Origin of the sequence: Arthrobacter sp. NPDC058097, from assembly GCF_042884885.1 — a bacterium.
Taxonomy (GTDB): Bacteria; Actinomycetota; Actinomycetes; order Actinomycetales; family Micrococcaceae; genus Arthrobacter.
The window spans coordinates 113154-226332 of record NZ_JBHVSZ010000010.1 but is presented as its reverse complement, the minus strand read 5'-3'; the positions used below and the strand labels follow the sequence as shown (position 1 = coordinate 226332).

Below are 113179 nucleotides of genomic sequence, written 5' to 3'. Positions count from 1 at the left end.
TCTACGGCGGATACGGAAACTCGCCCCTGATCCTCGGGCTTGGAGCGCTGTGCAGCGTGTTCGACCTGGCGTACATTGCCCTGCTCTGGCGCGTGCGAAGAAGCGCTACTGTTTGAAGCATGCCCTCAAATCCCCTCCGGCACGCCGTGGCGCGCATGGGCGGCCGTGATCCGCACCAGCCGCACCGGACGGCCACCCCTCTGGAGCTCTTCTTCGACCTGACCTTCGTGATCGCCTTCGGCGTGGCCGGCAGCCAGTTCGCCCACGAGATCGCGGAGGCACACTTCGGCGCAGGGCTGCTCGGTTTTTCGTTCGCGATGTTTGCCGTGATCTGGGCCTGGATCAACTTCACCTGGTTCGCCAGCGCCTACGACACCGACGACTGGGTGTTCCGCGTGGTGACCATGGTCCAGCTGGTGGGCGTCCTGATCCTGGCGATGGGGATCGAGCCCATGTTCCACTCCCTCGTGGAGGGGAAGCACGTGGACAACACCGTCATCGTGGGCGGCTACATCATCATGCGACTGGCCCTGGTCTCCCAGTGGCTGCGGGCCGCCCGGCAGGACCCTGCCCGGCGGAAGACGTGCCTGCGGTACGCGGGATACCTGGCCGTGGTCCAGCTGGGGTGGATCGCCGTGCTGCTCATCCAGGCGGACGTGCCCACCACGTTCCTGATGATTGCACCGCTGTATGTCCTGGAACTGGCCGCCCCGTATGTGGCCGAGCGGAACGCCGCCACCCCCTGGCACGCCCACCACATCGCCGAACGCTACGGCCTGCTGGCCATCATTGCTCTCGGCGAATGCCTGATCGGCGCCGTCGAGACGCTACGGGCGATCGTGGCCAACCACGGCTGGTCGGTCGATGCCGCCCTCGTGGGTTTCGGCGGCACGGCGCTGGCCTTCGGGATGTGGTGGATCTACTTCATCCTGCCCGCCGGCCGCGCCCTGCACCTGCAGCGGCACCGCTCCTACTTCTTCGGCTACGGCCACATCCCCGTCTTCGCCGCGATCGCCGCCACCGGCGCGGGCCTGCATGTCGCCGCGTACTACATCGACCATGCCGCGCACATCAGCGCCGCCGTCGCCGTCGCCAGCATCGCCGTTCCCGTTGCGATCTTCAAGGTTTCGCTCACGGCACTCTTCAGCGTCATGACGTGCGTGGACCGGACGCTCATTGCCGTCACCACCGGGGTGGTGGTTGTGCTCGCAGGAGCCGTGGCCCTGGCGGCGGCGGGCGCCTCTGTTCCCGTCTGCCTGCTCATCATCGTGGGTGCACTCGGGACCTCGATCGTCATCGATGAACGGCGGAGTACGGACCTGCTCCACTCGGCGCTGGGGAGGCTGGAGCAGCGAGCCACGAGGGCCTGACACGGGCAGTTACGCCCCGGGCCACACCCACGGTTCACGCGGCAGGCGGCCGGGCGAAAAGGCCGCAAGGGCGGCTTCCAGGGAAGCCGCGGGAAGACCCAGCGACTCCAGGATCGTCCTCTGCACGGCGTCCGCGGAAAGTCCGACGGCGGCCAGGTCACCCAGGGTGACCGCACCGTCGCGCTTGGCGAGCCGGGCGCCGTCGGCGTTGACCACCAGCGGGACGTGCGCATATTCCGGAACGGGCATATTCAACAGGGACGCCAGATATGCCTGCCGGGGCGTGGACGGCAGGAGATCATCACCGCGGACCACCTGGTCTATGCCCTGCTCGGCATCATCCACGACGACGGCCAGGTTGTAGGCGGTCACGCCGTCGTTCCGGCGCAGAACGAAGTCGTCCACCACTCCGGTGAACGTCCCGTGCAGCACATCCTGCACCGTCCATTCGGCCACGGAAGAGCGCAGCCGGACCGCCGCAGGCCGGGTGGACCGCTTGAACTCAAGCTCCGCCGCCGACAGCCCCCTGCACGTTCCGGGGTACGCGCCCTGGGGCGCGTGCGGCGCGGATGGCGCTTCCTGGATCTCCCGGCGGGTGCAGAAGCATTCATACGTCAGCCCGGCCGCGGCCAGCTGTCCGATGGCAGCGGTGTACAGGGGTTCGCGGTCCGTCTGGCGCACCACCGCGCCGTCCCAGGTCAGGCCGACGGCGGCAAGGTCGTGCAGCTGCGCGGCTTCAGCACCGGCCCGCGCCCGGTCGAGGTCCTCGACGCGCAGCAGGAACCGCCGCCCGGTGGAACGGGCAAAGAGCCAGGCCAGGATCGCCGTCCGAAGGTTTCCCACATGCAGCTCCCCGGACGGGCTGGGGGCGAAGCGGCCAGCAGAAGTCATGCCCTCCACCCTATGCCGAACAGCACAAGAGCCCCTCAGCTACCGCGCACTCCGGGCGTTGGCCGGGAATCGGTGGCTCAGGGGCTCTTGCCGTGCCTGCCCCGGACGGAACTCCGCCAGGGAAATCGAGGCACTTCCTGCAGAAAGACGAATGCGTGAACAAGTGTCAATCAGCGGCTGCCTCCTTGCGGGAAGCGTGGTCCAGGAGGCCGGGTGGTGTGCCGGGAGCCTGTAGCCAGCCGGCGGTGGGGGTAACCGTCGCCTGCGTTGCCACTATCTGAGCAGTAGACCTACAGTAGGCGCAACGGGCATGGCAGCGGCTGATCAATCTGACCGGTCCTGCACCCGGAAATACGACAGGGAGTGATCAGATTGCAGCAGCTTGACGCCACGGACCGGCGGATCCTTGCCGCCCTGGACGAAGATCCACGGCTGCCCATCATGGTCCTGGCCCAACGGCTGGGCCTGGCGCGCGGAACTGTCCAGTCACGCCTGGAGCGGATGACGGCGTCGGGCGCTCTCCGGCCCAACAGCAGCCGCGTGCTCCCGGCGGCGCTGGGCCGCGGCGTTGCCGCCGCTGTCAGCGCCGAACTGGACCAGAGCCACCTCAACGAGGCCATCGCCGCGCTGCGCGAGATCCCCGAGGTGCTGGAATGCCATGCCCCGGCCGGCGACACGGACCTGCTGATCCGGGTGGTGGCCACGAGTCCTGATGACCTGTACCGGGTTTCCGAAGAGATCCGGCTGTGCCCTGGAATCGTGCGGACGTCCACCAGCATGTTCCTGCGCGAAGTGATTCCCTACCGCACAACGGGCCTTCTAGAGCACTGATTCCGGTGCTCCCGGAGCGGCGCTCCGATATTGCGCAAATCATTGGGGAAAACTGCGGATATTCCGGCGGCTGTCCTGCGGTGGCGACTGTAACCTGATTCAGCATCTGCCGCGGCGCTGGGCTACGCAGCGGGTGCAGTGTTCACTCAGGGTCTCCGCCGGGGGGTCGGTCTCAATAAGGAACTCAATGCGCTCTTTTTCCCGTTCAATCGCGTCCGTCACGGGCCTGCTGGTTTTCGCCGCGGGCCTCGTCTCCCTTCCCGCCACCGCGATGGCAGCCACAGACCCTGCCGGCAGCGGCACGTCACTGCCCGTCGACTCCGGTGACGAACGGGTGCATCACGAATACGAGTCGGCGCCGGGCGTGCCGGCGGACGGGCCCCCTGCCGGGCTTGCCCTACAGACCGAGGCGGGTGGAACGGCCGCAGCTGCGCTCAGCGTCAAGGTCGTTGTCGCCACCCTGCTGGACAACAAGGCCGTGGTTCCCATGGCCCAGGCCGAAGCGGCCGTGACGGCCTCCAGCAACTACTGGAAGGCGATGTCCGGCGGCCGGATCTCCATGACCGTGACCGAACGCGCCACGCTGGCGTCCAAGACGGCGAGGTCGACGGACTCCTACTACGACATGATCAACAAGATCACCACCGAGCTGAAGTGGACCTACGGCGCCAACAAAGGCCTGGTGATCTTCGTCCCCAGCGCCACGCTCTCCGGCGGGGCCCTCGGCGCCGGCTTCAGCAGCACCGGCAACAGCGGGCGCGTCCTGATGCCGCAGATCAGCGGCTTCACCAACAGCGTGATCGCCCACGAATTTGGCCACGTCCTCGGATCCATGCACGCCGACGCCCTGCAGTGCAGCAGCGGCATTTCGGACGTGGGCACCACGGGCACCGGGCAGTTCAGCGACTCTTCCTGCTACATCCGCGAGTACGGCGACAGCACCGACATCATGGGCCTGTCCAGCTACAACATGCCGGTGATCAGCTCGCCGTTCTGGGATTCCAAGGGCCTGGGCGCAGCCACCGACATCCGCGACCTCGGTGTGGCATCCGGTGTGAAGAGCTACACGTTGAAGCCCTGGGGTGACACCAAGCTGGCCTACCGCGCGGTGAAGTTCACCGATCCGGTCAGCAAGGAGGCCTACTACCTGGAGCTCCGCCAGCCCGCCGGCTACGACGCCTACCTGGCCAGCGGTCCCGCCGGCAACCGGGGCGTGAAGGTGGTCCAGCGGGGCGGCGCCACCCCCTCGTCCTCGCTGGTGCTGATGCCGTCCACCGTTCCGTTCAGCGGGTACTACGCCACCAACCACACCTGGCAGGCCGGCAGCACGTTCATCACGCATGCGGGAACCCGGGTCTCGGTCAATGCCGTCACCGCCACCTCGGCCACCGTCACCATCGACGCCGACCTCGCCCTACGCACCAAGATCCAGTTCTCGGCCGGCGACTTCAACGGGGACGGCAAGGCGGACATGATCTCCCGCGAAGCGGACGGCTCACTCCTGCTGCTCCCCGGCCTCGGCGGAAACAAGCTCGGAACCGCCGTGAAGATCGGAACGGGCTGGAACGGCTTCAACATGGTCTTCGGCAACGGCGACTTCAACGGGGACGGGAAGACGGACCTCATTGCCCGGACGTCCAACGGAGCGCTGTGGCTGTACCCGGGCAGCGGCACCGGCGGCTTCCAGGCCCGCAAGCAGATCGGTTCCGGCTGGGAGGGCTTCAAGCGCATCATCGCGCCCGGTGACTTCAACGGCGACAAGCGGGCCGACCTGCTGGCCATGCGCGCCGACGGAACACTGTGGCTGTACCCCGGCAACGGAACCGGCGGGTTCCTGGCAGCCAAACAGGTCGGCTCCGGCTGGCAGGGCTTCACCGCCGTCACCGCAGCGGGAGGGCTCGCCACGGGCCCCGGCCTGCTCGCCCGTTCCAGCACCGGCACCGTCTACCTGTACCCGGGCAGCGGGACCGGGGGCTTCCTGGCGCGCCGCACGCTGGCTACCGGTTGGGCCAGCACGGACCTGATCGCCGGCCAGGACTTCACCTCGGACGGGCTCACGGACGTCCTGTCGGCCAGCACGACGGGTGCTATAACCGCGTACGCGGGCAACGGCGTCGGCGGTTTTGCCACCAAGCTGAAGATCGGCATCGGCTGGGCCGGGTTCAGCCAGGTCTGGGAAGCCGGCGATTACGACGGCGACCGCAAGCCCGACATCCTGGCCCGCACGGCCCAGGGCGTCCTGCGCCTCTACTCCGGCAACGGTTCGGGGGGATTCCGCACCTCCCGGCAGATCGGCTCCGGTTGGCAGGTCTTCGACCAAGTGGTATCCGCCGGAAACTTCAACGGCGCCGGCGGCCCCGACCTCCTGGCCCGCAAGCCCGACGGCTCGCTCTGGATCTACCCCACCAACGGGACGGGCGTCTTCCAGGCACCGAAGAAGATCGGTTCCGGCTGGCAGGCGTTCGCCCGAATCATCGCTCCCGGCGATTTCTCCGGCGACGGAAAGACGGACATTCTCGCACAGGAGCCGGACGGCAAGCTGTGGCTTTACCCCGGCAACGGCGCGGGCGCCTTCCTCGCCCGGAAGCAGGTTGGTTCCGGCTGGGCAGGGTTCACCCAGGTCGTTGCGGGCAATGACTTCAACGGCGACGGAAAGGCTGATCTGATGGCCCGCGCGTCGGATGGCACACTCTGGCTCTACCCCGGCAGCGGCGCCTCCGGCTTCCTCGCGCGCACGCAGCTCGGCACCGGCTGGAACGCCTACACCACCATGGCCAGCGTCGGGCGCTTCGCCGGAACAGGCAATCCGAACGTCGTTTCCGTGTCGGCTGACGGAGCGCTCTGGCTCCACACCGGCACCGGGAACGGCGCCTTCCAGAACGTCGTGCTGAACCCCCGCTGAGCACGGGAGACAGTCCAGCGCGAGCGGACACTTGAGGCCCCTGATCCACCCGGATCGGGGGCCTTAAGTGTCCGTTCGCGCCTTTTGTTCTGGGCGTACGACGGCGGGCGGCCAGTTGGTCAGACCGGCGGGCCTGCGTTCGACTTCAGGTTCTTCATCACCAGGGTTGAGGTCAGCCGCTCAACGCCCGGAAGAACCGTCAGCTCGCTGTCGTAGAAGCGCTGGTACGAGGGCAAGTCTTGCGCAATCACCTTGAGCAGGTAATCCGGGGAACCGAACAGCCGCTGCGCCTCCACGATGTTCGGGTTCTCCGCCACCCGGTTCTCGAAGATCTCCATGGTGGGGCGGTCCACCTGCCGCAGGGTCACGAAGACGATCGCCTCAAAACCGAGCCCGACGGCGGCCGGGTCGATGTCCGCTTTGTAGCCGCGGATCACCCCCGACTGCTCAAGGTCGCGGAGCCGGCGGTGGCACGGCGCCACGGTCAGGCCCACCTTGGCGGCCAGCGCCGTGGCAGTCATTCTGCCGTCCTCCTTGAGGTGGCGCAAAATACTTCTATCGATATGGTCGATCACGCAAAAATCTTACTCCCGCAGCCGCGATCCGCGCGAAATCGGAGAGCACATCTGGCGCCATTTTGCCTAGGCTTTTCTTACCGCCAGACACGCAGGAGCCCGCCATGAATCCCCAGCTTTTCCTCGCCTTCATCGTGGTTGCAGCCGCCCTCGCCTGCACCCCGGGAGTGGACTGGGCCTACTCCATCACCGCAGGCCTCGGCCGCCGCAGCTTCGTGCCCGCCGTCGCCGGGCTGTGCAGCGGTTACGTCCTGCACACCGTCCTCATGGTGGCCGGGCTCGCCGCCGTGCTGGCAAGCATGCCGGGCCTGCTGGGCTGGATCACGGTGGCCGGCGCCGTCTACCTGCTGTGGCTGGGAACCGTCACCATCCGGTCATGGCGCGGTGCCAGCTTCACGGCAGCCGCCGCCGGAAATCAGGGGCAGAACCAGCTCCGGTCCTTCCTCCAGGGCATGGGGACCAGCGGCATCAACCCCAAGGGGCTGCTGTTCTTCCTGGCCCTCGTGCCGCAGTTCGTCAGCGCCGACGCGCCGCTGCCCGTGCCGGTGCAGTCGGGCCTGCTGGGCCTGACCTTCGTGCTGCTCGCGGCCCTCGTGTACACCTGCGTGGCCCTGCTGTCGCGGAAACTGCTGCAGTCCCGGCCGAACGCAGCCCGCAGGGTCACGCTGACCAGCGGCATCATCATGGTGCTCCTGGGCGCCGCACTGCTCTCGGAGCAGCTCCTTCCGGCCCTCAGCAGATTCGCCTAGGTATCCAAACGCCGGGTGAGCCAGGCTCAGACCTTTTGCTCCATGAACCACTCGGTGAAGCTGGACGCCCGCCCGTCGGAATCGAGCCGGACCACCCACAGGTTCTCGTAGCTCGGGCGGTCATCGAGGTACGTGGTGCGGCCCTGCACGAACGCGAGGTCGCCGTCGGACCCCAGCAGCGACCACTCGAACCTCCAGTCCCCGGGCTGGTCCGCCGAGCCGATCCAGCGCTCCACGATCTGTGCCCGGCCGCGCCACGGGTCGGGGTCGTAGGGCCGCGTGGCGTACACGGCCTCCTCGGTGAAGAGCGCCGCGATGTCCTCGGGGTCATTGCTGGTCCACGCCGCGATGTACCTGTCCATCCACTGCCTGATTGCGTCAGTCATGGGTCCGTTGTAGCGCGGCGCTTCATGGCCCACAAGAGTATCTACTAATCAGGAGCAGCCCGCCCGCAAAGGCCCGGCAGACAGCAACTGCCTCAGTCGCCGCCGAACTGCTTCCATTTCTGTTCCCACGCGCGGCGCGCCTCGATGTCCTTACGGATGACCTCAAAGGTTTCGAGCTCCGCCTGCTTGCCGCGCTGCCAGTCCCGCGGGTTGAGGGACTTCCGCCCGTTGTCCAGCAGAATCAGGGCGCGGTCGGTCAGGGCGTCGTTGCGCAGGGACATGCTGGTCTTCTGCCGCCGCAGGACTTCCTTGAGTGCCTGCTGGGCCTGGCTGTGGGCACCGAGCCGGCGGAGGGAGCGGGCGCGGATCAGGAGCAGCGCCGCGGAGAGGTCGTCGGCGTTCAGCAGGCCTTCCGTCCAGACCACCACCTCCTGGTCCCGGCCCAGGGCGGCGGCGAGCGCGCATCTCGCCAGCGCGGTAGGCACCGACGGCGGCAGCCTGACCAGCGTTTCAAAAGCCGCCTCGGTCTGCCCCGTTTCCCGGAGGGAATGCGACAGCGCAAGGAAAACCGACTCCTCGCTGAACAGCACCGGCACCACGATGCGTTCGGCCACCTCCACCCGGGTGACCACCCGTGTCAGGTAACTGGCGGCGAACTGGTTCGCCTCGTCGTCGTTCCTGATGGAAAGCCCGCGCTGCAGGAGTTCCGCGGCCCGCAGGTAACCGCCCTGCTTGTAGGCGAGGAGCCCGGCCATCACGCAGCACAGCCCGGCCCAACCGGGATACGCGCGGCCGGCGGCGATGAGCGCGTTCGGGTCGGTGTTGGAGAAAATGGCGTCATACACGGTCCTGGCCGCTTTGCCGGGCAGCAGCTTGAGCCGCGGGACGCTGCCGTCCACGCTGAGCCGGGAGTCGCCGCCGCCGAGCATTCCGTGGATGAGCCCGCCCATGCCCTGTGCTATTTCACGTACCGGGGTGCGGACCACGCCGCAGCCGAAGGGCGTGAGGTCACGCGTGTCGCGGTAGATCGGTCCTGAAAACTCCCCCGCGCTCATTCCTCCATGCTAATGGCGGCCCGGAATTAAGCCGAAGCGGCGCCCACCCACACGCCCACCACCCAGGTGCTGGCGGCGAGGCAGGCCAGGCCGAACTCCGCGAGCATTCCCAGCCCGGTGGCCTTCAGGGCCGCCCAGCTGGAGCTCAGCGCTGCCCGGAAATTGCGTGTTCGCTGGACCTCGCTGAGCAGCAGCCCGGCGGCAAAGCCCACGAACAGGCCCACCACGGGGATGACGAACATGCCGGCAATGCCCAGCACCACCCCGAGGGCGACGCTCCGGTTCGGGATCCGGTGCTCCTTCAGTTTGCGGCCGGCCAGGACGGCGCTGGCCGCCATGCCTGCCAGCACAAACACCATGCCCACAGCAAAAACCACCCAGCCGGTCACGCCTTCCCCGCCCCAAATGGCCCACGCCAGCAGGCTCAGGCCGATCAGGAAGCTGCCTGGCAGGACGGGGATGATGGTGCCGGCAACGCCAACCAGGATGGCCAGGCCGCAGAGGACGGTCACGAGGGTTTGGGCGTTCATGTCCCCAGTCTAGGGTCCGGACTTTGCCGGGAACGACGACGGCGGCGCCTCCCCAGCACGGGGGGTACCGCCGTCGGGCTCTAGTTAGCCCTAGTTGGCTTCCGCTTCCACGGCCGCGGCAACCGCGGCCGTGACGGCCGGCGCAACGCGCGGGTCCAGCGGGCTGGGCACGATGTAGGACGCGGACAGCTTGTCGTCGGCCAGTTCGGCAATGGCACGGGCCGCGGCCACCTTCATCGCAGGGGTGATGCGGCGCGCACCGGCGTCCAGGGCGCCGCGGAAGATGCCGGGGAACGCCAGGACGTTGTTGATCTGGTTGGGGAAGTCGCTGCGGCCGGTGGCCACCACGGCGGCGTACTTGGACGCGACCTCGGGCAGGACTTCGGGGTCCGGGTTGGACAGCGCGAACACGATGGAGCTGTGGTTCATCAGCTTCAGGTGCTCCTCGTCCAGCTTGGAGGAGGACACGCCGACGAAGACGTCCGCGCCCAGCAGGGCTTCGCCGGGGCCGCCGGAGATGCCGCGCGGGTTGCTGCGCTGTGCCATCTGGGCCTTCTTGCTGGCGGGGTCGGCGGCGATGTCGGCACGCTCGGAGTTGATGACGCCGCGCGAATCCAGCAGCACCACGTCCTCGATGCCCGCGGTGAGGAGGATTTCCGCGATGGCGATGCCTGCGGCGCCGGCACCGGAGATCACCACTCGGAGTTCCTCGAGCCCGCGGCCGGTGACCTTGGCGGCACCGGTCAGCGCTGCGAGGACCACGACGGCGGTGCCGTGCTGGTCGTCGTGCATGACGGGGCAGTCCAGGGCCTCGATGAGCTTTTCTTCCAGCTCGAAGCAGCGCGGGGCGGCGATGTCCTCGAGGTTGACGGCGCCGAAGCTGGGGCGCAGCCGGACGAGAGTCTCAACGATCTCGTCCACGTCGGTGGTGTTGAGGACCAGCGGAATGGAGTCCAGCTCGCCGAAGGCCTTGAAGAGGGCGGACTTGCCCTCCATGACGGGCAGCGAGGCGCTGGCGCCAATGTTTCCGAGACCGAGGACGGCCGTGCCGTCGCTGACGACGGCCACGAGGCGCTGAGCCCAGGTGTGGCTCTTGGCGAGCTCCGGGTCAGCATGGATGGCGCGGCTGACCTGGGCAACGCCGGGCGTGTAGGCGATGGAGAGGTCGCGCTTGTTGCTGAGGGGAACGGTGCTGGCGATGGACAGCTTGCCGCCCTCGTGGGCAGCGAAAATTTCCTGGTCAGTCAGCTCGGTGGCTGCGCTGGTGTCGTTCGGAGCGATGGTTTCAGTGGACACGTCGTTGTCTCCTGTGGCTAGCCGTGGGCGCACGGCACAGTATGGCTCGAGCATCGGGGCTCAAGATGGTCAGGTACGCGCTTTGCTGGCGGCCCAAGGGTGTGGGTTCCGCCGGAAAGCCTGGGGAGGTGCGGGGTACTGGCCACTCCGGTAGTGCCATGTTAGACAGGACAAAGGCCCACTCGGTGCCATTTCAGGGCGTTTGAGCCGAATTGGGCGCCTTTAAACCTGATTTGTGGCTTATTTCACCGGTTTCGGTGGCTTTTATGACCTGCCGGTCTAGACCGGTTACGCCGTATTCCGCGCCAGACGTGGTGCCGGCATCAGCAGCGTGCAGGCCTTCTTGAGATCCTCCTCCGCCTCGAACAGCGACAGTCTGCGGCAGCGCACTGACTGGACTAGACCGGTGACCGTCAGCAGCACCACCCTTGCCACGGCCGCGTCCCCGCAGACCGAGGTGACGGCTCGTTCCGCGAGGGAGTCGATCTCCCGCAGCAGGCCGGTGGTGTCCCGGTCCTTCAGGTAGACCCCCTGGCTGAGGCACTGTTCCACGGCGGGCTGCATGACGCGCATGTGAAAGATTTCCATCGCCACACCGGAAAGCGCGTGGATCCGGACGGCGCCCGGTCCGGTCCCCGTTTTGAGCTCGCCGAGCTGGTGCCGGTAGAGGGCAAGCATCAGGTGGGTGGCCGAGGGAAAGTAACGGTACAGGGTGCCGAGGGGGACGTTGGCCTGGGCGGCAACCTCGGAGAGCGTCACGGACTTGAGGCCCTTGCGGGCGAAGCCGGCAGCAACCTCGAGAATCCGGTTGTAGCGGCGCTGCTGCCGGGGAAGGGTAGGTGGGGCGGCCATGGGCGGAAGATCAGGCATAGAGTCAAGCATCATCAGTCCGGAGGTTGAGATTCCTGGTGCAGTCAGGAAGAGCCCCATTCCCGGTCCTGCCGCGATTCGCACTCAACTATACGGCACTGGTCTGCGCGTTCTCTGGGAGCCGGACGCGCCTCCGGCGGGGTGCGTCAGAGCGTGACGGGTGCTGACCAGCCCCGGGCAGCAGCTAGTCGACGCCCTTGATCTTCACCACGAAGACGGCGCCCAGCAGCCCGATGACGGCGGCGGCCACGTAGAGCGACACGTAGCCGCCCCAGAGGGTGACAAACGGCCACGCCAGCGCGGGGGCGATGACCTGCGGCAGGGAATTGGCGATGTTGATGACACCCAGGTCCTTGCCCCTGTCGGCGGCGTTCGGGAGCACCTGGGTGATGAGCGCGAAGTCCACGGCGAGGTAGGCCCCGAACCCGATTCCGAGAACGCTCGCGCCCACGATGCCGCCCGCCCATGTGGGGGCGAAGGCCAGGATCAGCGATGCCAGTGCAATGATCACGGATGATGCGATCACCAGCGGCTTGCGCTTGCCCATTCTGTCACTGAGCCTGCCGCCAACCACGCTGGTGATGATCACGAATACTGCGTATAAGCCGGTCAGCACCAGCACGCCGAAGGCAGGTTCGAGGCCCGTGGTCTCCTTCAGGTGCACTGCGTCGGCCAGGAAGAAGATCAGGTACAGGGTGACCATGTGGTTGCCGATATTGACCAGCAGCCGGGTGATCCAGGCCCAGGCGAAGTCAGGGTGCCCCAGCGGCCTGATGAAGCCGACCAGGAAGCGGCCCCAGTTCATCGGCCGGGCAGCCCTCGCGGGGAGGGGGTCGTCGTCACTCTTGACGAGGTACATCACGACGCCAGCCACAAGGGCCGCCGCGCAGACGATGTACCCCAGCATGAAGTTTCCGCTGACGACGGCGGCAATCACCGCGCCGACCAGGATCCCGGCCGTCTGACCCATCGCCGCCAGGCCGCCAACGGTGGCGCGCTGCGGGACGGGAACCCGGTCGGGGACGGCTGCGGTGATCGCGGCGTAGGCGCCGTTACAGCCGGCCTGCACCAGGCACCAGAGCAGCGTCATCGCTGCGACGTTCGGCGCACCCGCCAGCCCTACCAGCGCAGCCGCGCCGAGGACTGCGCCGGCCAGCACCCACGGCGCACGCCGGCCGAACCGGGACGCCGTTCGGTCGCTGAAGGCGCCGAAGAGCGGATTGGCAACCAGCGACACCGCGGCACCGGCACCGGTAACGAGCGCCAGGATGGCTTCCTTCTGCCCGGGATCGAAATGTTCCGCCTGTTGTGCGAGGAGCACCTGGATGGGCCCGAAGAATGCTGCATTGATGCCAAGGTTGACCAGCACCACGCCCGTGATCCAGAGGGACCGGACCCGCGCGGTCGGTTCAGTGAGCGCGGCGGACTGCCGGGTGCCCACCAAGCCGGGGTCGGGTACCGCACCGGGTGTGTCGGACAGGCTCATATCGGTCTCCCCCTGGAACTTCGTGATGATGGAATCAGACTATCGTGGGTGCCAACAGCAACGCGGGGTCACTTACAGCCCAATCCGGGCATGACATTGGGCGCTAAGTGACCCCGCGTTGCTTTAGACCGAGGCCAAGACTGCCCTAGGAGAACCAATGACCGCTTCGCCTGCCAATGCCGCCGTCAACACCGCCGACCTCTACGATGAGCGCGGCGAGGAACTGGCGTCCGTCTCCCTGCAGTTTCAGTCCTTGGGCGGCCACACGCATTTCAGCGGCCCCGTCCGGACCATTCGCTGCCTCGAGGATAACGCCCTGGTCAAGTCCGTCCTCGCCACACCCGGGAACGGCGCCGTATTGGTCGTCGACGGCGCCGGCTCATTGCGGACCGCCCTGATGGGGGACCTGATCGCGGCGAGCGCCGTGGCAAACGGCTGGGCCGGCGTCGTCATCAACGGCGCCATCCGGGACCGCGAGGCCATCGCCGAACTGCCGCTCGGCGTCAAGGCCCTCGGCAGCAACCCGCGCAAGAGCGCCAAAGCCGGGGCGGGAGAGACTGACGTGGACCTGCTGATCGACGGGGTGACCATCCGCACGGGCGCCACGATCTGGTGCGATCCGGACGGAATCCTCATCGAGCGCTGAAAAATCGAGCGCTGGGGCACGCCAAGCGGCCCGCGGATAATTTTCCGATGCTCCGGGGAACAAAGCAGCAAGTAACATAGTTACTGAAAGCAACTATCAGATGCGATCCCCCTTTCTCTTGACCCTGGAGCAGCCATGTCCAAAACCACCGCAGGACCCGCGCCCGGAGAGGCCCTGACGCAGCGGCAGACCATCACCGTCATGGTGGGGCTGATGCTCGGCATGTTCCTGTCCTCGCTGGACCAGACCATCGTGTCCACGTCCATCTACACCATCGCCAACGATCTCGACGGGCTGTCCCTGCAGGCCTGGGCCACCACCGCGTACCTCATCACGTCCACGGTCACCACCCCGCTGTACGGCAAGCTCAGCGACATCTTCGGCCGCCGTCCGCTCTACCTCGCGGCGATCGTCATCTTCCTGGCCGGCTCGGCGTACGCGGGTTCGGTGCACTCGATGACCGAACTGGCCATCGCCCGTGGCATCCAGGGCATGGGCGCCGGCGGCCTGCTGGCACTGGCGCTGACCATCATCGGCGACATCGTCCCCCTCAAGGACCGGGCCAAGTTCCAGGGCTACTTCATGTCCGTGTTCGGCATCTCCTCGGTCCTCGGTCCTGTGGTGGGCGGCGCTTTCGCCGGCTCCGAAAGCATCCTGGGCTTCGACGGCTGGCGCTGGGTCTTCTTCATCAACCTGCCCATCGGCCTGGCCGCGCTGGCCGTGGTGTTCTTCTACCTGCACCTGCCCGCCAAGCACGTCAAGCAGCGGATCGACTACTGGGGCGCGGCAGCCATCACCCTGGCCATCGTGCCGCTGCTGCTCGTCGCCGAGCAGGGCCGCAGCTGGGGCTGGAGCTCGGCCAACTCCTTCATCTGCTACGGTCTGGGCGTCCTCGGCATCATCGCGTTCCTGCTGGCCGAACGCCGCGCCGGCGACTACGCGCTCATCCCGCTGCGCCTCTTCCGCAACGTCACCTTCGGGCTGTCCTCGCTGCTGAACTTCATCATCGGCATCGGCATGTTCGGCGCCATCGCCATGCTGCCCATGTACCTGCAGCTGGTCAAGGGCCTCACCCCCACCGAAGCCGGCCTGATGATGATCACCTTCACCATCGGCATCCTGACCGGATCCATCACCGCCGGACGCACCATCTCGTCCTCGGGCACCTTCCGGATCTTCCCGATCCTGGGCACCGCCATCCTGACCGCCGCCGCCATCGTTATGGGGCTGTCCCTTGGCGCCGACACCGAGCTCTGGGTCCCCGGCGTGATCGCAGTCTTCTTCGGCCTGGGCCTGGGCTTCTGCATGCAGCCGCTCACCCTCGCGATGCAGGTCTCCGTGCCCTCGAAGGACATGGGCGTGGGCACCTCCACCGCAGCATTCTTCCGCTCCATGGGCGGCGCGGTGGGCACGGCCGTCTTCATCTCCATGCTGTTCAGCCTGGCTGCGGACAAGATCGCCAACGGCATGAAGGACGCCATGCAGAACGCCGACTACGTGAAGGTCCTCCAGGACCCTGCCGTCGCCGCCGACCCCGCCAACGCCAAGCTCTACGACTTCTTCAAGAACGGGGCCAGTAACGACTCCCTCAACGACACCAGCTGGCTGCACTCCGCGAACCCGGTGCTCACCCGGCCCATCACCGAGGGCTTCGCCCAGTCGATCGATGCCGTCATGCTCACCGCCGCCGTCCTCACCGGCATCGCCTTCCTCATCAGCTTCGCGCTGCCGAAGAAGAAGCTGACCGATCCCAAGGCAGCCATGAAGGAGCCCGCCGCGGCCCACTAGGCACTGCTTACCCGCATCTGCGTCACGGCAGGCACCCTTTCGGGGTGCCTGCCGTTTCGTTTCCCCGGAATCCCGGGGCTTCTGCGTCCTCGGAGGACCAATAGGCTCCGGCGCGTGACGTGGCGTCCGGCCAACTCTGCCGCCGTAAGCGGCACCAAACGGACGACGACGGCGGGACCGCCCGCCGTCGTCGTCCTCCGTCCTGAAGTGGATCAGCAGGCGGTGACATGGCACACTGTTAGGCGCGTGTGCGCCGGCCGACAGGGCCGGTTTCCGCAGCCGACGACGTTTGCACCGCATCCACCCACCCCCGAACCAAGGGAGAACCATGTCCATCGACAAGCAGACAACCGCCAAGATCCCCAGACGGGTGATCTGGCTGGCGCTTGCCGGCGCCGTGGGCGGCTTCCTGTTCGGCTTCGACTCCTCCGTGGTCAACGGCGCCGTGGATGCCCTGAAGGACGAATTCGCCCTGAGTGAGGCCGTGACCGGCTTCGCCGTGGCCGTGGCGCTGCTGGGCTGCGCTGCCGGCGCGTACCTCGCCGGCAAGGTGGCGGACCGCTACGGCCGCATCCCCGCGATGAAGCTGGGGTCACTGCTGTTCCTCATCAGCGCCATCGGCACCGGCTTCTGCTTCAGCGTCTGGGACCTCATCTTCTGGCGCCTGGTGGGCGGCCTCGGCATCGGCCTGGCCTCGGTGATCGCACCGGCGTACATCTCCGAGATCTCGCCCCGCCACGTCCGCGGAAGGCTCGCGTCGCTGCAGCAGCTGGCCATCACCACGGGCATCTTCGCCGCCCTGCTGTCCGACGCCCTGTTCGCCACGTCCGCCGGCGGTGCGCACCAGGCCTTCTGGCTGGGCATCGAGGCCTGGCGCTGGATGTTCCTGGCCGCCGCCGTTCCGGCCGTGCTCTACGGCGTCATCGCGTTCACGCTGCCCGAGTCCCCGCGCTTCCTGGTGGTCCAGGGCAAGGAGGACCTGGCCCGGAAGGTCTTCGACTCCATCGCCCCGGATGAGGACACCGACCGGCACCTGCGCGAAATCCGCGAGGCGATCGAGGAGGACCAGCTCGCCGGCCGGAAGGGCTCCCTCCGCGGCAAGGCATTCGGCCTGCAGGCGGTGGTCTGGATCGGCATCACCCTCTCCGTGCTGCAGCAGTTCGTCGGCATCAACGTGATCTTCTACTACTCCACCACGCTCTGGAAGGCGGTGGGCTTCCAGGAGAAGGACTCGCTGACCATCTCGGTGGCCACGTCCGTCACCAACATCCTGGTCACGCTCGTGGCCATCGCCCTCGTGGACAGGATCGGCCGCCGTCCCATCCTGCTGGCCGGTTCCATCGGCATGGCCGTTTCGCTCGGCGCCATGGCCCTGGCCTTCGCCTCGGCCACGGGCACCGGCTCCGACATCACACTGCCCGGCGCCTGGGGCCCTGTTGCCCTGGTGGCCGCGAACGTGTTCGTGATCAGCTTCGGCGCGTCCTGGGGACCGCTGGTATGGGTGCTGCTGGGCGAGATCTTCCCGGCCCGGATCCGCGCCCGCGCCCTGGGCCTGGCCGCCGCTGCCCAGTGGATCGCCAACTTTGCCATCACGCTGAGCTTCCCCGTGATGGCCGCAGGCTCGCTGCCGCTGACGTACGCCATGTACGCACTCTTCGCGGCAGCCTCGTTCTTCTTCGTCATGTACAAGGTGCCGGAGACGAACGGCATGTCGCTGGAACAGGCTGAGACCCTGTTTGTTCCGAAGGGGTCCGTCAAGGTCTGACCGGCTCTTGGCTCCTCCGGCATGAAACGGAAGACGCCCATGTTCCCTGCGGAGTGTGTCCGGGAACCTGGGCGTCTTTTGTTAAGTACCCGGCCTTGCGTGGCCCGGCCTTGAGTACGTCAGACCACGTGCGGTTCTCAGACCACGTGCGGTCAGTTTTGAGGTGCTTGTCAGTCTTGGAGGGTGGTGTTGATCTTTTCGATGACCGGAAGGGCGGCCGCCAGGGCACGCCGGTCGTCATCGGTGAGGTGTTCGAGAATGCCCGCCATCACGGCGTTCCGACGCTGGTTGGCGGATTCGACGGTGTCGCGGCCTTGGGCGGTCAGCACAACGCGGACCGCGCGCGAGTCGTCAGGGTCCGCTTCCCGGCGGACCAGTCCTGCCCGCTCGAGCTTGATGATCTGCTCCATGGCGCTGGGCACCCGTACGCCCAGGTTCCTGGTGATCTCGCCCACCCGGACGCCGTCGTCGAGCAGCATCTTGAGCGTGCTCAGCTGGGCGGCGCTGAGTTCACCGTTCACATCGAGGCGGCTCACATCGAGGCGGCGGACCAGGTACCGTGGGACCTCCCCCGGGATGATTAGTTCAGCTGCGCCGCTTCAGCTTCCGCCGGCCGGGGCGGGCCTGTGGTCCTGCGGACGACGAGGCTCGGCGCCACGACGGTCGAAACCGGTTCCTGCCGACCCTGGATGCGCTCCACCAGCAGCCTCGCCGCCATGGATCCCATCCCGACGCCGGACTGGTCGACGCTGGTGAGTGCAACCTGGGGCAGGGAGGCAGCGAAAACGTTGTCGTAGCCCACGACAGAGAAGTCCCCGGGCACGCTGACACCCGCCTCATGGAGTCCCGTAAGGACGCCGAGGGCCGCCATGTCGGTGCCGGCATGGACAGCCGTCGGCGGGTGGGCCCGCTGCAGCATCAGCTCCGCGGCATGCTGGCCGCCAGCCTGATGCCACCGGCCCTCGATCACATCGATCTCGCCTTCCAGCCCGTTGCGCACCATCGCGTCAATGTAACCCTGCGCGCGCACCACCTGGGGCATGCCGTCCTCATTGCTCTCCCGGCCGACATGCTTCAAGTGCGCGATGCGGCGGTGGCCGAGCGCCGCGAGATGGTCCACGATCAGCGCACTTCCCGCCGCGTCGTCGCTGGCCACGGTGTCATAGGACCCGCTCGGTCCATGGCGGCCCAGTACGACAGTTGGCGTAGTGCGGCCTATTTCCTCAAGATCCCCCGCGGTACCGAAGGGTGCGATCAGCACGAGCCCATCCATTTTTCGATCCAGCATGGCCTCGATCATCCGCCGCTGCTGACTGAGTCCCCGGCTGGCTTCGCCGATGAACACCTGATATCCGCTGGCCTCAGCCTCTGCCCGGATCCCCTCGATGAGCACCGACATGAAGGTGTTCTGCAGGTCGACGACAAAGACGCCCAGGGTGAAGCTGCTGCCGCGCATGCCGCGGGCCAGCGCCGAGGGCCGGTAGCCCAAGGTGGCCATGGACTCCTCGACGCGCGCCTTCATTGTGCCGCTGACTCCATACGCGCCGCGGAGCACCTTCGAGACCGCAGCCCGGGAAACACCGGCGTGCTGGGCCACGTCACTGATGGTCGCCCGCCTGACCTGCTCGGCCATCGCTCCCCTTCCGGTAGCCTCAAGGCCTCTTTAGGGAAATTGTAGACTGATCTACAGAAATCCCTTGCAGCCTCCTGTGACATGCCTTACAGTTGTGTGAACGTAGACCGATCTACACAAAACTACCCCTTCCCGCCTCCGCTAACGGATGAGCATTCATTGAAACGTTCCACGCGGGTTTGGAGGGGCTTTACGAGGAGGTAAAGATGACCACATCGAGCAGGCGGCCCTGGGTCTCCCTCGCCGTAGGCGTCACAGCACTTTCCGTGGCACTGACGGGTTGCGCCGGCGGAAGCTCCAGCGGAGGCAGCGGCGAGTCTAAAACCATTACGTGGCTCGTGGACAACACCGAGAACACCGTTGCCTACGCAGAGCGGATCGCCAATGACTTCAACGCCGCGAATCCCGGAATCAAGGTCGAAATCGAAACCCGGCCCCAGGGCGGTGAAGGCGACAACATCGTCAAGACGCGACTGTCCACCGGGGACATGGCTGACGTTTTTTCCTACAATTCGGGTTCCCTTTTCCACCAGATCAGCCCGGAACAGAACCTGGTCCCCGTGACCAACGAGGCGTACATGGCCAACGTCTCGGACTCCTTCAAGCCTGTTGTGACGGCCGGCAAGGATGTCTACGGCGTCCCGGTCGGTACAGGCAACGCCGGCGCCGTCCTCTACAACAAGAAGGTCTACGAGAAGCTCGGCCTCTCGGTGCCCAAGACCTGGGCCGAGTTCATGGCGAACAGCCGCAAGATCAAGGACGCCGGCATCGCTCCCGTCATTCAGACCTACCAGACCACCTGGACCTCCCAGCTGTTCGTCCTGGGTGACTTCGCCAACGTGGCTTCCGCCAATCCCAATTTCGCCGCAGACTACAGCGCCAACAAGGCCAAGTACGCCACAGACGCCGCAGCCCTCAAGGGCTTCGAACATCAGGAGGAGGCCGCAAAGGCCGGGCTCTTCAACGAAGACTTTGCCTCCGCCACCTACGCGCAGGGGTTGGAGAAGCTGGCCACCGGTGAGGGCGCACAGTACCCGATCCTGAGCTTCGCCCTGCCGGAGATCAAGGTGACCTTCCCGGACAACCTCAACGACATCGGCCTCTTTCCGCTTCCGGGAGATGATGCTGCGAAGAATGCCCTTACTGTCTGGCTTCCGGGCGGGGTGTACATTCCCAAATCCACGAAGAACCTTGACGAGGCCAAGAAGCTTCAGGCCTTCATCGCCAGCAAGGCGGGGTGCGACTCGCAGACCAAGGCCGTCGGAGCCAACGGCCCGTACCTGGTGAAGGACTGCGACCTGCCGGCGGACGTACCGACGGCAGTCAAAGACATGCTCCCCTACTTCGAGGACGAGGCGAAGAACAGCCCGGCCCTGGAGTTCCTCTCGCCGGTCAAGGGCCCGGCCCTCGAGCAGATCACCGTTGAGGTGGGCTCCGGCATCCGCTCCGCCAAGGACGGGGCCGCCCTCTATGACGAGGACGTCAAGAAGCAGGCCAAGCAGCTGAACCTGCCCGGCTGGAATTAACACCGGCCCCTACTCCGCCGTCCGGGCCGCGAGGCCCGGACGGCACATAGGAAGATTCCCATGACAACCAGCACAGCACCCACCGTTCCGGCCATCCGGCCGCGCCAGGACGCAGCCACCAGGAAGCGCCGCAAGGGGAAATCACCCTACCCCTACTGGTTCTACCTGCCTGCCGCCGTCGTCTATGCCGCCCTGTTCCTCATTCCCACCTTTGCTTCCTTCTTCTTCAGCTTCACGCGCTGGAGCCTCACAGACTTCACCTTCATCGGCGTGGACAACTTCGTGCAGTTTTTCCAGGAACCGGCACTCATCAAGGGCCTGACCAACACGTTCATCTACGGCGCCGTGACCTCCGTGCTGAAGGTGGTCCTGGGCATGCTGCTGGGCGTGCTGCTGACCTCCCAGATCATTGCCCGCGGCTACCTGCGGTCCGTCATCTTCTTCCCCGTGCTGCTGAGCAGCATCGGTGTGGGCATCGTGTTCACCGTGCTGATGGCTCCGTCCAAGGGCATGATCAACGAGGCGCTGGCCGCCGTCGGGATCGACGGTCCGGCCTGGCTCACCGACCCGGCATGGGCGCTGCTCTCCGTGGCGCTGGTGGACGTATGGAAAGGGGTCGGATTGGCCACCGTCATCTATATCGCCGGCATCGTCTCCATCCCGCAGGAGTACTTCGAGGCAGCAAAGGTGGATGGCGCCAGTTCCTTCAAGAGCTTCTGGAACATCACGCTGCCGCTGGCGCGCCCGGCGACGACGACTGTCATCATCCTGTCGCTCATCGGCGGCCTGCGCTCCTTCGACCTGATCTGGGCCATGACCAAGGGCGGGCCGGGCTTCACGTCGGACGTCATCGCCTCGGTCATCTACAAGCAGTACCAGGCCGGGTTCTACGGCCTGTCCACCGCAGGAAACGTCGTCCTGTTCCTGATTGTCACCGCCATTGTCCTGCCACTCTCCATCTTCCTGAACCGCAAGGAGGTCGAACAGTGACCACCGCCATCAAGCGCTACGGCCTGGGCGTCCTGGCCATCGCCGTCACCGTTGTCCTCTTCATCGTCCCGCTGCTGTTCATGGCTCTGACCGCAATGAAGGACCGGCGCGAGGCAGCCCAGCTCGACTTCTCCTGGCCCACCACGTTCAACTTCATCGAAAACTTCCAGGACGTTCTGTCCGCGCGGAAGTTCATGCTCGTGACGGCATTCATCAACAGCACGATCCTCACGGTCGCCAGCGTCACCATCCTGGTGATCCTCGCCGCCATGGTGGCGTGGGTCCTGCAGCGGCGCCGCAGCCGTTGGAACGGGGTGGCCAACTTTCTGATCCTCTCCGGCCTGATCATCCCGCCGGCCGTCGTCCCCACCATCTGGGTCCTGCAGAGCATGGGCCTGTTCAAGACTCTCCCCGGCCTGATCCTGATTGAAGTCGCGTTCGGGCTGTCCTTCTGCGTCATGCTCTTCCGCGCCTTCATCGCCAGCATCCCGAAGGAACTGGACGAGGCTGCCGTGATCGATGGCTGCGGCCCGGTCCGGCTGTTCTTCCGGGTCATCTTCCCGCTGCTGCGGTCGGTCATCGTCACGGTGATCGTGGTCCAGTCCGTCCACATCTTCAACGACTTCCAGAACCCGCTGTACTTCCTGCCGGGAGACGCCAATGCCACCGTGCAGCTGACCCTCTTCAACTTCCAGAGCCAGTTCACCACCAGCTACAACCTGCTGTTCATGAACATCCTCCTCATCACCATCCCGCCCTTCGTGATGTACCTGTTCTTCAACCGCCAGATCGTCGCCGGCATGACCGCCGGAGCCGTCAAGGGCTGACCGGCCGCCCGCCGGCAACCCCCGGCAATCCACACAACCACCTGCATTCGCCCATCAAAGGAGAGCATGCGCATGTCCACCACCGTCCGCCCGGTGACCTTCGAACACCTTCCAACAGCCCTCGGGATCGGCACGGGCACCCCGCGCGTTTCGTGGAAAACGAGCGCGGCACCCGGCTGGACCCAGGCCGCGTACCAGCTCGCGGTCACCACAACCGAGGGCAGCTGGATGAGCGAACGGCTCGCTTCTGCGGAATCTGTGCTGCTCCCCTGGCCGGCCGCTCCGCTGGGGTCCGGCGAGCGCGCCGAGGTGAGCGTACGGGTCTGGGGCGAGGACGACGGCGGGCCGAGCGACTGGAGCCCGGCCTCCGCCGTCGAGCCCGGACTGCTCTCCGCCACAGACTGGATTGCCCGCCCGGTTTCCCCGGCCTGGCCGGAAGACCCGGATTCAGACCGGCGGCCGCCCCTGCTGCGCAGGTCCTTCGAGCTGCACCGCCCCGTGGTCTCCGCCCGTCTCTACGCCACGGCCCACGGGCTGTACGAAATGGAGATCAACGGCGAGCGCGTTGGCACCGATGCGTTCTCGCCGGGCTGGACGGTCTACGGGCAGCGGCTGCGCTACTACACCTACGATGTGACGGACCACCTCCGGCAGGGCGACAACGCCCTCGGCGCCTGGCTCGCCGACGGCTGGTACCGCGGCCGGATCGGCTTCAACGGCGGCAACCGCAACCTGTACGGCAACAAGGTCGCCGTCCTGGCCCAGCTCCATGTGACGCACGACGACGGCTCCACCACCGTGCTGGGCACGGACAGCGAGTGGAAGGCATCCTTTGGTCCCATCCGGTTCACCGGGCTCTATGAGGGCGAAGCCTACGACGCCCGTGAGCTGCCGGAAGGGTGGAGCCGCCCGGGCTTCGACGACTCGCACTGGCAACCCGCCGTCGTCGTTCCCCGCGATCCCGCGACCCTCGTGGCCCCGGAAGGGCCGCCAGTGCGGTGCACCGGCGAAATCCGGCCGCTCAGTGTCACCGAATCGCCGTCGGGGAAGCTGGTGCTGGACTTCGGTCAGAACCTCGTGGGCCGGCTCCGGATCACCGTGCGCGGCGAGGCCGGGGCGACAGTGACGCTGCGGCACGCCGAGGTCCTCCAGGACGGCGAGATCTACACCCGTCCGCTGCGCCGCGCAGACGCCACGGACCGCTACACGCTGGCGGGCGGAGCGGAGGAGACCTGGGAGCCGCGCTTCACCCTGCACGGCTTCCGCTACGCCGAGGTCAGCGGCTGGACCGGTGGCGACCCGGGCGCGAACATTGTGGCCAGGGTTTATCACACGGATATGGAGCGGACCGGCTGGTTTGAGAGCTCCAACCCGGAACTGAACCGGCTGCATGAAAACGTGCTGTGGAGCATGAAGGGCAACTTCGTGGACATCCCCACCGACTGCCCGCAGCGGGACGAACGGCTGGGATGGACCGGAGACATCCAGGTCTTCACACCCACCGCCGCATTCCTCTATGACTGCTCCGGCATGCTGTCCTCCTGGCTGAAGGACGTGGCGGCGGAGCAGCTCCCAGACGGCACCGTCCCCTGGTACGTCCCAGTGATTCCGGGCGGCGACTACTGGACTCCGGTCCGGCCGGGTGCGGTGTGGGGCGATGTCGCCGTCCTCACGCCCTGGAGCCTGTACGAGCGGTTCAACGACCCGAAAATCCTCGCCGACCAGTACCCGAGCGCCAAGGCCTGGGTGGATCTCCTGGACGGCCTGGCCGGGGACAAGCACTTGTGGAACACCAGCTTCCAGCTTGGCGACTGGCTGGATCCGAGCGCCCCGCCGGAGGATCCCACCCAGGCCATGACGGATCCGCAGATCGTGGCCACGGCTTATTTCGCGTGGTCTGCGCTGCACCTTGCCAAGGCGGCCGGTGTCCTGGGCAGGGCCGACGACGAGCTGCACTACCTCGAGCTTTCGCACGCCGTGACCGAGGCCTTCGCCCGCGAGTACATCGGTTCCGACGGCCGGATGGCCAGTGACGCCCAGACCGCGTACGCACTGGGCATCGTTTTCGGCCTCTTTCCCGACGACGAGCTGCAGCAGGCGGCCGGGCAGCGGCTGGCCGCTCTGGTCCGGGCGGCAGGCAACCGCATTGCCACCGGGTTTGCCGGCACTCCTGTGATCACCGACGCGCTCACCATCACCGGAGGCCTGGACGCCGCCTATGACCTGCTGCTGGAAAAGGAATGCCCGTCGTGGCTGTATGCGGTAAGCCAGGGCGGCACCACCATCTGGGAACGGTGGGATTCCATGCTCCCGGACGGCACGGTCAATCCCGGGGAGATGACGTCATTCAACCACTACGCACTGGGGGCGGTGGCTGACTGGATGCACCGCACCGTGGCGGGCCTCGCGCCACTGGAGCCGGGCTACCGCCGAATCCTGTTCCGGCCCCAGCCCGGCGGAGGGCTGACCTCTGCGGCCGCAAGCCACGAGACACCCTATGGCAGGGCGTCGATTGAGTGGCAAAGCAACGACGGCGGCTACAGCGTTGTGGTCGAAGTTCCCACCGGCGCCACGGCACGCGTCGAGCTGCCGGGCCAGAATCCGCACGACATTGGGTCCGGGACCTTCGAATACACCGTGGCACATACCGGTTAGGCTGCGGAGCAGGACGGCTGCCTAGTCCGTTGTCAATACACCTAGCTCGCCGGGCGGTTCACGATCGCCTCGGCGTGCTCGGCCACCCACGCGACCAGGGGCAGCAGCAGGGCGGCCAGCTCTTCCCCGCTGCCGGTCAGGCTGTAGTCCACCCGGGGAGGAATGATCGGCTGCGCGTCGCGGCGGACGAACCCGTCACCCTCGAGGGTCTTCAGTGTCTGGGCGAGCATCTTCTCGCTGATGCCTTCGGCGCGGCGGCGGAGTTCGCTCCAGCGCTGGGGACCCTCGGACAGGGCGACGAGGATCAGCACGCCCCATTTACTGGTGACGTGGTCCAGTACGGTCCGGCTGGGGCAGCCCGCAGGGAAGATCCCGTCGGTGAAGGGGAAAGCGGGGACCTGCGCGGGGGTACTTACTTTCATGACAGTACCTTACCTGAAAGTGCGTACTCTCTTTTGGGAAGCATTCCAGAAGGAGCGGGGTTGGCACCACTGACAGTCACCTCAGAAAGGACCAAACCATGACCATCGTCATCACCGGAGCCACAGGCCAGCTCGGCCGCCTCGTCGTCGAAGCACTGCTTGAAAGCGGCCTCCCCGCGGACCAGATCGTGGCCGCGGGCCGGACCGTGGACAGGATCGCCGACCTCGGCGAGCGCGGCGTCCAGGTCCGCAGCATCGACTACAGCCAGCCGGAATCGCTGCGGCAGGCGTTTGCCGGAGCGGACAAGGTCCTGCTGGTTTCAGGCAGCGAGGTGGGTCAGCGCGTCGAGCAGCACCGGAACGCGATCAACGCAGCCAAGGACGCCGGCGTCGGCCTGATCGGCTACACGAGCATCGCCAACGCCGACACCACCACCATGCAGCTGGCCTCCGAGCACCTGGCCACCGAAGAAATCCTCCGGGACTCCGGCGTCCCCTTCGTCCTGCTCCGCAACGGCTGGTACCTGGAGAACTACACCGGCCAGCTTCCCGTCCAGGTCCAGCATGGCGCCGTGTTCGGCAGCGCCGGCGACGGCCGCGTCAGCGCCGCAGCCCGGGCCGACTACGCCGCGGCGGCAGCGGCAGTGCTGCTCCGGGACGACCAGGCCGGCAAGGTCTACGAGCTGGGCGGTGACGACTCCTTCACCCTCAGCGAGCTGGCCGGCGAAGTCAGTGCGGCGTCCGGCAAGCCGGTAACGTACACGGATCTGCCCGCGGAGAAGTACACCCAGGTCCTCGTGGAGGCCGGACTGCCGGAGCCCTACGCAGCCGTCCTGGCCGACAGCGACCTCGGCATCGCCCGCGGCGACCTGCTGGTCACCAGTGGAGACCTCAGTGCCCTGCTCGGCCGTCCCACCACGCCGCTGCGCCAGGCGGTCCAGGCCGCAGCCGTGAGCCTGCAGACGAGCTAACCCGCGCCAAACGCCCGCTCACTTTGGGGCAACCCTTCCTCACTTCCTGCAGGTTTTGGGGCAACCCTTCCTCACCTCCTGCAGGTTTTGGGGCAACCCCTCCTCACTTGGTGCCAGCATCCCTGGCCAGGCCCGATCCCACGTGAGGACGCGTCGTGGGAAAGCCGCAGGACCTGAGGAAGCGTCGTGGGAAAAGCCGCAGGACCTGAGGAAGCGTCGTGGGAAAAGCCGCAGGACCTGAGGAAGCGTCGTGGGAAAAGCCGCAGGACCTGATGGAGGGTCGCGGGAAAAGCCGCAGGACCTGAGGAAGCGTCTGAACAGCACAGGTTAAACGCGCGACGCCGGCACTCACACTGAGTGCCGGCGTCGTGCGTTTTAGTCTTGTTCAGTTTCGTTGGGTCAGGCAGGCTACGCCGGGGCGGCGACGTCCTCAGCCTTGCGCTCCTCGACGAGGCCGCAGACAGCGGCGAAGAGCGGGTGGTCCTGCGCCAGCCCGGTGATGCGCTCCGTGGCCGCCGCTGGCTCGGAGTCGGCCAGGATCTGGCCGAGCTCCACGGCCTCGGCGTCGGCGGGGTCGTTGAACCGCAGGGCGGCGGCGATCGCACCGAGCAGCGCCTCGGGGACGATCCCGCGCTCCGCCAGTTCCGCGGCCGGGCCGATGAACCGTTCGTGCCGGCTGAGCTTGCGCAGCGGCGCACGGCCCACGCGGTGCACGGTGTCCGGCAGGTGCGGGTTGGTGAAGCGGGCCAGGATCTTCTGGACGTAGGCCTCCTGCTCGTCGTAGCTGAAGCCGTGCTTGGACACGAGCAGCTGCTTGGTCTCATCGAGCACGGCGCGCACATCCGCGGCGACGTCCTCGTCAGACATGGCGTCGGAGATCTTCTCCAGCCCGGCTTCGAACCCGAAGTACGCCGCGGAGGCGTGCCCCGTATTCACCGTGAACAGCTTGCGCTCGATGTAGGGGCCGAGCTCGTCCACGAAGGTGGCGCCCGGAATCACCGGTGCAGCCCCGCCGAACGGGGTGCGGTCGATGACCCATTCGTAGAACGTCTCCACCGTCACCTCCAGGCCCTGGCCCGGTTCCTGGTTGGGCACGATCCGGTCCACGGCCGTATTGGCGAACACGGCCGCATCGGACAGGGATCCGGCCGCCTCGTCCCAGCACTCGACGATCGACTCGCGCAGGATGTCCGTGGCGTTGATGGCGTTCTCGCAGGCCATCACCTGCAGCGGCGCCAGCCCCTCGGCCCGGGCGGCGATTCCCTTGGCGATCGCGGGGGCCACGAACTTCAGGATGTGCGGGCCCACCGCGGTGGTGACGATGTCCGCCGTCGCGATTTCCTCGATCAGCTGCGCCTCCTGGGTGCCGGAGTTCACCGCCCGGAAGTTGTCCACCGTGCGCACGGCAGGGTTCTCCCCCACCTCGTGCACGCGGTAGCTCTCCGCGGCGGCGAGCTGGGAGATCAGGGCGTCCGCAACGTCGGCGAACACCACTTCATACCCGGCTTCGTGCAGCAGCAGGCCCACGAAGCCCCGGCCGATGTTGCCGGCCCCAAAATGTACAGCCTTCACTACGCGTTGACCTTTCCGAACAGTTCCAGCACTTCCTCCACCGATGTCGCCGCCTCAAGCTGCGCCACCTGCGCCTTGTTCGTGAAGACCTTGGCGATCGAGGACAGGATGTGCAGGTGCTCGTTGTTCACACCGGCCACGCCCACCACGAACTTGACCTGCTTGCCGTTCCAGTCGATGCCTTCGGGGTAGCGGACCACCGAGACGGCCGACTTCCGGATGTGGTCCTTGGCGGCGTTGGTGCCGTGCGGGATGGCCAGGAAGCTGCCCATGTAGGTGGAGACGGACTCCTCGCGCTCGTGCATGGCGCGGATGTAGTCCTCGTCCACCGCCCCGCGTGCCAGCAGCAGCTGGCCGGCCTCGTCGATCGCGGCATCCCGGGTGGAGGCTGAGCCGGTCAGGACCACGCTCTCCGGCACCAGGATGTCCGACGGCGCCGCGACCGTTTCGGGCTCAGCGGCAGTTTCGGCGGTGGTCGCGGTAGCCGTGGTGCCGGCCCCGGTGCTCCCGGCTGCCGCCGTGGGCACTCCCGGGGCTGCGACCGTGGCCGCTCCTGCGGCGGGCGCAGCCGTTCCTTCGGCGTTGCTGCGCTCGACCAGCTCCACGATCTCGTCATAGCGCGGGCTGTTCATGAAGTTGTCCACGGAGACGTGGACCGCGCTGGACGTCGCCGGTTTGGCACGCTCGGTCAGGTCCTGGTGCGTGACCACAACGTCGTACGTGTCGCTGAGGTTGGCGATGGACGCGTTGGTGACGTTGACCTCAGGGAACCCGGCCGCCTTGATTTTGTTGCGCAGCACGGAGGCGCCCATGGCGCTGGAGCCCATGCCGGCGTCGCACGCGAACACAATGTTCTTGATGGGGCCGGTCAGGACGCCCACTCCGCCTCCGGCGCCAGCTCCGGTGAGGGTGGAGGCGACAGAGCTCTTCTTACCCTTCATTTCCTCCATCCGGCTGGTGGCCGCACTGAGGTCGTCCTCGTCGCTGTGCTTGGTGGTCCGCAGGATCACCGAGGCGACGAGGAAGGAGACGGTAGTGGCCAGCAGCACCGAGAGAGCCACGCCAAGGTAGCTGTCACGGGCCGTCTGGGCGAACACCGCGAAGATAGACCCCGGGGCGGCCGGGGCAACAAGGCCCGCGCCGGTGACAGCAAGGGTGGCGATGCCGGTCATGCCGCCGGCGATCGCCGCCAGGATCAGCAGCGGGCGCATCAGGACGTACGGGAAGTAGATCTCATGGATGCCGCCGAGGAACTGGATGATGGCAGCGCCTGGAGCGGAAGCCTTCGCCGCGCCGCGGCCAAAGAACATGTAGGCCAGCAGGATGCCGAAGCCCGGGCCTGGGTTGGCCTCCAGCAGGAACAGGATGGACTTGCCCTGCTCCAGGGACTGCTGGATGCCCAGCGGGGTCAGCACGCCGTGGTTGATGGCGTTGTTCAGGAAGAGGACCTTGGCCGGTTCGATGAAGATGGATGTCAGCGGAAGCAGGCCGTTGTGCACCAGGAACTGGACGAAGTTGCCGGCGGCCGTGCTGAACGCCGTCACCAGCGGTGAGATGCCGTAGAAGCCGAGCAGGGCCAGCAGGCCGCCCCAGATGCCGGCGGAGAAATTGTTCACCAGCATTTCGAAGCCGGGACGGATCTTGCCGTGCCAGATCGCGTCCAGGTGCTTCATGGTCCAGCCGCCCAGCGGGCCCATGATCATGGCGCCGATGAACATCGGGATGCCTGCGCCCACGATCACGCCCATGGTGCCGATGGCGCCCACGACGCCGCCCCGGACGTCATAGACCATCTTGCCGCCGGTGTAACCGATCAGCAGTGGCAGCAGGTAGGTGATCATCGGGCCGACGAGGCCCACGTTCGGCGCGCCCGCAGCGTTGGTGCCGAATCCGCCCAGGGCGGGGACGGGGATCCAGCCCTTCTCGATGAAGAGGGCGGTGATGAGGCCCCAGGCGATGAAGGCACCGATGTTGGGCATGATCATGCCGGACAGGAACGTCCCGAACCTCTGGACGTGCACCCGGGCACTGGTTTTGGGTTTTGCAACTGTCTCTGTTGCCATGTGATTTCCTAACGTGGTCCCTGCGGCACCGCAGGATGGTCCGATAGTTTCGTCTAGCCGGTGGAACTGGTGGAGATCCGGTGGAGCCATTCGAGAAAAAGCTTGAGTTCCGAACTCGTGAGCTGGTCCGAGTGGGATGCCTGCAGCGCCGCGTTCAGCGCGATGGCAGCCACCACCACCGATGACTTCCCGGAGTCCTCCGTTGCATCCCGCCCCTGGTCCCTGGACACCGCAAAGATCATGGCGTCCCGGGTCATCGTGGACAGCTCCAGGTTCCGCTCGGCAGCCGGTTCTGCGATCAGCATGAGCGTCACACCCACGTTGGCAGCCAGGATGCTCCTGGCGGCTTCCCGTGGCTGGACGTTCAGCTGTCCGGCCGCAGCAGCCTTGTTCAGCATTTCCTCCAGGAGGCCCTCCGCATCGGCGACGATGGCCGGGCGGCTCTCGGGGCGGATATTACCGAACATGACCAGATAGAGCTCGGGCTGCTTGAGCCCGAACTGCACGTGGTTGTCCCACATCCGCCGGATGTCCTCCAGCGGCTGTCCGGACGGGGCGAAGTCCCGCTCGCCGGCCACATATTCCTCGAAGCCTGCGGCGACAACTGCGTCAAACAGGCCCTCCTTGTCACCAAAGTGGTGATAGAGGGTGGGCGCCGTGACGCCCGCCAGCTGGGTGATCTGGCGGGTGGAAACAGCCGCCCCCGCGGACTTGGCCAGCAACTCGGCTGCCGCACGCAACAGCCGCATTTTGGGCGGAAGCTGGCCATCGAAACTCATAACCGCTACCCTAGCACCTATAGCAACGCTATATGAACTGAATCACATACAATTTTTTTCAGGCACCGCAAACCAGCTTCGGACGTAGCCGTTCCGGGCTTCCGGGCTCCAGCCCGGGCAGACACCGGCGGGCCTGGCTACCGGCAGAGAACGAGGACCTTCAGTGCAGAACTTCCCAGGAGTAGGCGTCAGCCCCGGCCGCATCATCGGCACTATCCGCCAGATGCCCAAACCCATCAGCGAGCCGCCGGCCGGCGAGCAACTGGCTGCCGGCACCACACCCGAAGATGCAACGGCAGCACTGAAGGCTGCAGCGGGTGCCGTCCATGACGAGCTGAGGGCCCGCGCGGACCACGCCACCGGTGACGGCAAGGCCGTCCTGGAAGCCACCGCCCTGATGGCCAAGGACACCATGCTGATCAAGGGCGCCGCGAAGCTGATCGCCCGCGGCACCTCGCCGCAGCGGGCCATCTGGGAATCCGGCTCGTCGGTTTCGGAAATGCTGCACAACCTCGGCGGCTACATGGCCGAACGCGCCACCGACGTCCTGGACGTCCGCGCCCGCATCGTGGCCGAACTCCGCGGCGTCCCTGCCCCGGGCATCCCGTCCTCGAACGAACCGTTCATCCTGGTGGCTGAGGACCTGGCCCCTGCCGACACCGCCACCCTCGATCCCAACAAGGTCCTCGCGCTGGTGACCGCAGGCGGCGGTCCGCAGTCCCACACCGCAATCATCGCGCGCTCGCTCGGCCTGCCCGCCGTCGTCGCCGCTGTGGGCGTGGACGAACTCCCGGACGGGACCGAGATCTACGTCGACGGCGCGGCCGGTTCCATCACGGCCAATCCAGACGACTCACTGCGCGCAGCCGCCGAGGCCTGGGCCGCCACAGCGTCCCTGCTCGCCGAATTCAGCGGGACAGGCTCGACGGCGGATGGCCACCTGGTGCCCCTGCTCGCCAACGTGGGCGGGGCCAAGGACGCCCAGGCTGCGGCCAAGCTCGGCGCTCAGGGCGTTGGCCTGTTCCGCACCGAATTCTGCTTCCTGGAACGTGACACCGAGCCCAATGTCGAGGAACAGGCCGCCGCGTACAAGGGCGTGTTCAATGCCTTCCCCGGCAAGAAGGTGGTGCTCCGCACCCTGGACGCCGGCGCCGACAAGCCACTCCCCTTCCTCACCGACTCCACCGAACCCAACCCGGCCCTGGGCGTGCGTGGCTACCGCACCGACTTCACCACCCCGGGCGTCCTGGACCGGCAGCTGGAGGCGATCGCGAAGGCCGAACAGGAATCGGAGGCCGACGTCTGGGTCATGGCTCCGATGATTTCGACGGCGGAGGAGGCGGCCCGGTTCGCCACCATGTGCGCCGAGGCCGGCATCAAGACGCCGGGGGTGATGGTGGAGGTTCCCTCCGCCGCCCTCACTGCCGACACCATCCTGCGCGAAGTGGAGTTCGCCAGCCTGGGCACCAACGACCTCACCCAGTACGCCATGGCCGCCGACCGCCAGCTGGGTCCGCTCGCCGGCCTGAACACGCCGTGGCAGCCCGCTGTGCTGCGCCTCGTCGGCCTGACCGTTGAGGGTTCCAGGGCAGAAGGCCACAACAAGCCGGTGGGCGTCTGCGGCGAGGCGGCGGCGGACCCGGCCCTCGCCGTCGTGCTGACCGGCCTGGGCGTCACCACGCTGTCCATGACCGCCCGGTCGCTGGCGGCGGTGGCCGCAGTACTGAAAACCGTCACCCTGGCGGAGGCCCAGGAGCTGGCCAAGCTGGCCCTGTCCGCGCCGAGCGCAGTGGAAGCCCGGGCCTGGGTCCGGGAGAGGCTGCCCGTTCTGGAAGAGCTCGGGCTGTAATTCGGCCGCAAAGCCAGGCGGGCATCCGGAGCTCCGGACGCCCGCCTGCTTTTTGAGTTTCAGGCGGCAGATCCACCTGCCGCTGCGGAGCCTTCGGCAGCGGTTCCGGCCCAACTCCGGATGATCCGGGCAATATCTTCGGTGGCGGTCTCCTGAACCACGTGCCCCCGTCCGTGCACCTCGGCGAATGCACCGTCCGGCGCCTGCGCGGCGAGGAATTCGCACCACGGCCGGCGGGCAATCGGATCCCTTCCGCCGCGGAGCACGAGCACCGGCTGCGCCACGCCCCGGATCCGGGTGTCGAGCGGGTAGCCCATCATTTCGGGCAGTTCGGTCAGATACCACCGCATGCCCGTCCGGAAATAGTCGGTAAAGACCACGGCGTTGGTGGTGGGCGGCTCGCTGAACAGGGCGTCCCGTGTCAGCGCCAGCGCGTGCCAGGCGGCACTCCTGCGCGCGGGATCCACCACAGGACCCATGAGCACTGTCCGGGCCACCAGCGCGGGGGCCTGGAGTGCCAGCTCCACTGCAAACTGCGCTCCCATGGAGTGGCCCACCACAAAGCAGGACTCCACGCCGCGCTCCGCCAGGACAACGGCAACGAAGGCGGCATATTCGCCAACGGTCACTTGGTGCCCAGGCCGCGGCGTACCGCCGAAACCCGGCAGGTCGAAGGAGTAGACGGCTGCACCCGCCTCGCTGCCCTCAGCCTGCCACTGGTCTTCCGGCGGCTGGTTCTGTCCTTCCGGTCCCGCCAGTTCCACGTGCAGCCGGGCGAGGTAGCGGTGGGAGACGCCGATGCCGTGGAGCAGCACGTAGGCCGGCTGCCCCGTGGCCGCGGGCGCGTTTGACGCATACAGGCGCCCCGTCAGGCCGTTCGCCGTCACTTCTGTTCCACCGGCAAGTCTCATCCGCCGAGCATATCCAACCCACCGCAGCGGCTAGGCTTCTGCCATGGCTCTGATTGCTCCCAGGGTAGCGCCCGCCCTTCCTGCCGACGACGCGCTGAAGCTGCAGCGCGCGCTCGACGGCGGCACCGACATCACCGTCTTCGTGGACGGCACCGTCCACCGCCTCCCGCCCCAGGCGAGGGACGCCGTCGTCGATCTTCTGGCACGGTTCAGCCGCGGCGAGGCGGTGACCGTAAGCAGCGTGGAGGAAATGCTGACCACCTCGCAGGCGGCCGAACTGGCCGGCATCTCACACACCTACCTGCGCAACATGACGGACCGGGGCGAGATCCCCGTGGAATACCGCGGCACCCACCGCCGCATCCGGCTGGCTGCCATCATGAGCTGGCTGGAAGGGCAGAAAAAGAAGCAGGCGGCAGCTGACGGAGCCGCCGGAACGTCCGACGGCGGGACCCCCGACGGCGAAAACCGCAAGTAAAGCCGGGCCGGGCACTGGTCTAAAACGTTAAACGTACAAGATTGAGGTAATCGGAAAAGCGCCGGCGCCCGAAGGCCCGGGAGCCGGCGTGACGTGGAGACCGTAGAAGAAGCCCTTGAACGGACGGCCACCGCGCTCTCCTCCAGCATCAACCGCGTTTTCGTCGACCTGGAAACGATTGCCGGCAATGTCACGGCCGCGGCGGCAGCGGCGTCCGACGTACCCCGCCGCAGCGAATTCCTGTACCTGAAGCAGGAACTGGCCAACTTCATTAAGCAGCACTCGGACATCATCGTCGGAGCCGGCATCGCCTACGCCCCGTGGAGCCTCCGGGAGGCGACCCACTGGCTGGAATGGTGGCGGACGCAGCGGACCGGCGAACCCCGTTTCGTCACCCACGACCTCAACCCCGACTCGCTGAACTACTACGACTACGACCAGTCTCCCTGGCAACATGACGGGGTGATAAGGATCAAGCAACGATCCACCGGAAGCCGGGCTTCGGGCTGGCGCACAGGGTTACTCTTTATTCGTGGTGAGATTCAGGGGGTTGCACATCGTGGCGGGCATCGCCGCCATGGGTGTGGCGGCTGCCCTGGGAATCATCATGGGCCTGAACAATACGGCCGTCTTCACCTCCAGCTGCGTGGTCTTCGTGGCAGTATCCCTGTGGGTCCAGAGCCGCGTGGCCAAGTCCCGCACCCGGCTCCAGGGGCTCCCGCAGCACCTTCCCGAGGGCGTTTCACTGCAACGGGCTGCGGAGCGGACCACCGAGCGTCCCGCTGAGCGGACCACCGAACCGGCCGCCGAACGGGCCGCCGAGCTTGCGGCCGGGCAGCTGCCCACCGGCGAAGGGACCGCCGCCTAGGCGATTGCTAGATTCTTGGCCTTGATGCCCAGCGGCGCGCTTTCAGGGCAGCATGCAGTTCCAGCCGCACCATCCCCTTGAGCGGATCGACGCCCAGCAGCTGACGGATGCGGCCCAGCCGGTTGTAGATGCTGCTGCGGTGCAGGTGCAGTTTTTCGGCAACGTCCTGGACGGACCCGTCATTGTCGTACAGAAGTTCCAGTACAGGCAGCAGCTCCCCGTTCCGGTCGTGGTCCTCAAGGGCCCGGAAATTCACCGAACTTGCATCGCTCCAGACCCCCGCCCCACCGCCGGCCGATGCCAGGAGCTGGTAAACGCCCGTCCCGCGGCAGTCCACCAGCTCACCGAGCCGCGGATCAACCGCCGCTGCAAGGGCGGCAACCTTCGACTGCCGGTACGCCTCTGCCAGGTCCTTGATGCGGCCGAATCCCTCACTCGTTCCCAGGATGATCCGCTCCACGGACCTGCCGGAACGCTTGGCGAGCTCCAGCTGGTAGTGCACCAGGACCTGGGCCTGGCTGGCGCGCCCCGTGGACTCCCGGAAGAGAACCACCGAATGGGTTTCCGCACCCGCACTGAACAGGACAGCGTCCACGCCGATGGTGGCCTGCAGTGCCGCGGCGCGGTGGATGAGCGTGGAGGCTATGGGATCCGGACCTGCCATCCAGCCGTCGGCATCGAGCACCGTCACCAGCTGCCAGGGCCCGCGGTCCTGCACTTCCTTCCAGCCCGCCACGGCAGCAACGGCGTTGGCTTCCCCGGCACAGGCGGCGAGGAATTCGCGTTCGCGGCTGCGCCGGAACTCGGACTCGGCGGTGTTGGAGTCCAGCAGCAGTCCGGAGAGCACATCCAGATCGTCCCGGACGCCGGGCAATTCAGCGAGGATCGCCGTCGCACTCTGGTCCTCAACGTCCAGCTGCACCCACAGGTAGCCCACCCGGAACCCGCGGACCAGCAGCGGGACGCAGACGCGCCCGAGCATCCCCAGTTCCTCGTTGGCGGGCACCACAACGGGCCGCACCGCGGTGGCGATGCCGTGCGAGAGCTGCCAGTTTTTGACGTCCAGCGGTACCCGCTTGCTCAGCAGGAAGTTCACCCGCACCCGGTCCGCATGCGACTGGTTGGAGCTGTAGGCAAGCAAAAGGCCGTCGAGGTCCTCCAGGGAAAGCCCGCGGCCCAGCTTGAGGGCCACCCGTTCCACGAGCTGTTCCACATCCTGCTGCATGCTGACAGACTACGTCCCCCGGGCAGACTTCGGCGAACGGACATCAGGCGACACCTGACGCCCCGGCGGTCGACATTAGTCGAGCTGCGGCTCCGAAAAACCGCGGAAACACGCGGTTTTGCTGTGGCGGAGACGGCCGGTTCCTGTAGTGCGCCTCACAGCCGGATCTATTCTGGAATCACAACTTCCCCACACATTCCGGCCTTGCAGCCATCGAATCTGGAGCCCAAAAAATGATCATCGGTGTCCCCAAAGAGATCAAGAACAACGAATTCCGCGTCGCCATCACGGCCGCCGGCGTTCACGAATTCCGCACCCACGGCCACACGGTCCTGGTGGAGCGCGGCGCGGGCCTGGGTTCCGGCATCACCGACGAGGAATACGCCATCGCGGGCGCCGAGATCGTCGCCGACGCCGACGAGGTCTGGTCCCGCGCGGACATGGTCATGAAGGTCAAGGAACCCATCAAGGCCGAGTACCACCGCTTCCGCAAGGGCCTGATCCTCTTCACCTACCTGCACCTGGCGGCCGAGCCCGAGCTGACCCAGGAGCTCATCAACTCCGGCGTCACCGCCATCGCCTACGAGACCGTGCAGGAAGGCCGCACCCTGCCCCTGCTCGCCCCCATGTCCGAGGTGGCCGGCCGGCTGTCCGTCCAGGTCGGTGCCACGTCCCTGATGGCGCCCGCCGGCGGCAAGGGTGTGCTGCTCGGCGGCGTTCCGGGCGTCCGCCCCGCCAAGGTCGTGGTCCTCGGCGCGGGCGTCGCGGGCACCAACGCCGCCGCCATGGCCCTGGGCCTCGGCGCCGACGTCACCATCCTGGACATCAACATCAACCGGCTGCGCGAACTCGACGCCCAGTACCAGGGCCGGCTCAAGACCGTGGCATCCAACAAGTACGAGATCGAGAAGTCCGTGGTGGACGCCGACCTCGTGATCGGCTCCGTGCTGATCCCCGGCGCCAAGGCCCCGAAGCTGGTGACCAACGAGCTCGTGGCCCGGATGAAGCCCGGCTCGGTGCTCGTGGACATCGCCGTGGACCAGGGCGGCTGCTTCGAGGACACCCGCCCCACCACGCACCAGGAACCCACGTACAAGGTCCACAACACGATCTTCTACTGCGTGGCCAACATGCCCGGCGCCGTTCCGAACACCTCCACCTACGCGCTGACCAACGTCACGCTCCGCTACGGCGTTGCCCTGGCAAACCTCGGCGTCAAGGCAGCCTTCGAGAAGGACCCGGCCCTCGCCGCCGGCCTGAACATCGCCGCCGGCCACGTGGCGCACCACTCCGTCTCCGAGGCACACGACCTGCCCCTCGTGGCGGACTGGCACGAGCTGGTCTCCGCGTAAGTTTCACCGTCGACTGCTCCGCCACCGCCCTTTTGGACCCCCAAAACGGCAGTTACGGAGCAGTCGATTGGTGTTTAAAGCGCCCGCGCCTGCTCGATCAGTTTGAGCACCTCGACGGGGCCGGCCGGGTCCACCGGGACCGGCAGGGCCGAGGCTGCGCCGCCGTCGCAGATCTTGGCTGCGAGGATCCGGTAGAACTCCGGGTAGTTCCCGCGCTCGGTGGGCAGCCGGTCGAGGTGCCCGTCGCGGCCCAGGTGCCCGGCCCATTCGGCGGCCTCCACGCCGTACTCGGCATCCAGCGGGCTGCCGCCGGCCACGATGTACGGCTCCTGCGGGTCCACGCCGTGCTTGGTGTAGGCGCCGCCCGTGCCGAGGACCCGGTAGCGCGGCCCCTGCTGGGCGCAGAGCATGTTCATCCAGAGGTGGCTGAGCACGCCGCTCTCGTGCCGCAGCACCACGAAGCAGTCATCATCCGTCTTCTCGCCCGGCCGCCGGGCGAGAAGCTCGGCATGAACTACCTCGCCCGGGCCGAAGAGCTGCAGCGCCTGGTCCAGGAGGTGGGTGCCGAGGTCGAACAGGACGCCGCCGCCGTCGGCCGCCGTCGCCTCCGCCTTCCAGGCCTTGGAAACCTCGGGCGACCACCGTTCAAAGCGCGACTCGAACCGTGTCACCTCGCCCAGCACCCCGCCGTCGAGCAGTGCCCTGACCGTGAGGTAGTCCCCGTCCCAGCGCCGGTTCTGGAACACTGTCAGGACCCGCCCCAGCCGCTCTGCGAGCGCGATCAGCTCCTGCCCCTGCGCGCTCGTCACGGCGAACGGCTTGTCGACGACGACGTCGAGCCCGGCCTCCAGCGCCGCCTTTGCCAGCGGATAATGGGTGGCCGGCGGAGTCCCCAGCACCACGAGGTCAAGGTCAGGGGCCAGCGCAAGGACGGCATCGCCGTCGGGCACTGTTTTCACGCCGGGGTACTGTTCCACGGCGGTCGCCTCCCGTGCGGGGTCGGAGGTGGCGATCACGTCCAGCGAGTAGCTGCGATCCGCCGCGATGAGCGGCGCATGGAAAACCCGGCCGGACAGGCCGAAGCCCACCACGGCGGTACGGATAGGAGTGGAGGAATCGGTGCTCATGGTGCCACGCTACCCTCTGCCCCGGCGTCACCGCCTGCCACATCTCCGACGACGCGGCTGACCAGCTCGCGCCAGGATTCCTCCAGCCGCTCCGGCGAAACGTGCTGCACGCGGACGGCATGCAGCAGGCGTTCGGGGTCGAGGGTTGCGCTAAGGGACATGGCCATCAGCCACGGGTCCGCGTCGAAGCCCGCCGAACGCAGCAAATGCTCAATGTGCCGGTGCCACAGCACTGCCGCGGGGGCCTCGAACCTGTTGTGCAGGGACGCCTGGGCGGCCCTCGCGAGCTCACCGTATTCCAGGACGTAGCGGATGCGTTCGGCACCGAAGGCGATCAGCCGTTCCCGCGGCGGCGCCCCGGGCCCAAGCGGCGGGGGCCCGAACATGAAGCGGCCCTGGAATTCGGCCTCGGCGTCGCTGAGCAGGGTCATCATGAGCCCGGCGCGGCTGCCGAACCGGCGGAACACGGTCCCCTTGCCGACGCCGGCGCGCTCCGCCAGTTTGTCCATGGTCACGCCGTCGGCGCCGCATTCCTCCACAAGCTGCCGTGCAGCGCACAGGAGCAGCTCGCGGTTCCGGGCGGCATCGCTGCGTTCCGCCCCGGCGCCGGCAGAGGGGCCGGCCGAGGGCCCGAGCGATGACCCCGGGCCGGTTGAGGACCCGGAGCGGATTGGGATGAGGCTCACACCAAGCATTCTAGACCCGGGAATAATATCCGGACCGTAGTCCGTTTAGTCTGGATGAAGGCACCAAACGCCTCCAAGAACCACTCGCCGCGGAGCGTTCCGCGGCAAGACCTAAGGAGTTCACATGTCCAAGAGCACCGTACTCGCCCTCGTGGGAAGCCTGCGCGCCGACTCCCACAACCGCAAGCTTGCCGAAGCCATCCAGCTGAACGCGCCCGAAGGCGTCGAGATCGTGATCCACGAGAGCCTGGGCAACATCCCGTTCTACAACGAGGACATCGACGTCGAAGGCCAGGTCCCGGCGGCCGCCACCGCCCTGCGCGAGGCAGCCGGCCAGGCTGACGCCCTGCTGCTGGTCACCCCGGAGCACAACGGCACCATGCCCGCCTCGCTGAAGAACGCCATCGACTGGCTGTCCCGCCCGTTCGGCGCCGGCGCCCTCGCCGGAAAGCCCACCGCCGTCGTCGGCACCGCCTTTGGCCAGTTCGGCGGCGTCTGGGCCCAGGACGAGGCCCGCAAGGCCGTCGGCATCGCCGGCGCCCGCGTCCTGGAGGACGCCAAGCTCGCCGTCCCCGGCTCCATGGTCCGCTTCGCCGAAACCCACCCGAAGGACGACGCCGAGGTCGTTGAGCAGATCAAGGAACTCTTCGTCGCCCTTTCCGCCGTCGAGCCCGCCGGCGCCGCAGCCTAGGCAGGTTCCTCCCCTTTCGCACGCCCCCGGCCCTCCAGCGGCCGGGGGCGTGCGCTGTTTCCGGGCTCTCCGCCTTGCAGGACGGTCGGGAAAGGCTGCAACCAATCCGTGACTGAGCTGCAGCCAAACTGACACCCCGGCACCGTTCCACGGCCCGCCGCCCCGCCGTAACGTTGATGTACGGGACGTGCCGGGGCAGGGAGTGCGGTGCAGTCATGAAGTCGAGCTGGGGAGCCAGACCGCTGACGACGGCGGTCGCCGCGTTCTGCCTGACGCTCCCCCTGTGGCTCGCCTCCTGCACTCCCGGCCAAAGTGCTTACGACGCCGGTCCCGCCCCTGCGGCGGCACCCGAACCCCGCCCGGCGCCTCCCGTGAGCCCGCCCGAGGAAGCCGGCACGCCCACCGCCGCCGGATCCGGGCTGGGCGCCTCCACCCAGGGTGCCGCAGGCACAGGCGCTCCTGGCGCGGCAGGCGGGGCCTCCGAGCCCGCTCCTGCCACCCGTCCGGCGCTTCCGTCCGCAGGCGCTAACTCCGTCGGCCCGTCGGCCGGCGGACTCGGCACCGGCGTCACCGGTCCGGACACCCAGGCACAGCTGCCGGGCGGAACCGTCCAGCAACCCGCGCCAGCCTCGGGAGCCGGGGCCGGCCCGGCTTCGGCCGCCCCTGCCCCGGGTTCCACAGCATCGGGTTCCACGTTGCCTGGCGCAGGTGCAGGCGGAGCCTCCGGCGCCGCCAGCGCGGGCACCGCGGTTTACTACGTGGCGATCGACGACGGCGGCAGGTCCGGCGTGCGCTTCGGCTGCAACGACAGCCTGGTGGCCGTGCACAATGCCGACTCCACCATCAGTGAGCCGCTGCAGGCCGCCATGAGCAGGCTGCTGTCAGGTCCGGGCGCACCGCCGGCCAGCGGCCTCTACAACGCACTGTCTGCTTCTTCGCTGCAGTACGCGTCCGGTTACCTCGACGGCACCACCGTGGTGGTAAACCTGACCGGCGCAGTCCAGCCCGGCGGCGTCTGCGATCTTCCGCGGATCGAAGCGCAGCTCACCCACACTGCCGTCACGGCCGTGGGTGCCGTCCGGGCGGAAATCTACGTCAGCGGAGTGCCCCTGGCCGACGTTCTCGGCCTCCGCTAGCGCCTATCAGGACTGGGCGCCGGTCCCGGGAGGGCCGGTCTCCCCGGAGAACAGCGCATCCATCTCAGCGTGGCTCGGCGAACCCGCAAGTTCCGACCAGTTGCCGTCGCCCAGGATTTCGGCGGCCACACGGGACACCGTTGCATACGCCGCCTTGGCCGCATTGCCGCCGATGCTGACCCGCCGCACACCGGCGTCGTGCAGTTCGCCCACCGACGCCGATCCGACGCCCGCCAGCGCGTTCAGCGGCGCCGGAATCCGCCTGCTCAGCTCATGCAGGACGTGGAGGTCCGTCACGCCTGGCACGAAAATTCCGTCGGCCCCCGCAGCGAGGTAGCCCTCGGCCCGTGCCAGGGTCTCCTCGAATGCGGAGTCGCCGAACTGCCCGGAAAGGTACGTGTCCGTCCGGGCGTTGATGAAGAGGTGCACGCCCGACTCTGCCGCGACGCTGCGGACCAGGCTGATCCTGCGGGCCTGCTCATCCGCGGCCGTGAGGGACGCGCCGCCCGAATCTTCGATATTGACGCCAACGGCGCCGGCCGCCAGCACCGCCGTGACAGTCTGCCGGAGCAGGCCGTCGTCGAAAATGCCGTCCGCGCCCGCATACCCGGCTTCGATATCCGCCGTGACCGGGACGCTCGCGGCGGCAGTGATCCTGCGGAGCGCATCAAACGCCAGGCCCGGCGGCACGTGGCTGCCGTCCGGAAAGCCGAGGCTCCACGAGATGGCCGAACTCGAGGTGGCAATCGCCAGCGCCCCCGCCTTCTCCACCAGCCGGGCAGACGCGGCATCCCACACGTTCACGAGCACCAGCGGAACAGGACCGCCCGCGTGCATCTGGCGGAAGGCGTCGGCCTGCGCAGACTGGGACTCCGCCGGTTGGGACTCCGCAGACTGGGACGGTGCGGACTGGGACAGTGCGGGCGTAGGCTCGAGTGACGTCATGGCTCCATTCCATGCCTTGCCCTGCCGAAGGTAAAGGCGTCCGCGGTCACCAGTTCATACCCGCCAAGGAAAACTGGTCAACAGCTGTTGCCTAATCAGCAACCAATGGCTGTACTCTGGGATTGTGACCCACGAAACACTCGACGCCGCCGCAGCCGTCCTCCCCGCCGAAGCCATCGATGCGATCGAGCGGGCCGCAACCTCAGCCCACCGCCACGACGAACTCTTCTCCGAGCGCGCCGCGAACATCAGGCAGTCGGCGGTCCGGGACGTTTTCGACATCTCCATGCGCCCCGGCCTGGTCTCGCTGGCCGGGGGCAGCCCCTATCTGCAGTCGCTGCCCCTCGACAAGCTCGCCCAGACGGCAGCCCGGATCATCGCCGAGGACGGCCTTACCGCGCTCCAGTACGGCGGCGGCCAGGGCACCGAGGAACTGCGCACGCAGATCTGCGAGGTCATGGCCGCCGAGGGCATCCTTGACGCCCGGCCGGAGAACGTGGTGATCACCGCCGGCTCGCAGTCCGCCCAGGATGTGGCCACCAAGGTCTTCTGCAATCCCGGCGATGTGGTCCTCGTGGAGGAACCCACCTACGTGGGGGCCCTCAACACGTTCGAGGCCTACCAGGTCCAGGTGGAGGCCGTTCCCATGGACGACGACGGGCTGGTGCCTGAGCTTCTTGAGGCCCGGATCGCGGCGCTCCAGACTGCCGGGAAAAACATCAAGTTCCTCTACACCATCCCCAACTTCAACAACCCGTCGGGCATCACCCTGGCGCAGGAGCGGCGGCAGCAGATCGTGGACATCTGCCGCCGCGCCAACATCCTGGTGCTGGAGGACAACCCGTACGGCCTGCTGCGGTTCGACGGCGAGCCGCTCGCGCCGCTGCGCGCAGGCAACCCGGACGACGTCATCTACATGGGCTCGTTCTCGAAGATCTTCGCCCCGGGCCTGCGCATCGGCTGGGCCCTGGTTCCCGCCCACCTGCAGCGCCGCTACTACCTCGCCTCCGAGGCAGTGACCCTTTGCCCGCCCACGCTGAACCAGATGCTCGTCTCGGCCTACCTTCGGGACTATGACTGGAAGGGCCAGATCGAGACGTACCGCGGCCTGTATGCCGAGCGCTGCCACGCGATGCTGGCTGCCCTGGAGGAGTACATGCCCGAGGGTCTCAGCTGGACCCGGCCGCAGGGCGGATTCTTCGTCTGGGTGACACTGCCGGAGGGCGTGGACACGTATCCCCTGCTCCACAAGGCGATTGAAGCCGGCGTCGTCTTCATTCCCGGCGCGGCCTTCACGCACTCGGACGCCCCTTCGAACAGACTCCGCCTGGCGTTCAGCGCCGTTCCGCCGGAGGCCATCGCCGAAGGCGTGCGGCGCCTGGCGCCGGTACTGCAGGAAGCCATAGACTCGCTGGACTGAGCTGAGACACGGACGAAACAGGCCACGAACGGAACATCAGATTCGTCGCGACATTCAAAGGAGATCAGGCCATGGCGGGAACGATTGTTGTTGGTGTGGACGGAAGCGGGACCGCACGCAAGGCGGCGGAGGTGGCGCGGGATTTGGCTGCGGCGCTCGGGGCCAGGCTCCACGTCGTGTCCGCGTTCGATACCGACCGGACCGAAGTCTTCGGCAGCGGCAGCGACCGGTGGATCGTGTCGTCCGCCGACGACGCTGAAAAGGTGGCCCGGGACGTGGCGACTGCCCTGGCTGACGGCGACTTCCAGATCACCTATTCCTCCGCGCGGGGCAAGCCGGCCGAAGCCCTGGTCAGGGAGGCGGAGCGCCTGGACGCGAGCATGATCGTGGTGGGAAACCGCCGGATGCAGGGCCTGGGGCGCGTGCTGGGCAGTGTGGCGAACAGCGTGGCCCACAGCGCTTCCTGCGACGTCTACATCGCGAACACCTACGGCGCCGATTAGCCACAGCGGGCCTGACTTGACGCGGATCACCCGGGCTGGTGGGCAGTCTCACCCGGTTTTCCGGCAGTTGCGCATGCCCTGAAAGATAAAATTGGAGTTGCCCCCGATGGTGCGGACAAACCCAAATCTACCTTCAGGGGAACACTGTGCTTACTCTCCAGCGTCGCCAACTCGTCGGCCACGACATCCTTCTTGCCCGCCACGGCAACCACATCAGCGCCATGCGCGTGGACCGCTCCGCCGGCCGCGTGATCGCCCTCCTCGACGACGGCTCCGTGGACAGCGCCCCGAACCTCATCTCCCCTGACCTCCAGCTGCCGGACACGCTGAAAAGCGTTATCCGCGAAGACTGGAAGTTCCTCACGCTCGTGAGCACCGGCATCGCAGCCGTCTGCGGCGTCCTGCTGGCCGCCGCCGTAAGCATGGCAGGCATGTCCGGCGATCCGGCCATGGCCCAGCTGCTGGCCAACTCCTACTCCGCATACTAAGCCAGCCTTCGGCGTCGGCCTGATGACTGGCCCCGGCGTCAGCCAATCCGGACCAGCACCTCACGCAGCAGCCACCACAGCCCGGCGGTGACCCCGCCGCCCACCAGGGCGCCCGCAACAACCTGCGCCACCGTATGGGCGCCCAGCACCACCCTGGACCAGCCGACTGCAGGAATCAGCAGAAGCAGCGGAAGCCACTGGACGCCCAGGATCAGCACCGAGATGACCGCCGTCAGTGCGATGGCCCCGGCGTGGCCGCTGATCTTCCAGAACAGGCTGATGGCGGCCAGCACCACCACGCCGCCGACTATCGCAAGCACCACCACGATGACGCTGTACGGCGCCTTGATGGCCAGGAGCACTCCCAGCCCCGCGAGCAGCGACACGACTGCCATGGCGAGCACCGGTGCGCGCTGCTTACGGTCGCTGACGTGGTGGTCCGTCACCTTGCCCAGCCGCACCAGAAGGACGACGGCGGCCAGCGGCAGCACGCACACAAACAGCACCGCCACGGCACCGAACCAGACGGTGCCCGGAAAGCCGGGTTCCATGGCCGGGCTGAGAAGCAGCAGCAGCGCCACGGTGATGGGCGGCTGAAGGGCCTCGGTAATGACCCGGGCCACGCGGTTCTTCACGCGGATGCTGGCGATCCCGCGATCCTCACCCATGGGAACCCCGTCCCTGCCTGTCCGGTCCATCCCCCTTTCCCCGGAGGGTACCCCTCCGGGGCCCGTCAGTCGAGCAGCAGGGCAGGCTCTTCCAGGATGGCGGCAACGTCGGCCATGAAGCGGGCGGAAAGGTCGCCGTCCACGACGCGGTGATCGAAGGATCCGCCGAGCGTGGTGATCCAGCGCGGTATGACCTCGCCGTCCAGGACCCACGGCTTCTGCTTGATGGTGCCGAACGCCACGATGGCCACTTCACCCGGGTTGATGATGGGGGTTCCGGTGTCGATGCCGAGGGCGCCAATGTTGGTGACGGTCAACGTGCCGCCCTGCATCTGCGCCGGCTGGGTCTTGCCGGCGCGCGCCGTGGTGGCCAGCTCGTTGAGCGCCAGCGCCAGTTCCTTGAGGGACAGATCCTGGGCATTCTTGATGTTCGGGACCATCAGCCCGCGCGGTGTGGCCGCTGCGATGCCCAGGTTCATGAAGTGCTTGACGTGAATCTCGGCGGAGTCGCTGCCGTCCGGGTTGTCCACCCAGGTGGCATTGACGCTCGGGTTCCGCGCCGCGGCCCAGATGACGGCCTTGGCAAGGATCAGCAGCGGGGACACCTTGATGCCCTCAAAGTCACGTGAAGCCTTGAGCCGCTTGACGAACTCCATGGTGCGGCTGGCATCCACGTCCACGAAGATGCTCACGTGCGGCGCGGAGAACGCCGACTCCACCATGGCCTTCGCGGTGGCCTTCCGGACGCCCTTGACCGGGATGCGCTCGACCCGCTGCTCCTGCGGACGGCCGGACGTGCCCCAGAAGGTGTCCGCCTTGTCCACTTCCGCATCGCGCTGCGCCTGGTAGCTGACCAGGTCCTCCCGCGTCACCTCGCCGCGCGCGCCGGTGGCCACGACATCGGCCAGGTCGATGCCCAGGTCGCGGGCGATCTTCCGCACCGGGGGCTTGGCCAGGACCCTGTTCATGAGCCCGGAAATGGCCCCGCCAATGGTCGGCTTGTCGGACTCGAGTGCGGGAGTCCACTCGGGCCGCCTCGCCGGGACAGGCCCGGCCACCGGCTCTGCGCTGGCCGGAACATCCAGGAGAACGTCCGCCGCGGAGTGGGGCTGGACAGGCTCCACTTCCGGCGCACCGTGGACTGTATCTGCCGGTATCGTGGGCCGCGTCAGGCGCGGGCGCCGCTTCACGGCGTCGGCCTTCGGGCCTGAACCCACCAGCGGACCGGCGGCAAGGCCGCCCGCGGCAGCACCGCCGTCTGACTTTTCACCGCCGGCGGCGGTACCGCCGTCCACCGGGAGCTTTCCGTACATCGGCGCGGGCGCGTCGGCAGGCGTGGGGTCGCCGTGCATGGTGTCAGAGACGCTGATGATGGCGGTCCCGACGTCGACCGTCGCCCCTTCCGGGACCAGCAGTTCGGTGACGGTGCCGGCGAACGGCGACGGGAGCTCCACGAGGGACTTGGCAGTCTCGATCTCGCACAGGACGTCGTTGATGGCCACCTCATCCCCGGGCTTGACCTTCCACGAAACGATCTCTGCCTCGGTCAGGCCCTCACCGACGTCGGGGAGGTTGAACTTGTTAAGCGTCATGGGATCCTCGGGTTCGAAAGCTCGGGCGCTCCGGGACGTGCGGAGGCAGTGGGCGAAAGAGTCAGCTGGCGCTGGTGCGCCACGGCGTCAATACGCGAAGGTGCGGTCCAGCGCCTCAAGGATGCGGTCGATGTCCGGCAGGTAGTCCTCTTCGATCTTGGCCACGGGGTATGGCATGTGGAAGCCCCCGACCCGGATGACCGGCGCCTCCAGCGACAGGAAGGCCCGTTCGCTGATGCGGGCAGCGATTTCGCCGCCGATGCCGCCGAAGGTGGGTGCCTCGTGCGCCACGACCAGCCGGCCCGTTTTCTTAACGGAGGCCTCGATGGCGTCGAAATCGATTGGCGAGATGGAGCGCAGGTCGATTACTTCGATGCTGCGGCCATCCTCGGCCGCGGCGTTGGCGGCAGCGAGGGCCACGGGCACGAGCGGGCCGTATACCACCACGGTGGCGTCGGTTCCCTCGCGGACCACGTGGGCCTTGAACGGGTCTTCAGCCGAGCCGGCCGATGCGGTGTCCACCTCACCCTTGAGCCAGTAGCGGCGCTTCGGTTCGAAAACGATCACCGGGTCCTGGCAGTTCACGGCCTGCTGGATCATCCAGTAAGCGTCGTGTGGGTTGGACGGGGTGATGATGCGCAGGCCGGGCGTGTGCGCGAACAGTGCCTCCGGCGATTCCGAGTGGTGCTCGATAGAGCCGATGCCGCCGCCGTAGGGGATGCGGATGACCACGGGCACGGTGAGGTTGCCGTTGCTGCGCGAGTGGATTTTGGCCAGCTGGGTGGTGATCTGGTTGAAGCCGGGGAAGACGAAGCCGTCGAACTGGATTTCGGCAACGGGCAGGTAGCCGCGTAGCGCCAGGCCGATCGCGGTGCCGATGATGCCGGATTCTGCCAGCGGGGTGTCCACCACGCGGTCGGCGCCGAATTCGCCGATCAGGCCGTCGGTGACGCGGTAGACGCCGCCGAGGGGGCCGATGTCCTCGCCCATGAGGAGGGACTTGGGGTTGTTGCTGAGCGTGGCGCGCAGGCCTTCGTTGATGGCCTTGGCAATGGTCATGGTGGTCATCAGCGGCCTGCCCCTTCTCCCTCGTCCTCGCCGGCAAAGCCCGCGCTGTACTCTTCGAACCACGCCAGTTCCTCGGCCACGAGCGGATGCGCCTCGACGTAGGTGTTGGCGAAAGCCGTCCTGATGTCCGGGGCGTCCGACGCGTAGGTGGACTTCCGGATGTAGGCGGCGAGTTCGTCGCCCTCGGCAGCAACCTTGGCGAAGAACGCGTCGTCGGCCACGCCCTCGGCGCGGAGGTACTTTTCCAGCCGGTCCAGCGGGTCCTTTTCGCGCCACAGGGCCTCTTCCGAGGACTCGCGGTACTTCGTGGGATCGTCGGCAGTGGTGTGGGCACCTACGCGGTAGGTGAAGGCCTCAATCAGGACCGGGCCGTTGCCCTGGCGTGCGTGCTCCAGCGCCCATTCGGTGACGGCGTGGACCGCCACGACGTCGTTGCCGTCAACCCGGATGCCCGGGAAGCCGTAACCCTTGGCGCGGTTGGACAGCGGAATGCGTGTCTGCACAGCGGTGGGCACGGAGATGGCCCAGTGGTTGTTCTGGCAGAAGAAGACCACAGGGGCGTTGTACGAGGAGGCAAAGACCATGGACTCGTGGACGTCGCCCTCGGAGCTGGCACCGTCGCCGAAGTAGACCATGACGGCGGCCTTTGGCTCGGCCGAGCCTTCCACGCCGCCCTGGGCGCCTTCCAGCCTCTGCGCTTCGGCGAGCTTCTGGTCGCGCTGGATGCCCATGGCGTATCCGACGGCGTGTGGCGTCTGCGCGGCCAGGACCAGCGTGTACAGGTGGAAGTTGGTGTCCTTGGGGTTCCAGCCGCCGTTGGAGACGCCGCGGAACTGCTTCAGCAGTTCGGCCAGGTCCACGTTGCGGGTCAGGGCAACGCCGTGCTCGCGGTAAGTGGGGAAGATGTAGTCCTGCGGCTGGCTGGCCCGGCCGGATCCGATCTGGGCAGCTTCCTGGCCTGTCAGGGGAACCCACAGCGCCAGCTGGCCCTGCCGCTGCAGGGCGGTGGCTTCCTGGTCAAAGCGGCGGATGGAAGCCATGTCCGCGTAGAAACCCCGGAGCTTTTCGGCGTCGAGACGCGCGGCGTACTCGGAGAACACGGAGTCCGTTCCCAGCGTGCCGTCGGGGCCCAGAAGCTGGACCATCTCGGTCGGAGGCACGCCCAGGGCAGCCTCGGCCTGAGCCTCGAGCTGGTCGTCCAGTTCCGTTCCATCGAACTCGGTGGAGGGCAGATGTGTTGCGCCCATACCGTCTCCTTGCCTGCCGCATCCGGATGCGTTGCAATGTCGCTGGGATATATGCCTCGCCGGGAATGCATTCCCGCCGAGGCATATATATTTGGCTTACTGTTCCTTACTTTATCCGGCGTAGGTAGCGCCGGCTGTTTGTTAAGCGCTAGGAACGGCGTGGCGGTTTTGTGTAGACCGCACAGAGTTCCAGGAATCGGGTATTCGCTTCCACCTCGCCGATGCTGACCCGGACGCCTTCGTTTCCGAAGGCCCGCACAGACAGCGCCCGTTCCCCGGCGAGCTGGGCAAACTCCGTGCTGTTCTCGCCCAGATCAAGCCAGACAAAGTTCCCCTGTGCCTCCGGAACGGACCAGCCGAGGTCCCGCAGGCCTGCTGTTACGCGGTCCCGCTCGTCCACAAGGCTTTGTACCCTTTCTACAACCTGGCCGAAATTCTGCAGCGACACCACCGCTGCCTGTTCGGCGATCTGGGAGACCGCGAAGGGGGTGGCGGCGACGCGCAGGTGCTGGGTGAGCTGGGGCTGGGAAACGCTGTAGCCGACGCGGAGGCCGGCGAGGCCGTGGGCCTTGGAGAACGTCCTGAGCACCACCACATTGGGGTACTTGCGGTACATCCGGATGCCGTCCACGGCGTCTTCAGCCCGGACGAACTCCTGGTAGGCCTCGTCGATGACCACCACAACGTCCGAGGGGACGGCCTTGATGAAGCGCTCAGTTTCCTCGGCGGTCAGAATCGGGCCCGTGGGGTTGTTGGGAGTGCACAGCAGGATCACCCTGGTCCGCGCGGTCACAGCTGCGGCCATTGCGTCGAGGTCATGGCGCCCGTCAGCCGTCACGGGGATCCGGACGCTCTCTGCCCCGGCAAGCCCGACGCAGATGGGGTAGGCCTCGAAGGACCGCCACGCGTAGATGACTTCGTCAGGTTTCCCGTCGTCGTTCTGGCCGGCGAACGTTGCCAGCAGCTGGGTGAGGGCTCCAAGGCTGCCGGCTCCGGTGACGATGTCCTCGGCCGGCACGTCGAGGAACCCGGCGAGCGCGGTACGCAGCTTGGTGCTGAGCGGGTCGGGGTAGCGGTTGAAGTCTGTCTGCGCGGCGATGGCCTCCACCACGGCCGGGATGGGCGGCAGCGGGTTCTCGTTGGACGATAGTTTGTAGCTTGCAAGGCCGTCGACGGCGACGGGCGGCTTACCTGCAGCGTAGCGGGGCAGCCGGTCAACCACCGGTCGGGGCCTCAAGCCTCCCGCCATAGTCTCTGATGAAGTCATGCCACCTAGCCTATGCCCCTGACTGCCAGCCACACCTTGCGGTGTGAAAGCATGGGTGCATGCGGTCTTTCATCATGCGCGTGATCATTAACGGACTGGCGCTGTGGATTGCCAGCTGGCTTCTGCCCGGCCTGGATATCTCCACCACAGCCACCACGGAAGCTGTGGCCAAGACCGGAGTGAACCAGGGAACGGACGCCGCCGGCATTGTCCTGGCGTACCTGTTCATCGGGCTGATTTTTGGCCTGGTCAATGCGTTTGTGCGGCCGGTGGTCAGTTTCCTCTCGCTGCCCATCACCATCCTGACGCTGGGGCTGTTCACGGTGGTGATCAACGCCGCAATGCTGTACCTCACCTCGTGGATCAGCGGCTACACGCCGGTGCACTTCACGATCGACTCGTTCTTCTGGACCGCCGTGCTGGCTGCCATCATCATCACCATCATTTCCCTTGTGGCTGATCGGCTTCCCGGCGCCCGCCGCCGCTGACTGATGGCCCGCCGGCTGGTGGCCCGCCGGCCGGCTGCCCGCCACTGACAACGCCGCCTGGTCCGCCGCCGACGACGGCCGGTCTGCCGCCGACGACGGGAAAGATAATCCTGCCCGGTCCGGGCAGTGGCGGCTGCACGACGGACACGGGCGGCTTTGGCGCCCGGACCAGCTGGAAGCGGGTGGCCTTAGCCGTTCCCCCTGCACCCACTACGCCCGCAAGGACGACGGCGGATGCCACCAGCGAAGGATCAGGGCTCGCGGCGACGGCCCGCGCCCCGGCCTCGTAGTTGGTGAGCCGGTGGCCGGGCCCGAGGCCGGCGTCCTCACCGGGCGGCGTCCTGACCACACCGTTCAGCGTTACCGTCACCCGGTCCCTGGTGTCCGGATTGGGAAGGCCTTCGCTGCCCGGAACCCAGTCCTGCCGGTGCTCCAGATGCAGGCTGCTGACACCTGGCGCCGGGTTTATCGCCCCCACCGGCGATCCCGCGGTCAGCACGTACCTGAGGTTGTACTCGGCCAGGAAGGCCTTGTCCTGGCTCAGGTTCATCGCGTGGATGCCGCCCTGGCTGTAGCCCACAGCCACCACCTGGTCCCCGGCCTCTGCCCCTGCTTCGTGAAGGGCCGCCCGGATGGCCCCGGCCGTGTACTCGGACCCGTATCCGAAGGCTTCGCCGATTCCGGCCTCGTCGAAAGGGTTGGGACCGCCGGTGTTGCCGGGCTGGGTTCCGGGAATGATCACGATGAACGCGTCCCGTCCCCCGGTGGTTGTCTGGATGACCTCGATCTGGCCTGGGCCGGCTTCCTCCACCTCGCCTGCCCGGGCAAGAAGACCTGCAGGGGAGGCGTCCAGGGCAATGTCCGCGGAATCCTCCTTGAGGGCCCTGACCGGCCGCGGCCTGAGTTCCGGCAGGACGCGGTCCAGCAACATCCGCGCAAGGGCGGGGACACTCGATCCCGCCATGCCGGACGCGAGCACCATCTTCACTGCGGCGTCCAAGGGGCTCAGCCGTACTCCCAGAACAGCTGCCAGGGCGATGCCGGCCGCGAGGCGGTCACTCGAGGCGATCGCCTCTGTAGTGTCCCTGTTCGGACGCCCGTCACCTGACAGGCCAAGGTCAATGAACTGCCGTACCGCCAACCACGGGGAGTCCAAATTGAGCTGCGTCTTGAGCATGCTCGCCATCTCGGCGGCGCTGTACCCGAGCTGGCAGGCACGCACGTCGCCGGCCAGGCGCTCCAGCTCATCCCGCACGGCCGCCACAGAGTGCCGCCCGTCCCAGACGGCCGTCAGGGCCTCCGCGCCGCTGGCGGGATCGTCCCGCTGGTAGCTTCCCAGCGATTCCCAGACGCTATAGATGCCGAGCTCCACAGCCGCCAAATCCCCGGCGAGCGTCTCCAGCTCCCGCGCCCCCATATCCAGTTCCTCAAGTTGGAATGAAATCCCGCCCACTCCGCCGCGCACGGAAAGGACGCTGTTGGAGGCCGGTTCAGCGGGGCGGAGCTGCCCGCCGCTGCCACCCGGGGCGGCCTCGGCCATCAGTAGCCCCCGGCGGCGGCAGGAAGGGCCGACTCAGCGACGTTGACGGAGTGCCGCCGCAGTGCGAGAGCGGCGGCAAGCACTTCTTCCCGCGCCCGGGAGAGGGCAATGGCGTGCCCCCGAACGCTGGACCGGTAGGCCTGGCCGGCGGGCGACTGCCAGTCCATGAGCTGGAGCTGTGAGAGCCTGGCCTGCACGACTTGGACCTGTTCGGCGCAGGCCTCGATCCGCCCGGCCAACAGCTGGACTTCAAAGCCGCGCGACGAACATGCCGCGGCATCGGCCGCCGTGATGCCGGCGCTCATCGCCGTGACGCTGGCGCTCATCGCCGTGATGCTGGCGCTCATTCGGATACCCCCATCCCCGTGGCCCGGCGCTCCGGCGCCCGGCCCCTTCCTCTCTTCCTGCCCATGACGCTAGGGCGCCGTCGGCACCCGACGGAACGGTCGGCGTCGTCCATGTGGACAAGTGCATGCGGGGCGGGGCTGTGGAGGAGAAGTCACAGGCAATCCCGTGCTTCAGCGGGCACAGAACTTCATGAAAGAATCAGGTCATGCCTGAAACTGCCGCCACAGCTGACACCCGTACGCCCTCCGGACGCCTCGCCCTCGCCGCGTCAGGGGAACAAATCGCGCTCGGCCCGCTGGACGGCCGCTACAAGTCCGCCGTCGCTCCCCTCGTTGACTACCTGTCCGAGGCAGCCCTCAACCGCGACCGCGTCGCCGTCGAGGTTGAATGGCTTATCCACCTGACCGGGGACAACGTCCTCCCGGGCGCCGGCCCGCTGACCGAGGACCAGCAGCAGCAGCTGCGCGCCATCGTCACCGAATTCGATGCCGCCTCCGTCACCGAGCTGGCCGAAATCGAAGCCGTCACCGTCCACGACGTGAAGGCCGTGGAGTACTACATCGGCCGCCGCCTGCCCGCCATCGGGATCGAGAACCTGACCGCCATGGTGCACTTCGGCTGCACCTCCGAGGACATCAACAACCTGTCCTACGCCCTGGGCGTTAAGGCCGCTGTGGAGGACGTGTGGCTGCCCGCCGCCCGCGCCCTTGTGGCCCAGATCAGCAAGATGGCCGAGGACAACCGCGCCGTTCCGATGCTGTCCCGCACGCACGGCCAGCCCGCCACGCCCACCACCCTGGGCAAGGAACTCGCCGTCATCGCGCACCGCCTGAACCGGCAGCTGGAACGCATCGCCAGGACCGAATACCTCGGCAAGATCAACGGTGCCACCGGCACGTATGCCGCCCACGTGGCCTCCGTCCCCGGCGCCGACTGGCAGCAGGTCGCGAAGTCGTTCGTGGAGAAGCTGGGCCTGACCTGGAACCCGCTGACCACCCAGATCGAAAGCCACGACTGGCAGGCGGAGCTGTACGCCGATGTGGCCCGCTTCAACCGGATCCTGCACAACGTCTGCACGGACATCTGGAGCTACATCTCGATCGGCTACTTCGCGCAGATCCCCGTGGCAGGCGCCACCGGCTCCTCCACGATGCCGCACAAGGTCAACCCGATCCGCTTCGAAAACGCCGAGGCCAACCTGGAGATCTCCTCCGGCCTCCTTGACGTGCTCGGCTCCACCCTGGTCACCTCCCGCTGGCAGCGCGACCTCACCGACTCCTCCAGCCAGCGCAACATCGGCGTCGCCTTCGGCCACTCGCTGCTGGCCATCTCCAATGTGGCCAAGGGCCTGGAGCGCCTCGACGTCGCGGAGAGCGTGCTCGCCGAGGACCTCGACACGAACTGGGAAGTCCTCGGTGAAGCCATCCAGATGGTGATGCGCGCGGAGGCGATTGCCGGCGTCGAAGGCATGGAGAACCCCTATGAGCGGCTCAAGGACCTCACCCGGGGCCAGCGCGTGGACGCCGCCCGGATGCAGGAGTTCGTCCAGGGCCTGGGCCTGTCCGCAGAGGCCGAGGCGCGGCTGCTCGCCCTGACGCCGGGCAAGTACACCGGCATCGCGGACCAGCTGGTGGACCACCTGAAATAAGTACGACGGCGGTGCCGGGCTTTGCTGCCCGGCACCGCTGCCGTTTCCGGCGGCTTCCGCAGGAAAAAAGCCGGACCCGCCAAGGCGGCCCGTGCCGCCTACCTTTCCCAACGATGACAAGGAACGCGACACCATGAGGCTGCTTCTCATCCGCCACGGCGAAACTCCCGGGAACGTGCTGGGGCAGCTGGACACCGCCCACCCCGGCCCAGGCCTCACCGAGCTGGGCGAACGCCAGGCCGAGGCCCTGCCGCGGGCCCTGGTCAACGAGCCGATCAGCGCGCTGTACGCCTCCACCCTGGTCCGCACCCAGATCACCGCCAGGCCCCTGGGCCGCGAACTGGGCCTGGACGTGAAGATCCTGGACGGCATCCACGAGATCGAGGCAGGCGCCCTCGAGAAGCTGACGGACCACGAGTCCCACCGCCGGTACATGAGCACCGTCTTCGCCTGGGCCGACGGCGATTTCGACCGGCGGATGCCCGCCGGACCCGACGGGCACGAATTCTTCGAACGCTACGACGCAGCCATCGCCAAGGTCGCCGCGGAAGCCGCCCCCACGGGCGCAATCGCCGTGGTGAGCCATGGCGCCGCGATCCGCGTCTGGGCGGCCCACCGGGCGGACAACATCGACATGGAATTCGCCGCCCGGCACGTCCTCGCCAACACCGGCATCGTGGCGCTTGAAGGCGATCCCGACGCCGGCTGGAACCTGATCCACTGGGACGCCAGCCCCGTCGGCGGCCTCGCCCTGGCCGACCCCACCGCCGAGGACCCGATGGGAAAGACCACGGGCTAGACGACGAAAGCGAGCGTCCCTGAAACCCTTGCGGACACTAGTGCGGCAGTAACAGCGCGCTCACATGGCAAGCACGGCCACAAGTGTTCCCACGGCGCTAACCGGCAGGAAACACCGCGGTAACGGCGCACTCCTAGCCTTAATTCGCACAACCCTTCGGCGAATCGAGGCACAGATGCAGACCAATCCCAGGCTCAACATCCGGAAAGTCAGCTGGTCTAACCCTGTGGGCGCCGACCTGCGCGCGGCGCAGCAGGCCGAACTGGACGCCCGATTCGGATACGCCGACCATGAGCCGGGACCCAAGCCGTCCGAAGTGGATACCGCGGTGTTTCTCGTGGCCTACGACAAGGGGTCGGGCCAGCCGGTGGGCTGCGGCGGCCTGCGGTTGCTCGATTCGGAGACGGCGGAAATCAAGCGCCTCTACGTTCTCCCCTACACGCGCGGGTCCGGCGTGGCCAGCTCCATCCTGGCCGCCCTTGAGGCCGAGGCGTTTGCGCAGGGGATCACCCGGATCACTGCCGAGGCCGGGTCGGCGCAGCCTGACGGCCGCAACTTCTACGCCAACTCCGGTTTCGATCCGGTTCCCAATTTCGGCCCCTACATCGGCCTGGAGCACTCGTACTGCTTCGCCAAGCAGATCAATAGCCACAGCGCAGCGCACACCGCCATGGCCTGAGCGAGCGCACAACGACGGCGGCCGTCATACTCCGGCGGGTCGGGCCGCCGTCGGCTAATCTCGCGCTATGGAAACCAAAGACATTACGTTCCGCACCCGCAAGTGGGTGCGGCCTGAGGACCTCAACGCCAACGGAACGCTGTTCGGTGGCAGCCTGCTGAAGTGGATCGACGAGGAAGCCGCGATCTACGCCATCCTCCAGCTCGGCAACGGCCGCGCCGTCACCAAATACATCTCCGAAATCAACTTCGTCAGCTCGGCGGTCCAGGGCGACCTGATCGAGATGGGCCTGACCGCCACGCGCTTCGGCCGCACGTCACTGACCATGCGCGCCGAGGTCCGCAACATGATCACGCGGCAGAGCATCCTCACGATCGAGGAGATCGTGTTCGTGAACCTCAGCTCCACCGGAAAGCCGGAACCGCACGGCTACACGGAGATCACCTACGACCGCGACCGGATCCCCACGCACCACCTCACCGAAACCCTGCAGCAGGACTAGCGGTCCCGCCGTCGTCCGTGTTTCCCGAAAACCTACCGGGAAGCCAGCCGCAGCAATCCGTCGCGCAGCGGCTGGGACCGTTCGGCCAGGGCCACGCCCGCCATGGCGGAGGAGGCCAGTCGCAGCAGCTGGGTCTTGAGTGCGCGCTGCCGGTTGTAGGCCTTCAGTGCGTCTTCCACCAGGTGGGCGTTGAGGAGTTCGGCCAGCGTGACGGCGTCCACCAGCGCTTCACAGGCGCCGCGGCCAAGGTTGGGCGTCATCCCGTGCGCGGCGTCGCCCGCCAAGACAGCACCCGGCCGCACGAAGCTGCCGAGGTTCGGCGTGGTCCAGATCCGCTGCGCCAGAGTGGCGTCGGGCGTCGCCTGTTCCAGCACCGTGCGCACGGCCGGAGCACTTCCGGCGAAGCGCTCCTTGGCCTGCTGCAGCGCCGCGGCGGCATCAACATCTGCCGGGCCCAGGTTGGAGCGGAACGAGGCGTACCAATAGGTCCTCCCGGCAGCCGCGGGCGTGATGCCGAACAGCTGTCCGCGTCCCCAGTATTCCCCGCCGGCGCCGGCCTGGACGGGCGCGGGCAGGACGCCGCGGAGCGCCAGGTACTGCGTCAGCCTCGCCTGCGACCTCGCGCCCCAGAAGGAGCGGCGGACCACGCTGTGGACGCCGTCGGCTCCCACCAGCAGGCCTGACGCCAGCGGTCCGGTAGCGGGGATCTCGTCCACCCTGCCCTCGACGCGGCGCACGGAGGCGGGCACGGCGGCGTCGAGGATCCGGATGAGGTCCGCCCGTGAGACGCCGAGAACCCCGCGCACCTCGGGGGCCACCAGGGCTGTGCCCGCCGCATCGCGCAGGGCCATTCCGCCGAAGGCTGTGCCCGCCGCCCTGATCTGCGGCAGCACCCCCAGCACCGCCAGGGCCGCCTGCGCCTCCGGCCACATGGCCAGCGACGTCTCCACCGCCGGCACGCCGGGCCTCTGCTCGTGGATGGTCACGTCGAAGCGCTTTGGGTCCAGGCCCGCCCCGAGCGCGAGGCCGGCAATGCCGCCGCCGATGATGGTTATGGCTTCCATGGACCCGATCTTAAGCCCGACGGCGGGACGCCGGCTTGGCGGGACGCCGGCTTGGCGGGACGCCGGCTTGGCGGGACGCCGGCTTGGCGGGCCGTCCCACCCAGGGCGGCCCGCCGGTTTAGCGGGACGGCCAGCCGGTGTACGCCTCGGCGAGGTACGCCTGGCCGTGGCGCGAGGACACCACGGAGTTCAGCTCGCCCAGCTGGCGGGCCCGGGCGAAGTCGCCGGCATCGGCAGGGGTGTGCAGCATGGTGGTCATCCAGTAGGAGAACTGCTGGGCCTTCCACACCCGGTCCAGCGCGCGGTCGCTGTAGGAATCCAGGAGCGCCGCGGAGCCGCTGTTGTAGTAGCTGTCCAGCCCCTCGAACAGCACCTTCACGTCGTGGATCGCCAGGTTCAGGCCCTTGGCGCCCGTCGGCGGCACCGTGTGGGCGGCATCGCCGGCCAGGAACAGCTTGCCGTGCCGCATGGGCGTGTGCACGAAGCTGCGGAACGGCAGGACCATCTTGTCGATGACCGGGCCCTCCTTCAGTTCGAAGCCGTTGCCGTTGACGCGGCTGCGGAACTCCGCCCAGATCCGCTCATCGTTCCAGTCGGCCACGTTTTCCTTGGGGTCGCACTGGAAATACATGCGCTGCACGGTTTCGGTGCGCTGGCTGATGAGGGCGAAGCCGTTCTCGGAGTTGGCGTAGATCAGTTCGTCGGAACTGCGCGGCGCCTCGGTAAGGATGCCGAACCAGGCGAACGGATACTCGTGGAAGTACCACTTGCGGTGCGCCTCGGGGATCTGGAACCGGCAGTGGCTGCGCGAGCCGTCGGCACCCGTGATGAAATCGGCCTGGAGCTCGTACTCCACGCCGTCGGCATCCGTGAACCAGACCTTGGGCTTGTCCTCGATGCCGTGGATGGTGGTGTCGGTGACGCTGTAGCGCACGTCGCCGCCGTCGGCCTCCCGCCGCGCGGCGAGGTCCATGAAGACGTCGGTCTGAGGGTACAGCCAGACGGACTCCCCCACGAGTTCCTTGAAGTCGATGCGATGGCTTTCCCCGTTGAACCGGAGCTCAATGCCGTCGTGCCGGTCTCCTTCGCGAAGCACGCGGTTAGACACGCCGCCGTCGACGAGCATGTTTACCGTGCCGTGCTCCAGGATCCCGGCGCGGACCGTCTCCGAGATTTCCTGCCGGCTGCGGATTTCGATCACGGTGGATTCGATGCCGGCCTTGGCCAGCAGGTGGGACAGCATGAGTCCCGCAGGGCCTGCGCCCAGAATGGCCACCTGGGTGGTGATGATCTGTCGTGCCATGGTGTTCCTCGCTCCGTTGCGGGGCCCGGAAGTCCGGGCGGAAGGTGGTTGCTGGCTAACAGTGTGCGCCGGAGCGTGTGTTCGGCGTTACAGTAATTCCGCTGAATGGAATCACGTTTGGCCTGGAAAACCTAGCCGGGACCCTCACTGAGCCGACGGGCGATCCCGCGTGCCGCCGTCTGGAGCGCCGGGACCAGCGCCTGCATGCGCATCTCGCGGAGGGGAACCACGACGCCGATCGCCGCCACCGCGCGCTTCTGGCCGTCCAGCACGGGAACAGCAATACCCCAGGTGTCAGGATCGATCACGCCGGCCAGTTCGGCGAAGCCCTGGTTCGCAGCCTCCGCCAGCAAGGCCCGCACTTCGTCACTCCCCACCTTTCCGGCGGGATCCGCAAACTGGTCCAGATACTCGGCCTGGACCGGCTTGGGCTGGTGCGACATCAGGGCCAGTCCGGCCGATGACACGTGCACCGCCATCCGGCCCGCGATCTGGGCCCGGTTGGCCACGGATCCGCGGCGGGACAGCCGCTCCACGAACAGCGCCTCCCAGCCGTCGAGCACGGCGAGGTTCACGTTCTGGTTCAGCACGTGCTGGATGTCCTCCATGAAAGGCATGGCCGCCTGGCGCAAGGCCAGCGTGGGCGAGTTGCGGTTCACCAGCTCCCAGAGCCGAAGGCCCAGCCGGACCGAGCCGCCGGGACCCGCTTCCAGGAGCCCGTGCGTGGCCAGCTGCCGAACCAGGCGGTGCGCGGTGGTGAGGGGAAGGTCCGCGCGCTCCGCCAGCTCGGACAGCTGCAGGACAGTGACGCCGGCCGGGAACGCCGCGATGACGCGCACCACGCGGTCCACCACCGAATCCCCGGACTCTGAATTGGCCACCGTCCCTCCTTCCATTGAATGGTTTGAGTTGTCCCAGATTACACCCGGCGGTGATACAAATCTCATGTCGAAAGGGCAGCGGCAACCTGGATCCTGCACCTTCGATTCCACAAAAGTTTCTACCGGACGATGAGGTTCCCCATGTCAACGCTCTCTGTTGCCCGCCGCTCCCAGTGGCCCGTCTGGCTTTGCTGGCTGGCCATGGTGCTGGACGGATTCGACCTGGTGGTGCTGGGCACCGTCATACCTACCCTGATCAAGACGCACGACCTCGGCTTCGACGCCATCGGTGCCACTTACGCGGCCACCATTTCACTGGTGGGCGTGGGCATCGGGGCGCTCTTCATCGCTCCGCTTTCCGACCGGCTGGGACGGCGCCGCCTCCTCGTGGCCTGCGTGGCGTGGTTTTCGCTCTTCACCATCGCAGTGGTTTTTGCACCCAACGTGGCCGTTTTCGGCATCTTCCGCCTCCTGGCCGGCCTGGGCCTGGGCGCGTGTCTTCCGGCGGCTCTGGCCTACATGAACGACTACGCCCCGGCCGGCACCGCCGGCAAGTCCACCACCAGGACCATGACCGGCTACCACGTGGGCGCCGTCGCCACCGCGTTCCTGGCCATTCTGGTAGTGCCGGACTGGCGCATCATGTTCGTCGTCGGCGGACTGGCCGGCTTCGCCCTGGTGCCGCTCCTGTGGTTCCGGCTGCCGGAGACCCTGCCACCGGCCCCTGCCGGGCAGCTTTCTGCAACCAAGGGAGCCGAGGGTGAACCCGCAGGAGCCGGTCAGTTCCCGGAGCAGGCCAGCTTCCGCGACCTCACCCGCAACCCCTACCCCTTCGTCGCCCTCGGCATCGCGGTGGCTTCCTTCATGGGCCTCCTGCTGGTGTACGGTCTGAACACCTGGCTGCCGCAGCTCATGGCCTCCGCCGGATACACCGTGAGTGCGGGCCTCGTGCTGCTGCTGGTCCTTAACGTGGGCGCCGTCGTGGGGCTCGTGGTGGCCGGCATCCTGGCGGACAAGCACGGCACCAAGAAAATCGTCCTGCTGTGGTTCGGCCTTTCCGCAGTCTTCCTGGCCGTCCTCAGCATCAAGGTCCAAAGCGAACTGCTGCTCAACGCCGCCGTCTTCGTGACAGGCGTCTTCGTCTTCAGCTCCCAGGTTCTCGTATATGCCTGGGTCAGCCAACTGTTCCCGGCCCGGCTCCGGGGCACCGCCCTCGGCTTCGCAGCCGGCGTGGGCCGGTTCGGTGCCATCATGGGACCGGCCGTCACCGGCACACTGGTGGCAGCCGGCATCGCCTACCCGTGGGGCTTCTACGTGTTCGCGGCAGCAGCCGTCCTGGCGGTCGTTGCATTGGTGGCCGTCCCCCATGCGGTCGCCGCTGCACCCGGCCGGGAACCCGCCGTCGGGCGTTCATAGGTTAGCCGCTGGCGCGAACGGCGGCGGCGGGTAACCTAAGGACAGTAAGTTCACTTACCATCCTCGGAGGCTGACCCCATGACCGACCGGATAGCAGACATCTGGGGCGAACGGACACCCCACGGAAGCGGGCAGGCATGGCCCGAGCGCGTGGACCAGGTGCTGGCCGAAGGGTTGACCGACGTCGACGTGGACAGGTGGGTGCAGTCGGCGTGCGTCCTGTGCAGCAACGGCTGCGGGTGCGACATCGCCGTCAAGGACGGGAAGATGGTGGGCATCCGCGGCCGCGCCGCAGACCGGGTGAACCGCGGCCGGCTGGGACCCAAGGGACTCTACGGCAGCTGGCAGGGCGAGGAGCACCGGGACCGCCTGACCCGCCCGCTGATCAGGGTGGACGGCAAGCTGGTGGAGACGGACTGGGACACCGCCATGGGCCGCATCGTGGCGCGCAGCAAGGAGCTCCTTGCCAGCAAGGGCCCGCTCAGCCACGGCTTCTACACCAGTGGGCAGCTGTTCCTCGAGGAGTACTACGCGCTGGGCATCCTCGGCAAGGCCGGCATCGGCACGCCGCACATGGACGGCAACACGCGCCTGTGCACGGCCACGGCCGCGGCTGCGCTGAAGGAGTCCTTCGGAGCCGACGGCCAGCCCGGCAGCTACACGGACGTCGATGAGTGCAGCGCCGTCTTCCTGTACGGCCACAACATGGCCGAGACGCAGACGGTGCTGTGGTCGCGCGTGCTGGACCGGCTGGACGGGCCGAACCCGCCGAAGCTTGTGTGCGTGGACCCGCGCGACACTGAAGTGGCCCGCCGTGCCGATGTGCACCTGGCGGTTCATCCGGGCACCAACCTGGCGCTCATGAACGGCCTGGTCCGCGAGGTCTTCGCCAATGGCTGGATAGACGAGGCCTACATCGCGGAGCACACCGCCAACGTGGACCAGCTGCGCAGCGTGGTGGAGCCGTGGACCCCGGAGAAGGTGGCGGAGACCTGCGGCGTGGACGCCGCCGACGTACGCCGGGCAGCGGAGATTTTCGGCACCGAAGACAGGGTGCTTTCCACGGTGCTGCAGGGCTTCTACCAGTCCGCCCACGCCACGGCGTCCGCGTGCCAGGTCAACAACCTGCACCTCCTCCGCGGCATGCTCGGCAGGCCCGGCTGCGGGCTGCTGCAGATGAACGGCCAGCCCACCGCCCAGAACAACAGGGAATGCGGGGCCGACGGCGACCTGCCGGGCTTCCGCAACTGGGAAAACCCGCAGCACGTGCAGGACCTGGCCCGGCTGTGGAACGTGGACCCGGGGATCATCCCGGACTGGGCGCCGCCGACTCACGCCCTGCAGATCTTCCGCTACGCCGAACAGGGCTCCATCGAACTGCTCTGGATCACCGCCACCAACCCGGCGGTGTCCATGCCGCAGCTCGAACGGATCCGGCACATCCTGGACAAGGACAGCCTGTTCCTGGTGGTGCAGGACATCTACCTCACCGAGATCGCGCAGTACGCCGACGTCGTCCTCCCCTGCGCCGCGTGGGGCGAGAAGACCGGAACCTTCACCAACGTGGACCGCACCGTCCACCTGTCCGAGAAGGCCGTCGATCCGCCGGGCGAGGCACGGAGCGACCTGGACGTCTTCCTCGACTACGCGCGCCGGATGGGGTTCACGGACAAGGACGGCCGGCCGCTGCTGGACTGGTCAGGCTCCGAGGACGGCTTCGAGGCCTGGAAGGAATGCTCGCGCGGCCGCCCCTGCGACTACACCGGCCTCAGCTACGGCAAGCTCCGCGGCGGCAGCGGCATCCAGTGGCCGTGCACCGAAGAGATCCCGGCAGGCACCGAACGGCTGTACACCGACGGCGAATTCCCCACCGCGCCGGAGTACTGCGAGTCCTTCGGCCACGACCTCCTCACCGGCGCCACCACCGGCGAAACCCAGTACAAGGCGACCGTGCAGCCCGGGAAGGCCTGGCTCAAGGCCCTCGACTACACCCCTCCGCATGAGGAACCGGACGCCGAGTACCCGCTGCGCTACACCACCGGCCGGACGGCGTACCACTTCCACACCCGGACCAAGACCGGCCGCAGCCGCCGCCTCAACGCCGCCGCGCCGGAGCCCTGGATCGAGATGTCCCTGGAGGATGCCGCGCGCGCCGGCTGCCAGGAGGGGGACATCGCCCGGGTGACCTCCCGCCGCGGCAGCCTCGAGGTTCCGGTCCGGGTCGGCGACATCCGGCCGGGGACCGTCTTCGCGCCGTTCCACTACGGTTATTGGGACACGTCCGACGGCGGTGCTGCCGCCGGCAGCGGGACCGGGGATCCCGCCGTCGTTCTTAAGCCCGACGGCGGCCGGCACCGCGCCGCGAACGAACTCACCATCACCGAATGGGACCCGGTGTCCAAGCAGCCGCTGTTCAAGAACGCCGCCGTCCGGGTGGAGAAGCTCCGCAGCGGCGACGGCCCGTCGAAAGCCCCTGACACCACCGCATCCCGCCGCGCCACAGGAGCCCAGCGATGAAACTCCCGGTCTACATCGGCCTGCTGGACGAGGCGGAAGCGACACTCGCGTCGTCGTTTCGGGTGGTGGCGGACGGCCACGGCGACGAACCCGACGTGCACTTCATCCTTCAGACGTTCGCCAGGAAGTGCGACGCCCACCGGGAGGCGCTGAAGGCGGTGATTGACCGCTACGGCGAAGACGTCGAGGGCGAGGAGGAGCACCGGCTGACGGCCAACGGCGTGAAGGAGGTTCGCTCCGGTCCGCTGGCGTTGATGCTGGACCTGCAGGACCTGTACGTGCTGGTCAACCACATCGACGTCACCTGGATGATGGTGGGGCAGGCGGCCAAGGGTGACCGGGACAAGGAGCTCCAGGGCATCGTGAAGCAGTGCGAGGGCGACTCGGAGCTGGCGATCCGGTGGCTGCGGACGAGGATGAAGCAGGCCGCACCCCAGGCGCTCCTGGTCGCCGAATAGGCCCTACCGCGCCGGGACCCCGGCCGAAGTCCGCCGCCATAGCCGGGACCACACGGCGGGGGCCAGCACCACGGCAATTCCGACGGCGGCGCCGATCACCGTCTCCACGATCCGGTCCCGCAGCAGGATGCCGGGCGCGGCCGGCGAGACGAGCAGGGTGGAGGTCAGCGCCAGCGGCGTCACGAAGACCTGGGCCAGCACATAGTTGCGGGCAATGAAGAGCTCGGCGCCGAACTGGCAGATGGCGATCACCAGGACCGTCTGCCACGGCACCGGCTGCAGGAGCAGGATGCCCGCCAGCAGGATAAGGCCCAGCACGGTGCCGATGATCCTCTGGATACCGCGGGCGATGCGGTGCCGCGTGGTGCGTCCCACCAGTGGAACCACCGCCGCCACCATGGCCCAGTAGTTGTGCCCGAAGCCCAGCTGCTGGCCCACGAGGGTGGCGAGCGTGCCGGCCAGCCCCGCGGCCACAAGGTAGCCCGCGGCCTCTTGCCCCGCGGCGCGCTTCTCATCCGAGGTCAGTCGGACTGGCGGAGGCATCTCCCACGGCGTCCGGTGGCTCCGCAGCACCCGGGAGGACAGGCCGACGGCCAGGCAGAAAAGCGTGGTCACGGCGGCCACCAGCAGGCACTCCCACAGCGGCGGCTGGCTGGGAATGGACGCGATTGCGGCGAACGCGAAGATGTGGAACAGCGAGCCGGCCGGCCGGTGCCGCCACCGGGCGATCACCCATGAGCAGCCGCCGGCCACCAGGGTGGTGGCCAGCACCTGCAGCCAGATGCTCGCCTCCTGGGACAGGCCGCCGGCGTGCACGGTCCTGGCGGTCAGCGTGGCCAGCAGGATCACCAGGAGCATAAGCGCACCGGCCCGGACCTGAATGAAGAACCGCTTGTGGTGCAGCTCGCCGCGGCCGTAGATGCCGGTGAACGCGCCGAAGGAGGCGAAGATCGCCAGGTCCAGGCGGCCCAGCAGCAGCAGGGTGATCAGCGGCACGAACACTCCCACGGCACAGCGCACGGCGACGTGATGATCCTTGTTTGCCGGGGCAAGGGTGAACATCTCGGCCAGCAGCTTCACGGGGGAATCGCGCCTTTCGTTGCAGTCTGGAACTGACGACGGCGGCACTGGCGTCCGTTTCCCAGTTTAACGGGGGCGGCCCCCGCGTTTCCCGTGGAGGCCGCCCGTTGCGCTGTTGCGTTCGTCTCTACTTGGTGGCGTTGGTGCGTGCGTCCACGGTCACCACTTCGAAGGTCTTGGCATTCGGCACGCCAAACTTGGCGTTGACGGCGGCGAGGGTGTCATCGAAGAGGGCCGCCGTCGTCGGGATGTTGAAGTCCGGGCTGGTGATGACCTCACGCAGCTTGGCTGTTGACTCGTGGAAGTTCACGCGGATCCGGCTGATCTGGTTGGAGAAGTTCTGCACTGCCCAGACGGTGTCGCCCTTGACCAGGACGCCGTCGACGTTCGGGACCTTCACGCCGGTGATAGCGGTGCTGGCGCCGGTCCACGGGCTGACGGTGTACAGCGCCGCGTTGCCCGAGTGGGCGACGACCAGACGGCGGGCGTCGCGGGAGTAGGCGATGCCGTTGAGGTTGAACTGCTTGCCGGTGTCCGCCGCGGGGCCCTTCAGAGCCAGCGTGCGCACGGAGCCGAGGTCGCCGTCGTCGTCCACCGGAATGAAGTACAGCTCAGCCTGACGCGAGTTGGTGAACCAGGCGCCGTGGTCAGTGAGCGCCACGTCGTTGATGAAGGCTTCCTTCTTGGTCAGCTGGTAGGTCTTGACCGTCTTGCCCGTGTCGGTGTCGTACACATAGGCCTGGCCCGTAGGTCCGCCGGCGACGAACAGCAGGTCATTGTGCCGGTCCGCCTTCATGCCCACGGCCACCCTACCATCGGGCGCATCAATGAACTTGGTGGCCTTGTCGTTGCGGATGTCGCCGCGGTAGATGTCCCCGGTGACCAGGTCTCCGGCGAAGAACTTGGTGCTGCCGGCGGCCGCGATGCCTTCGGCACCCTTGGCCCCGTCCAGCAGGATGACCGGGGCGACGTCATCGGACTCCGCCTCTCGGGCCGAGGCGGCGGGTGCGGGGACCAGGAGCGCGGCGAGGGCGAGGAGCCCTACGGCGGCACGGCGGCGTGTATGGCCTGAACTGATGCTGATGGACATGACGGTGCTCTCCACGAGTGAACTCTTCCGTGCGAGCAGGCCGTTGTACGGGAGCTCCGCACGCTGGTCCCTTCAGTGTAGGGAGCGGGCCGGAGGCTGGCCATAGCCCTTCAGCACCCCCGAGTTTTTGTCCAGATAATGGCTGCAAAAGCCCCATCAGAGGCCATTATCTGGACAAAAAACGCCATGCACCCGGCGGAGGTTTCGCGGGATCGGAACGTCGGGGCAATCCTGCTGTAACAGCGGCCGGGCAGGCTGGCACCATGAAGCCTCGTGCAAGTGCCCCCTCCCCCGCCGAACTGAGCTGCGAGGTCTGCGGTCAGATGCCCGAACCCACCAAGACGCGCCTCACGGTGGCTAATGTCGCCGTCATGCTCCCCATAGAATTGCTGGTGCACGCGCTGGTGGTACAGACGCACCTGCCCTACCTGGCCAAGGTGCTGGTGCTGACGCTGACAGCCACGGTCCTGGTGATCTGGGTGGCCGAACCATCCGCCGCGCGGATCCTGCGGCGGTGGCTCCACGCGCCCGCGCTGCGTCACCGCCGGCGGCTTGGCAGTGCGCCCGCGCTCTGGCGTGCGAGGACCGTGCTCCGCGACGAGCCCGGCTCCCTGAAGCGGATCACCAGGTCACTGGCGCTGCTGGACACCAACATCCTGGGCATCCACGTCCATCCGGTCCGTGGCGGAGTAATGGATGAATTTGTGCTGTCCGCGCCGGGCGAGGTCGGCGAGCGCCAGCTGCTGGAGGCCCTGACCGACGGCGGCGGGCGGAGCACGCAGGTCTGGCCCACAACCGCCCTGGCCATGGCCGACGGACAGACCAAGGCCCTGAGCCTGGCCGCCCGGATAGCCGCCACTCCCGCGGAGCTCCCGCTGGCCGTGGCGGAGCTGCTGTCCGCCCGGATCCTAGACCCCGGCAGCGAGTCAGCCCGCGTCCAACAGAACGGAGCCCAAACGAACGACGCCGGCACCCTCCTGAAAATCCCGACAGCCTGGCACGGACCCATCACCTTCTTCCGTCCCGGCGAGCCGTTCACACCGGCCGAATCGGCCCGCGCGCACCGGCTCGCCGAGCTTGCCGAAATACTGGCGCATCGGGAGGCCCGCGGTGACTGGGAGGCGCAGGCATCCGGAGCCGCCCAGAGATCCGGGCCTACTTCCGGGCCGGGCGGGTCCCCAGCAGCATGTTCAGCCCCCAGCCGATAAGGGTGGTCATCACAACAGCGGCAGCAACGGACAGCAGCTGCGGCGGCGTCGTGAGGATGCCGAGGCTGATGATCAGCGTGGTCGCTCCGGCAGGCGGATGCGGCAAGCCGATCCAGGTGAGCACGAGCGTGGTCAGCCCTACTGACAGGGCACCGCTAACCACGTGCAGCGGGGTCAGTCCGCCGACCGGGGCCGAAGGTTGGCCCTGCAACCCAAACGCGTAGAGGCACAGGGCACCCGCCACCAGCCCGATGCCGTGCCCCACGAGGGCGTTGACCGGCCTCGAAGCCTCCTGCTCAGGGGATTCGAAGAACAGCATCACCGTCGGGCCGAGGCTTGGGAAAAGCCATGGGAGATGGAGGAGAACGCCGGCGACGCCGCAGAGCCCCAGCACCACGATCACCAAGGCAGCCGCATACACACCGGCCCCGAGTCCGTCCCACTGGCCTTTCATTCGCTCCAGCAAAGAATCCTGTGCCATCGCCGATCCTCCTCCGTCCTTCAACACCTGCATCCGGTGTTGTGGTGACCCGTACCCACGCAACGGCAGCCTCACCCGACGCCGCGAAGAACCCCTGCCCGGTCAGAACCCGGAGGGACGGCGGGGCGTGTAGCTCTCTTCGAGGCGGCGGAATTCCGATTCGGTGAGTTCAAGCTCGACGGCGGCAGCGGCGTCGTCGATATGGCGTTCCTTCGTCGCCCCAACGATGGGTGCGGTAACCGCGGACTTGCCAGCGCTCCATGCCAGGGCGATTTGCGCCATCGGCACGCCGCGTTCGTCCGCCACTGCGGCGACGGCGTCGACGATCGCCTTGTTCGCCTCCTCGTCCTGCTTGTACAGCCCCTTGCCGAACTCGTCCGTGTCCTTCCGCGTTCCGGATCCAGCGGCACCCCACGGCCGGGTCAGGTTGCCGCGTGCGAGCGGGCTCCAGGGAATGACGCCGACGCCGGTCGCCTGGCAGAACGGGTGCATTTCGCGTTCCTCCTCCCGCTCCAGGAGGTTGTACTGGTCCTGCATGGACACGAACCTGGTCCAGCCGTTTAACTCCGCCGCATGCTGCATCTGGGCGAACTGCCAGGCCCACATGCTTGACGCGCCGATGTACCGCGCCTTTCCGGCCTTCACGACGTCGTGCAGGGCTTCCATCGTCTCCTCGACGGGAGTCACCGGGTCGTAGCGGTGGATCTGGTACAGGTCCACGTAGTCGGTGCCGAGCCGGGTGAGGGACGCGTCAATCTCGTGCATGATCGCCGCCCGGCTGAGGCCGGCCCCGTTGCGGGCCTGGCGCATCCGGCCGTGGACCTTGGTGGCGATCTGGATCTCTTCCCGGGGCGCCAGTTCCTTGAGCAGGGTTCCGGTGATCTCCTCGCTCGAGCCGGCCGAGTACACATTGGCGGTATCGAAGGTGGTGATCCCGGCCTCGTAGGCGCGGCGCACGAACGGCCTGGCGTCGTCGAGGCCCACGCTCCACCCGTGCGAGCCCTTCCCCGGGTCCCCATAGCTCATCATGCCCAGGACAACGGCACTGATTTCCAGGCCGGAGTTTCCAAGTCGGACCGTCTTCATGCGGTGCTTCCTTTCCTGTCAGCAGTTCCCAGTCTGCAGTCACAATTCGTTTATTGGCGGGCCGCGGCCATCTTCGCCGAAAACCCTTGACAGTGTCCCACGCCACACCTATCTTGAATTTGGGATCCCAAAACGGGATCCCAAACGGCGGGACTATTCCGCCGGTGTAAAACCAACGCTGCCGGCCCACAGAGTCCCGCCGGACCGCGGCCGCACCGCCCCACTACATCCACCCATCCCCTGTCCGCACCCTTCCCGCAAAGGAGAAGCTGTGTCTCTCCCAGATACCGAAGCAGTGACAACCCAGACCGAATCCCCCGAGTCCCGCGGCACCAGGCCCGGCAAGGACAGCGTGCAACGGCGCACGAACGTCCGCTGGAAGCTGTTCCTGCTGCTGCTCGTCCTGGTCGCCGTCAACTACATCGACCGCGGCTCCATCTCGGTGGCGCTGCCCATCATCCAAAAGGAGTTCAACCTCGCCCCGGAGCTCGTGGGCCTGCTGCTCTCCGCATTCTTCTGGACCTACGCCCTGATGCAGATCCCGGTCGGCCTGCTGATCGACAAGTTCGGTCCGCGCAAGGTCATGACCGCATCCTGTGTGGGCTGGGGTGCAGCAACCGCCGCGTCCGGCATGGCCGGCGGCTTCCTCAGCATGTTCATCGCCCGGCTGGGCATCGGCGTGACCGAGGCCGGCGTGATGCCTGCCGGCGGCAAACTGAACGCCATCTGGATGCACAAGTCTGAGCGTGGCCGCGGCGCAACCATCCTGGATGCCGGGGCTCCACTCGGCGCCGGCCTGGGCGGCATCCTCATCGCCGGGCTCATCGCCTCCACCGGCAGCTGGCGGACATCCTTCGTCATCGCCGGCGCCGCCACCGTCCTCATGGGCCTGGCCGTCTGGTGGTACGTCCGCGACAATCCCCGCCAGCACCGCGGCGTCAACGCCGCCGAGGCCGACTACATCGAGGCCTCGCATGCAGCGGAGGACGCCGAAGCCCAAAAGGAAGGCAGCAACGGCAGGCGCGCGCTGCTCCCCTACCTGAAGTTCCGCTCCTTCTGGGCCATGTGCTTTGGCTGGCTGGGCTTCAATGGCGTGTTCTACGGCCTGCTCACCTGGGGCCCGCTATACCTGGCCCAGGCCAAGGGCTTCGACCTGAAGACCATCGGCTGGTCTACCTTCGTGATCTTCGGAGCCGGCTTCGTCGGCGAGATCCTGGGCGGCACCATCGCCGACAAGTGGCGCGCATCCGGCGCCTCCGCCAACCGCGTCATGCGGACGCTACTGGGCACCTCCAGCGTCGTGGTGGTGGGCGGCCTCGTCGGGGTGACCGTCGTCGCTGACCCGACCACCGCCGTCGTCCTTCTCTCCGTGGTGATGTTCTTCCTCCGCTGGGTGGGCCTGTTCTGGAGCATCCCGTCCATCCTGGGCGGCCGCACCAACGCCGGCGTCCTCGGCGGGGCCATGAACTTCAGCGGCAACATCTCCGGATTCGTCACCCCGATCGCCGTCGGCCTGATCGTCGGCGCCACCGGTTCCTATACCTGGGCGCTGCTCTACTTCGTGGGATCCGCGATCATCATGGGAGCCTCCGTGCTCACCCTCAACTACAACAAGCGGCTGCCTGTCTAACCGTCAGCCCGCGTAGCCAAACAGCGCACCTTTTTGGGATCCCAAATCCATTGACACCAGACCACCAACCATCTACCGTCGTATTTGGGATCCCAAACCGGTCAAAATGAGGACAGTCTCCTCACCCACCCACACCCGGTCCTGTAACCCCCATCGCATCGCCCAGGAGGGCAACATGTCGATCAACTCCCCAGCCCGCGGAGCCGTCTCCGACGCCAAGCCGAAGGGCGGCGAAAACTCAATGAAGAGGGTCGTCGCCGCGAGCTTCGTCGGCACCACCCTTGAGTATTACGACTTCTTTGCCTACAGCACAGCCGCCTCCATCGTCTTCCCTCTCCTGTTCTTCCCCGGCTCAGAGCCTGCCATTGGCCTTCTTTTGGCGTTGGCCACCTACGCAGTGGGCTACGTAGTGCGTCCCCTGGGCGCCGCCGTCTTCGGTCATTTCGGCGACAAAATCGGCCGCAAGAACGTCCTAGTCACCACACTGCTCCTGATGGGACTGGCCAGCGCAGCAGTCGGACTCCTGCCCACGTACCAAAACATCGGCATATGGGCCCCTGTCCTACTGGTCAGCCTGCGCTTCCTGCAGGGCATCGGCATCGGCGGCGAATGGGGCGGCGCCGCACTCATGGTCACCGAATCGGACAAGAGCGGCCGGCGCGGGCTCTTCGGCAGCCTCGTCCAGACCGCCGCTCCAACCGGTCTCCTCCTGGCCACCGGCATCTTCACCCTCATGACCACGGCCCTCTCCAAGGAAGCCTTCCTCGCCTGGGGCTGGCGGATCCCTTTCCTGATCAGCTTCGCGCTCGTTGCCATCGGCCTGTACATCCGACTGAAGCTCGCGGAATCGCCCATCTTTGAAGAGACCGAAAAGAAGGCCGCCGAGAAGAAGCAGGAAGAGGTCAAGGCTCCACTCCTGTACGTCTTCAAGCACTACAAGAAGCAGCTGGCCCTTGCAGTCGGCGCCCGTATCGGCAGCGACATTGCGTTCTACATCTTCGCGCTGTTCGTCCTCGTCTACGGAACCGAACACCTGGGCCTGCCCAAGAGCCTGGCCCTGGCCGCATCGACCATCTCGGCTGTTGCACAGATGATCAGCATCCCGCTGTTCGGCGCACTCTCGGACCGTGTTGGCCGCAGGCCCGTCATGATCGGCGGTGCCGTCGCGGGCATCATCTACAGCTTCGTATTCATTGCGATGCTCAATTCCAAGGACCCGTTCCAGGTGCTCATCGCCCCCGCCCTTGGCCTCGTGATTGTTGCCGCCATGTACGCCCCGGTGGCTTCGTTCATCCCGGAACTGTTCGCAACCAAGGTCCGTTACACCGGCTCCGCAGTGGGTTTCCAGCTCGCCGGCGTCTTCGGCGGTGGTTTTGCCCCGCTGATCGCCATCCAGCTGATCGTCCTGACCGGCTCCGGATTCGCCGTGGCCGGGTACCTGTCCGCCGCGCTGCTGCTCATGGTGTACTGCGTCTACGTCGCCAAGGAAACGTCCAAGATCACCATGAACGAGGCCGGCAAGACGGCCAGCACCGCACGCTAAGGATCACGGACATGAACAACACCGCCCCGCCTCCAACGGAGGCCCCCATGGACAGGACCTCCATGGACAGCGGGCAGCTGACCCGGCTTTCCATGACGGAATGGGCGAACGCCCTGCGGGAGGGCCGCCTGACGGCGACCGAATGCCTGGAACTGCACCTCGAACGGATCGCCCGGGAAAACCCCCGCCTGAACGCCATCGTCACCCTTAACCCGCTGGCCGCTGAGGAAGCGGCCGCCGCGGACCGGACCGCAGCACTGGGCGGCCCCCTGGGCCCCCTGCACGGTGTGCCGTTCACCGTGAAGGACACCCTGGCCACTCAAGGGCTGCGCACCACGGCGGGAAGCCCGCTTCTGGCGGATTACGTTCCGGAGCAGTCCGCGACGGCGGTCCGGCGCCTTCAGGAGGCGGGGGCTGTGTTGTTGGGCAAGACGAACTGTTCTGAGTTCGCGGTTGAGACACACACCAGCAACCCGCTCTTCGGAGCCACCTGGAATCCGTGGGACGAGCGCCTGACATCCGGCGGTTCCACCGGCGGCGACAGCGCCGCCGTTGCGTCCGGTATGAGCGCCTTCGGGCTCGGCACCGACTTTGGCGGTTCCATCCGCTGGCCGGCCCACTGTACGGGCCTGGCCAGCCTGCGGCCCACCGTCGGAATCGTGCCCGAGACGGGACTCCTGCCGTACGTACCGCCAGCAGCGGGAGAAAGCCTCCCCGCGCCCAACTCGATGTCTGCCCTGCACCGGCTTGGCACCGTGGGCTGGCTGGCCCGGAGCGTGGATGATCTGGGCTTGCTGCTCGGGATTCTCACCGGGACGGACGGCGTAGATCCTTCCACCGTGCCGGTGCCGCTGGGCGGCCCGGTCAATTCGCTGGCCGGGATCAGCTGTGCATGGTTTGAGGACGAGGGCACCCACCCTGTCCGCGACGATCTGGTGGCCGCCGTCCAAAGCGCCGCGCAGGCCCTGAAGGCTCTCGGTGTTCCGACGACGCACGGCAGGCCGCCGGGCCTCGAGCGGGCGGCGGCTGCCTTCGTGGCCCTGCGCACGGCGGAGGGAATGCCCGAGGTGGTGGAACTTGCCGCCGGGCGTGAGGAAGGGCTGGGCAGCAACCTCCGCGGCTCCTTGCTCGGTGCAGCACCCAGCACCGTGACTGACTACCGCAAGGCCGCCGCGGAGCGGGATGCGATCCGCGCGCAGGTGCTCGGATTCATGGAGCAGCACAACATCCTGCTGCTGCCTGTGGCCAGCGTGCCGGCGTCGGATCCCCGGTTCAGTTCCTTCAACGTCAGCGGCAAAGACATTCCCTGGACGGAACTGGGATCCTGCTGCCGGGCCATCAGCATCCTTGGTTTCCCGGTGGCGGTTGTGCCGTGCGGGCTTTCCGACGAAGGCCTCCCCGTCGGCGTGCAGGTGGTGGGCCGGCCATACCGCGACCGCGAAGTGCTCGCCGTCGCCGCGGCTCTTGAACGGGAGTTTGGCCGCTTCAGCCCTTCGCCATTCAACTCTTTGCCAGGGGCGGACTGAGCTGAGATGAATGCCGCCGAGGACATAGAGTCACAGAAAAACATGAAATGGAGCATCATGCTTGCCGCAGAAGAAACCCAGAACAAGGAACGCCCCCTCCGCGAGACTGTCCGGGACACGCTCCGCACCAGGATCTTCGAAGGGCACTACGCTCCAGGCACCCGGCTCGTGGAACGCGACCTTGCCGCCGAGTTCAACGTCTCCCGGCTTCCCGTCCGCGAGGCGCTGCGGATGCTGCGCCAGGAAGGCCTGCTCAGCGACCGGGGGGCGCGGGGCGCAGAGGTCAGCTCGCTCAGCCCCAAGGACGTGGAGGATCTGTTTGACGTCCGCCAGTCGCTGGAGGTGCTGGCCTGCCGCCTCGCCGCCGTCCGGGCAACACCGGAAGACCTGGGCTACCTTGACGGACTGCTGGACGAGGCCGAACGGTGCCTCGGCAAGGGCGCCGTCATGGAGGCCCACCGCGCCAACAGCGAATTTCACGACGCCATCACGCGGATCGCGGACAACGGCTTCCTCAAATCCGCGCTGGAACCCCTCCAAGGCCGCATGCACTGGCTGTTCCGCCACGTCAGCGACCTGCCGGAACTGATCCAGGAGCACCGGGACCTCTACGAGGCCATCGCCAGCGGTGATCCCGACCGTGCCGCCGCCCAGTCGGCGTCGCACATCGGCAAATACCGCGAACAGTTCCCCGACGACTTCCAGAAAACCGAACCAGCCCTGCACCGGAAGAAAAAATGAAACTCCTTGTCATCAACCCCAACATCAGCGAGGACGTCACCGCGCTGATCGAATCGGAGGCTCTGCGCTCCGCCTCACCCGACACCGAGCTGGTGGTCCGCACCGCCGGGCACGGCGTGGAATACATCGAAACCCGCTTTGAGTCCCTCATCGCCGCCGGCGCGGTGGCCGAGATCATCGCCGAGCATCACGGCCAGATCGACGGCGTCGTGGTGGCGGCCTTCGGGGACCCGGGAATGCCGGCCCTGAAGGAGCTGGCCGACGTGCCCGTCATCGGCATTACGGAGGCCGCGCTCTGCGCCGCGGCACTGCAGGGCCACCGGTTCTCCATCATCGCCATCTCGGACCGGATCCGCCCGTGGTACCTGGACTGCGTGGACCGGTTCGGCCTTGGCGGGCGGCTGGCCTCGATCCGCTCCATCAACGAGACCCTCAACGCCATCGGCTCGGTGCAGCAGGACTTCAAGGAAACCCTCCTGGCACTCAGCCGGCAGGCAGTCGCGGAGGACGGTGCCGACGTCGTGATCCTCGCCGGAGCGCCCCTCGCAGGCCTGGCCCGCGAACTCCGGGGGCAGATCCCTGTTCCCGTGGTGGACGGCATCTCCGCCGGCATCCGGATGGCCGAGGCCGTGGCGGGCCTCCAGTCCGGCCCGCACCGTGCCGGGGCGTTCGCCCCGCCGCCGGTCAAGGCACGCAAGGGGTTGTCGGAAAATCTCGACGCCGCCCTTACCGCCGCCCAGACGGCGTCGAACGCCGCGGCGCCCAGCTAACCCCGGCGCCTGCCTAACCCCGACGCCCAGCCAACGCCGCGCCGTCACACACCAATCCCCAGCAAACTTCCCTTCCCAGTCAGGAGGACAACGATGTCCCGCATCCCCGAACTCGTCATCACCAACGGCACCGTGGTCAACAGTTTTGGCCGCCGGTCCGCCCACGTCGTGGTGGTGGACGGCAAGATCAGCCAGCTGGTCGACGCCACTGAACCCGCGCCCGACGCCGAACGCACCATCGACGCCACCGGCCTGCTGGTGATCCCCGGCGGCGTGGACGGGCACTGCCACGTGGCGCAGGTGACCGGCCGGTTCCGCACCCTGGACGATTACCGGACCACCTCCACCGCTGCCCTGTGGGGCGGCACCACCACCATCATCGACTTCGGCATCCCCCGCGACGCCCGCGAAACTCCGCTCGCTGCCGTGCTCAACAAGAAGGAACTGGCCCAGGAGTCCCGCTGTGATGTGGCACTGCACGGGTCCGTGATCAGCTGGGACGAGACCGTGCCGTGGCAGCTCGAACAGCTCGCCGCCGAGGGTGTCCGCTCCGTGAAGATGTACACCACCAACCGCGGCACCACGATGGCGGACGGCGACACCATCCTGAAGGTGATGCGCGAAATGGTCCGGCTGGACGGGCTCACCTACATCCACGCCGAGCACGATCCGATCATCGCCGACTGCACCCAGCAGCACGCCGACGACGGCAGGATCGGCATCGAGCACCTGCACCGCACGCGCCCCGAGCTTGCCGAGGAAATCTCGGTCAAGGAAACCCTGACCATGGCCCAGTACACGAAGGCCCCGGTGTACTTTGTCCACCAGTCAACGCCGGGAGCGGTCGACCTGGTCACCGAAGCCCGGGAACACGGCCAGGAAGCCTACTCGGAAACGTGCCCGCACTACCTCACGCTCGATGACACCGTGTACGGCTCGGCCTTCCCGGAGTGGTACGCCTGCTGCCCGCCCATGCGCAGCCCGGAGACAGTCGCGGCGCTGAAGGAGCGGCTCGCCGGCGGTGCCATCCACACAGTCTCCTCGGACCATTCCTGCTACGACCTGACCCAGAAACGGGAGCGCACCGACGACGTCCGGGCCATGCCGCACGGCCTCCCGGGCGTGGAGACCCGCATGCCCGTCACGTTCACGGCGATGGCCGAAGCCGGCAGCACCGTGGAGGACTTCGTGGAGGTCTTCTCCGCCGGACCTGCACGCATCAACGCGCTGCCCGGCAAGGGCTCCATCGCCGAGGGCTTCGACGCCGACCTGGTGCTCTTCGATCCGACTGAACAGCGGACCGTGGACGGCGGCGCGCTGCACATGGGCACCGACTTCTCGCCCTTCGACGGCCGCACGCTGGCCGGCTGGCCCGCCGTCGTGGTGTCCGCAGGCCGCGTGGTGCTCGACGGGGAGGGCTTCCATGACCCCGGCGCCGTGGGCCGCTTCGTGGCCCGCAACGGGTTCCGGGAACACCTTGCCGCCGCTGCCGACCTGTCCGCCGCGACCCTCTAGGAGCCATTCATGACCTCACCCCTCCGCCCCACCCGGATCGGTATGATCGTGCCGTCCTCCAACACATGCCTGGAACCGCAGAGCTACCGCATCCTGGGCGACCGCAGCGACGTCACCATCCATTTCACCCGGATCCCGGTCACCCGGATCGCACTGGATGATTCCTCGGACAGGCAGTTCGACCCCGCCGTCATGCGCGAGGCCGCACGGCTGCTGGCGACGGCGGAGGTGGACGTGATCGCCTGGAACGGCACCTCGGGATCGTGGCTGGGGTCCGCGCACGACCGCGACCTCGTCCTGGAAATCACCGACGCCACCGGCATCCCCGCCACGACGTCCACGCTCGCCTACCTGGAGGCGTTCCGGGCGTTCGGCACCGAACGGATCGGGCTGTTCACGCCCTACACGGAGGACGTCAACGAGGCCGTCATCAGGTCCTATGAGCGGGACGGCATCAAAACCGTCAGCCACCGCTGCCTGGGCCTGAGCGACAACGAGTCCTTCGGCCGGGTCACCGACGATGAAATGCGTCCGGGCTCCCTGGAGCTCGCGGCCGACGCGCCCGATGCGCTGATCTACCTCTGCACCAACCTTTATGGCGCCAACATCGCGGCCGAAATCGAGGCGGGCACGGGGGTTCCGGTGCTGGACTCGGTGGCCGTGACCCTGTGGCACTGCCTGAAACTTGCCGGCTCCCCCTTGCTCGCACCAAGGTGGGGCAGGCTCCTCGGGGACTGACGCGCCTGGCCACTGAGGCCAGGTTGCACCCCAGCCCCGGGGCGCTTACCGTACGGAGCGGATCTACACCCGGATCGGGTCTACATCCGGACTTTGAGCGCCCCGGGGTCCACCCAGATGGACAGGTGCTTGACGGCGCCCACATGGTCGCCGTCGAGCTGGAACTCCTCCTCCTGCTCCAGGGTGACCTCGATTTTCTTGCCTTGGAAGTACTCGGCGGATTCCTTCTTGTTCTTCTTGCGGCCGAAGATGCCCGCCGCAACGCCCAGCCAGCCGAAGTGCCCGCGGGGCGCCAGGATCAGCAGGTCCACCATCCCGTCGTCGATCTTCGCCTCGGGGAAAATCTCGATGCCGCCCATGATCCGGCCGCAGTTCCCGGCCATGACACTGCGGATCCGCCGCTTGACCGGATGCTTGTCGTCCACCTGAATGGTGGCCCTGACCGGTTTGCCCGGCAGCTTGCGGATGCCGGCCTCGACGTACGCGAGCCAGCCCATGCGGTCCTTCAGCGCGTCCACCGTGTCCGCCATGATCGCAGCGTCGTAGCCCACGCCGGCCATCACCAGGAAGACGTTCTCGCCGTCGGACCCGTCGAAGGTGGTCCTGGCGACGTCGACCGTGCGGTCCGTGCCGTTCAGGACGTCGTACGCGGCGGACACGGGGTCGGTGATGTCCACGCCCATGTTGCGGGCCAGCAGGTTGCCGGTCCCGAGCGGGACCATGCCCATCGGCGTATCGGTTCCGGCCAGCGCCTCAGCCACGCACCGCACCGTACCGTCGCCGCCGGCGGCAATAACGACGTCGACCCCCGCCTCCAGCGCCTCGCGCGCCTGACCCACTCCCGGGTCTTCAACAGTGGTTTCCAGCCACAGCGGCTCGGCCCAGCCCTGCGTCTCGCACAGCCGGACCAGCGAGGCGCGGAGTTCGGCGCCAACAGCCTTGGCGGGATTGACCACCACGGCGGCCCGTGGCGGCGAGGAAGCATTCTGGGCTGTCATGGTGTCCTTCGGCTGCTGCGGGCGGGCCCGAAAGCCCCGGAACTCAAATCGTAACCGCGTTCCCGGGATATGGGCACGAACCTCAGTTGATTCACGTGCAGCCGCCGGCCTCTGCACCCCGCTTCATTCCGTCTCGGGCCTGCCGGCACCGCGTCGGTCCAGGACCGATGCCGCGGCAACGGCCAGGATGAGTGCGGCGGCAAGGAGCAGGGGAAACTGCGGCTCCCCGGTCATCACGACGCCGGCCGCGGCCGTTCCGGCGGACCCGGCGGCGATCTTGAGGGCACCGACCCAAACAAACACCTGCCCCCGGACCTGCGGCGGGGCAAACTCGCTGCGGGCGGCAAGGGTCGCCGCGAAGAAGAACGAGTTCATGGCCCCGGCGGCTGCGTATGCTGCGACGGCAGGCGCAAAGGACCCGGACAACGCGGCGACGGCGAGCGCCCCGGCGACCAGTCCTGCGAGGCGCGTGACCAGCCGGTCTGCGTCGCCCCGCAGCGGACGGCACATCACGCCGGCCGAACCGGCCAGCCCGCCCAGCCCGTACGCGGCCGTCAGAACGCCCGCGGCGGCAGGCTGCACGTGGAACACGGCCGTGGAGGCGACGGCCGCGATGGGGAGCGCGGCAACGGAGAACGCCACCGCCACGGTCAGGTACAGCATCCGCCGAAGGCGGCCCGTGACAGCCATGAGCCGCAGGGTCTGGACCGGCCGCGGAACCTCGGCTGCCACTGCCGCCGGAGGAACGTAGGGCAGCAACCGAACGACGGCGGCGGCAGCGAAAGTGCCTGCCGCCAGGATGAGCGCGGCTGCAGTGGGACCGGCCCAGGCGGAGACCGCGGCCACGACGCTCGGGCCAATCGTCCCGCCGATTCCGTAGGTGGCCACATCCCAGCCCTGAGCCCGGCGCTGGCTGACCCGGTCCGGGCCGGCGATCGCGGGAAGGCGGCTGCTGATGCCGCCGGTCAGCAGGGGGCCAACCAGTCCCGAAGCCACCAGCAGTACGCCGGTCACTGCCGGCCACGTCACGGGGTACAGCAGCACCGCTGCCGCCAACGTGGCGCCATGGACGACGCACGCCCACGCGATCAGGACGCGGCCGTCGCGGCAGGAATCAAGGCTCCGCGCCACCAGCGGACCCAGCAGGTGCGGGGCGGTGATGCAGGCACCCAGCAAACCGGCAAGCCAACCCGGCGCCCCGCTGGTGGTGACCAGGAGAACAATAGCCACAACGGCTCCACCGTCCGCGGTGCGCGCCAGCGCCGCGGCCGCCACGTAGCGGGCCAAGCCGCCGCCGGGCCGGGCCGCTTCCCGTGGCGGTTGTCGCGGCGCTTCCTGCCCCGCGCGTGCTGTTGGTTCCCGCCTTTCCTGCTGCGCCGTGCCGCGGTCTGGGCTATCCATGCGTCACCTGCTCAGGCGCCCAGGCCGCTGAGCTGCAGGGCTTCCTCGACCCTTATGCGGTCCTGACCGGCGAGGCTTTTCAGCGGACGGGGCAGGCACGGCGCCTCCACGAAGCCAAGCACTTCGGCCATCGTGGCAGCGACCCGCAGGCTCCCATACTCGCGGAAAAGCACCCAAACGGGCTCCAGCGCTGCAGAGGCTTCCAGCGCCAGGTCGCCCTTCCCGGGCCGGGCGGCCTCGGAGGCCCTGGCCAGGTCAACGATCACCCTGGCGGTCTTGGGAAACAGGCCACCGACGACCGAATACCAAACGTCGCACCCTGCGACCAGTGCCTCCGCCGCGGCCCAGTCACCGCTGACGCCCAGGGAAACACCCCCGGGAACTGCAGCCCGGAGCCGGGCGATGCGGTCGGCGGCCTGGCCTGCTGCAGGGGGCGGGAACTTGATCGACGCGATGCCCGGAAGCTCGGCGATGCGGCCATGGAGCTCATCGGTGAAGGTGAACCCCGTGGTGGCCGGGTTGTCGTAGACGGCGATCGGCAGGTCAGACGCAGCCGAGACCTCGCAGTAGAGCCCGTAGACCTCTTCCTCGGTGAGCCGCTGGTACGAGACCGGCGCCAGCAGCAGCGCAGATGCGCCGGCCGTCTGGGAATCTTCGACGCATCCCAGCACGTCACGGGTGCGCATCGCGCCGACACCGGCCACCACGGGGGTCCCTTGCGCAGCTTCGACGGCGGCCTGCACCACCCTGCGGCGTTCCTCCCGCAGCAGGTACGTGTAGATGCCGGTCGAACCAAGCACTCCGATCGAGTCGGCGCCGGCGTCGACGCAACGCCCGACCAGGCGAACCAGCGCGGCTTCATCGACGCTGTCCCCGGCGAGCGGAGTCAGGGGAAATGCACACAGACCGTTAAACACGACGGCGCCCTCTTTCAGTCCAGGTTTTGCTTTCTCCCCTCATGTTCACAGCTGGATTGGTTCTAGCATAGATCCAAGAATCCACGATTCAGGAGGACCAAAGATCGAAGCCGAACTGCCGCTGGTCCTTGACCACCAGAGCCGCCTTCCGCTAGCCGCCCAGCTGGTCGGCCGGCTGCGTGCGGCCATCCTGGACGGGACGCTGAGACCGGAGCACACACTCCCGGCGTCGCGGCGCCTTGCCACCGAACTGGGCGTCTCCCGCGGAGTGGTGGTCCGCGCCTATGAGCAGCTTGCAGGTGAAGGATATTTGGAAAGCCGGGGCTCGGGCGGCACCCGCGTGGCGGTACGCTCCGACGGCCGGGGCAGGGCGTCGGCAGGCGCCCATGAGACATCCGGCATGGAGCAAACGGCAATGGTCGACCTCACGCCGGGACGGCCGTCCGGGGCCCCGTTCCGCGACCGCGACTGGCGGGCCGCCTGGCGAAAGGCAGTCGCCGAGCCGGTGGAGGTTGAGCTTCCGGCCGCCCTGGGCACTCCGGCGCTTCGCACTGCCGTTGCCGATCACCTCGCCGCATCCCGCGGATTAACGGTAAGAGCTGACGACGTCGTCATCACGGCGGGCACCAGCGACGCCCTGCAGCTGGTCGTCGCGGCGCTCGGCGGCCCGTCTGCCCCGCCCCGGGTGCTGATGGAGGACCCCGGCTATCCCACGGCCAGGCGTGTGCTTACGGCGGCGGGAGCCAGGGTGCAAACCATTCCGGTTGCCGACGACGGGCTGGAAGCGGCACAGCTTGCAGCCCTTGCCCTCCGCCCCGACGCCATCCTGGTGACACCCAGCCACCAGTACCCGCTGGGCGGCCGGATGCCGGTGAAGGAAAGGTTGGCCCTGCTGGCCTGGGCTGAAGCCAACCGGGTGATCATCCTCGAGGACGACTACGACAGCGAGTTCCGCCACCGCAGGATGCCTCTGCCCGCGCTTGCCTCGCTGCCTTCCGCCGCCGAAGTCGTCCTGGTGGGCACCTTCTCAAAATCACTGAGCCCGTGGCTGCGCTGCGGTTATCTGGTTGTACGCGGCACCTCCGGGCAGCGGCTCAAGGACGCACGGCATGACCTCGGCACCCCCGTTCCCGGAGTCATGCAGTCTGCCCTTGCCAACTACATTGCCGGCGGCGGCCTCGCACGGCACATCGCCAGGGCACGGCGCCAGTACGCCCATCGCCGCGAACTGTTGCTTGACCGGCTGGGAGGACGGGAAGACGTTCAGTTAGCAGCCCTGGACGGCGGGCTGCACGCCGTTATCCGGCTTCGGCCGAACGCCCCTGCCGAGCGCCTGGCGAAGGAAGCACTCGGACTGGGAGTTCGGGTGGTGACGCTGGCAAGCTACTTTGCAGAACGGACGCCGGAGAACGGCCTGGTCATCGGGTACGGCGCCCCGACCGATCTCGAGCTTGCCGGCGCGCTGGACATCATCGCCGGGTTACTCGACCGAATCGCAGGCGGCGCCACCACCTAGCAACGAGGCCCGGACCCGCGGGCCGGAGGCTCGGTACCGGGTAAGAGGCGTCAGGCTCCGGTCGCGAGGACGGCAGCCAGGGTGAGCATGAGCAGGGCGACCCCGCCGTCGAGGATCCGCCACGATGCCGGCCGCGCAAAAAAGCCGCTGAGCCCCCGCGCCCCGTAGCCGATGAGGGGAAACCAGAGGGCGCTGCCGGCCGCGGCTCCTGCCCCGAAGAGCCACTTTCCTGAATCACCGTGGGTGTTGGCCAGCGAGCCCAGCAGCACCAGCGTGTCGAGGTAGACGTGCGGGTTAAGCCAGGTGATGGCTGCGGCGGTGAACACGGCAGACAAGACGGTTCCCTTGCCGGGGGAATCTGCCGCCTTGAGCACCCCGGGCCGCAACGCCCGCCGCGCGGCGAAAACCCCGTACGCCAGAAGGAACGCGACGCCGAACCACCGCACTACGGCCAGGAGCACCGGGACTCCCTGGATGAGTGCGCCGATCCCTGCGACGCCGGCCAGGATCAGGACCGCGTCACTTACAAGGCAGACCATGACAACGGGAAGAACAGCCTCGCGCTTGAGGCCCTGCCGCAGGACAAACGCGTTCTGGGCTCCGATGGCGACGATGAGGCTGAGGCCGGCTCCGAGCCCGGTCAGAAAGGGAAGCATTCTTCGAAGGTACGGCCGAAAAATATGAAAAGCAATTCACTTTTTCTGCAGTTCCATTAGAATATCTTCATGGAACTCGACCAGCTGAGGGCGCTTGCCGCCGTCGTCGACCACGAGACCTTCGATGCTGCCGCGGGGGAACTCCGGCTCACACCCTCAGCCGTGAGCCAGCGGATCAAGGCACTCGAGCGCTCCGTGGGCAGCGTTCTGGTGCGGCGCCTCAAGCCGGTCCGGCCGACGCCGGCGGGCGAGCAGCTCCTCCGCTCCGCGCGGCAGCTCCTGCTCCTCGCCGACGAGGCGGTCCTCGCCCTGCGCGGGCCGGAGACTGGGGACGGAACCGGCGGCGGGCAACTCAGTGCCGAGCGGCTGCGGGTTCCCCTCGTGGCCAACGCGGACTCGATCGCGACGTGGCTGCCGCCGGCCTACCGGGAGATTGCGCTCGGCGGCCGCGTGGCCCTTGAGCTATTGCGGGACGACGAGCACGCAACGGCCGACCTGCTGCGCTCGGGCGATGCCATTGGCGCGATCACCGCGGATCCCCGGCCTGTGCAGGGCTGCACCATCCGGCCGCTGGGCACGATGGTGTACCGGGCCAAGGCGTCGCGGGAGTTTGTGGCGCGCTGGTTCCCCGACGGGCCCACGCCGGAAGCCCTCGCCGCAGCCCCCGTCATGCAGTACGACCGGAAGGACACCCACCAGCTGGCTGTCCTCGCACGCATCGCGCCGGACGCCACTCCCCCGCAGCACTTCATCCCCGATTCCGTCCAGTTCGTGGAATCGGTCCATGCGGGCCTGGGCTGGGGCATGGTGCCGGACCAGCAGGACCCGGAAAACTCCCTCGTGGAGCTCGACCCGGCGTGGAGCGAGGACCTGCGGCTCTACTGGCAGGTGTGGACGCTGGACTCGCCGGGCCTCGCAGAGGTGACGGACGCCGTCGTCCGCGCCGCACAAACGCTGCCGCCGCACCGAAAGTAATTTCGGTGCGGCGGGGCGGATCAGGACAGCACGGGCTCCAGATCCTTCTTCTCGTCCACGATGGGGATGTTCTTCGGGGCCGCCGCCCTGACGAACCTTGGTCCGGCCGGGCCATACGCGTCGGCGGGTTCCGGGAACAGCCACAGCACCGCGGGGTAGAGAACTGCCGCCAGGCCGATCGAAACGGGGATGCTCAGATCCACTCCGGCGGCGAGATTGCCAAGCGCGCCGACGAACTGGTTCGGAACGTTCACGAACATGATGCCCATAACCGCAGAGAAGATCCAGACGCCCATCGCACGCCAGTTCCACCCGCGGTTGAACCAGTACCGGCCGCCCACCTGGCGGCGGTTGAAGACCTGGAGCGAGTCGGCGTCGTACCAGCCGCGGCGTGTCACGTACCCGATCATCATCATGATCATCCACGGAGCAGTACAGGTGATGATGAGCACCGCGAAGGTGGAGATGCTCTGCACAATGTTGAAGGCGAAGCGGCCCACAAAGATGAAGACGATCGCGATGGACCCGATGAACAGCGTGGCCTGCACGCGGGAGAACCGGGGAAAGACGCTGGAGAAGTCCAGGCCTGTTCCGTAGAGCGCGGTGGTGCCGGTGGACATTCCGCCTACCAGGGCAATGAGGCATACCGGCAGGAAGTACCAGGCCGGGGAAACGGCCAGGAGGCCGCCCACGTAGTCAGAGTTTTCAAAGAACGACGGCGCCTCCGTGGCAATGATGGTGGCCGTGACCAGCCCGAAGCCAAACGGCACGAGAGTGACGACCTGGGCGAGAAAGGCGGCAGCCATGACTTTTCGCTTTGGCGTCTCAGCCGGGATGTATCGGGACCAGTCGCCCAGGAAGGCGCCGAAGGAGATCGGGTTGGACATGACGATCAGCGCCGATCCTATGAAGGACGGCCAGAACAGCGCGTTGGTGGCAGCATCCGCCGCCTGCCCGAACGTCCCGGCGTAGGAAGCATCGAACGAACCCGCGAATGCAAAGATGCCGAGCAGGAAGAGCAGGGATGCGGCGACCACCGCAATCTTGTTGACCCAGAGCATGAAACGGAACCCATAGATGCACACGGTGAGGATCAGGACAGCAAAGACGCCGTAGGCGAGGCTTAGCGTCACGGCGTTTTGGGGCAGCCCGACCAGGCGGTTCGCGCCCCCTACCAGCGCGTCCCCTGAGCTCCACACGGAGATGGAGAAGAAAGCGAACGCGGTCAGGAGTGACAGGAAGGACCCCACGACACGGCCGTGCACGCCCAGGTGCCCGGAGGACGAGACGGCATTGTTCATCCCATTGGTCGGGCCGAAAACAGCCATCGGGCACAGAATCAGGCCGCCGACGACGACGCCCAGGACAGTGGCCAGCAGTGCGTCCTTGAAGGACAGCCCAAAGAGAATGGGAAAGGATCCCAGGACTACCGTGGCGAACGTGTTTGCACCACCGAACACCAGCCGGAAGAGGTCCAGCGGTTTCGCCGTCCTGTCGGCAGCGGGAATCGGTTCGATGCCGTGCTTTTCGACTTCGGTCACTGCAGGGGCTTTGGAATCGTTGGTCATGAGATCGCCTTCTGGCTGGCAGGCGCCGGAGAAAGATGCTCGTGGACGGCGAGCACGCTGCCTGTCTTCGTCCTGGTGAAAATGATGGTCTCCCTCTCGTGAAGGGTTTCTTTGGTGCCGGCAACGTCGATCACGGTTTCGACATCGTGGCTGAACACGGCGCTGTCGCCGGCGATCTGAATGTACGCGTTGGAGCTGGCGCATTCTGCAACCCGCCAGCCGTCCTCCACCCAGTTCTGCCACAGGTCGCGGTATTCCCCGCGCGAGGTGAGGCGGTTCGGTTCGGAATGGAAGATGAAGGTCGCATCGGGCGCGAAGCAGTCGAAGTACCCGTCTGTATCGGTGGCCGCGAAGGCGGTCATCAGCTTCTTCGCTGCTGCCTCAATCTCGGCGGTGGTCATGGCGGTGGTGATCAGGTCCACGGGAACTCACTCTCGGCGGTGCTTGCAAATGCTTCAGCCGTGACGTGCTCCAGCTCACATCCGGTCAGGCTGCCAGTAAACCCGACATGGTATCCAGCGGTCAACAATTGTTGCTTGACAGTGACTTTTGTTTCGCGCGCGCCGGCACCCGGCAGCCGGCAGCTACTGAAACGCAACAGCGGCGGGTGCCTATGCACCCGCCGCTGTTGTTTGAACCGCCCCGCCTGTGAGGCGTCTGCGCTCTGTCTATGCGTTGACCCGCACGTAAGTGGAGCCGGTGAGCCAGGAGGCCGGGTGCACGATGGTTTCGTTGACACCGTTCATGCCGCTGCTGATCGCCTGGCCACCGCCGATGTACACGCCGACGTGTCCGCCGCTGATCATCAGGTCCCCGGGCTGCGGGGACGAAACGGGTGTGCCGTACTGGTAGAACTGCGCGGGCGCGAGGTCGCCGACGGACTTGCCGACGGACCGCAGGGCCTGTTCCACCAGGACGGTGCAGTCCTGGGTGGCACCGAGCTGCGCCCGGGCCGAGGCCACAATGGCCGCGCCCACGCCGCTGGCTGCCGGGGTGGTTGCCGGGGTGGTTGCCGCTGCCGGGGTAATTGACGCGGAGGCGTTGTAGATTCCCATGCCGGTGGGCTGGGGGGCCGCCGGGGCCGCCGGGGCTGCCGGAACAGCCGGAGCCGCGGGAACCTCGGGCACTGCGGGTGCTGCCGGCGCTGCAGGTACTGCGGGGGCTGCAGCAGCGCCGGGTCCCGGAATGAGGATCTGGTCGCCGGGGTAAATGACCGAGGCCAGGGTCAGGCCGTTCTCTGCGAGCAACGCATCGAGACTGACGCCGTGGCGTGCCGCGATGGCGCCCAAGGTATCACCGGGCACTACGGTGTGCGATGCTCCGGCCACAGCAGATCCGGCGTCTGCCGGTGCGGCCTGGGCCGGTGCGGCGAGCGCCTGGCCGGCGACTGACTGCACGGCAGCTCCGGCCGGGGCCGTGGCGGACTGGGCGGCGCCGGCCGGAGTCTCTGGCGCGTAAGCACCTGCGTGGGCAGGTGCCCCGGCACCGAAGAGGAGACCGGAAGCGACGGCGGCCGCGGCCGCCGGCTTGGCGACCGAGGCGGCATTGGACTTCAGCGAATACTGCAGGCCCTGCAGGGCGATGGACGTCGTCGGGGTGGCGCGATGGCGCGCGGGCGTGGACTTACGTGACATGGTGATGTGCCTCTCCCATGCCTGCGGGGTTAGCTGTCGGGTTCGGGTGGGAGTCACCCGGTCCTGCCCGCTGCTGGGCGGTGCGTCTGGACTTAACCCCTAGGCCTTGATGCGCAAGGCCGGTACTAACGTGGTTCCCCCGTCCCTGCCAGTTGTCATTGCGAACGGATCCCGGTCAGTGGCAGGGCTCGGCATTCTGCCCGGGAATGCCCTGAGCGGAACCAGGGCACCGGCCGAGGTTATCGCACCTCGGCACCAAAAGTCACATTTCGGTAACGGCTGCCGTCTGGAAGAAGGTTAGAGAAAGCAACACCCTACAGGGCCTTCACCGCACCCAGCACCTTGGTCAGGGATTCCTTGGCATCGCCAAACAGCAGCGTGGTCTGCGGCTCGAACATAAGGTCGTTCTCGATCCCGGCGAACCCTGGCCGCATGGAGCGCTTGAGGAAGACCACCTGGCGCGCGTCCGCCACCTCGAGGATCGGCATCCCGTAGATGGGCGAGCCGGCGGTGGTCTTCGCGGCGGGGTTCACCACGTCGTTCGCGCCCACCACCAGCGCGACGTCGGCGGTGCGGAATTCGGAGTTGATCTCGCCCATTTCCTTGAGTGATTCGTAGGGCACATTGGCCTCGGCGAGGAGCACGTTCATGTGCCCGGGCATGCGGCCCGCCACGGGATGGATGGCGAAGTCCACCCTGATTCCCCGGGTTTCCAATGCCTGCGCCAGCTCGGCAGCGGTGTGCTGTCCCTGCGCCACGGCCAGCCCGTAGCCGGGAACGATGATCACGCGCTGCGCGTAGCCGAGCAGCACCGCCACGTCCTCCGGGCTGGACGAGCGGACCGGACGGTCGCTGACGGCGGTGGATCCCGCCGTCGAACCTCCCCGGAACGCGCCGAACAGGATGCCGGCCACACTGCGGCCCATGGCCGCGGCCATCGCGCGGGTGAGGATGGTGCCCGACGCGCCCACCAGCGTCCCGGCCACCACCAGGAGCACGTTCCCCAGCACCAGTCCGGACGCGGCAACTGCGAGGCCGGTGAACGCGTTGAGGAGGGAGATGACGATCGGCACGTCGGCGCCGCCCACCGGCAACACGAGCAGCACGCCGGCCACCAGGCCCAGCAGCAGGAGCAGCAGCGCCAGCACGAGCGACCCGCCCAGCACGACGGCGGCCGCGGCACCGACGGCGGCGAGCAGCACCGCCCCCATGAGCACCGGCAGCCCGGGGAACACCACGGGGCGGGTGGTCATGAGCTCCTGCAGCTTCGCGAACGTCACGGCTGAGCCGGCGAAGGAGACTGCCCCGACCAGCAGGGTGAAGACGACGGCGACGCGCACCCAGGCGTCCTCCGCATGCGGCAGTTCCAGCAGCGCAACGAGTGCGGCCGCGCCGCCGCCCACCCCGTTGAACAGGGCAACGAGCTGCGGCATCTGGGTCATCTTGACGCGTCTGGCCACGGGGGCGGCCACACCGGAGCCCACGGCGATGGCGCCGAGGATCAGGGGGACGTTGTCCAGCCGGGTTGAGAAAAAGACGGTGACGACGGCGATCAGCGCACCAAACGCGCCGATGAGGTTGCCGCGGCGGGCGGTGCGCGGCGAGTTCAGGCCCTTCAGCGCCAGGATGAAGAAGACGGCCGCCGCGAGGTAGAGCAGGGCGGTGACGTTGGCGTCGAGGAGGGTCACCGCTTGGCCTCCTTGTTCTCCCTGGTTTCACTCTGGGTTTCATTCGGGGCAGCTTTGGCCGGTTGATCCGGTTTGCGGCCGCGGAACATCTCGAGCATGCGGTCGGTCACGACGAAGCCGCCCACCAGGTTCGCCGTGGCAAGAACGACGGCGAGCAGCGCCACCGCCAGGACCCAGGGGTGCGTGGCCTGGCCGGCGACGATGATGGCGCCCACCAGGATGATCCCGTGGATCGCGTTCGCGCCGGACATCAGGGGCGTGTGCAGCGTGCTGGACACCTTGGAGACCACTTCGAAGCCGACAAACACCGCCAGCACGGTGATGGTCAGCAGGCTGATGCCGTCCATCAGACCACCCCTTCGTTCTCCGACGCCTTCACTGGAGTATTGGCCATCTCGTCTGCGAGGTCGTTGTCCGTCTCCCCGGCGAGCGCCGCGAGCGCTTCCGCCGTCGGCGGATGCCGCACCACGCCGTCGTGCGTCAGGCAGGCACCCGCTATCACGTCGTCGTCGAAGTCGGGGACGACCGTCCCGTCCACGGTCATCAGGGCCAGCAGGTTGGCCACGTTTTTGGCGTACAGCCGGGAGGCGTCCGTGGGCATGGCGGACGGCGCGTCCTTGAGGCCTACGACGGCGACGGTCCCCTTGCCGTCGGCGGTGGGGACGTGGATGTCCCGGCCAGGGACGGACCCCTCGACGTTGCCGCCGGACTCCGCGGCCAGGTCGACGACGACCGATCCCGGGCGCATGCCCTGCACCATCTCACGGGTCACCAGGAGCGGGGCGTGCCTGCCGGGCACGGCCGCCGTCGTGATCAGCACGTCGGCATCGGCGACGTGCGGCGCCAGCAGCTGGCGCTGCAGGGCGCCGCGGTCGGCGCTGAGCTCCCGGGCGTACCCGCCGGCTGCCTCGGCCGTCTCGAGGTCCAGTTTGATGAAGGTCCCGCCCATGGACGTGACTTCTTCGGCGGAGGACGGCCGGATGTCGTTGGCGGAGACGCGCGCGCCGAGCCGCTTCGCCGTGCCGATCGCCTGCAGCCCGGCCACGCCGACCCCGAGCACCAGCACCTTCGCGGGCGGGACGGTTCCGGCGGCGGTCATGTACAGCGGGAAGAAGCGGGGCAGGCGGATGGCGGCTTCGAGGACGCACCGGTAGCCGGCCACGAGGGCCTGCGAGGAGAGGGCATCCATGGACTGGGCCCGGGAGATGCGCGGCACGAGTTCCAGCGCGAAGGACGTGACCCCGCGTTCGGCGAGTGCCCTCACGGTGGCGAGTTCGGACGACGGGGAGGCCAGACCCACGGTGACGGCACCGCGCTTCAGGGCTGCCGCCGTCGGAAGTTCCAACGGACGGACGTGGGCGAGGATGTCCAGCTCCGCGGGATCGAGGTCGGGAACGATCTGGGCGCCTGCCTGGCGGTATTCGTCGTCGGCATGCCCGGCGGAGACGCCCGCCCGGGATTCGACCAGCACCTCCAGGCCCAGTCCGGCCAGCTGCTTTACGGTTTCGGGCGTCGCAGCAACCCGCCGTTCGCCTTCCCGGCGCTCCCGCGCTATGCCCAGCTTCACCCGCCACGTCCTTCCAACGGGTGCAGCGGCGCCTTGCTCCCGGAGCCCCGGAAACTCCCGGGTTCCCGGACCTTGGGGTCCGGACGGACGGAGCGGCGCTGCTGCACGTAGTTGGCTAGAGTCTATGGCCCAAGGGCGCGCGGCGGGAGGGTGACGGGCCGCTTAGTCGTTGTTGATCGCGGCTGCTTCCAGTTCGCCGCGGACCAGCCGGCGGACCACCTCGGTGAGAAGCTCGGCGCCGCGCACCGCGTCCTCACCACGCGTGAACTCGGCCTCATTGTGGGAAATACCTTCCTCGCTGGGAACGAACAGCATCACCGTGGGCACAGCGTCCTTCATGTTCGTGGAGTCGTGGCCAGCCACCGTCATGATGTTCATGTGGCTGAAACCCAGCTGTTCGGCGCTGGCGGTTCCCAGTGCCACACCTTCGGGCTGGTAGGCCACCAGCCCCCATTGGTGCGTGAGTTCCAGCTGGACGTCCGTCCGGGAACGCTCCTGGACGTCACCGATCCACTTGGCCAGGATGTCCCGGGCACGGGCCAGCACGTCCTCGTCCGGGGAGCGCAGATCCAGGTTCATCAGCACCTGGCGCGCAATGGTGACGGGCGAATTGGGCAGGACCTGCATCTCGGAGACGGAGGTGTGCAGCAGTCCCTGCCCGAATTCCGCGGTTAGGTCCCGTGCGGCGGCAATGAGCAGCGCCGCGCCGTACAGGGCGTCCTGCCGGTCTTCCATTCTGGTGGCGCCGGTGTGCGACTGGGCCCCGTTGACGGTCACGCGGTACTTGCTGGCGGCCCACGTCTTATCGACGATGCCGATCTGGATGCCCTGCTCCTGCAGGATCCGGCCCTGCTCAATGTGGATTTCGGCGTAATTCGCCACGTCCGTCAATGCGGGCGCGCTCCCTTCTGCCTGCCGGTGTCCGTTCCTGAGCGCTGCGGAAACGGTCTCGCCCGCCGCATCGGTGGTGGCGAGCGCGGTATCGAGCGCAAGTTTTCCGGTGAAGACCGAACTGCCCATCATGCTGGGGGTGAACCGGCTGCCCTCTTCGTTGAACCAGTTCACCACGGCCAGGTTGTAGCGCGGCTCCACCTTCCCGGCTGCCACATCGTCAGCAACGCGGGCGGCGGCGTGCGCGGCGGCCAGCACGCCGTAGGCGCCGTCGTAGCGGCCGGCCAGCGGCTGCGAGTCCAGGTGCGAACCGACCAGAACGTAGGGAGCGCCCGGCACCAGTTCGACGGTGCCGAACTGGTTGCCTGCCTGGTCCACCGTTTCGTTGAAGCCGTGCCGGGCGAGCCATCCGCCGAACCACTGGCGGGTTTCGTGGTCGGCAGCTGTTCCAGCCTGGCGGTCGACGCCGCCGCCTTCGGTTGCACCGAAGGTGGACATCGTCCTGAAATCGTCGAGGAACTGCTCGTTGGTGGTGCTCATGGGGTTTCCTTCCCGCTCAGTGCTGTCGCGAATTCTGTTGTGTCCGTGTCCGTGTGCGTGTCACCGGCCGCTGCCTCCTTGGCAGCGAACCTGTCCGTCCCGAACCGCAGGTCGCCGCCGACCATGGTGGCCAGCACCTGGGTTGCCGCGATATCCGAGGAGGGCACAGCCGTCGGATCCTGGTCGAGAAAGACCAGGTCGGCAAGATATCCGGGCGCGAGCCGTCCCTTGATATCTGCCGCCCCCGTCGCCGCCGCCGACCCCGTGGTGTAGGCAGCGAGCGCTTCGGCGGCCGTGAGCCGCTCCGCCGGGCCGTATGTCGCGCCGGAAGGTGTCAGGCGTTCCACGAACGACTGCATCACGTTGAGCGGCCGGCCCTCCGAGACAGGGCGGTCCGAACTTCCGGGCAGAATGGAGCCCCGGCGCAGCAGGCTCTTCGCCGGGTAGGAGAGCTCTGTCCTTCGGGGGCCGAGAAGGCGGGCCATGCCGTCACCGAATTCGGTGATGAAGTGCGGCTGCGGAACCACCACGATCCCGGCCTCGGCGATCCTGTCCAGCTGCTCCGGTCGCAGCACCCCGCCGTGCTCAATCCGGTTGGGCAGCGAGTTGAGTCCGTAGGCATCCTGGGCCTCGCTGATGATGTCGATGGCGTGGTCAATGGCATGGTCGCCGATGGCGTGCATCGCGATGGCCCAGCCCGCGCGGTAGGCCTCCAGCGCGGCGGAACGAAGCTCCTGCGCATCCATCTGCAGATAGCCGTGGTTGTGGGTGCAGCCAACGTAGTTCTCGGTCATGTACGCCGTGCTGCCCAACAGCGAGCCGTCGCTGAAGATCTTCACCGAGCCCACCCGGAGCCAATCGTCCCCCAACCCGGTGCGTATCCCGGCGTCGATGCCCCTCGCTGCCGGCTCGGACGAGTGGCCCGTAACAGCATGCAGTGCGTCCAGGACCAGCATGGGCTGCATGCGGACGCTGAGCAGGCCCTTGTCCCGGGCGTTCTGATAGGCCATGAATTCACGCGGACTGTGCCCTATCCAGCCGCCTGCTATGCCGGCGTCGGTGACGCTGGTGATGCCCTCGGACAGATAGTGGGTGGTGGCCAGGTCCAGTGCACGCTCGATGGTCTCCAGCGGATACGGCAGCATGAGGTCCTGGACCAGACGCATCGCGTTCTCTTCCAGCAAACCCGTGGGCCGGCCGGACGGGTCGGTGGCAATGACACCGCCTTCAATCGGTTCGGCCGGGTCAACGCCCTTCAGGACGAGGCCAAGAGCAACCCCGTTGAGGGTGCACGCGTGCCCCGAGGAATGTTTGATCCAGACCGGCCGTCCGCCGGCGGCGGCGTCCAGCCGCTCACGGTCAGGCTGGGTCCCCTCCAGCAGCAGGGGGCTGAAGCCCGAGGCGACCACCCACTCATCAGGGCCAAGCGGCGCCGACGCTTCCGCAATGACGGCGTAGACATCATCCATACTTCTTGCCCGGCCGAGGTCCGCCTCCATGAGGGTCAACCCGAACCAGACGCTGTGCGCGTGGACGTCGTTGAAGCCCGGCACCACGGTGCTGCCTGCCGCGTCGATGGTGCGCCGTGCACGGAGGCCGCTGTCGGGGCCTTCGTCCACAGCGAGGACTTTCCCGTCATGGATCCACAGCTCCCGCGCCTGCGGCTGTGCAGGATCCTGGGTCAGGATGTGTGCGTTGCGGATTAGGAGATCAACCAGCATGAGTCCTCTAGGTGTGCGCTTCCGGACCCGCGAAGCGGTTCCCGGTGGTGGTCCCGGCGTCGGGAATCCCCGGACCGGCGCAGGTGGAGCCTGCTGACTCTGCAATTCAACCCTGGAAAAATATCATTCTCAATGGAAAAAAGCCGCCGGTTCAGCGACCCAAGTTGGGCAAATGCCTAATATGGTTCTATGGACACTCGCACCTCGACCCCTACCACCGGCGCGGCCAAGGTCAGGAACTTTCCCCAGGATCCTTCGGCCGAACCGGACTGGGCCGAGCTCATTGGGAGGTTGTGGAAGGAGCGCGACGCCCTGGTCCGGGACTTCCTGGAACGCTTCCAGGCCGTGTCATACGATGAGGCACTGGTCCCTGAGGAGGACATTTACCAGACCGCCGCGGACAGCATGGACATGTTCCTGCTGCAGCTGGCCGGCGCACCGCTTCCGCCCGACCTGCAGGCCCTCCCCCGCGCCGTCGCCGTCCGCAGGGCCCGCCAGGGCGTCCCGCTGAATGCCTTCCTGGAAGCTGTCCGAAACGATTTCCGCGTCCTGTGGAAAGGGCTGGAGCGAGTGGCCCGCGAGGATCACATGGATGTGCTGGTGGCCAACATGGACCGCCTGCTTGATACCGTCGAAGGCTATGTCAGCAGCATCCAGCAGGCTTTTGCCGAGGAAGAGGCCCTCCTGGCCCGGAACAAACAGCTCTACCGGCAGCGCCTCCTGACCAGGCTGTTCGACCACGCCAATCCTGCGGACCTGCCGGACATCGCTGCCGCCCTTGGTGTTGGAATCTCTGACACCTTCGAGGTACTGGCGGTGACCGGGGACGCCGTGACGCAGGCGCAGCAGCAGTACGAGCCGGACCGCCGGGCGTTCATGTTTGAAAAGGCCGGTGCACTGTACCTGTTCCGGGTGGTCCGCAAGGAGCAGACCTGGCTGCAGAACCAGCCTGACTTTTCCGCCGGCTACATACCGACGGCAGAGGGGCTCGCCGCCGTTCCCAAGGCGGCATCGTCCGCCCTGGTCCTTGCCACGCACCTCTCGCCTGGAACCCGGCTGGGCACCATGGCCGATACCTGGATGGGCGTGGCGGCAGAGATGCTGGAAAAGTCATTGCCTGATTTTGCCGCACCAGTATGGAATGCCCTGGACAAGTGCAGCCCACATGAGCGGCAGCGCCTCCTGGATGTGGCTTTGAGCTATGGCCGCACCGGCTCCGTCAAGCTGACCTCCGAGGAGCTCTACTGCCACCGGAACACCGTGGTCAACCGGCTCAATGCACTGCAGGAAGTGATCGGACTCGACCTGACGGTGCCGGCGCAGGCTGCCCTTGCGCTGGTCTCTATTGCAGCCTACGAACAACCTTCGTTGTGAGAATGCACACGCTACAGGCGGATTCTGGGTGAAAAATGTCATTGTTTAGGAGATTGTCACTCCTCTAGGCTCGAACGTGTAGCCCAGCCCTATCCGCTAGGCGTCCACCCTCCGCTTCCACGGATGGGAACTCATCGGAATCTTCAGGCTGCGGCCGCCGCACATGGTGCGGGACGGGGCACGCACAGTTCGAAAGGCATCCACGTGGCGACGTCACACTCACTCGAAGGCGCACAAGTTGCTCCGACTATTTCCGGCAAAGACGCCGGCACGATTGCCCGCGCCGCGTTCGTCGGCACCGCACTCGAATGGTACGACTACTACCTCTTCGGCACGGCAGCCGCTCTGGTCTTCAACCGGCTCATCTTCACCGATTTGGACCCGACGGCGGCCCTGCTCGCCTCGTTCGCGACCTTTGGCGTGGGCTTCGCCGCCCGCCCCATCGGCGCCATCCTCTTCGGCTACATCGGCGACCGCTATGGACGCCGGCCCGCGCTGCTGACCACGATCGTCATGATCGGCGTCGCCACCGGCCTGATCGGTCTGCTGCCGGACTTTGGCACCATCGGCCTGGCAGCCCCTGTCCTGCTCGCGGTGCTGCGCCTGGTCCAGGGCCTCGCGGTCGGCGGCGAATGGGGCGGTGCCGTCACCATGGCCGTGGAACACGCCCCCGCGGAGAAGCGCGGCCGTTTCGCCGCCCTGGTGCAGATCGGCTCGCCCGTGGGCACGCTGCTCTCCTCCGGCGCCTTCACCCTGGTTCTGCTGTTCCCCTCGCAGACCTTTGACGCCTGGGGCTGGCGCATTCCCTTCCTGCTGGCATTCCCCCTGCTGGTGATCGCACTGTGGATCCGGATGAAGGTGGAGGAGTCCCCGATCTTCAAGGACCTCCTTGCCCACGAGGAGACTGCCAAGGTTCCGGCGCTCGACGTCCTCCGCCACGCCGGCGGCCGCCTGATCATCGCGGTACTTGCCGCAATGCTGGGTGTGGGCGGCTTCTACATGATCACCACCTTCACGGTCAGCTACGGTTCGAACAGCCTCGGCGTGCCGCGCAGTGTCATGGTCAACGCCACCCTGATTGCCGCCGTCGCCCAGATCGTCATCACTGTCCTCATGGGACGGCTGGCCGAAAAGATCGGCCCCGGCAAGGTGACCATGTGGGGCGGCCTGCTGACCGCCGTCGCAGCATTCCCCTTGTTTGCCATGATCGACACGAAGTCTCCGGCGCTGATCACACTGGCAATCACCATCGGCATCGTTCTGGTCGGCGTGGCCTACGCCGTCAATGGGGCGCTGCTGACCGAGCTGTTCCCGCCGAAGCTGCGGTACTCGGGCGTAGCCCTCGGCTACAACATTGCCGGTGCCACCAGCGGCTTCATGCCCATGATTGCCACTGCCATGCTCGGAGTTTCCGGGAACAAGTCCTGGGGTGCGGCGCTGATCCTGGCCATCATCGCCCTGATGACTGCAGCTGGCGGCCTGATCGGCGAGCGGCTGCGGGTGCAGGACAAGCGCATCGTGACCGACAACTAAACCACACCTCACAAATTGCCTTCCTTGGGGGAGCCGTCCGCGGGACGGCTCCCCCAAGCCCTTCCCGCCGTCATGATTCCCCCGTTTCTACCCGGAGAAGCCAATGATCACCGAAGAACAGACCCGCCGGATCCTCGACGCCGTGGACGCCGCCTTTGACGCCCAGCTCTCCTTCACCCAGGAACTCGTCCGGCACCCGTCCCTGCGCACCAACGAAGGGAGCGCCCAGGATCTTCTGCACTCTGCGATGGCGCAGCGCGGACTGGAGATGGACCGCTGGGAGCTCGATCCCGACGAACTTGCCATCCACGAGGGATTCGGCGCCGTGACGGTCTCCTACCAAGGGGTGACAAACGTCGTGGGCACCTATCTGCCGGCCCGCGAGGAAGGCCGCTCGCTGATTCTCAACGGCCACGTCGACGTCGTTCCCGAAGGCCCGCACGAGGCATGGTCCCGTTCTCCGTGGGATGCGCCGATCATCGACGGCTGGCTTTACGGCCGGGGCGCGGGAGACATGAAGGCTGGCCTTGCCGCGAATCTGTTTGCTTTCGACGCCGTCCGTTCTGCCGGCCTGGAGCCTGCGGGGCGGATCCACTTCCAGTCAGTCGTTGAAGAGGAGTGCACCGGTAACGGCTCCCTGGCCGCCCTTTTGCGCGGCTACCGGGCCGACGCCGTCATCATCCCGGAACCCGAGGAGGACATGCTGGTGCGCGCAAACGTGGGCGTTCTCTGGTTCAAGGTGCGGGTCACGGGCAATCCGACACACCCGCGGGAGATGGGCTCCGGCTTCAATGCCATCGATGCCGCATACACGGCCATGACAGCGCTGCGCGAGGTTGAAGAGAAGTGGAATGCGGACCGGGGCAGCCATCCGCATTTCGAGAACCTTGACCATCCCATCAACTTCAACTTCGGCGGCATTTCCGGTGGCGACTGGCCATCGAGCGTGCCTGCCTGGTGTGAATTCGATGTGCGTGCCGCCATCTACCCCGGTATCAGTGCCGAGTCGGCGTGGGCTGAGCTGCAGGAATGCCTGGCCTCTCTCTCAAGCGGACCTGCGCCCATCAGCGCGGTTCCCACGAGGACCGGCTTCTACTCGGAGGGCTATGTCTTGGAGCCCGGCAGCGACGCGGAAAATCTGCTGGAGCAGACGCACCGCCAGGTCTTCGATGGTGAACTCGCCAGCTTTACGACGCCGGGATACCTGGACGGGCGCGTCTTCGCCTTGTACGCGGACACTCCGGCACTGGTTTACGGGCCGGTCTCGGAATCGATCCACGGGTTCGACGAGCGCGTGTCCGTGGAGTCGGTACGGCGCATCACCAAGAGCATTGCCGTGTTCATCGCCAACTGGTGCGGGGTCAAGGAACACCGCTAAGCCCCTACCGTCCGCTGGAGAAGTCCGACGAAATGCGCTCCGCCGTGGCTACGATTTCCTTCCGCACCGATTCGAGGTAAGCCTCGCGGTCCGGCTTGGCGGCCACGGACTGTGCCTGCAGCGATACGTTGACGGCTGCCACCACTTTACGGCCGTGGTAAACGGGCGCAGCCACGGACATCAGCCCCAGTTCGAGCTCCTGGTCCAGCAGGCACCAGCCCTGAGCACGGACTTTGTCGAGGACGGCCAACAGGTCCTTCACCGTGCCGACCGCGCGCGGGGTGAGCGGCTTGATCTCCGCCGCGGCCAGGTATTCCTTCAGCTGCTCCGGCGGGAGCCCGGCGAGCAGGACCCTGCCCATCGACGTCGCATAGGCGGGGAACCTGGTGCCCACGGTGATGCCGATCGTCATGATCCGGCGCGTGGTGACTCGTGCGATATAGGCGATGTCGGTCCCGTCCAGCACCGCCGCTGACGTCGACTCCCCGAGCTTCAGCGACAGCTCCTCAAGGTGCGGCTGGGCCAGCTGCGGCAGGGAGAGGCCGGAAAGGTAGGCGTAGCCGAGCTGCAGCACCTGGGCCGTGAGCGCGAAGGTCTTGCCGTCGGTCCGGACGTAGCCGAGCTCCACGAGCGTGTGCAGGAAACGCCGGGCCGTGGCACGCGTGAGATCCGTGCGGGCAGCCACCTCGGTGAGCGTCATGTCGGCGTGCTCAGTGTCGAACGCGCGGATGACCGCCAGCCCGCGCGCGAGCGACTGCACGTACTGGTCGCTGGCCGTTGGCGTCCCGTCCTTCTGCGGACGGCCCGCCCGGGGCGTGGTCCCTGCTGCTGCGTCGGTCATGGTTACCAATCCTAATCGGCGCGAACGGACAGTTACGGCCCCTCCCCGCACGCGCGAACTGGCAGCTAATGCCCCCAAAACCCGGGGTTGCGGTCATTTGCTGCCAGTTCGCGCTGGGAAGGGAAGCGCGTTACTGCCCGACGGCGGGGGCGGCCGTGAGGGGGACGGGCACCAGGGCCTGGAGTTCTTCGAGGGTGCAGCCGAAGGTTTCGCGGACGCGGACGCCGTCGGGGCCGGTGAGGAAGACGGCTTTGTCGGTGTAGACGCGGGTCACGCAGCCCACACCGGTGAGGGGGTAGGTGCAGGCTTCCACGATCTTGGAGGCGCCTTCCCTGGTCAGCAGGGTCATCATGACGAAGACGTCCTTGGCGCCCGTGGCCAGGTCCATGGCGCCGCCGACGGCGGGGATGGCGTCGGGTGCGCCGGTGTGCCAGTTGGCGAGGTCGCCGGTCGCGGAGACCTGGAACGCGCCGAGGACGCAGATGTCGAGGTGCCCGCCGCGCATGATCGCGAACGAGTCGGCGTGGTGGAAGTAGGACGCGCCGGGCAGTTCGGTGACGGGGATCTTGCCGGCGTTGATGAGGTCCTCATCGATCTGGTCGCCGGTGGCCACCGGGCCCATGCCGAGCATGCCGTTCTCGGTGTGGAGCGTGATGTTCTGCTCCGGTTTGAGGTAGTTCGAGACCAGGGTGGGCTGGCCGATGCCCAGGTTCACGAACGATCCCGGCTTGATGTCGCGGGCCACGAGCCGGGCGAGGTCGTCGCGGCCCAGCGGTGTTTCGGACGTCTGGATGGACGTTTCTACAAGGCTCATCTCAGGCCACCTGTTCTGTGCTGCCGGCGGCGGCTGCACCGCTGGAATCGATACGGACGATGCTGTTGACGTAAATGCCGGGGGTCACGATGTTTTCCGGGTCCAGCACACCGGTGGGCACGATCTCGGAGACCTGCACGATCGTGTGTTTCGCGGCGGCTGCCATGATCGGGCCGAAGTTCCGGGCCGTCTTGCGGTAAACCAGGTTTCCCACGCCGTCAGCCTTCAGCGCCTTGATCAGCGCGACGTCGGCGTGGATGGGCGTCTCGAACACCTGGCCGCGGCCGTCGATGATGCGGGTTTCCTTGCCCTCGGCCAGCATGGTGCCGTATCCGGTGGGCGTGAAGAATCCGCCGATCCCGGCACCCGCGGCGCGGATCCGTTCGGCCAGGTTGCCCTGCGGCACCAGTTCGAGTTCGATCTGCCCGGCCTTGAACTTGGCATCGAAGTGCCAGGAGTCGGACTGCCGCGGGAAGGAGCAGATCATCTTGCGGACCCGGCCTTCCTTGATCAGCAGCGCGAGGCCCTGGTCGCCCTGGCCGGCGTTGTTGTTCACCACTGTCAGGTCCGTGGCGCCGGACTCCAGCAGCGCGTCGATCAGTTCGAACGGCTGGCCGGCGTTGCCGAACCCGCCGATCATCACGGTGGAGCCGTCCTTGACGGCTGAGACGGCCTCGCCGACCGTGTCAATGAAATTCAGCATCGCCTATGCCTTTCCTGTAGAAGCAGTCACGTTTTCCAGCACAACGGCGAGGCCCTGGCCGACCCCGATGCAGATCGCCGCCACACCCCAGCGCTGCCCGGAGGCCTGCAGGGAACGGGCGAGGGTGCCCAGGATGCGGGTGCCGGACGCGCCCAGCGGGTGGCCCATCGCGATCGCGCCGCCGTGCCGGTTCACGATTGCCGGGTCGATGCCCCAGGCGTTGATGCAGGCCAGGGACTGCGCGGCGAACGCTTCGTTAAGTTCGACGGCGCCCACCTGGTCCCAGCCGATGCCCGCCTTCGCGAGGGCCTTGTTCGCCGCCTCCACCGGGGCGAACCCGAAGAACTGGGGGTCGTTGCCGTGCGCACCGCGGCCGGCGATCCGGGCCAGCGGCTCCAGGCCCAGGATCGAGGACGCGTTCTCGGACCCGATCCACGCCGCGGAGGCACCATCAGACAGCGGCGACGCGTTTCCGGCGGTGACGGTCCCGCCTTTGGTGCCCGCCGATGCTGCGTCGTCGGCCTCGGGCCGGAACACGGTCTTCAAACCGGCCAGCTTCTCCGCCGAGGAACCCGGGCGGATGCCTTCATCGCGGACCAGGTCTGTGCCCGGGACGGGGGCGACGAGGTTGTCGTAGAACCCCTCGTCCCACGCCGCGGCGGACAGGTTGTGCGAGGCAGCGGCGAACTCGTCCTGCTGCGCCCGGGTCACGCCGTACTTCTCGCGCAAACGCTCGGTGGCCTCGCCCAGGGAGATGGTCCACTCCTTCGGCATCGCCTTGTTGACCAGGCGCCAGCCCAGCGTGGTGGAGGCCAGGGTCATGTCGCCGGCCGGGTAGGGCTTCTCCGTCTTGGGCAGCACCCACGGAGCCCGCGACATGGACTCGGCGCCGCCCACCAGGACCAGGTCGGCGTCACCGGTGTTGATCTGCCGTGAGGCAATGATCGCCGCGTCCAGCGACGACCCGCACAAACGGTTCACAGTGGTGCCCGGGATCGAGACCGGCAGCCCGGCCAGCAGCGTACCCATCCGGGCAATGTTGCGGTTCTCCTCGCCCGCGCCGTTGGCGTTGCCGAACACCACCTCATCAATGCGCTCCACGTCCAAGCCCGGAGCGCGGCGCACGGACTCGCCGATCACGTGCGCGGCAAGGTCATCGGGACGGACCCCGGCAAGGCCGGAGCCGAACTTACCGAACGGCGTGCGTACGGCGTCGTAAACAAAAGCCTGGTTCATGAATTCCTCGAGTTGTCTGGGTCCCAACTGGGTAGCACTTCAGGGGGTTCTGAGGGCTGGGAACGCCCTCTGCTGCTACTTAGTTGGGTGGGGTGGGGGTGTTGGTGAGCACGGGGCTGTCGGGTGCAAGTTGCCTAGTGCGGGTCATCCGTTGCGGCGCTGTCCATTGCTGCATTGTCCATTGCATGGAACACCTGCTGGGCTGTCTTGAAGGCGGTGTTGGCGGAGGGGACTCCGCAGTAGATGGCGGTCTGCAGCAGGATCTCCTTGATCTCGTCCCTGCTCAGTCCGTTGGTGATGGCCGCGCGGATGTGCATGGCCAGTTCTTCCCAGTGCCCGTGCGCCACCATGGCGGTGATGGTGACGGCGGAGCGCATCTGGCGCGGCAGGCCCGGACGGGTCCAGATGCCGCCCCACGCGATGCGGGTGATCATGTCCTGGAAGTCCTCGGTGAAGGCGTCCTTCTTGGCGTTGGCCCGGTCCACGTGCGCATCGCCGAGCACTTCGCGCCTGACCACCATGCCGCCGTCGTAAATCTCCTGGCTGGTGGCGTCCGGCTGGACCACACCGTTTCGTTCGGCGCCGCTCACTTGGCGGCTCCCCGGGTTTCGGCCCAGGAAATGAGGCTCCGCATCAGTTCCGCCACGTGGGCCGGCGCCTCGGCGGGGGCCAGGTGCGCCACGCCCTCGACCGTGACGGCGGACGCGGTGCCGCCGCCGGCGGTGATGCCCGCGGCTACCTCTTCGGCGAACGACGGCGGCGCAACCGCATCCGCGGCACCGGCCACGGCCTGCGTGGGGACGCTGATGCTGCCGAGCTGCTCGCGCACGTCGAAGCCGGCCAGGGCCTCGCAGCAGAACGCGTAGCTGAAGCGGTCGGTGTCGCGCAGGGAGTGCAGGAGCCGGCTGCTGACTTCGGGTTCGCGGTCCATGAACCCGGGCGCAAACCAGCGTTCGGCCGAGCCCTGGATCATCACCGGCGTGCCCTGGGTGCGGACGGTCTCGGCGCGTTCCAGCCAGCCCTCGGGGGTGCCGATCTTGGCACCGGAGCACTGCACGGAGAGGCTCTTGAGCCGGTCGCCATGCTTGATGCCCAGCTGCAGGCCCGTGGCCCCGCCGAGTGACACGCCGGCGTAGTGGAACTTCTCGCCGGGGGCGATCGAGTCAACAAGCTCGACGACGGCGTCCGCCAGGTCGGCGACGCTGAACGTTTCGGCGGCCGGGGCAGAGACGCCGTGGCCGGGCAGGTCCCAGGCGACGACGTCGTAATCGCTGCCCAGGAGCGAGCCGGCCTGGGTCCACAGCACCGAGGAGGTGCCGAGCGACGGCCCGACGATCAGGAGCGGTTTATCCCCCAGCGCGCGCTGGGGGGAAAGCAGCACTGCCTTCACTGCTGGTTTAGCCACGGGAATCTCCGTTTCCGTCTGGTTCGGTTGAAGTAAGAGCAAGATCAGGGAAAGCTGCCAGGATCCGCCGCGAGATCTCGGCCGCCTGGCCGAGGTAGCTGGCGGGGTCGAGCAGCTCCTCGAGCTGTGCGTCGGTGAGCCTGTCCGCGGGGACGGCCTCACGAAGCAGCCGACGGTACGTGGCGGCCTGTTCGGCCGGCGGCGCCTGCAGCGTCTTGTCGACGACGGCCTGCAGCTGCTGATTCCCGTCGCCGTTAGATCCGACAGCGCCGGCTTCCCCGGCGGACAGAAGCGGCGCCACCGCGGCGGAGACTGCTTCGCTGAGCAGCAGCGGGCCGGACAGGTCCAGGTTCCGCCGCATGCCGTCGGGGAAGACCTGCAGCCCCTCCGCGAGTTCCCGCACATGGCCGGCGGCGCCAAGGGCCAAAGCGAGCAGCTGGCGCAGGGCCGGCCATTCGGTGTGCCATGCACCGTCGGGGCGTTCGTCGTTGAAGGTGGCCGCGGCAAGGTGCAGCTGTGCCGCCAGGCCGGGGGCCTGCAGGGCGGCGCTGCGGACCAGCACGGACAGCACGGGGTTCTGCTTCTGCGGCATTGCCGAGGAAACGCCGCGGCCGGGGGCGCGGGGTTCGGCCACTTCGGCCACCTCGGGACGGCTCAGGAACAGGATGTCCGCGGCGATCTTGCCGAGCGCATCCACCACGGAGGCAACGGCGTCGCCGAGCGACGTCACCGCCAGCCGGTTGGTGTGCCACGGCGCGGGTGCGGCGGCGAGTCCCAGCTGCGATGCCAGTGCGTCCGAGAGCGCGAAGGGGTCCGACGCGGAACCCGGCGTGAGCACTGGCTTTGAAGTGAGCACTGTCCCGGCGGCGAGCGTGCCCGCCGCGCCGCCGAACTGCACCGGCAGCTCCAGCGCCTCGAGCCGGCGTGCCGCGGCCGCCAGCCCGTGGAACCACTGCGCGGCCCGAAGCCCGAACGTGAACGGCAGCGAATGCTGGGTCAGGCTCCTGCCGACGCATAGCGTGTCCGCATGCTGTTCCGCCAGCCGGGCGAGCGCCGCCGTCGTGCCTTTCACGTCGGCGAGCAGCGCCTCAGCAGTATTCCGCGCCACCAGCATCAGGGCGGTGTCCAGCACGTCCTGGCTGGTCAGCGAGGTGTGCACGGCCTTCGCGGCTCCAACGCCAGCAACGTCCAGCGCCTTGACCTGGCTCCGGAGGTCTGCCAGCAGCGGGATCACCGGGTTTCCACCCCCCTGCGCCCGCCGGGAAATATCGGCAAGATCGTACCGGGAGGCGTCGGCGGCGTGGGACACCACGGCAGCGGAACCGGCGGGAGCGAGGTCATGCTGCTCCAGCACGGCGGCCCAGCCGGCCTCGACGGCGAGAATCGCCGCGAGGACGGCCCGGTCACCGGTCAGGGCCGCCACCAGGGGCGACGCCGACACGGGACTGAGCAGGCCAACGTCGCCAAGCCCGCCAGGGCCTGCTGCCTGGAAGCCGGTCACTTTGCGGCGCCCCCGGTTCCGGTTCCCTCGAAGTCGAGAAAGACGGTTTCGCCCTCGCCCTGGAGGCGGATGTCCCAGGTGAGCCCGCCGTCGGCGTCGCGGCGCGCGATCAGCGTCTTGCGGCGCTCGGGCTCCAGCGAGGACAGCAGCGGGTCCTTCGCCAGTGCTTCCTCATTCTCCGGCAGATAGACGCGGGTGAAGAGGCGGTTCATCAGGCCGCGGGCGAAGACCGCAACCGAGATGAAGGCAGCGGCGCCGGGCTCGGTGGGGCCCGGGTTCACGGTGGTGAAGGTGTAGACGCCGGTGTTGCCGACGGCGCTGCGGCCAAAACCGGTAAAGGTGTAGCCGTCGCGGACCAGCGAACCGGTCCGGTGCACGATGTTGCCCTCGGCGTCCGGCTGCCAGATCTCCAGGATGGCGTCCGGAATCGGGTGCCCGGCGCCGTCGTAGACGGTGCCCTGGAGGCGGATGGAGCCCGGGGATCCAGGGGCCAGCAGTTCGCGGTCCTTGTTGTAGGGCAGCGCGTAGCCGTAGAACGGGCCCACGGTCTGGCCTGGGGTGGGAACAAGCTTGGTGGAGTTATTCATGGTCGTCGCCTTCCGCGCCCAGCGCCTCGTTCTCGGTCCAGGTCCGCTTGGAACCCGTCAGGACGATGTCCCAGTTGTAGCCCAGTGCCCATTCCGGTTCGGTCAGGTCGTGGTCGTAGGTGGCCACGAGGCGGTCGCGGGCATCCTGGTCCACGATCGACTGGTAAATCGGGTCCAGCGGGAAGAGCTGGTCGCCCGGGAAGTACATCTGGGTGACGATGCGCTGCGTGAACTCCGTGCCGAACAGCGAGAAGTGGATGTGCGCGGGACGCCACGCGTTGAGGTGGTTCTTCCACGGGTAGGCGCCGGGCTTGATGGTGACGAAGCGGTAGGTGCCGTCCGGGCCGGTGATGCAGCGGCCCACGCCGGTGAAGTTGGGGTCCAGCGGTGCGGGGTGCTGGTCGCGCTTGTGGATGTAGCGACCGGAGGAGTTGGCCTGCCAGATCTCCACCAGCTGGCCGGCAACCGGGCGGCCGTCGCCGTCGAGCACCTTGCCCTGGACGATGATCCGCTCGCCCTGCGGTTCGCCGTTGTGCTGGATGGTCAGGTCCGATTCCAGCTCGTGGACGTCCTGGTGGCCGAACGCCGGGGAGTACAGCTCGATGGTTTCGGGGTCAGCGTGGTGCAGGCTCTTCGTGGGGTGCCGCAGGAGGCTGCTGCGGTAGGGCGGGAAGTCCAGGCGCGGCTGGGTTTCCGGCACCGCACCGTCCTTCAGGGCCCGGGCGTAAGCGTCTCCGAGGGCCTTGATCTCCGCGGTGAGATCCTGCTGGGTTTCCACGCGCGGCTTCCCTGCGAGGGCGGCCGTCGGGGCGGGCGGGGTTGCGGGTACTGCATCCGACAGGTCCTCGGTCAGCGCGTCGGCGTTGTACGTTGCGAGATTCACGTCTTCAGGCACAGCAGCCTCCTTTCAATCTGTGGTTGGGCAATCAGCGGTTGGTTTGGGTCAGGCGGTGCAGGTGGTCGTACTGGACGGCGTGGCGCACCGGAGCGTTGGGCGCCCCGTAGCCGTCGTAGTTGCCGCGGCGTTCCACCATCTCGAAAAACACGCTGCCCACCGTGGCGGTGTAGAAGTGCAGGAATTCTCCGTCGGCGTCGCGGTCGTACAGCAGGTTGAGGTCCCGGAGCGTGGCCAGGAACTCGGGGTCCAGGTCGAAGCGGGCGTCCAGGTCCTCGTAGTAGTTCTCCGGGATCTGCAGGAAGGCCAGTCCCCGGTCGCGGGCGGCGCGGGCGGTGGCCACCAGGTCATCCACCGCGAAGGCGATGTGTTCCTGGTAGGTCTTCCGCGGGGCGGTACCGGAGTCCGCGCCGTCCTGCTGGATGACCGGGGCCAGGTTCAGCACCAGGCGCACGTCCCGGTCCGAGGTCTGCATGACCTGCGACCGGACCAGGCCGCTGGGGCTGGCCACCTCGGCGTACGGCTGCGGCTCCAGCGCCAGCGCGCTCGTGTAGAAAAGGACAGCCTCGTCGAAGTGCTGCCACGGCTGGGCCAGGTTCACGTGGTCGATCACCGCGGTCCGGGCGCCGGAGGGCACCTCGAGCCCCTCACCGAACTCACGCGTCCAGGCAGCCGTGCCATCGGGGTTGCCTTGGCACAGGAAGATCTCGGTGGAGTCGGGGGCGGCGAAGCCCTGGAACACTTCCTCGTTGGCCTGGCTCTTCCGGGGAACCACGGGGGCCTTGAGCTGCTGGGCGCGGGCGGAGGCGATCACCGGGGAGTCGACGTCGAACCCCAGCGCTGCGATCGCCGGCTCGGCGGCTTCTGGGGCCTGCTCGTTGATGATCACCCGGGCGTGGCCCATGGTCCACAGCTGGACGTCCTTGGTGCGGTGGCGGCCGTTGAACTCGAACCCGAGCTGGCCGAGCACCTTTTCCAGTACCCCGGTGTCCGCGGCCTTGACCTCGGCGAAGTTGAAGCCGGCGGGTTCCGCCACCTGGGGAAGGGTGGCCAGTTCCATGGGATAACGACGGCGGGCAGCCGCCGAAGGACCACCAGCAACAGTGCCGGCGGCACCTCCGTAGATGGCCGGCGCGTTCGTGTCCAGCCACTTGGCGCTCTGCTCCTCCAGCCAGATCAGCGAGCGCATCGCGTCGACGGCGGTGCGTTCGACGTCGGACTGGCGGAAGACGTCGTTGAAGACCTCGAGCGACACCGGCCCGGTGTAGCCGGCGCGGACCACGTGGCCCATGAACTTGGCGAGCTCGAACTGACCCTCGCCCGGGAAGACGCGGTAGTGCCGGCTCCAGGAGAGCACATCCATGGAGAGTTTGGGGGCGTCGGCCACCTGCACGAAGAAGATCTTGTCCGCGCTGATGTTCTCGATGGGCGCGGTGTCCCAGTCCCGGGACAGGATGTGGAAGGAGTCCAGGCAGGTGCCGAGGTTGGGGTGGTCCACCTTTTCCACGAGGCGGTGGGCGTGTTCGTAGTCGTTGACGTACTTGCCCCAGGCCAGTGCCTCGTAGGCGACCTTGACGCCGTGCTCGCCGGCTAGGTCAGCCAGGGCGGCGAGCTGCGCGGCGCGGAGGTCGTCGTCATCGATGGTGGCGGTGGCGACGTTCGTGCAGACCAGGATGGTGTCCATGCCCAGCCGGGACATGAGCCGGAACTTGGCCTCGGCCCGGCGGAGGTTGGCCGCCAGCAGGTCCTCGGTCACGCTGTCGAAGTCGCGGAACGGCTGGTAGAGGTCCAGCGTGAGGCCCAGGTCGGCGGCCATTTTGCGGACGTCCTCGGGGCTGAGCGACGAGGTGACCAGGTCCTGCTCGAAGATCTCGATGCCGTCGAAGCCCGCGATGGCGCAGGCCTGCATCTTCTCCTTCAGCGTGCCGGAGAGGCAGACGGTGGCGATTCCGGTGCGCATCAGACGGCCACCTCTTCGGCCGCGATGAGCTCAAGGAAGTGGGCGCGCATCCGTTCGGCGTCGGGTTCGAGTCCGGTGAAGATGCGGAAGGCGTCTGCGGCCTGGCCCACGGCCATGCGTCCGCCGTCGAGCACCTGGCAGCCCTTGGCCCGCGACTCGCGGACCAGCTCGGTTTCGATGGGGCGGTAGACGATGTCCGCCACCCAGTGCCGGGGCTCGACGAGGGCCATGTCCAGCGGAGTGCCGGGGTGGGCGGCCATGCCCACGGGGGTGCAGTGCACCAGGCCGTCGGCGGCGGGCATCAGCTGCGGCAGCTCCGCCGTCGTGCGTGCGGTGACGGTGCGGTCCGGGAAGAAGCCGGCCAGTTCGGCGGCGCGTTCGGCGCAGCGCGCCGGATCCATGTCCACGAGCTCCAGCGTCTGCACGCCGGCCGTGAGGAGGGCGTAGGCGACGGCGGATCCGGCACCGCCCGCTCCGAGCTGCACCACGCGGTCCAGCTTGGCGTCCGGAAGTCCGGAAGCGAGGGCCGCGGCAAAGCCGGAGAAGTCTGTGTTGTGGCCGATGAACCGGCCGTCCTGGATGACCACGGTGTTGACGGCGCCCAGGCGTTCGGCGTCCGGGGCGATCTCGTCGAGGTGCTCGAGGACCAGCTGCTTGCACGGGTGCGTGATGTTCAGTCCGTTGAAGCCCATCCGGTAGGCGCTTTGCAGCAGATCACCGACGGCGGTGGCCGGCAGGTCGAGCTCGTGCAGGTCGATGGGCCGGTACAGGTAGCGGACGCCCTGGACGTCCCCTTCGCGTTCGTGCATGTAGGGCGAGAGCGACGGCATCACGCCATCCCCGACAAGTCCTATGAGGTAGGACTCGGTTCGATTGCTCATGCGTGCGGCTCCTTTGACAACGGCACTCGGCCGGTTCGGGCGCCTGCTGCGCCCCGGGCTGGCCAGGTGATATGGATAACGGTACAGGAAAAGTTCATATGATGCACTCTTGTTCTAGATGCGAACAAGGTTTTTTTGGTGGCTTGTTTTAGGCGCGGTTAGCGCTGGGGCAGCCGGGCGGAAAGCTCGACGGCGGCCGCCTGCAGGAGGGGGACCAGCGCCTCCATCGCCTCAACGCTGAGCCGGAACACCGGAGCAGCCGTGGCCAGGGAGGCAAAGGCGATGCCCTGGGAGTTGAAGACCGGCACAGCGATGGCACGCATGCCCAGCTCGTTTTCCTCATCCATGACCGCATACCCCTGCCGCCGGACCTTCTCGATCTCAGCGCGGAAAGCGTCGCGGTCGGTGATGGAGAGGGTTGTCAGCGGCTCCAGCGGGAGCTCCTCCAGCAGCTTTTCCCGGTCCTCATCCTCAGCGAACGCCACGAGCGCCTTGCCAACGGAGGTGGTGTGGAGCGCACCGAGAAAGCCGGGGTCACTGGTTACACGGAAGGTCTGCGGGCCGTCCACCTTGTTCACGGTGAGGTGGTGGATGCCGTCCCGGACCGAGAGGATGGTGGCCTCGCCCGTCTGCTCCGTGACCTTGCGCAGGATGGGCAGTGCGGTGCCGGCGAAGCCGTGGTGGTTGGAGACCGCCTGGCCCAGCTGGAAGATGCGGAGGCCCAGGTGATAGCGCCGGCCATCCGGCTCGTAGTCCACAAACCCGTCACGGGTGAGCGAGCCGAGGAGGCGGTAGGTGGTGCTGAAGGGCAGGTCCGCGCGCCGCGAGATCTCCGCTGCGCTGGCACCGCGGGGCTCATCCCCCAGCAGGACCAGCAGCCCCAGGGCCTTGCCCACCATGTCGGTGCGGGATTCCCCCCTGGCGGGCTTTGCGGCGTCAGCGGGGGCATCTGCTCCGGCGGGGGCGCCCGCTTCAACGGGGGTTTCCGGGGAGGCGTTTTCGCCTGTGGCTTCCTTCACACTCATAACTCGATGTTGCCACAATGTGAGAGCTATTTCTAGATCGTGAGCATGTTTCTTGACAGGTGACTGCCCTCACAGCGATCATTGCTGTATCGCACAAGTAGCTCTCACCATGTGGCTACTGAGTCCCGGTCTTTCCAACGACCGCCAGCCGCCCCTTCCCCAACCCGGACGGCGGCCGCGATCACTGATACATCCCGCGACAACGTCGTCCCCCTGAAGGAACACCATGAGCCAGACCATCCCGTCCGCCGCGCCGGGCACTGTTGCCCCGGCCGGGACACCGAAGAAGGCAGCCCTTGCCAGCTTCCTCGGCAGCGCCGTCGAGTACTACGACTTCTTTATCTTCGGCTCGGCAGCCGCCCTGATCTTCCCGCACGTGTTTTTCCCGAATGCGGACGCCAATGCCGCCATCATGTCCTTCGCGACGTTTGGTTTTGCCTACATCGCCCGGCCCGTCGGCGCCGTCATCCTGGGCCACTTCGGTGACCGGGTGGGCCGGCGCAAGGTCCTGATGTTCACCCTGGTCCTCATGGGTGCCTCCACCTTCCTGATCGGCTGCCTGCCGGACTTCAACACCGTGGGCTGGTGGGCTCCGGCGCTGCTGGTGCTGGCCCGCCTCTGCCAGGGCCTCTCCGCCGCCGGCGAACAGGCCGGCGCATCCTCCATGACCCTGGAGCACGCTCCGGACAACCAGCGCTCCTTCTTCACCTCGTGGACCCTGACCGGCACGCAGGGCGGCCAGATCCTGGCGGCGCTCGTCTTCATTCCGGTCCTCGCCCTGCCGGACGAGATCAAGTACGGCATCGGCTGGCGGGTCCCGTTCTGGCTCAGCGCCGTGGTTGTCATGGTCGCGTTCTTCATCCGCCGCTCCCTGCACGAGCCGCCGGCCTTCGAGGCAGCCCAAAAGTCGGCCCAGATCGCAAAGCTCCCCGTCGCCGACCTTCTGAAGGCCCACTGGCGGGACGTCCTCCGCGTCATCTGCTGTGCCTTCATCGCCGCCGTCTCCACCGTGTTCGGCACCCTCGCCATCAGCTACGCCAAGACTGTCGCCGGCGTGGACGGCACCATCACCCTCTGGCTCGTGGTTGGCGCCAACCTCGTCGCCCTGGGCACCCAGCCGCTCTTCGGCAAGCTGGCCGACCGGATCGGCCGGAAGCCCGTCTACATCTACGGCGCCCTGTCCAGCGCGGCCCTGGCCCCGCTGTTCCTGCTAAGCCTCGAGTCCGGCAACGTGCCGCTGATGTTCCTGGCCGCCATCGCCTTCTTCTCCTGTGGCTACGCAGCCGCAAACGCCGTCTGGCCGTCCTTCTACGCCGAGATGTTCAGCACCAAGGTACGGTTCTCCGGCCTGGCCATCGGCACGCAGCTCGGCTTCCTCATGGCCGGTTTCGCCCCGGCCATCGTCGCGGCCATGGGCGGCATTAAGCCCGGCGGCTGGGTGCAGATCAGCATCTTCACCGCTGTCATCTGCGTCATCGCCGCCGTCTCGGCCCTGACGGCCAAGGAGACCTTCAAGGTTCCCACCAAGGAGCTCGGCCTCAAGTAGCCCAACTCAAGCAGCTCGACCCGCCGTCCTGACCCGGTTTGCCCCCCAAACCGGGTCAGGACACGGCGGGTCGCTGTGTTTTGGGCCAGGTTTGGTTTTAAAGAAGGTCACGACGGCGGACCTTAGCGTCACGTGGCGAGCACTTCAGCGAGGTCGAATTTCACCGGCTCATCGAGCTGTTCGTAGGTGCAGGACTCCGGGTCCCGGTCCGGCCGCCAGCGCACGAACTGGGCGGTGTGGCGGAACCGCTCGCCTTCCATGTGGTCGTATTTCACTTCCAGCACCCTTTCGGGCCGCAGTGGAGTGAAGGACAGGTCCTTGCCCGCGCTCCACCGGCTGCCCTCCGCGTTGCGGGGCGTGCGGTTGCCCTCCTCCTGCTTGGCCCAGGCCCACGGGTGCTCGTCGAAGCTGGTGACCAGGGGCTGGAGTTCCTCAAAAAGCTCCTTGCGCCGCTTCATCGGGAAGGCGCCGACGACCCCCACGCTGGCGAGCTCGCCGTCGGGTTTGTACAGGCCCAGCAGCAGCGAGCCGATCGTGTCCGGGGCGCTCTTGTGCACGCGGTAGCCAGCCAGAACGCAGTCGGCGGTCCGTTCGTGCTTGATCTTGAACATCACGCGCTTGTCCGGCTGGTAGGGCCCGTCCAGCGGCTTGGCAATGATTCCGTCCAGGCCGGCGCCCTCGAACTGGTGGAACCACTTTCCGGCCAGCTCCGGGTCCTGCGTGGCGGCGGTCAGGTGGACAGGGGCACTGGCGGAGGCGAAGGCCTGCTCGAGGGCCGCCCGCCGCTCCGCGAAAGGACGGCCGCTGAAGTCCTCGTCGCCGAGGGCCAGCAGGTCGAAGGCCACGAACTTGGCCGGCGTCTGTTCGGAGAGCATCTTGACCCTGCTGGCCGCGGGGTGGATCCGCTGCTGCAGGGCGTCAAAGTCCAGCCGGTCCCCGGACGCGCCCACCAGGACGATCTCGCCGTCGATCACACATTTCGGCGGCAGGTTGGCCTTCAGCGCCTCCACGAGCTCGGGGAAGTAGCGCGTCATCGGTTTCTCGTTGCGGCTGCCGATCTCCACGTCATCGCCGTCGCGGAAGATGATGGAGCGGAATCCGTCCCACTTCGGCTCGTAACTCAGGCGGCCTTCGGGGATGGCACCGACCGACTTGGCCAGCATGGGGGCGACAGGGGGCATGACCGGCAGCTGCATAGGCCCCATTCTTGCCCGGGACCTTGCCGGGCGCCACCCCTTGGGGCGGGCCACCCCGAACACGCCACCCTCGACATGGCCCCCGCCCGCCGGTAGACATTAACGATGGCAGCTATCGGTTTCCACGCATCGCATGAACAGATCAGCCCCGGCCAGCTCCTGAAGGACGTCCGGCTCGCCGAGGAGGCGGGCTTCGACGCCGCCATGTGCTCGGACCACATCGAACCGTGGTCGGCGCGGCAGGGGCACTCGGGCTTCGCGTGGTCCTGGCTCGGGGCTGCCCTGGCCACCACCAGCCTGGGCTTCGGTGTGGTCACCGCACCGGGCCAGCGGTACCACCCGGCCATCATCGCGCACGCCTCGGCCACCCTGGCATCCATGTTTCCCGGCCGGTTCTGGATGGCTCCGGGCAGCGGCGAGAATATGAACGAGCACGTCACCGGCGACCCCTGGCCGCTCAAGGAAACCCGGCAGCAGCGGCTGGAGGAGTGCGTGGACGTCATCCGCCGGCTGCACGCGGGCGAGGAGGTGACCCACCACGGCCTGGTCACCGTGGAGCAGGCGCGGATCTGGGATGTACCGGCGCCGCCTCCCCCTTTGATCGCGCCGGCCATCAGCGTGGAAACGGCCCGCCGCGCCGCCGGCTGGGCTGATGGCCTGGTGACGGTGAACCAGCCCGTCGAAAAGCTCACGGAAATGCTGGCGGCGTACCGGGCCGAGGGCGGCAAGGGGAAGGCCGCACTGCAGATCCATCTGTCCTGGGCTCCCCGGGAGGAGGACGCCGTCGCCATTGCCCTGGACCAGTGGCGGTCGAACGTCTTCGCCCCGCCCATCCCCTGGGACCTTCCGACGGCGGCGCACTTCGACGGCGTCAGCACCGACGTCGGGGAAGCCCAGGTCCGGAAGTCGGTGAACATCTCCGCCAGCCTGGACCGCCACGTGCAGTGGCTGGGCGAGTACCTGGACCTCGGCTTCGACGAGCTCTACCTGCACTTCGTGGGGCAGGAGCAGGCGCCGTTCATCGACGCCTTTGCGGACAGCGTCCTGCCGCAGCTGCGGAAGGTGCCAGTGGCATGAACATC

At 67.4% G+C, this 113179-nt stretch carries 105 protein-coding genes and 1 riboswitch (2 of these 106 only partly in view); of the genes, 46 read left to right on the top strand and 59 right to left on the bottom strand.

The features are described 5' to 3' along the window. On the top strand, positions 1 to 116 hold the 3' portion of the coding sequence (locus tag ACFVTE_RS18140; protein WP_387102720.1) for a hypothetical protein. Its footprint begins 502 nt before the window's first position; the window shows 116 of its 618 coding nt (coding positions 503-618); its start codon lies off the left edge, out of view; it ends in the stop codon at positions 114 to 116. A 3-nt stretch (positions 117 to 119) separates the two neighbouring features. Further along, complete coding sequence (locus ACFVTE_RS18135; protein WP_387102718.1) at positions 120 to 1370, top strand: low temperature requirement protein A; 1251 nt, start codon at positions 120 to 122, stop codon at positions 1368 to 1370. Positions 1371 to 1379: 9 nt separating this feature from the next. Here the strand turns inward: ACFVTE_RS18135 and gluQRS are convergent, their stop codons facing one another. Continuing rightward, the gene (gene gluQRS / locus ACFVTE_RS18130; protein ID WP_387102716.1) at positions 1380 to 2261 is read right to left on the bottom strand and encodes a tRNA glutamyl-Q(34) synthetase GluQRS; all 882 of its coding nucleotides are present in this window, start codon (positions 2259 to 2261) and stop codon (positions 1380 to 1382) included. A 372-nt stretch (positions 2262 to 2633) separates the two neighbouring features. Here gluQRS and ACFVTE_RS18125 point away from each other — a divergent pair, with 372 nt between their 5' ends. Both ACFVTE_RS18125 and ACFVTE_RS18120 read left to right on the top strand, forming a co-directional pair. After that, positions 2634 to 3092: an Lrp/AsnC family transcriptional regulator gene (locus tag ACFVTE_RS18125; RefSeq protein ID WP_307105708.1), complete on the top strand. Its 459-nt coding sequence runs from the start codon at positions 2634 to 2636 to the stop codon at positions 3090 to 3092. Positions 3093 to 3279: 187 nt separating this feature from the next. After that, on the top strand, positions 3280 to 5994 hold the full coding sequence (locus ACFVTE_RS18120; RefSeq protein ID WP_387102714.1) for an FG-GAP-like repeat-containing protein: 2715 nt from the start codon (positions 3280 to 3282) through the stop codon (positions 5992 to 5994). 119 nt (positions 5995 to 6113) lie between these two features. On the opposite strand, the gene ACFVTE_RS18115 is transcribed toward ACFVTE_RS18120, so the two are convergent. Then, positions 6114 to 6569 (bottom strand): Lrp/AsnC family transcriptional regulator, encoded by a 456-nt coding sequence (locus ACFVTE_RS18115; RefSeq protein ID WP_387102712.1) that lies wholly within the window; start codon positions 6567 to 6569, stop codon positions 6114 to 6116. A 104-nt stretch (positions 6570 to 6673) separates the two neighbouring features. On the opposite strand from ACFVTE_RS18115, the gene ACFVTE_RS18110 reads away from it, so the two are divergent. Beyond that, positions 6674 to 7318 carry a LysE family translocator gene (locus tag ACFVTE_RS18110; RefSeq protein WP_387102711.1) on the top strand — a complete coding sequence of 215 codons (645 nt, stop codon included), beginning with the start codon at positions 6674 to 6676 and terminating at the stop codon, positions 7316 to 7318. 26 nt (positions 7319 to 7344) lie between these two features. Here the strand turns inward: ACFVTE_RS18110 and ACFVTE_RS18105 are convergent, their stop codons facing one another. The 6 genes from ACFVTE_RS18105 to ACFVTE_RS18080 all read right to left on the bottom strand — a co-directional run bounded on the left by ACFVTE_RS18105 (position 7345) and on the right by ACFVTE_RS18080 (position 12941). After that, positions 7345 to 7704, bottom strand: a complete 360-nt coding sequence (locus ACFVTE_RS18105) for a nuclear transport factor 2 family protein (protein ID WP_387102709.1) — start codon at positions 7702 to 7704, stop codon at positions 7345 to 7347. 92 nt (positions 7705 to 7796) lie between these two features. Next, positions 7797 to 8759, bottom strand: a complete 963-nt coding sequence (locus ACFVTE_RS18100) for a tetratricopeptide repeat protein (RefSeq protein ID WP_387102707.1) — start codon at positions 8757 to 8759, stop codon at positions 7797 to 7799. A 26-nt stretch (positions 8760 to 8785) separates the two neighbouring features. After that, entirely contained in the window at positions 8786 to 9289 is a 504-nt protein-coding gene (locus ACFVTE_RS18095) for a DUF456 domain-containing protein (RefSeq protein ID WP_387102706.1), read from the bottom strand. Between the two features lie 90 nt (positions 9290 to 9379). Next, positions 9380 to 10585, bottom strand: a complete 1206-nt coding sequence (locus tag ACFVTE_RS18090) for an NADP-dependent malic enzyme (RefSeq protein ID WP_387102704.1) — start codon at positions 10583 to 10585, stop codon at positions 9380 to 9382. 288 nt (positions 10586 to 10873) lie between these two features. After that, positions 10874 to 11437, bottom strand: coding sequence for a TetR/AcrR family transcriptional regulator (locus tag ACFVTE_RS18085; protein ID WP_387102703.1), 564 nt, complete (start codon positions 11435 to 11437; stop codon positions 10874 to 10876). A gap of 202 nt (positions 11438 to 11639) precedes the next feature. Continuing rightward, positions 11640 to 12941 (bottom strand): MFS transporter, encoded by a 1302-nt coding sequence (locus ACFVTE_RS18080; RefSeq protein ID WP_387102701.1) that lies wholly within the window; start codon positions 12939 to 12941, stop codon positions 11640 to 11642. 157 nt (positions 12942 to 13098) lie between these two features. Here ACFVTE_RS18080 and rraA point away from each other — a divergent pair, with 157 nt between their 5' ends. The 3 genes from rraA (at position 13099) to ACFVTE_RS18065 (ending at position 17140) form a co-directional block, all read left to right on the top strand. Continuing rightward, positions 13099 to 13587 (top strand): ribonuclease E activity regulator RraA, encoded by a 489-nt coding sequence (gene rraA / locus ACFVTE_RS18075; protein WP_387102699.1) that lies wholly within the window; start codon positions 13099 to 13101, stop codon positions 13585 to 13587. Positions 13588 to 13722: 135 nt separating this feature from the next. After that, the gene (locus ACFVTE_RS18070; protein ID WP_387102697.1) at positions 13723 to 15375 is read left to right on the top strand and encodes an MDR family MFS transporter; all 1653 of its coding nucleotides are present in this window, start codon (positions 13723 to 13725) and stop codon (positions 15373 to 15375) included. Between the two features lie 328 nt (positions 15376 to 15703). Next, positions 15704 to 17140: a sugar porter family MFS transporter gene (locus ACFVTE_RS18065; protein WP_387102695.1), complete on the top strand. Its 1437-nt coding sequence runs from the start codon at positions 15704 to 15706 to the stop codon at positions 17138 to 17140. Positions 17141 to 17310: 170 nt separating this feature from the next. Here ACFVTE_RS18065 and ACFVTE_RS18060 read toward each other — a convergent pair whose 3' ends face one another. Beyond that, a complete protein-coding gene (locus ACFVTE_RS18060) occupies positions 17311 to 17721 on the bottom strand; it encodes a MarR family winged helix-turn-helix transcriptional regulator (protein ID WP_387102733.1) in 411 nt (136 codons plus the stop codon). After that, complete coding sequence (locus tag ACFVTE_RS18055) at positions 17721 to 18773, bottom strand: LacI family DNA-binding transcriptional regulator (protein WP_387102694.1); 1053 nt, start codon at positions 18771 to 18773, stop codon at positions 17721 to 17723. Before ACFVTE_RS18055 ends, ACFVTE_RS18060 begins: the two co-directional genes overlap by 1 nt. A 206-nt stretch (positions 18774 to 18979) precedes the next feature. Between ACFVTE_RS18055 and ACFVTE_RS18050 the strand changes: the two genes are divergently transcribed. The 4 genes from ACFVTE_RS18050 (at position 18980) to ACFVTE_RS18035 (ending at position 24771) form a co-directional block, all read left to right on the top strand. Further along, entirely contained in the window at positions 18980 to 20299 is a 1320-nt protein-coding gene (locus ACFVTE_RS18050) for an ABC transporter substrate-binding protein (protein ID WP_387102692.1), read from the top strand. Between the two features lie 60 nt (positions 20300 to 20359). Then, complete coding sequence (locus ACFVTE_RS18045) at positions 20360 to 21289, top strand: carbohydrate ABC transporter permease (RefSeq protein WP_387102691.1); 930 nt, start codon at positions 20360 to 20362, stop codon at positions 21287 to 21289. Further along, positions 21286 to 22116, top strand: a complete 831-nt coding sequence (locus ACFVTE_RS18040) for a carbohydrate ABC transporter permease (RefSeq protein ID WP_387102689.1) — start codon at positions 21286 to 21288, stop codon at positions 22114 to 22116. Before ACFVTE_RS18045 ends, ACFVTE_RS18040 begins: the two co-directional genes overlap by 4 nt. A gap of 72 nt (positions 22117 to 22188) precedes the next feature. Next, entirely contained in the window at positions 22189 to 24771 is a 2583-nt protein-coding gene (locus tag ACFVTE_RS18035; protein ID WP_387102687.1) for a family 78 glycoside hydrolase catalytic domain, read from the top strand. A gap of 41 nt (positions 24772 to 24812) precedes the next feature. Here the strand turns inward: ACFVTE_RS18035 and ACFVTE_RS18030 are convergent, their stop codons facing one another. Beyond that, positions 24813 to 25193 carry a winged helix-turn-helix transcriptional regulator gene (locus tag ACFVTE_RS18030; RefSeq protein WP_387102685.1) on the bottom strand — a complete coding sequence of 127 codons (381 nt, stop codon included), beginning with the start codon at positions 25191 to 25193 and terminating at the stop codon, positions 24813 to 24815. Between the two features lie 98 nt (positions 25194 to 25291). Here ACFVTE_RS18030 and ACFVTE_RS18025 point away from each other — a divergent pair, with 98 nt between their 5' ends. Beyond that, entirely contained in the window at positions 25292 to 26164 is an 873-nt protein-coding gene (locus ACFVTE_RS18025) for an SDR family oxidoreductase (protein ID WP_387102684.1), read from the top strand. A gap of 408 nt (positions 26165 to 26572) precedes the next feature. Here ACFVTE_RS18025 and ACFVTE_RS18020 read toward each other — a convergent pair whose 3' ends face one another. The 3 genes from ACFVTE_RS18020 to ACFVTE_RS18010 are packed head-to-tail and all read right to left on the bottom strand — an operon-like array spanning position 26573 to position 30578. Further along, positions 26573 to 27736 carry a mannitol-1-phosphate 5-dehydrogenase gene (locus ACFVTE_RS18020; RefSeq protein ID WP_387102682.1) on the bottom strand — a complete coding sequence of 388 codons (1164 nt, stop codon included), beginning with the start codon at positions 27734 to 27736 and terminating at the stop codon, positions 26573 to 26575. Beyond that, positions 27736 to 29799 (bottom strand): PTS mannitol transporter subunit IICBA, encoded by a 2064-nt coding sequence (locus tag ACFVTE_RS18015; RefSeq protein WP_387102680.1) that lies wholly within the window; start codon positions 29797 to 29799, stop codon positions 27736 to 27738. Before ACFVTE_RS18015 ends, ACFVTE_RS18020 begins: the two co-directional genes overlap by 1 nt. A 53-nt stretch (positions 29800 to 29852) precedes the next feature. After that, complete coding sequence (locus ACFVTE_RS18010) at positions 29853 to 30578, bottom strand: TetR/AcrR family transcriptional regulator (RefSeq protein ID WP_387102678.1); 726 nt, start codon at positions 30576 to 30578, stop codon at positions 29853 to 29855. Between the two features lie 163 nt (positions 30579 to 30741). On the opposite strand from ACFVTE_RS18010, the gene ptsP reads away from it, so the two are divergent. Then, positions 30742 to 32427 carry a phosphoenolpyruvate--protein phosphotransferase gene (gene ptsP / locus ACFVTE_RS18005; protein ID WP_387102676.1) on the top strand — a complete coding sequence of 562 codons (1686 nt, stop codon included), beginning with the start codon at positions 30742 to 30744 and terminating at the stop codon, positions 32425 to 32427. Between the two features lie 59 nt (positions 32428 to 32486). Here ptsP and ACFVTE_RS18000 read toward each other — a convergent pair whose 3' ends face one another. Beyond that, positions 32487 to 33338, bottom strand: coding sequence for an alpha/beta fold hydrolase (locus ACFVTE_RS18000; protein WP_387102674.1), 852 nt, complete (start codon positions 33336 to 33338; stop codon positions 32487 to 32489). 43 nt (positions 33339 to 33381) lie between these two features. Here ACFVTE_RS18000 and ACFVTE_RS17995 point away from each other — a divergent pair, with 43 nt between their 5' ends. After that, the gene (locus tag ACFVTE_RS17995; protein WP_387102672.1) at positions 33382 to 33816 is read left to right on the top strand and encodes a helix-turn-helix domain-containing protein; all 435 of its coding nucleotides are present in this window, start codon (positions 33382 to 33384) and stop codon (positions 33814 to 33816) included. 27 nt (positions 33817 to 33843) lie between these two features. Here ACFVTE_RS17995 and ACFVTE_RS17990 read toward each other — a convergent pair whose 3' ends face one another. Then, positions 33844 to 34098, bottom strand: coding sequence for a hypothetical protein (locus tag ACFVTE_RS17990; RefSeq protein WP_387102670.1), 255 nt, complete (start codon positions 34096 to 34098; stop codon positions 33844 to 33846). A 250-nt stretch (positions 34099 to 34348) separates the two neighbouring features. Between ACFVTE_RS17990 and ACFVTE_RS17985 the strand changes: the two genes are divergently transcribed. Next, positions 34349 to 34684, top strand: coding sequence for a hypothetical protein (locus tag ACFVTE_RS17985; protein WP_387102668.1), 336 nt, complete (start codon positions 34349 to 34351; stop codon positions 34682 to 34684). 7 nt (positions 34685 to 34691) lie between these two features. On the opposite strand, the gene ACFVTE_RS17980 is transcribed toward ACFVTE_RS17985, so the two are convergent. Beyond that, on the bottom strand, positions 34692 to 35909 hold the full coding sequence (locus ACFVTE_RS17980; RefSeq protein WP_387102667.1) for a PucR family transcriptional regulator: 1218 nt from the start codon (positions 35907 to 35909) through the stop codon (positions 34692 to 34694). A 233-nt stretch (positions 35910 to 36142) separates the two neighbouring features. On the opposite strand from ACFVTE_RS17980, the gene ald reads away from it, so the two are divergent. Further along, positions 36143 to 37261: an alanine dehydrogenase gene (ald, locus tag ACFVTE_RS17975; protein ID WP_387102665.1), complete on the top strand. Its 1119-nt coding sequence runs from the start codon at positions 36143 to 36145 to the stop codon at positions 37259 to 37261. A gap of 74 nt (positions 37262 to 37335) precedes the next feature. Here the strand turns inward: ald and ACFVTE_RS17970 are convergent, their stop codons facing one another. Further along, positions 37336 to 38388 carry a Gfo/Idh/MocA family oxidoreductase gene (locus ACFVTE_RS17970; protein ID WP_387102663.1) on the bottom strand — a complete coding sequence of 351 codons (1053 nt, stop codon included), beginning with the start codon at positions 38386 to 38388 and terminating at the stop codon, positions 37336 to 37338. Then, positions 38385 to 39074, bottom strand: coding sequence for a TetR/AcrR family transcriptional regulator (locus tag ACFVTE_RS17965; RefSeq protein ID WP_387102661.1), 690 nt, complete (start codon positions 39072 to 39074; stop codon positions 38385 to 38387). The genes ACFVTE_RS17970 and ACFVTE_RS17965 overlap by 4 nt, the downstream gene beginning before the upstream one ends. Positions 39075 to 39198: 124 nt before the next feature. Between ACFVTE_RS17965 and ACFVTE_RS17960 the strand changes: the two genes are divergently transcribed. Then, positions 39199 to 39765: an NAD(P)H-dependent oxidoreductase gene (locus tag ACFVTE_RS17960; RefSeq protein ID WP_387102659.1), complete on the top strand. Its 567-nt coding sequence runs from the start codon at positions 39199 to 39201 to the stop codon at positions 39763 to 39765. Positions 39766 to 39980: 215 nt separating this feature from the next. Continuing rightward, on the top strand, positions 39981 to 40901 hold the full coding sequence (locus ACFVTE_RS17955) for a GerMN domain-containing protein (protein WP_387102657.1): 921 nt from the start codon (positions 39981 to 39983) through the stop codon (positions 40899 to 40901). Between the two features lie 6 nt (positions 40902 to 40907). Here the strand turns inward: ACFVTE_RS17955 and ACFVTE_RS17950 are convergent, their stop codons facing one another. Then, positions 40908 to 41846 (bottom strand): isocitrate lyase/phosphoenolpyruvate mutase family protein, encoded by a 939-nt coding sequence (locus tag ACFVTE_RS17950; RefSeq protein ID WP_387102655.1) that lies wholly within the window; start codon positions 41844 to 41846, stop codon positions 40908 to 40910. Positions 41847 to 41970: 124 nt separating this feature from the next. Between ACFVTE_RS17950 and ACFVTE_RS17945 the strand changes: the two genes are divergently transcribed. The 3 genes from ACFVTE_RS17945 (at position 41971) to ACFVTE_RS17935 (ending at position 44257) form a co-directional block, all read left to right on the top strand. Then, a complete protein-coding gene (locus ACFVTE_RS17945; RefSeq protein WP_387102653.1) occupies positions 41971 to 43266 on the top strand; it encodes a PLP-dependent aminotransferase family protein in 1296 nt (431 codons plus the stop codon). A gap of 71 nt (positions 43267 to 43337) precedes the next feature. Then, positions 43338 to 43769: a universal stress protein gene (locus ACFVTE_RS17940; RefSeq protein ID WP_387102651.1), complete on the top strand. Its 432-nt coding sequence runs from the start codon at positions 43338 to 43340 to the stop codon at positions 43767 to 43769. A 146-nt stretch (positions 43770 to 43915) separates the two neighbouring features. Next, positions 43916 to 44257, top strand: a complete 342-nt coding sequence (locus ACFVTE_RS17935) for a hypothetical protein (protein ID WP_387102650.1) — start codon at positions 43916 to 43918, stop codon at positions 44255 to 44257. Positions 44258 to 44295: 38 nt separating this feature from the next. Here ACFVTE_RS17935 and ACFVTE_RS17930 read toward each other — a convergent pair whose 3' ends face one another. The 5 genes from ACFVTE_RS17930 to ACFVTE_RS17910 all read right to left on the bottom strand — a co-directional run bounded on the left by ACFVTE_RS17930 (position 44296) and on the right by ACFVTE_RS17910 (position 50099). Further along, positions 44296 to 44925: a phosphatase PAP2 family protein gene (locus tag ACFVTE_RS17930; protein WP_387102648.1), complete on the bottom strand. Its 630-nt coding sequence runs from the start codon at positions 44923 to 44925 to the stop codon at positions 44296 to 44298. Positions 44926 to 44990: 65 nt separating this feature from the next. Continuing rightward, positions 44991 to 46517, bottom strand: a complete 1527-nt coding sequence (locus tag ACFVTE_RS17925; RefSeq protein ID WP_387102647.1) for a 2-oxo acid dehydrogenase subunit E2 — start codon at positions 46515 to 46517, stop codon at positions 44991 to 44993. 87 nt (positions 46518 to 46604) lie between these two features. Next, entirely contained in the window at positions 46605 to 47585 is a 981-nt protein-coding gene (locus ACFVTE_RS17920) for an alpha-ketoacid dehydrogenase subunit beta (RefSeq protein WP_387102645.1), read from the bottom strand. Then, on the bottom strand, positions 47585 to 48832 hold the full coding sequence (gene pdhA, locus ACFVTE_RS17915) for a pyruvate dehydrogenase (acetyl-transferring) E1 component subunit alpha (RefSeq protein WP_387102643.1): 1248 nt from the start codon (positions 48830 to 48832) through the stop codon (positions 47585 to 47587). Before pdhA ends, ACFVTE_RS17920 begins: the two co-directional genes overlap by 1 nt. A 148-nt stretch (positions 48833 to 48980) precedes the next feature. Continuing rightward, positions 48981 to 50099: a histidinol-phosphate transaminase gene (locus tag ACFVTE_RS17910; RefSeq protein ID WP_387102642.1), complete on the bottom strand. Its 1119-nt coding sequence runs from the start codon at positions 50097 to 50099 to the stop codon at positions 48981 to 48983. Between the two features lie 59 nt (positions 50100 to 50158). Between ACFVTE_RS17910 and ACFVTE_RS17905 the strand changes: the two genes are divergently transcribed. Then, positions 50159 to 50587: a phage holin family protein gene (locus tag ACFVTE_RS17905; protein ID WP_387102640.1), complete on the top strand. Its 429-nt coding sequence runs from the start codon at positions 50159 to 50161 to the stop codon at positions 50585 to 50587. Here ACFVTE_RS17905 and ACFVTE_RS17900 read toward each other — a convergent pair. Both ACFVTE_RS17900 and ACFVTE_RS17895 read right to left on the bottom strand, forming a co-directional pair. Continuing rightward, on the bottom strand, positions 50541 to 52127 hold the full coding sequence (locus tag ACFVTE_RS17900; protein ID WP_387102638.1) for a hypothetical protein: 1587 nt from the start codon (positions 52125 to 52127) through the stop codon (positions 50541 to 50543). The two genes, ACFVTE_RS17905 and ACFVTE_RS17900, sit on opposite strands and share 47 nt — an antisense overlap. Further along, positions 52127 to 52474, bottom strand: a complete 348-nt coding sequence (locus ACFVTE_RS17895; protein WP_387102636.1) for a hypothetical protein — start codon at positions 52472 to 52474, stop codon at positions 52127 to 52129. The genes ACFVTE_RS17900 and ACFVTE_RS17895 overlap by 1 nt, the downstream gene beginning before the upstream one ends. A gap of 206 nt (positions 52475 to 52680) precedes the next feature. Here ACFVTE_RS17895 and purB point away from each other — a divergent pair, with 206 nt between their 5' ends. The 4 genes from purB (at position 52681) to ACFVTE_RS17875 (ending at position 56103) form a co-directional block, all read left to right on the top strand. Further along, complete coding sequence (gene purB / locus ACFVTE_RS17890; protein ID WP_387102634.1) at positions 52681 to 54123, top strand: adenylosuccinate lyase; 1443 nt, start codon at positions 52681 to 52683, stop codon at positions 54121 to 54123. Between the two features lie 133 nt (positions 54124 to 54256). Next, positions 54257 to 54922: a histidine phosphatase family protein gene (locus ACFVTE_RS17885; protein WP_387102633.1), complete on the top strand. Its 666-nt coding sequence runs from the start codon at positions 54257 to 54259 to the stop codon at positions 54920 to 54922. Between the two features lie 175 nt (positions 54923 to 55097). Further along, positions 55098 to 55601 (top strand): GNAT family N-acetyltransferase, encoded by a 504-nt coding sequence (locus tag ACFVTE_RS17880; protein WP_387102632.1) that lies wholly within the window; start codon positions 55098 to 55100, stop codon positions 55599 to 55601. A 67-nt stretch (positions 55602 to 55668) separates the two neighbouring features. Beyond that, entirely contained in the window at positions 55669 to 56103 is a 435-nt protein-coding gene (locus ACFVTE_RS17875; RefSeq protein ID WP_214852015.1) for an acyl-CoA thioesterase, read from the top strand. Positions 56104 to 56135: 32 nt separating this feature from the next. Here the strand turns inward: ACFVTE_RS17875 and ACFVTE_RS17870 are convergent, their stop codons facing one another. The 3 genes from ACFVTE_RS17870 to ACFVTE_RS17860 form a co-directional block, all read right to left on the bottom strand. Beyond that, positions 56136 to 57167 carry an FAD-dependent monooxygenase gene (locus tag ACFVTE_RS17870; RefSeq protein WP_387102630.1) on the bottom strand — a complete coding sequence of 344 codons (1032 nt, stop codon included), beginning with the start codon at positions 57165 to 57167 and terminating at the stop codon, positions 56136 to 56138. A gap of 118 nt (positions 57168 to 57285) precedes the next feature. Next, positions 57286 to 58470: a 4-hydroxybenzoate 3-monooxygenase gene (locus ACFVTE_RS17865; RefSeq protein ID WP_387102628.1), complete on the bottom strand. Its 1185-nt coding sequence runs from the start codon at positions 58468 to 58470 to the stop codon at positions 57286 to 57288. Positions 58471 to 58601: 131 nt separating this feature from the next. Beyond that, positions 58602 to 59351, bottom strand: coding sequence for an IclR family transcriptional regulator (locus ACFVTE_RS17860; RefSeq protein ID WP_387102626.1), 750 nt, complete (start codon positions 59349 to 59351; stop codon positions 58602 to 58604). 141 nt (positions 59352 to 59492) lie between these two features. Here ACFVTE_RS17860 and ACFVTE_RS17855 point away from each other — a divergent pair, with 141 nt between their 5' ends. The 3 genes from ACFVTE_RS17855 to ACFVTE_RS17845 all read left to right on the top strand — a co-directional run bounded on the left by ACFVTE_RS17855 (position 59493) and on the right by ACFVTE_RS17845 (position 63742). Continuing rightward, positions 59493 to 60767 carry an MFS transporter gene (locus tag ACFVTE_RS17855; protein ID WP_387102624.1) on the top strand — a complete coding sequence of 425 codons (1275 nt, stop codon included), beginning with the start codon at positions 59493 to 59495 and terminating at the stop codon, positions 60765 to 60767. A 78-nt stretch (positions 60768 to 60845) separates the two neighbouring features. Continuing rightward, complete coding sequence (locus ACFVTE_RS17850; protein WP_387102622.1) at positions 60846 to 63284, top strand: molybdopterin oxidoreductase family protein; 2439 nt, start codon at positions 60846 to 60848, stop codon at positions 63282 to 63284. Continuing rightward, entirely contained in the window at positions 63281 to 63742 is a 462-nt protein-coding gene (locus tag ACFVTE_RS17845) for a hypothetical protein (protein ID WP_387102620.1), read from the top strand. The genes ACFVTE_RS17850 and ACFVTE_RS17845 overlap by 4 nt, the downstream gene beginning before the upstream one ends. A 3-nt stretch (positions 63743 to 63745) precedes the next feature. On the opposite strand, the gene ACFVTE_RS17840 is transcribed toward ACFVTE_RS17845, so the two are convergent. Continuing rightward, positions 63746 to 64822 (bottom strand): FUSC family protein, encoded by a 1077-nt coding sequence (locus ACFVTE_RS17840; RefSeq protein ID WP_387102619.1) that lies wholly within the window; start codon positions 64820 to 64822, stop codon positions 63746 to 63748. Between the two features lie 127 nt (positions 64823 to 64949). After that, positions 64950 to 65927, bottom strand: coding sequence for a hypothetical protein (locus ACFVTE_RS17835; RefSeq protein ID WP_387102617.1), 978 nt, complete (start codon positions 65925 to 65927; stop codon positions 64950 to 64952). A 248-nt stretch (positions 65928 to 66175) separates the two neighbouring features. On the opposite strand from ACFVTE_RS17835, the gene ACFVTE_RS17830 reads away from it, so the two are divergent. Further along, positions 66176 to 67120: an amino acid-binding protein gene (locus tag ACFVTE_RS17830; RefSeq protein ID WP_387102615.1), complete on the top strand. Its 945-nt coding sequence runs from the start codon at positions 66176 to 66178 to the stop codon at positions 67118 to 67120. Here ACFVTE_RS17830 and ACFVTE_RS17825 read toward each other — a convergent pair. Beyond that, entirely contained in the window at positions 67068 to 67601 is a 534-nt protein-coding gene (locus tag ACFVTE_RS17825) for an HPP family protein (RefSeq protein ID WP_387102613.1), read from the bottom strand. The genes ACFVTE_RS17830 and ACFVTE_RS17825 overlap by 53 nt on opposite strands. 102 nt (positions 67602 to 67703) lie before the next feature. Next, entirely contained in the window at positions 67704 to 68687 is a 984-nt protein-coding gene (locus ACFVTE_RS17820) for an aldo/keto reductase (RefSeq protein WP_387102611.1), read from the bottom strand. Positions 68688 to 68958: 271 nt separating this feature from the next. On the opposite strand from ACFVTE_RS17820, the gene ACFVTE_RS17815 reads away from it, so the two are divergent. The 7 genes from ACFVTE_RS17815 to ACFVTE_RS17785 all read left to right on the top strand — a co-directional run bounded on the left by ACFVTE_RS17815 (position 68959) and on the right by ACFVTE_RS17785 (position 77150). After that, the gene (locus tag ACFVTE_RS17815) at positions 68959 to 70317 is read left to right on the top strand and encodes an MFS transporter (protein WP_387102610.1); all 1359 of its coding nucleotides are present in this window, start codon (positions 68959 to 68961) and stop codon (positions 70315 to 70317) included. 175 nt (positions 70318 to 70492) lie between these two features. Then, positions 70493 to 71860, top strand: coding sequence for an MFS transporter (locus ACFVTE_RS17810; RefSeq protein ID WP_387102608.1), 1368 nt, complete (start codon positions 70493 to 70495; stop codon positions 71858 to 71860). An 11-nt stretch (positions 71861 to 71871) separates the two neighbouring features. Then, on the top strand, positions 71872 to 73386 hold the full coding sequence (locus ACFVTE_RS17805; RefSeq protein WP_387102607.1) for an amidase: 1515 nt from the start codon (positions 71872 to 71874) through the stop codon (positions 73384 to 73386). A 57-nt stretch (positions 73387 to 73443) separates the two neighbouring features. Beyond that, positions 73444 to 74127, top strand: coding sequence for a GntR family transcriptional regulator (locus tag ACFVTE_RS17800; RefSeq protein WP_387102605.1), 684 nt, complete (start codon positions 73444 to 73446; stop codon positions 74125 to 74127). Then, positions 74124 to 74897, top strand: a complete 774-nt coding sequence (locus ACFVTE_RS17795) for an aspartate/glutamate racemase family protein (RefSeq protein WP_387102603.1) — start codon at positions 74124 to 74126, stop codon at positions 74895 to 74897. Before ACFVTE_RS17800 ends, ACFVTE_RS17795 begins: the two co-directional genes overlap by 4 nt. 93 nt (positions 74898 to 74990) lie before the next feature. Then, positions 74991 to 76412: an amidohydrolase family protein gene (locus ACFVTE_RS17790; protein WP_387102601.1), complete on the top strand. Its 1422-nt coding sequence runs from the start codon at positions 74991 to 74993 to the stop codon at positions 76410 to 76412. 9 nt (positions 76413 to 76421) lie between these two features. Next, positions 76422 to 77150, top strand: a complete 729-nt coding sequence (locus ACFVTE_RS17785) for an aspartate/glutamate racemase family protein (RefSeq protein WP_387102599.1) — start codon at positions 76422 to 76424, stop codon at positions 77148 to 77150. An 80-nt stretch (positions 77151 to 77230) separates the two neighbouring features. On the opposite strand, the gene ACFVTE_RS17780 is transcribed toward ACFVTE_RS17785, so the two are convergent. The 3 genes from ACFVTE_RS17780 to ACFVTE_RS17770 form a co-directional block, all read right to left on the bottom strand. Continuing rightward, positions 77231 to 78148, bottom strand: coding sequence for a diacylglycerol/lipid kinase family protein (locus tag ACFVTE_RS17780; protein WP_387102597.1), 918 nt, complete (start codon positions 78146 to 78148; stop codon positions 77231 to 77233). A 123-nt stretch (positions 78149 to 78271) separates the two neighbouring features. Next, positions 78272 to 79549 carry an MFS transporter gene (locus ACFVTE_RS17775; RefSeq protein ID WP_387102595.1) on the bottom strand — a complete coding sequence of 426 codons (1278 nt, stop codon included), beginning with the start codon at positions 79547 to 79549 and terminating at the stop codon, positions 78272 to 78274. Between the two features lie 11 nt (positions 79550 to 79560). Further along, complete coding sequence (locus ACFVTE_RS17770; RefSeq protein ID WP_387102593.1) at positions 79561 to 80466, bottom strand: dihydrodipicolinate synthase family protein; 906 nt, start codon at positions 80464 to 80466, stop codon at positions 79561 to 79563. A gap of 67 nt (positions 80467 to 80533) precedes the next feature. Between ACFVTE_RS17770 and ACFVTE_RS17765 the strand changes: the two genes are divergently transcribed. Next, positions 80534 to 81982 carry a PLP-dependent aminotransferase family protein gene (locus ACFVTE_RS17765; RefSeq protein WP_387102732.1) on the top strand — a complete coding sequence of 483 codons (1449 nt, stop codon included), beginning with the start codon at positions 80534 to 80536 and terminating at the stop codon, positions 81980 to 81982. 50 nt (positions 81983 to 82032) lie between these two features. Here the strand turns inward: ACFVTE_RS17765 and ACFVTE_RS17760 are convergent, their stop codons facing one another. Continuing rightward, positions 82033 to 82638 carry a LysE/ArgO family amino acid transporter gene (locus tag ACFVTE_RS17760; protein WP_387102591.1) on the bottom strand — a complete coding sequence of 202 codons (606 nt, stop codon included), beginning with the start codon at positions 82636 to 82638 and terminating at the stop codon, positions 82033 to 82035. Between the two features lie 69 nt (positions 82639 to 82707). On the opposite strand from ACFVTE_RS17760, the gene ACFVTE_RS17755 reads away from it, so the two are divergent. Beyond that, the gene (locus ACFVTE_RS17755; protein ID WP_387102590.1) at positions 82708 to 83613 is read left to right on the top strand and encodes a LysR family transcriptional regulator ArgP; all 906 of its coding nucleotides are present in this window, start codon (positions 82708 to 82710) and stop codon (positions 83611 to 83613) included. Positions 83614 to 83633: 20 nt separating this feature from the next. On the opposite strand, the gene ACFVTE_RS17750 is transcribed toward ACFVTE_RS17755, so the two are convergent. The 8 genes from ACFVTE_RS17750 to ACFVTE_RS17715 form a co-directional block, all read right to left on the bottom strand. Next, on the bottom strand, positions 83634 to 85181 hold the full coding sequence (locus ACFVTE_RS17750) for a purine-cytosine permease family protein (RefSeq protein ID WP_387102588.1): 1548 nt from the start codon (positions 85179 to 85181) through the stop codon (positions 83634 to 83636). Then, positions 85178 to 85603: a YybH family protein gene (locus ACFVTE_RS17745; RefSeq protein ID WP_387102586.1), complete on the bottom strand. Its 426-nt coding sequence runs from the start codon at positions 85601 to 85603 to the stop codon at positions 85178 to 85180. Before ACFVTE_RS17745 ends, ACFVTE_RS17750 begins: the two co-directional genes overlap by 4 nt. Positions 85604 to 85849: 246 nt before the next feature. Beyond that, complete coding sequence (locus ACFVTE_RS17740) at positions 85850 to 86815, bottom strand: LysM peptidoglycan-binding domain-containing protein (protein ID WP_387102584.1); 966 nt, start codon at positions 86813 to 86815, stop codon at positions 85850 to 85852. A gap of 3 nt (positions 86816 to 86818) precedes the next feature. Beyond that, positions 86819 to 87019, bottom strand: a riboswitch (cyclic di-AMP (ydaO/yuaA leader). A gap of 110 nt (positions 87020 to 87129) precedes the next feature. Continuing rightward, positions 87130 to 88503, bottom strand: coding sequence for an NAD(P)(+) transhydrogenase (Re/Si-specific) subunit beta (locus ACFVTE_RS17735; protein ID WP_387102582.1), 1374 nt, complete (start codon positions 88501 to 88503; stop codon positions 87130 to 87132). Continuing rightward, positions 88500 to 88850, bottom strand: coding sequence for an NAD(P) transhydrogenase subunit alpha (locus ACFVTE_RS17730; protein ID WP_387102580.1), 351 nt, complete (start codon positions 88848 to 88850; stop codon positions 88500 to 88502). The genes ACFVTE_RS17735 and ACFVTE_RS17730 overlap by 4 nt, the downstream gene beginning before the upstream one ends. Next, positions 88850 to 90070, bottom strand: a complete 1221-nt coding sequence (locus ACFVTE_RS17725) for a Re/Si-specific NAD(P)(+) transhydrogenase subunit alpha (RefSeq protein WP_387102579.1) — start codon at positions 90068 to 90070, stop codon at positions 88850 to 88852. The genes ACFVTE_RS17730 and ACFVTE_RS17725 overlap by 1 nt, the downstream gene beginning before the upstream one ends. A 162-nt stretch (positions 90071 to 90232) precedes the next feature. Beyond that, positions 90233 to 91501, bottom strand: a complete 1269-nt coding sequence (locus ACFVTE_RS17720) for a M20 family metallo-hydrolase (RefSeq protein ID WP_387102577.1) — start codon at positions 91499 to 91501, stop codon at positions 90233 to 90235. Next, positions 91498 to 93222: an amidohydrolase gene (locus ACFVTE_RS17715; RefSeq protein WP_387102576.1), complete on the bottom strand. Its 1725-nt coding sequence runs from the start codon at positions 93220 to 93222 to the stop codon at positions 91498 to 91500. Before ACFVTE_RS17715 ends, ACFVTE_RS17720 begins: the two co-directional genes overlap by 4 nt. Before the next feature lie 189 nt (positions 93223 to 93411). Here ACFVTE_RS17715 and ACFVTE_RS17710 point away from each other — a divergent pair, with 189 nt between their 5' ends. From ACFVTE_RS17710 to ACFVTE_RS17700, 3 genes are all read left to right on the top strand, one after another. After that, positions 93412 to 94596, top strand: coding sequence for a helix-turn-helix domain-containing protein (locus tag ACFVTE_RS17710; protein WP_387102574.1), 1185 nt, complete (start codon positions 93412 to 93414; stop codon positions 94594 to 94596). A gap of 204 nt (positions 94597 to 94800) precedes the next feature. After that, positions 94801 to 96129 carry an MFS transporter gene (locus tag ACFVTE_RS17705; RefSeq protein WP_387102572.1) on the top strand — a complete coding sequence of 443 codons (1329 nt, stop codon included), beginning with the start codon at positions 94801 to 94803 and terminating at the stop codon, positions 96127 to 96129. Positions 96130 to 96232: 103 nt separating this feature from the next. Continuing rightward, positions 96233 to 97507 (top strand): ArgE/DapE family deacylase, encoded by a 1275-nt coding sequence (locus ACFVTE_RS17700; RefSeq protein ID WP_387102570.1) that lies wholly within the window; start codon positions 96233 to 96235, stop codon positions 97505 to 97507. 4 nt (positions 97508 to 97511) lie between these two features. On the opposite strand, the gene ACFVTE_RS17695 is transcribed toward ACFVTE_RS17700, so the two are convergent. The 12 genes from ACFVTE_RS17695 to ACFVTE_RS17640 form a co-directional block, all read right to left on the bottom strand. Then, positions 97512 to 98348, bottom strand: a complete 837-nt coding sequence (locus ACFVTE_RS17695; protein ID WP_387102569.1) for an IclR family transcriptional regulator C-terminal domain-containing protein — start codon at positions 98346 to 98348, stop codon at positions 97512 to 97514. 130 nt (positions 98349 to 98478) lie between these two features. After that, a complete protein-coding gene (locus ACFVTE_RS17690; RefSeq protein ID WP_387102568.1) occupies positions 98479 to 99162 on the bottom strand; it encodes a 3-oxoacid CoA-transferase subunit B in 684 nt (227 codons plus the stop codon). Between the two features lies 1 nt (position 99163). Continuing rightward, complete coding sequence (locus tag ACFVTE_RS17685) at positions 99164 to 99865, bottom strand: 3-oxoacid CoA-transferase subunit A (RefSeq protein WP_387102567.1); 702 nt, start codon at positions 99863 to 99865, stop codon at positions 99164 to 99166. A gap of 3 nt (positions 99866 to 99868) precedes the next feature. Then, positions 99869 to 101101 carry a thiolase family protein gene (locus ACFVTE_RS17680; RefSeq protein ID WP_387102565.1) on the bottom strand — a complete coding sequence of 411 codons (1233 nt, stop codon included), beginning with the start codon at positions 101099 to 101101 and terminating at the stop codon, positions 99869 to 99871. Between the two features lie 134 nt (positions 101102 to 101235). Further along, on the bottom strand, positions 101236 to 101691 hold the full coding sequence (gene pcaC, locus ACFVTE_RS17675) for a 4-carboxymuconolactone decarboxylase (RefSeq protein ID WP_387102564.1): 456 nt from the start codon (positions 101689 to 101691) through the stop codon (positions 101236 to 101238). Further along, the gene (locus ACFVTE_RS17670) at positions 101688 to 102506 is read right to left on the bottom strand and encodes an alpha/beta fold hydrolase (RefSeq protein ID WP_387102562.1); all 819 of its coding nucleotides are present in this window, start codon (positions 102504 to 102506) and stop codon (positions 101688 to 101690) included. Before ACFVTE_RS17670 ends, pcaC begins: the two co-directional genes overlap by 4 nt. Beyond that, positions 102499 to 104007 carry a lyase family protein gene (locus tag ACFVTE_RS17665; protein ID WP_387102560.1) on the bottom strand — a complete coding sequence of 503 codons (1509 nt, stop codon included), beginning with the start codon at positions 104005 to 104007 and terminating at the stop codon, positions 102499 to 102501. The genes ACFVTE_RS17670 and ACFVTE_RS17665 overlap by 8 nt, the downstream gene beginning before the upstream one ends. Continuing rightward, positions 104004 to 104594, bottom strand: coding sequence for a protocatechuate 3,4-dioxygenase subunit alpha (gene pcaG / locus ACFVTE_RS17660; protein ID WP_387102558.1), 591 nt, complete (start codon positions 104592 to 104594; stop codon positions 104004 to 104006). The genes ACFVTE_RS17665 and pcaG overlap by 4 nt, the downstream gene beginning before the upstream one ends. Next, positions 104587 to 105489 carry a protocatechuate 3,4-dioxygenase subunit beta gene (gene pcaH / locus ACFVTE_RS17655; RefSeq protein WP_387102556.1) on the bottom strand — a complete coding sequence of 301 codons (903 nt, stop codon included), beginning with the start codon at positions 105487 to 105489 and terminating at the stop codon, positions 104587 to 104589. The genes pcaG and pcaH overlap by 8 nt, the downstream gene beginning before the upstream one ends. A gap of 31 nt (positions 105490 to 105520) precedes the next feature. After that, complete coding sequence (locus ACFVTE_RS17650; protein WP_387102555.1) at positions 105521 to 107449, bottom strand: bifunctional sugar phosphate isomerase/epimerase/4-hydroxyphenylpyruvate dioxygenase family protein; 1929 nt, start codon at positions 107447 to 107449, stop codon at positions 105521 to 105523. Further along, positions 107449 to 108330 (bottom strand): shikimate dehydrogenase, encoded by an 882-nt coding sequence (locus ACFVTE_RS17645; protein ID WP_387102554.1) that lies wholly within the window; start codon positions 108328 to 108330, stop codon positions 107449 to 107451. Before ACFVTE_RS17645 ends, ACFVTE_RS17650 begins: the two co-directional genes overlap by 1 nt. Before the next feature lie 158 nt (positions 108331 to 108488). Further along, complete coding sequence (locus tag ACFVTE_RS17640) at positions 108489 to 109355, bottom strand: IclR family transcriptional regulator (protein WP_387102552.1); 867 nt, start codon at positions 109353 to 109355, stop codon at positions 108489 to 108491. A gap of 226 nt (positions 109356 to 109581) precedes the next feature. On the opposite strand from ACFVTE_RS17640, the gene ACFVTE_RS17635 reads away from it, so the two are divergent. After that, entirely contained in the window at positions 109582 to 110901 is a 1320-nt protein-coding gene (locus ACFVTE_RS17635; protein WP_387102551.1) for an MFS transporter, read from the top strand. 128 nt (positions 110902 to 111029) lie between these two features. Here ACFVTE_RS17635 and ACFVTE_RS17630 read toward each other — a convergent pair whose 3' ends face one another. After that, positions 111030 to 112097, bottom strand: coding sequence for an ATP-dependent DNA ligase (locus ACFVTE_RS17630; RefSeq protein WP_387102549.1), 1068 nt, complete (start codon positions 112095 to 112097; stop codon positions 111030 to 111032). A gap of 105 nt (positions 112098 to 112202) precedes the next feature. Between ACFVTE_RS17630 and ACFVTE_RS17625 the strand changes: the two genes are divergently transcribed. Together ACFVTE_RS17625 and ACFVTE_RS17620 are read left to right on the top strand one after the other, a co-directional pair. After that, entirely contained in the window at positions 112203 to 113174 is a 972-nt protein-coding gene (locus ACFVTE_RS17625) for a TIGR03885 family FMN-dependent LLM class oxidoreductase (protein WP_387102548.1), read from the top strand. Further along, a protein-coding gene (locus ACFVTE_RS17620) for an alpha-amylase family protein (protein WP_387102546.1) crosses the window boundary here: on the top strand, positions 113171 to 113179 show its beginning. 1686 nt of this gene lie beyond the right edge of the window; 9 of the gene's 1695 nt are visible here — the first part of the coding sequence; it begins with the start codon at positions 113171 to 113173; its stop codon lies off the right edge, out of view. The genes ACFVTE_RS17625 and ACFVTE_RS17620 overlap by 4 nt, the downstream gene beginning before the upstream one ends.

Bases quoted from the DNA above. Each gene is read 5' to 3' on its own strand.
- ACFVTE_RS18105 (WP_387102709.1), bottom strand. From the start codon at position 7,704: ATGACTGACGCAATCAGGCAGTGGATGGACAGGTACATCGCGGCGTGG.
- ACFVTE_RS17635 (WP_387102551.1), top strand. From the start codon at position 109,582: ATGAGCCAGACCATCCCGTCCGCCGCGCCGGGCACTGTTGCCCCGGCC.
- ACFVTE_RS17830 (WP_387102615.1), top strand. From the start codon at position 66,176: ATGAAGCCTCGTGCAAGTGCCCCCTCCCCCGCCGAACTGAGCTGCGAG.
- ACFVTE_RS18055 (WP_387102694.1), bottom strand. From the start codon at position 18,773: ATGGCCGAGCAGGTCAGGCGGGCGACCATCAGTGACGTGGCCCAGCAC.
- ACFVTE_RS17855 (WP_387102624.1), top strand. From the start codon at position 59,493: ATGTCAACGCTCTCTGTTGCCCGCCGCTCCCAGTGGCCCGTCTGGCTT.
- ACFVTE_RS18010 (WP_387102678.1), bottom strand. From the start codon at position 30,578: ATGAGTTTCGATGGCCAGCTTCCGCCCAAAATGCGGCTGTTGCGTGCG.
- ald (WP_387102665.1), top strand. From the start codon at position 36,143: ATGATCATCGGTGTCCCCAAAGAGATCAAGAACAACGAATTCCGCGTC.
- ACFVTE_RS17820 (WP_387102611.1), bottom strand. From the start codon at position 68,687: ATGAAGACGGTCCGACTTGGAAACTCCGGCCTGGAAATCAGTGCCGTT.
- ACFVTE_RS17895 (WP_387102636.1), bottom strand. From the start codon at position 52,474: ATGAGCGCCAGCATCACGGCGATGAGCGCCAGCGTCACGGCGATGAGC.
- ACFVTE_RS18015 (WP_387102680.1), bottom strand. From the start codon at position 29,799: ATGGCAACAGAGACAGTTGCAAAACCCAAAACCAGTGCCCGGGTGCAC.
- ACFVTE_RS17875 (WP_214852015.1), top strand. From the start codon at position 55,669: ATGGAAACCAAAGACATTACGTTCCGCACCCGCAAGTGGGTGCGGCCT.
- ACFVTE_RS17760 (WP_387102591.1), bottom strand. From the start codon at position 82,638: ATGCTTCCCTTTCTGACCGGGCTCGGAGCCGGCCTCAGCCTCATCGTC.
- ACFVTE_RS18080 (WP_387102701.1), bottom strand. From the start codon at position 12,941: ATGAGCCTGTCCGACACACCCGGTGCGGTACCCGACCCCGGCTTGGTG.
- ACFVTE_RS17880 (WP_387102632.1), top strand. From the start codon at position 55,098: ATGCAGACCAATCCCAGGCTCAACATCCGGAAAGTCAGCTGGTCTAAC.
- ACFVTE_RS17870 (WP_387102630.1), bottom strand. From the start codon at position 57,167: ATGGAAGCCATAACCATCATCGGCGGCGGCATTGCCGGCCTCGCGCTC.
- ACFVTE_RS17780 (WP_387102597.1), bottom strand. From the start codon at position 78,148: ATGACAGCCCAGAATGCTTCCTCGCCGCCACGGGCCGCCGTGGTGGTC.
- ACFVTE_RS17930 (WP_387102648.1), bottom strand. From the start codon at position 44,925: ATGGGTGAGGATCGCGGGATCGCCAGCATCCGCGTGAAGAACCGCGTG.
- ACFVTE_RS18120 (WP_387102714.1), top strand. From the start codon at position 3,280: ATGCGCTCTTTTTCCCGTTCAATCGCGTCCGTCACGGGCCTGCTGGTT.
- ACFVTE_RS17730 (WP_387102580.1), bottom strand. From the start codon at position 88,850: ATGGACGGCATCAGCCTGCTGACCATCACCGTGCTGGCGGTGTTTGTC.
- ACFVTE_RS17680 (WP_387102565.1), bottom strand. From the start codon at position 101,101: ATGAACCAGGCTTTTGTTTACGACGCCGTACGCACGCCGTTCGGTAAG.
- ACFVTE_RS17925 (WP_387102647.1), bottom strand. From the start codon at position 46,517: ATGACGCTTAACAAGTTCAACCTCCCCGACGTCGGTGAGGGCCTGACC.
- ACFVTE_RS18030 (WP_387102685.1), bottom strand. From the start codon at position 25,193: ATGAAAGTAAGTACCCCCGCGCAGGTCCCCGCTTTCCCCTTCACCGAC.
- ACFVTE_RS17690 (WP_387102568.1), bottom strand. From the start codon at position 99,162: ATGAGCCTTGTAGAAACGTCCATCCAGACGTCCGAAACACCGCTGGGC.
- ACFVTE_RS18135 (WP_387102718.1), top strand. From the start codon at position 120: ATGCCCTCAAATCCCCTCCGGCACGCCGTGGCGCGCATGGGCGGCCGT.
- ACFVTE_RS18070 (WP_387102697.1), top strand. From the start codon at position 13,723: ATGTCCAAAACCACCGCAGGACCCGCGCCCGGAGAGGCCCTGACGCAG.
- ACFVTE_RS17700 (WP_387102570.1), top strand. From the start codon at position 96,233: ATGATCACCGAAGAACAGACCCGCCGGATCCTCGACGCCGTGGACGCC.
- pdhA (WP_387102643.1), bottom strand. From the start codon at position 48,832: ATGGGCGCAACACATCTGCCCTCCACCGAGTTCGATGGAACGGAACTG.
- ACFVTE_RS17640 (WP_387102552.1), bottom strand. From the start codon at position 109,355: ATGAGTGTGAAGGAAGCCACAGGCGAAAACGCCTCCCCGGAAACCCCC.
- ACFVTE_RS18100 (WP_387102707.1), bottom strand. From the start codon at position 8,759: ATGAGCGCGGGGGAGTTTTCAGGACCGATCTACCGCGACACGCGTGAC.
- ACFVTE_RS18065 (WP_387102695.1), top strand. From the start codon at position 15,704: ATGTCCATCGACAAGCAGACAACCGCCAAGATCCCCAGACGGGTGATC.
- ACFVTE_RS18110 (WP_387102711.1), top strand. From the start codon at position 6,674: ATGAATCCCCAGCTTTTCCTCGCCTTCATCGTGGTTGCAGCCGCCCTC.
- ACFVTE_RS17905 (WP_387102640.1), top strand. From the start codon at position 50,159: ATGCGGTCTTTCATCATGCGCGTGATCATTAACGGACTGGCGCTGTGG.
- ACFVTE_RS17960 (WP_387102659.1), top strand. From the start codon at position 39,199: ATGTCCAAGAGCACCGTACTCGCCCTCGTGGGAAGCCTGCGCGCCGAC.
- ACFVTE_RS17795 (WP_387102603.1), top strand. From the start codon at position 74,124: ATGAAACTCCTTGTCATCAACCCCAACATCAGCGAGGACGTCACCGCG.
- ACFVTE_RS17755 (WP_387102590.1), top strand. From the start codon at position 82,708: ATGGAACTCGACCAGCTGAGGGCGCTTGCCGCCGTCGTCGACCACGAG.
- ACFVTE_RS18085 (WP_387102703.1), bottom strand. From the start codon at position 11,437: ATGGCCGCCCCACCTACCCTTCCCCGGCAGCAGCGCCGCTACAACCGG.
- ACFVTE_RS17940 (WP_387102651.1), top strand. From the start codon at position 43,338: ATGGCGGGAACGATTGTTGTTGGTGTGGACGGAAGCGGGACCGCACGC.
- ACFVTE_RS17775 (WP_387102595.1), bottom strand. From the start codon at position 79,549: ATGGATAGCCCAGACCGCGGCACGGCGCAGCAGGAAAGGCGGGAACCA.
- ACFVTE_RS18025 (WP_387102684.1), top strand. From the start codon at position 25,292: ATGACCATCGTCATCACCGGAGCCACAGGCCAGCTCGGCCGCCTCGTC.
- ACFVTE_RS17750 (WP_387102588.1), bottom strand. From the start codon at position 85,181: ATGACCAACGATTCCAAAGCCCCTGCAGTGACCGAAGTCGAAAAGCAC.
- ACFVTE_RS17810 (WP_387102608.1), top strand. From the start codon at position 70,493: ATGTCGATCAACTCCCCAGCCCGCGGAGCCGTCTCCGACGCCAAGCCG.
- ACFVTE_RS17695 (WP_387102569.1), bottom strand. From the start codon at position 98,348: ATGACCGACGCAGCAGCAGGGACCACGCCCCGGGCGGGCCGTCCGCAG.
- ACFVTE_RS18035 (WP_387102687.1), top strand. From the start codon at position 22,189: ATGTCCACCACCGTCCGCCCGGTGACCTTCGAACACCTTCCAACAGCC.
- ACFVTE_RS17740 (WP_387102584.1), bottom strand. From the start codon at position 86,815: ATGTCACGTAAGTCCACGCCCGCGCGCCATCGCGCCACCCCGACGACG.
- ACFVTE_RS18050 (WP_387102692.1), top strand. From the start codon at position 18,980: ATGACCACATCGAGCAGGCGGCCCTGGGTCTCCCTCGCCGTAGGCGTC.
- ACFVTE_RS18095 (WP_387102706.1), bottom strand. From the start codon at position 9,289: ATGAACGCCCAAACCCTCGTGACCGTCCTCTGCGGCCTGGCCATCCTG.
- ACFVTE_RS17650 (WP_387102555.1), bottom strand. From the start codon at position 107,449: ATGCGCACCGGAATCGCCACCGTCTGCCTCTCCGGCACGCTGAAGGAG.
- ACFVTE_RS17865 (WP_387102628.1), bottom strand. From the start codon at position 58,470: ATGGCACGACAGATCATCACCACCCAGGTGGCCATTCTGGGCGCAGGC.
- ACFVTE_RS17790 (WP_387102601.1), top strand. From the start codon at position 74,991: ATGTCCCGCATCCCCGAACTCGTCATCACCAACGGCACCGTGGTCAAC.
- ACFVTE_RS17785 (WP_387102599.1), top strand. From the start codon at position 76,422: ATGACCTCACCCCTCCGCCCCACCCGGATCGGTATGATCGTGCCGTCC.
- ACFVTE_RS17715 (WP_387102576.1), bottom strand. From the start codon at position 93,222: ATGCTGGTTGATCTCCTAATCCGCAACGCACACATCCTGACCCAGGAT.
- ACFVTE_RS17995 (WP_387102672.1), top strand. From the start codon at position 33,382: ATGGCTCTGATTGCTCCCAGGGTAGCGCCCGCCCTTCCTGCCGACGAC.
- ACFVTE_RS17645 (WP_387102554.1), bottom strand. From the start codon at position 108,330: ATGAGCAATCGAACCGAGTCCTACCTCATAGGACTTGTCGGGGATGGC.
- ACFVTE_RS17625 (WP_387102548.1), top strand. From the start codon at position 112,203: ATGGCAGCTATCGGTTTCCACGCATCGCATGAACAGATCAGCCCCGGC.
- ACFVTE_RS17720 (WP_387102577.1), bottom strand. From the start codon at position 91,501: ATGAGCACCACCAACGAGCAGTTCCTCGACGATTTCAGGACGATGTCC.
- ACFVTE_RS17800 (WP_387102605.1), top strand. From the start codon at position 73,444: ATGCTTGCCGCAGAAGAAACCCAGAACAAGGAACGCCCCCTCCGCGAG.
- ACFVTE_RS17805 (WP_387102607.1), top strand. From the start codon at position 71,872: ATGAACAACACCGCCCCGCCTCCAACGGAGGCCCCCATGGACAGGACC.
- ACFVTE_RS18000 (WP_387102674.1), bottom strand. From the start codon at position 33,338: ATGAGACTTGCCGGTGGAACAGAAGTGACGGCGAACGGCCTGACGGGG.
- ACFVTE_RS17955 (WP_387102657.1), top strand. From the start codon at position 39,981: ATGAAGTCGAGCTGGGGAGCCAGACCGCTGACGACGGCGGTCGCCGCG.
- ACFVTE_RS17685 (WP_387102567.1), bottom strand. From the start codon at position 99,865: ATGCTGAATTTCATTGACACGGTCGGCGAGGCCGTCTCAGCCGTCAAG.
- ACFVTE_RS17950 (WP_387102655.1), bottom strand. From the start codon at position 41,846: ATGACGTCACTCGAGCCTACGCCCGCACTGTCCCAGTCCGCACCGTCC.
- ACFVTE_RS17920 (WP_387102645.1), bottom strand. From the start codon at position 47,585: ATGACCACCATGACCATTGCCAAGGCCATCAACGAAGGCCTGCGCGCC.
- ACFVTE_RS17850 (WP_387102622.1), top strand. From the start codon at position 60,846: ATGACCGACCGGATAGCAGACATCTGGGGCGAACGGACACCCCACGGA.
- ACFVTE_RS17910 (WP_387102642.1), bottom strand. From the start codon at position 50,099: ATGACTTCATCAGAGACTATGGCGGGAGGCTTGAGGCCCCGACCGGTG.
- ACFVTE_RS17970 (WP_387102663.1), bottom strand. From the start codon at position 38,388: ATGAGCACCGATTCCTCCACTCCTATCCGTACCGCCGTGGTGGGCTTC.
- gluQRS (WP_387102716.1), bottom strand. From the start codon at position 2,261: ATGACTTCTGCTGGCCGCTTCGCCCCCAGCCCGTCCGGGGAGCTGCAT.
- ACFVTE_RS17845 (WP_387102620.1), top strand. From the start codon at position 63,281: ATGAAACTCCCGGTCTACATCGGCCTGCTGGACGAGGCGGAAGCGACA.
- rraA (WP_387102699.1), top strand. From the start codon at position 13,099: ATGACCGCTTCGCCTGCCAATGCCGCCGTCAACACCGCCGACCTCTAC.
- ACFVTE_RS17885 (WP_387102633.1), top strand. From the start codon at position 54,257: ATGAGGCTGCTTCTCATCCGCCACGGCGAAACTCCCGGGAACGTGCTG.
- ACFVTE_RS17710 (WP_387102574.1), top strand. From the start codon at position 93,412: ATGGACACTCGCACCTCGACCCCTACCACCGGCGCGGCCAAGGTCAGG.
- ACFVTE_RS18045 (WP_387102691.1), top strand. From the start codon at position 20,360: ATGACAACCAGCACAGCACCCACCGTTCCGGCCATCCGGCCGCGCCAG.
- ACFVTE_RS17630 (WP_387102549.1), bottom strand. From the start codon at position 112,097: ATGCAGCTGCCGGTCATGCCCCCTGTCGCCCCCATGCTGGCCAAGTCG.
- ACFVTE_RS17980 (WP_387102667.1), bottom strand. From the start codon at position 35,909: ATGCAGCAGGATGTGGAACAGCTCGTGGAACGGGTGGCCCTCAAGCTG.
- ACFVTE_RS17825 (WP_387102613.1), bottom strand. From the start codon at position 67,601: ATGGCACAGGATTCTTTGCTGGAGCGAATGAAAGGCCAGTGGGACGGA.
- pcaG (WP_387102558.1), bottom strand. From the start codon at position 104,594: ATGAATAACTCCACCAAGCTTGTTCCCACCCCAGGCCAGACCGTGGGC.
- purB (WP_387102634.1), top strand. From the start codon at position 52,681: ATGCCTGAAACTGCCGCCACAGCTGACACCCGTACGCCCTCCGGACGC.
- ACFVTE_RS17900 (WP_387102638.1), bottom strand. From the start codon at position 52,127: ATGGCCGAGGCCGCCCCGGGTGGCAGCGGCGGGCAGCTCCGCCCCGCT.